Source organism: Salipiger abyssi (assembly GCF_001975705.1).
GTDB classification, from domain to species: Bacteria; Pseudomonadota; Alphaproteobacteria; order Rhodobacterales; family Rhodobacteraceae; genus Salipiger; species Salipiger abyssi.
The window spans coordinates 57,672-169,390 of record NZ_CP015090.1; the positions used below are offsets into that span (position 1 = coordinate 57,672).

105 protein-coding genes and 1 pseudogene (2 of these 106 cut by a window edge) are annotated in these 111,719 nt (G+C 66.9%); 54 read left to right on the forward strand and 52 right to left on the reverse strand.

All coding sequences use genetic code 11. The annotated features are described in order from the left end of the window. The 3 genes from Ga0080574_RS00940 to Ga0080574_RS00950 form a co-directional block, all read left to right on the forward strand. On the forward strand, positions 1-1,340 hold the 3' portion of the coding sequence (locus Ga0080574_RS00940) for an FAD-dependent oxidoreductase (RefSeq protein ID WP_076694257.1). The gene continues 358 nt to the left of window position 1, outside the view; 1,340 of the gene's 1,698 nt are visible here — the last part of the coding sequence; its start codon lies off the left edge, out of view; the stop codon is at positions 1,338-1,340. 11 nt (positions 1,341-1,351) lie between these two features. After that, positions 1,352-2,140 carry an SDR family NAD(P)-dependent oxidoreductase gene (locus Ga0080574_RS00945; protein WP_156876225.1) on the forward strand — a complete coding sequence of 263 codons (789 nt, stop codon included), beginning with the start codon at positions 1,352-1,354 and terminating at the stop codon, positions 2,138-2,140. Between the two features lie 122 nt (positions 2,141-2,262). Next, positions 2,263-4,044 (forward strand): SLC13 family permease, encoded by a 1,782-nt coding sequence (locus Ga0080574_RS00950; protein ID WP_076694262.1) that lies wholly within the window; start codon positions 2,263-2,265, stop codon positions 4,042-4,044. 17 nt (positions 4,045-4,061) lie between these two features. Here Ga0080574_RS00950 and Ga0080574_RS00955 read toward each other — a convergent pair whose 3' ends face one another. The 9 genes from Ga0080574_RS00955 to Ga0080574_RS00995 form a co-directional block, all read right to left on the reverse strand. After that, positions 4,062-4,802, reverse strand: a complete 741-nt coding sequence (locus Ga0080574_RS00955) for an SDR family oxidoreductase (protein WP_076694264.1) — start codon at positions 4,800-4,802, stop codon at positions 4,062-4,064. A gap of 23 nt (positions 4,803-4,825) precedes the next feature. Further along, complete coding sequence (locus Ga0080574_RS00960; RefSeq protein ID WP_076694266.1) at positions 4,826-6,442, reverse strand: FGGY-family carbohydrate kinase; 1,617 nt, start codon at positions 6,440-6,442, stop codon at positions 4,826-4,828. A gap of 81 nt (positions 6,443-6,523) precedes the next feature. Next, complete coding sequence (locus tag Ga0080574_RS00965) at positions 6,524-7,255, reverse strand: SDR family oxidoreductase (protein WP_076694268.1); 732 nt, start codon at positions 7,253-7,255, stop codon at positions 6,524-6,526. Between the two features lie 72 nt (positions 7,256-7,327). Beyond that, positions 7,328-8,299 carry an ABC transporter permease gene (locus Ga0080574_RS00970; RefSeq protein ID WP_076694270.1) on the reverse strand — a complete coding sequence of 324 codons (972 nt, stop codon included), beginning with the start codon at positions 8,297-8,299 and terminating at the stop codon, positions 7,328-7,330. Further along, the gene (locus Ga0080574_RS00975) at positions 8,289-9,791 is read right to left on the reverse strand and encodes a sugar ABC transporter ATP-binding protein (RefSeq protein WP_076694272.1); all 1,503 of its coding nucleotides are present in this window, start codon (positions 9,789-9,791) and stop codon (positions 8,289-8,291) included. The genes Ga0080574_RS00970 and Ga0080574_RS00975 overlap by 11 nt, the downstream gene beginning before the upstream one ends. A 69-nt stretch (positions 9,792-9,860) precedes the next feature. Further along, on the reverse strand, positions 9,861-10,775 hold the full coding sequence (locus Ga0080574_RS00980; protein WP_076694274.1) for an ABC transporter substrate-binding protein: 915 nt from the start codon (positions 10,773-10,775) through the stop codon (positions 9,861-9,863). 98 nt (positions 10,776-10,873) lie between these two features. After that, positions 10,874-11,758 (reverse strand): AraC family transcriptional regulator, encoded by an 885-nt coding sequence (locus Ga0080574_RS00985; protein WP_076694276.1) that lies wholly within the window; start codon positions 11,756-11,758, stop codon positions 10,874-10,876. 249 nt (positions 11,759-12,007) lie between these two features. After that, positions 12,008-13,459: a xylulokinase gene (gene xylB / locus Ga0080574_RS00990; protein ID WP_076694278.1), complete on the reverse strand. Its 1,452-nt coding sequence runs from the start codon at positions 13,457-13,459 to the stop codon at positions 12,008-12,010. A gap of 5 nt (positions 13,460-13,464) precedes the next feature. Then, positions 13,465-14,502 carry an NAD(P)-dependent alcohol dehydrogenase gene (locus Ga0080574_RS00995; protein WP_076694280.1) on the reverse strand — a complete coding sequence of 346 codons (1,038 nt, stop codon included), beginning with the start codon at positions 14,500-14,502 and terminating at the stop codon, positions 13,465-13,467. A 427-nt stretch (positions 14,503-14,929) separates the two neighbouring features. On the opposite strand from Ga0080574_RS00995, the gene repA reads away from it, so the two are divergent. The 5 genes from repA (at position 14,930) to scpB (ending at position 20,212) form a co-directional block, all read left to right on the forward strand. Beyond that, on the forward strand, positions 14,930-16,144 hold the full coding sequence (gene repA / locus Ga0080574_RS01000; protein WP_076694282.1) for a plasmid partitioning protein RepA: 1,215 nt from the start codon (positions 14,930-14,932) through the stop codon (positions 16,142-16,144). After that, complete coding sequence (gene repB / locus Ga0080574_RS01005; protein WP_076694284.1) at positions 16,141-17,148, forward strand: plasmid partitioning protein RepB; 1,008 nt, start codon at positions 16,141-16,143, stop codon at positions 17,146-17,148. The genes repA and repB overlap by 4 nt, the downstream gene beginning before the upstream one ends. A 178-nt stretch (positions 17,149-17,326) precedes the next feature. Beyond that, the gene (repC, locus tag Ga0080574_RS01010) at positions 17,327-18,556 is read left to right on the forward strand and encodes a plasmid replication protein RepC (protein WP_076694286.1); all 1,230 of its coding nucleotides are present in this window, start codon (positions 17,327-17,329) and stop codon (positions 18,554-18,556) included. Between the two features lie 160 nt (positions 18,557-18,716). Then, positions 18,717-19,607: a DUF1403 family protein gene (locus Ga0080574_RS01015; protein ID WP_076694288.1), complete on the forward strand. Its 891-nt coding sequence runs from the start codon at positions 18,717-18,719 to the stop codon at positions 19,605-19,607. A 2-nt stretch (positions 19,608-19,609) separates the two neighbouring features. Continuing rightward, positions 19,610-20,212, forward strand: coding sequence for an SMC-Scp complex subunit ScpB (gene scpB, locus Ga0080574_RS01020; RefSeq protein WP_076694290.1), 603 nt, complete (start codon positions 19,610-19,612; stop codon positions 20,210-20,212). 4 nt (positions 20,213-20,216) lie between these two features. Here scpB and Ga0080574_RS01025 read toward each other — a convergent pair whose 3' ends face one another. Both Ga0080574_RS01025 and Ga0080574_RS01030 read right to left on the reverse strand, forming a co-directional pair. After that, the gene (locus tag Ga0080574_RS01025; RefSeq protein WP_076694292.1) at positions 20,217-20,996 is read right to left on the reverse strand and encodes an IclR family transcriptional regulator; all 780 of its coding nucleotides are present in this window, start codon (positions 20,994-20,996) and stop codon (positions 20,217-20,219) included. After that, on the reverse strand, positions 20,993-21,397 hold the full coding sequence (locus tag Ga0080574_RS01030) for an acyl-CoA thioesterase (RefSeq protein WP_076694294.1): 405 nt from the start codon (positions 21,395-21,397) through the stop codon (positions 20,993-20,995). Before Ga0080574_RS01030 ends, Ga0080574_RS01025 begins: the two co-directional genes overlap by 4 nt. An 89-nt stretch (positions 21,398-21,486) precedes the next feature. Here Ga0080574_RS01030 and cehH point away from each other — a divergent pair, with 89 nt between their 5' ends. The 10 genes from cehH (at position 21,487) to Ga0080574_RS01080 (ending at position 32,115) form a co-directional block, all read left to right on the forward strand. Beyond that, the gene (gene cehH, locus Ga0080574_RS01035; RefSeq protein WP_076694296.1) at positions 21,487-22,629 is read left to right on the forward strand and encodes a salicylyl-CoA hydroxylase; all 1,143 of its coding nucleotides are present in this window, start codon (positions 21,487-21,489) and stop codon (positions 22,627-22,629) included. A gap of 114 nt (positions 22,630-22,743) precedes the next feature. Further along, on the forward strand, positions 22,744-24,354 hold the full coding sequence (gene cehG / locus Ga0080574_RS01040; protein WP_076694557.1) for a salicylyl--CoA ligase: 1,611 nt from the start codon (positions 22,744-22,746) through the stop codon (positions 24,352-24,354). Positions 24,355-24,382: 28 nt separating this feature from the next. Further along, positions 24,383-25,351: a TAXI family TRAP transporter solute-binding subunit gene (locus Ga0080574_RS01045; RefSeq protein WP_076694298.1), complete on the forward strand. Its 969-nt coding sequence runs from the start codon at positions 24,383-24,385 to the stop codon at positions 25,349-25,351. An 83-nt stretch (positions 25,352-25,434) separates the two neighbouring features. Continuing rightward, positions 25,435-27,354, forward strand: coding sequence for a TRAP transporter permease (locus Ga0080574_RS01050; protein WP_076694300.1), 1,920 nt, complete (start codon positions 25,435-25,437; stop codon positions 27,352-27,354). An 18-nt stretch (positions 27,355-27,372) separates the two neighbouring features. Continuing rightward, positions 27,373-28,200 carry a universal stress protein gene (locus tag Ga0080574_RS26380; protein WP_076694302.1) on the forward strand — a complete coding sequence of 276 codons (828 nt, stop codon included), beginning with the start codon at positions 27,373-27,375 and terminating at the stop codon, positions 28,198-28,200. 351 nt (positions 28,201-28,551) lie between these two features. Continuing rightward, on the forward strand, positions 28,552-29,463 hold the full coding sequence (locus Ga0080574_RS01060) for an NAD(P)-dependent oxidoreductase (RefSeq protein WP_076694304.1): 912 nt from the start codon (positions 28,552-28,554) through the stop codon (positions 29,461-29,463). Next, positions 29,456-30,334, forward strand: a complete 879-nt coding sequence (locus tag Ga0080574_RS01065) for a fumarylacetoacetate hydrolase family protein (protein WP_076694306.1) — start codon at positions 29,456-29,458, stop codon at positions 30,332-30,334. The genes Ga0080574_RS01060 and Ga0080574_RS01065 overlap by 8 nt, the downstream gene beginning before the upstream one ends. A gap of 12 nt (positions 30,335-30,346) precedes the next feature. Beyond that, a complete protein-coding gene (locus tag Ga0080574_RS01070) occupies positions 30,347-31,234 on the forward strand; it encodes a VOC family protein (RefSeq protein ID WP_076694308.1) in 888 nt (295 codons plus the stop codon). A 36-nt stretch (positions 31,235-31,270) separates the two neighbouring features. Beyond that, the gene (locus Ga0080574_RS01075; RefSeq protein ID WP_076694310.1) at positions 31,271-31,732 is read left to right on the forward strand and encodes a cupin domain-containing protein; all 462 of its coding nucleotides are present in this window, start codon (positions 31,271-31,273) and stop codon (positions 31,730-31,732) included. A gap of 23 nt (positions 31,733-31,755) precedes the next feature. After that, on the forward strand, positions 31,756-32,115 hold the full coding sequence (locus tag Ga0080574_RS01080) for a nuclear transport factor 2 family protein (protein WP_198039714.1): 360 nt from the start codon (positions 31,756-31,758) through the stop codon (positions 32,113-32,115). 81 nt (positions 32,116-32,196) lie between these two features. On the opposite strand, the gene Ga0080574_RS01085 is transcribed toward Ga0080574_RS01080, so the two are convergent. The 6 genes from Ga0080574_RS01085 to Ga0080574_RS01110 form a co-directional block, all read right to left on the reverse strand. Then, positions 32,197-32,901, reverse strand: coding sequence for a GntR family transcriptional regulator (locus tag Ga0080574_RS01085; protein WP_076694314.1), 705 nt, complete (start codon positions 32,899-32,901; stop codon positions 32,197-32,199). Between the two features lie 100 nt (positions 32,902-33,001). Next, positions 33,002-33,490 (reverse strand): VOC family protein, encoded by a 489-nt coding sequence (locus Ga0080574_RS01090; RefSeq protein ID WP_076694316.1) that lies wholly within the window; start codon positions 33,488-33,490, stop codon positions 33,002-33,004. A gap of 24 nt (positions 33,491-33,514) precedes the next feature. After that, positions 33,515-34,267 carry an SDR family NAD(P)-dependent oxidoreductase gene (locus Ga0080574_RS01095; protein WP_076694318.1) on the reverse strand — a complete coding sequence of 251 codons (753 nt, stop codon included), beginning with the start codon at positions 34,265-34,267 and terminating at the stop codon, positions 33,515-33,517. A 59-nt stretch (positions 34,268-34,326) separates the two neighbouring features. Beyond that, entirely contained in the window at positions 34,327-35,070 is a 744-nt protein-coding gene (locus Ga0080574_RS01100) for an SDR family NAD(P)-dependent oxidoreductase (protein WP_076694320.1), read from the reverse strand. Between the two features lie 332 nt (positions 35,071-35,402). Continuing rightward, complete coding sequence (locus tag Ga0080574_RS01105; protein ID WP_076694322.1) at positions 35,403-36,239, reverse strand: 4Fe-4S dicluster domain-containing protein; 837 nt, start codon at positions 36,237-36,239, stop codon at positions 35,403-35,405. Next, complete coding sequence (locus Ga0080574_RS01110; protein ID WP_076694324.1) at positions 36,236-39,217, reverse strand: molybdopterin-dependent oxidoreductase; 2,982 nt, start codon at positions 39,215-39,217, stop codon at positions 36,236-36,238. Before Ga0080574_RS01110 ends, Ga0080574_RS01105 begins: the two co-directional genes overlap by 4 nt. 291 nt (positions 39,218-39,508) lie before the next feature. Between Ga0080574_RS01110 and Ga0080574_RS01115 the strand changes: the two genes are divergently transcribed. The 4 genes from Ga0080574_RS01115 (at position 39,509) to Ga0080574_RS01130 (ending at position 43,002) form a co-directional block, all read left to right on the forward strand. Beyond that, positions 39,509-40,186: a TetR/AcrR family transcriptional regulator gene (locus Ga0080574_RS01115; RefSeq protein ID WP_076694326.1), complete on the forward strand. Its 678-nt coding sequence runs from the start codon at positions 39,509-39,511 to the stop codon at positions 40,184-40,186. A gap of 153 nt (positions 40,187-40,339) precedes the next feature. Beyond that, positions 40,340-40,918, forward strand: coding sequence for a TetR/AcrR family transcriptional regulator (locus tag Ga0080574_RS01120; RefSeq protein ID WP_076694328.1), 579 nt, complete (start codon positions 40,340-40,342; stop codon positions 40,916-40,918). A 115-nt stretch (positions 40,919-41,033) separates the two neighbouring features. Beyond that, positions 41,034-41,651, forward strand: a complete 618-nt coding sequence (locus Ga0080574_RS01125) for an isochorismatase family protein (RefSeq protein WP_076694330.1) — start codon at positions 41,034-41,036, stop codon at positions 41,649-41,651. 172 nt (positions 41,652-41,823) lie between these two features. Continuing rightward, a complete protein-coding gene (locus tag Ga0080574_RS01130; protein WP_076694332.1) occupies positions 41,824-43,002 on the forward strand; it encodes an acyl-CoA dehydrogenase family protein in 1,179 nt (392 codons plus the stop codon). A gap of 10 nt (positions 43,003-43,012) precedes the next feature. On the opposite strand, the gene Ga0080574_RS01135 is transcribed toward Ga0080574_RS01130, so the two are convergent. Next, positions 43,013-43,654: a TetR/AcrR family transcriptional regulator gene (locus Ga0080574_RS01135; RefSeq protein ID WP_076694334.1), complete on the reverse strand. Its 642-nt coding sequence runs from the start codon at positions 43,652-43,654 to the stop codon at positions 43,013-43,015. Between the two features lie 131 nt (positions 43,655-43,785). On the opposite strand from Ga0080574_RS01135, the gene Ga0080574_RS01140 reads away from it, so the two are divergent. The 3 genes from Ga0080574_RS01140 (at position 43,786) to Ga0080574_RS01150 (ending at position 46,484) form a co-directional block, all read left to right on the forward strand. Next, complete coding sequence (locus tag Ga0080574_RS01140) at positions 43,786-44,280, forward strand: flavin reductase family protein (protein WP_076694336.1); 495 nt, start codon at positions 43,786-43,788, stop codon at positions 44,278-44,280. A gap of 338 nt (positions 44,281-44,618) precedes the next feature. Further along, positions 44,619-45,749, forward strand: coding sequence for an OmpP1/FadL family transporter (locus tag Ga0080574_RS01145; protein WP_076694339.1), 1,131 nt, complete (start codon positions 44,619-44,621; stop codon positions 45,747-45,749). Between the two features lie 66 nt (positions 45,750-45,815). Beyond that, positions 45,816-46,484: a dienelactone hydrolase family protein gene (locus Ga0080574_RS01150; protein ID WP_076694341.1), complete on the forward strand. Its 669-nt coding sequence runs from the start codon at positions 45,816-45,818 to the stop codon at positions 46,482-46,484. A gap of 242 nt (positions 46,485-46,726) precedes the next feature. Here Ga0080574_RS01150 and Ga0080574_RS01155 read toward each other — a convergent pair whose 3' ends face one another. The 10 genes from Ga0080574_RS01155 to Ga0080574_RS01200 all read right to left on the reverse strand — a co-directional run bounded on the left by Ga0080574_RS01155 (position 46,727) and on the right by Ga0080574_RS01200 (position 55,731). Next, positions 46,727-47,683: a fumarylacetoacetate hydrolase family protein gene (locus Ga0080574_RS01155; RefSeq protein WP_076694343.1), complete on the reverse strand. Its 957-nt coding sequence runs from the start codon at positions 47,681-47,683 to the stop codon at positions 46,727-46,729. After that, positions 47,680-48,114: a nuclear transport factor 2 family protein gene (locus Ga0080574_RS01160; RefSeq protein ID WP_076694345.1), complete on the reverse strand. Its 435-nt coding sequence runs from the start codon at positions 48,112-48,114 to the stop codon at positions 47,680-47,682. Before Ga0080574_RS01160 ends, Ga0080574_RS01155 begins: the two co-directional genes overlap by 4 nt. 174 nt (positions 48,115-48,288) lie before the next feature. Beyond that, positions 48,289-48,768, reverse strand: coding sequence for a (2Fe-2S)-binding protein (locus tag Ga0080574_RS01165; protein WP_237219231.1), 480 nt, complete (start codon positions 48,766-48,768; stop codon positions 48,289-48,291). Between the two features lies 1 nt (position 48,769). After that, positions 48,770-51,058, reverse strand: coding sequence for a xanthine dehydrogenase family protein molybdopterin-binding subunit (locus Ga0080574_RS01170; protein WP_076694347.1), 2,289 nt, complete (start codon positions 51,056-51,058; stop codon positions 48,770-48,772). Positions 51,059-51,066: 8 nt separating this feature from the next. Beyond that, positions 51,067-51,930, reverse strand: coding sequence for an FAD binding domain-containing protein (locus tag Ga0080574_RS01175; RefSeq protein ID WP_076694349.1), 864 nt, complete (start codon positions 51,928-51,930; stop codon positions 51,067-51,069). After that, complete coding sequence (locus Ga0080574_RS01180; protein ID WP_076694352.1) at positions 51,927-52,394, reverse strand: SRPBCC family protein; 468 nt, start codon at positions 52,392-52,394, stop codon at positions 51,927-51,929. The genes Ga0080574_RS01175 and Ga0080574_RS01180 overlap by 4 nt, the downstream gene beginning before the upstream one ends. Positions 52,395-52,886: 492 nt before the next feature. Beyond that, positions 52,887-53,618, reverse strand: coding sequence for a dienelactone hydrolase family protein (locus tag Ga0080574_RS01185; protein ID WP_076694354.1), 732 nt, complete (start codon positions 53,616-53,618; stop codon positions 52,887-52,889). A 169-nt stretch (positions 53,619-53,787) separates the two neighbouring features. Further along, positions 53,788-54,267, reverse strand: coding sequence for a VOC family protein (locus Ga0080574_RS01190; protein ID WP_076694356.1), 480 nt, complete (start codon positions 54,265-54,267; stop codon positions 53,788-53,790). Positions 54,268-54,359: 92 nt separating this feature from the next. Continuing rightward, positions 54,360-54,671 (reverse strand): putative quinol monooxygenase, encoded by a 312-nt coding sequence (locus Ga0080574_RS01195; protein WP_076694358.1) that lies wholly within the window; start codon positions 54,669-54,671, stop codon positions 54,360-54,362. A gap of 25 nt (positions 54,672-54,696) precedes the next feature. Continuing rightward, positions 54,697-55,731 (reverse strand): CDP-6-deoxy-delta-3,4-glucoseen reductase, encoded by a 1,035-nt coding sequence (locus Ga0080574_RS01200; protein WP_076694360.1) that lies wholly within the window; start codon positions 55,729-55,731, stop codon positions 54,697-54,699. A gap of 112 nt (positions 55,732-55,843) precedes the next feature. On the opposite strand from Ga0080574_RS01200, the gene Ga0080574_RS01205 reads away from it, so the two are divergent. Continuing rightward, positions 55,844-56,791 carry a LysR substrate-binding domain-containing protein gene (locus tag Ga0080574_RS01205; protein ID WP_076694362.1) on the forward strand — a complete coding sequence of 316 codons (948 nt, stop codon included), beginning with the start codon at positions 55,844-55,846 and terminating at the stop codon, positions 56,789-56,791. A 52-nt stretch (positions 56,792-56,843) separates the two neighbouring features. Here the strand turns inward: Ga0080574_RS01205 and Ga0080574_RS01210 are convergent, their stop codons facing one another. Beyond that, on the reverse strand, positions 56,844-57,746 hold the full coding sequence (locus Ga0080574_RS01210; protein ID WP_076694364.1) for a LysR substrate-binding domain-containing protein: 903 nt from the start codon (positions 57,744-57,746) through the stop codon (positions 56,844-56,846). 119 nt (positions 57,747-57,865) lie between these two features. Here Ga0080574_RS01210 and Ga0080574_RS01215 point away from each other — a divergent pair, with 119 nt between their 5' ends. The 3 genes from Ga0080574_RS01215 to Ga0080574_RS01225 all read left to right on the forward strand — a co-directional run bounded on the left by Ga0080574_RS01215 (position 57,866) and on the right by Ga0080574_RS01225 (position 59,974). Next, a complete protein-coding gene (locus tag Ga0080574_RS01215; protein ID WP_076694366.1) occupies positions 57,866-58,147 on the forward strand; it encodes a (2Fe-2S)-binding protein in 282 nt (93 codons plus the stop codon). Then, a complete protein-coding gene (locus Ga0080574_RS01220) occupies positions 58,144-59,523 on the forward strand; it encodes an FAD/NAD(P)-dependent oxidoreductase (RefSeq protein ID WP_076694368.1) in 1,380 nt (459 codons plus the stop codon). The genes Ga0080574_RS01215 and Ga0080574_RS01220 overlap by 4 nt, the downstream gene beginning before the upstream one ends. A gap of 106 nt (positions 59,524-59,629) precedes the next feature. Then, positions 59,630-59,974 carry a RidA family protein gene (locus Ga0080574_RS01225; protein WP_076694370.1) on the forward strand — a complete coding sequence of 115 codons (345 nt, stop codon included), beginning with the start codon at positions 59,630-59,632 and terminating at the stop codon, positions 59,972-59,974. Between the two features lie 215 nt (positions 59,975-60,189). On the opposite strand, the pseudogene Ga0080574_RS01230 reads toward Ga0080574_RS01225, so the two are convergent. The 6 genes and pseudogenes from Ga0080574_RS01230 to Ga0080574_RS01255 all read right to left on the reverse strand — a co-directional run bounded on the left by Ga0080574_RS01230 (position 60,190) and on the right by Ga0080574_RS01255 (position 67,941). Continuing rightward, positions 60,190-61,908 (reverse strand): annotated as a pseudogene (locus tag Ga0080574_RS01230) (hydantoinase B/oxoprolinase family protein). A 3-nt stretch (positions 61,909-61,911) separates the two neighbouring features. After that, complete coding sequence (locus tag Ga0080574_RS01235; protein ID WP_076694372.1) at positions 61,912-63,936, reverse strand: hydantoinase/oxoprolinase family protein; 2,025 nt, start codon at positions 63,934-63,936, stop codon at positions 61,912-61,914. Between the two features lie 25 nt (positions 63,937-63,961). Then, positions 63,962-65,251 (reverse strand): TRAP transporter large permease, encoded by a 1,290-nt coding sequence (locus Ga0080574_RS01240; RefSeq protein ID WP_076694374.1) that lies wholly within the window; start codon positions 65,249-65,251, stop codon positions 63,962-63,964. Continuing rightward, positions 65,248-65,745 carry a TRAP transporter small permease gene (locus tag Ga0080574_RS01245; protein ID WP_076694376.1) on the reverse strand — a complete coding sequence of 166 codons (498 nt, stop codon included), beginning with the start codon at positions 65,743-65,745 and terminating at the stop codon, positions 65,248-65,250. The genes Ga0080574_RS01240 and Ga0080574_RS01245 overlap by 4 nt, the downstream gene beginning before the upstream one ends. Positions 65,746-65,815: 70 nt before the next feature. After that, on the reverse strand, positions 65,816-66,808 hold the full coding sequence (locus Ga0080574_RS01250; protein WP_076694378.1) for a TRAP transporter substrate-binding protein: 993 nt from the start codon (positions 66,806-66,808) through the stop codon (positions 65,816-65,818). Between the two features lie 20 nt (positions 66,809-66,828). Further along, positions 66,829-67,941: an NAD(P)/FAD-dependent oxidoreductase gene (locus Ga0080574_RS01255; RefSeq protein ID WP_076694563.1), complete on the reverse strand. Its 1,113-nt coding sequence runs from the start codon at positions 67,939-67,941 to the stop codon at positions 66,829-66,831. Positions 67,942-68,437: 496 nt separating this feature from the next. Here Ga0080574_RS01255 and Ga0080574_RS01260 point away from each other — a divergent pair, with 496 nt between their 5' ends. The 8 genes from Ga0080574_RS01260 to Ga0080574_RS01295 all read left to right on the forward strand — a co-directional run bounded on the left by Ga0080574_RS01260 (position 68,438) and on the right by Ga0080574_RS01295 (position 78,642). After that, entirely contained in the window at positions 68,438-69,775 is a 1,338-nt protein-coding gene (locus Ga0080574_RS01260) for an LLM class flavin-dependent oxidoreductase (protein ID WP_076694380.1), read from the forward strand. 58 nt (positions 69,776-69,833) lie between these two features. Further along, positions 69,834-71,432 carry an ABC transporter substrate-binding protein gene (locus tag Ga0080574_RS01265; protein ID WP_076694381.1) on the forward strand — a complete coding sequence of 533 codons (1,599 nt, stop codon included), beginning with the start codon at positions 69,834-69,836 and terminating at the stop codon, positions 71,430-71,432. After that, positions 71,429-72,454: an ABC transporter permease gene (locus Ga0080574_RS01270; protein ID WP_083716703.1), complete on the forward strand. Its 1,026-nt coding sequence runs from the start codon at positions 71,429-71,431 to the stop codon at positions 72,452-72,454. Before Ga0080574_RS01265 ends, Ga0080574_RS01270 begins: the two co-directional genes overlap by 4 nt. Then, positions 72,451-73,290, forward strand: a complete 840-nt coding sequence (locus tag Ga0080574_RS01275) for an ABC transporter permease (RefSeq protein ID WP_076694384.1) — start codon at positions 72,451-72,453, stop codon at positions 73,288-73,290. Before Ga0080574_RS01270 ends, Ga0080574_RS01275 begins: the two co-directional genes overlap by 4 nt. Further along, positions 73,256-74,275: an ABC transporter ATP-binding protein gene (locus Ga0080574_RS01280; protein ID WP_076694386.1), complete on the forward strand. Its 1,020-nt coding sequence runs from the start codon at positions 73,256-73,258 to the stop codon at positions 74,273-74,275. Before Ga0080574_RS01275 ends, Ga0080574_RS01280 begins: the two co-directional genes overlap by 35 nt. Continuing rightward, positions 74,272-75,261 carry an ABC transporter ATP-binding protein gene (locus Ga0080574_RS01285; protein WP_076694388.1) on the forward strand — a complete coding sequence of 330 codons (990 nt, stop codon included), beginning with the start codon at positions 74,272-74,274 and terminating at the stop codon, positions 75,259-75,261. Before Ga0080574_RS01280 ends, Ga0080574_RS01285 begins: the two co-directional genes overlap by 4 nt. A 16-nt stretch (positions 75,262-75,277) precedes the next feature. After that, entirely contained in the window at positions 75,278-77,587 is a 2,310-nt protein-coding gene (locus Ga0080574_RS01290) for a molybdopterin-dependent oxidoreductase (RefSeq protein WP_076694390.1), read from the forward strand. A 107-nt stretch (positions 77,588-77,694) separates the two neighbouring features. Beyond that, positions 77,695-78,642: a LysR substrate-binding domain-containing protein gene (locus Ga0080574_RS01295; protein WP_076694392.1), complete on the forward strand. Its 948-nt coding sequence runs from the start codon at positions 77,695-77,697 to the stop codon at positions 78,640-78,642. 6 nt (positions 78,643-78,648) lie between these two features. Here Ga0080574_RS01295 and metC read toward each other — a convergent pair whose 3' ends face one another. From metC to Ga0080574_RS01345, 10 genes are all read right to left on the reverse strand, one after another. After that, positions 78,649-79,830, reverse strand: coding sequence for a cystathionine beta-lyase (gene metC, locus Ga0080574_RS01300; protein WP_076694394.1), 1,182 nt, complete (start codon positions 79,828-79,830; stop codon positions 78,649-78,651). Position 79,831: 1 nt separating this feature from the next. Next, a complete protein-coding gene (locus tag Ga0080574_RS01305; RefSeq protein WP_076694397.1) occupies positions 79,832-80,680 on the reverse strand; it encodes a sulfurtransferase in 849 nt (282 codons plus the stop codon). Next, positions 80,677-81,420 (reverse strand): VOC family protein, encoded by a 744-nt coding sequence (locus Ga0080574_RS01310; RefSeq protein WP_076694399.1) that lies wholly within the window; start codon positions 81,418-81,420, stop codon positions 80,677-80,679. The genes Ga0080574_RS01305 and Ga0080574_RS01310 overlap by 4 nt, the downstream gene beginning before the upstream one ends. A gap of 13 nt (positions 81,421-81,433) precedes the next feature. Beyond that, a complete protein-coding gene (locus tag Ga0080574_RS01315) occupies positions 81,434-82,762 on the reverse strand; it encodes an NAD(P)/FAD-dependent oxidoreductase (protein WP_076694401.1) in 1,329 nt (442 codons plus the stop codon). Positions 82,763-82,815: 53 nt separating this feature from the next. Next, positions 82,816-84,756 (reverse strand): hydantoinase B/oxoprolinase family protein, encoded by a 1,941-nt coding sequence (locus Ga0080574_RS01320; protein WP_076694404.1) that lies wholly within the window; start codon positions 84,754-84,756, stop codon positions 82,816-82,818. A 1-nt stretch (position 84,757) separates the two neighbouring features. Next, positions 84,758-86,779: a hydantoinase/oxoprolinase family protein gene (locus Ga0080574_RS01325; protein WP_076694407.1), complete on the reverse strand. Its 2,022-nt coding sequence runs from the start codon at positions 86,777-86,779 to the stop codon at positions 84,758-84,760. A gap of 272 nt (positions 86,780-87,051) precedes the next feature. Then, positions 87,052-88,368 carry an amidase gene (locus Ga0080574_RS01330; protein WP_076694409.1) on the reverse strand — a complete coding sequence of 439 codons (1,317 nt, stop codon included), beginning with the start codon at positions 88,366-88,368 and terminating at the stop codon, positions 87,052-87,054. Continuing rightward, a complete protein-coding gene (locus Ga0080574_RS01335) occupies positions 88,365-89,294 on the reverse strand; it encodes a polysaccharide deacetylase family protein (RefSeq protein WP_076694412.1) in 930 nt (309 codons plus the stop codon). The genes Ga0080574_RS01330 and Ga0080574_RS01335 overlap by 4 nt, the downstream gene beginning before the upstream one ends. Further along, a complete protein-coding gene (locus Ga0080574_RS01340; RefSeq protein ID WP_237219232.1) occupies positions 89,291-90,259 on the reverse strand; it encodes a polysaccharide deacetylase family protein in 969 nt (322 codons plus the stop codon). Before Ga0080574_RS01340 ends, Ga0080574_RS01335 begins: the two co-directional genes overlap by 4 nt. Then, positions 90,256-90,972, reverse strand: coding sequence for an isochorismatase family protein (locus tag Ga0080574_RS01345; protein ID WP_083716713.1), 717 nt, complete (start codon positions 90,970-90,972; stop codon positions 90,256-90,258). The genes Ga0080574_RS01340 and Ga0080574_RS01345 overlap by 4 nt, the downstream gene beginning before the upstream one ends. Positions 90,973-91,203: 231 nt before the next feature. Here Ga0080574_RS01345 and Ga0080574_RS01350 point away from each other — a divergent pair, with 231 nt between their 5' ends. Further along, a complete protein-coding gene (locus Ga0080574_RS01350) occupies positions 91,204-92,097 on the forward strand; it encodes a LysR family transcriptional regulator (RefSeq protein ID WP_076694415.1) in 894 nt (297 codons plus the stop codon). 3 nt (positions 92,098-92,100) lie between these two features. Here the strand turns inward: Ga0080574_RS01350 and Ga0080574_RS01355 are convergent, their stop codons facing one another. Next, on the reverse strand, positions 92,101-93,441 hold the full coding sequence (locus Ga0080574_RS01355; RefSeq protein ID WP_076694417.1) for an amidase: 1,341 nt from the start codon (positions 93,439-93,441) through the stop codon (positions 92,101-92,103). After that, the gene (locus Ga0080574_RS26140) at positions 93,438-93,635 is read right to left on the reverse strand and encodes a hypothetical protein (protein WP_076694420.1); all 198 of its coding nucleotides are present in this window, start codon (positions 93,633-93,635) and stop codon (positions 93,438-93,440) included. The genes Ga0080574_RS01355 and Ga0080574_RS26140 overlap by 4 nt, the downstream gene beginning before the upstream one ends. 237 nt (positions 93,636-93,872) lie before the next feature. On the opposite strand from Ga0080574_RS26140, the gene nadA reads away from it, so the two are divergent. From nadA to Ga0080574_RS01385, 5 genes are all read left to right on the forward strand, one after another. Further along, positions 93,873-94,925 (forward strand): quinolinate synthase NadA, encoded by a 1,053-nt coding sequence (gene nadA / locus Ga0080574_RS01365; RefSeq protein WP_076694423.1) that lies wholly within the window; start codon positions 93,873-93,875, stop codon positions 94,923-94,925. Between the two features lie 4 nt (positions 94,926-94,929). Then, entirely contained in the window at positions 94,930-96,492 is a 1,563-nt protein-coding gene (locus Ga0080574_RS01370) for an L-aspartate oxidase (protein WP_076694426.1), read from the forward strand. Next, positions 96,492-97,340 carry a carboxylating nicotinate-nucleotide diphosphorylase gene (gene nadC, locus Ga0080574_RS01375; protein WP_076694429.1) on the forward strand — a complete coding sequence of 283 codons (849 nt, stop codon included), beginning with the start codon at positions 96,492-96,494 and terminating at the stop codon, positions 97,338-97,340. The genes Ga0080574_RS01370 and nadC overlap by 1 nt, the downstream gene beginning before the upstream one ends. A gap of 74 nt (positions 97,341-97,414) precedes the next feature. Next, positions 97,415-97,657, forward strand: coding sequence for a type II toxin-antitoxin system Phd/YefM family antitoxin (locus Ga0080574_RS01380; protein WP_076694432.1), 243 nt, complete (start codon positions 97,415-97,417; stop codon positions 97,655-97,657). After that, on the forward strand, positions 97,654-98,061 hold the full coding sequence (locus Ga0080574_RS01385) for a type II toxin-antitoxin system VapC family toxin (RefSeq protein WP_076694435.1): 408 nt from the start codon (positions 97,654-97,656) through the stop codon (positions 98,059-98,061). The genes Ga0080574_RS01380 and Ga0080574_RS01385 overlap by 4 nt, the downstream gene beginning before the upstream one ends. A gap of 24 nt (positions 98,062-98,085) precedes the next feature. On the opposite strand, the gene Ga0080574_RS01390 is transcribed toward Ga0080574_RS01385, so the two are convergent. Continuing rightward, positions 98,086-98,706, reverse strand: a complete 621-nt coding sequence (locus Ga0080574_RS01390) for a hypothetical protein (RefSeq protein ID WP_076694438.1) — start codon at positions 98,704-98,706, stop codon at positions 98,086-98,088. Between the two features lie 166 nt (positions 98,707-98,872). On the opposite strand from Ga0080574_RS01390, the gene Ga0080574_RS01395 reads away from it, so the two are divergent. The 7 genes from Ga0080574_RS01395 (at position 98,873) to Ga0080574_RS01425 (ending at position 105,166) form a co-directional block, all read left to right on the forward strand. Continuing rightward, positions 98,873-100,000 carry an S-(hydroxymethyl)glutathione dehydrogenase/class III alcohol dehydrogenase gene (locus Ga0080574_RS01395; RefSeq protein WP_076694440.1) on the forward strand — a complete coding sequence of 376 codons (1,128 nt, stop codon included), beginning with the start codon at positions 98,873-98,875 and terminating at the stop codon, positions 99,998-100,000. Between the two features lie 3 nt (positions 100,001-100,003). Continuing rightward, complete coding sequence (gene fghA / locus Ga0080574_RS01400; RefSeq protein ID WP_076694443.1) at positions 100,004-100,828, forward strand: S-formylglutathione hydrolase; 825 nt, start codon at positions 100,004-100,006, stop codon at positions 100,826-100,828. Between the two features lie 61 nt (positions 100,829-100,889). Next, entirely contained in the window at positions 100,890-101,273 is a 384-nt protein-coding gene (locus tag Ga0080574_RS01405; RefSeq protein ID WP_237219236.1) for a c-type cytochrome, read from the forward strand. A 118-nt stretch (positions 101,274-101,391) separates the two neighbouring features. Next, positions 101,392-103,194 (forward strand): methanol/ethanol family PQQ-dependent dehydrogenase, encoded by a 1,803-nt coding sequence (locus Ga0080574_RS01410; protein WP_076694449.1) that lies wholly within the window; start codon positions 101,392-101,394, stop codon positions 103,192-103,194. A gap of 79 nt (positions 103,195-103,273) precedes the next feature. After that, complete coding sequence (locus Ga0080574_RS01415) at positions 103,274-103,801, forward strand: c-type cytochrome, methanol metabolism-related (protein ID WP_076694452.1); 528 nt, start codon at positions 103,274-103,276, stop codon at positions 103,799-103,801. Continuing rightward, complete coding sequence (locus Ga0080574_RS01420) at positions 103,782-104,624, forward strand: substrate-binding domain-containing protein (protein ID WP_076694455.1); 843 nt, start codon at positions 103,782-103,784, stop codon at positions 104,622-104,624. The genes Ga0080574_RS01415 and Ga0080574_RS01420 overlap by 20 nt, the downstream gene beginning before the upstream one ends. Then, positions 104,621-105,166, forward strand: coding sequence for a PQQ-dependent catabolism-associated CXXCW motif protein (locus Ga0080574_RS01425; RefSeq protein WP_076694461.1), 546 nt, complete (start codon positions 104,621-104,623; stop codon positions 105,164-105,166). Before Ga0080574_RS01420 ends, Ga0080574_RS01425 begins: the two co-directional genes overlap by 4 nt. 149 nt (positions 105,167-105,315) lie before the next feature. Here the strand turns inward: Ga0080574_RS01425 and Ga0080574_RS01430 are convergent, their stop codons facing one another. From Ga0080574_RS01430 to Ga0080574_RS01445, 4 genes are read right to left on the reverse strand one after another with little or no spacing between them, the layout of a single operon-like run. Then, positions 105,316-106,116 carry a quinoprotein dehydrogenase-associated SoxYZ-like carrier gene (locus Ga0080574_RS01430; RefSeq protein ID WP_076694464.1) on the reverse strand — a complete coding sequence of 267 codons (801 nt, stop codon included), beginning with the start codon at positions 106,114-106,116 and terminating at the stop codon, positions 105,316-105,318. Next, a complete protein-coding gene (locus Ga0080574_RS01435) occupies positions 106,113-107,057 on the reverse strand; it encodes a YncE family protein (protein WP_076694466.1) in 945 nt (314 codons plus the stop codon). Before Ga0080574_RS01435 ends, Ga0080574_RS01430 begins: the two co-directional genes overlap by 4 nt. Next, positions 107,041-107,592 carry an SRPBCC family protein gene (locus Ga0080574_RS01440; RefSeq protein WP_076694469.1) on the reverse strand — a complete coding sequence of 184 codons (552 nt, stop codon included), beginning with the start codon at positions 107,590-107,592 and terminating at the stop codon, positions 107,041-107,043. Before Ga0080574_RS01440 ends, Ga0080574_RS01435 begins: the two co-directional genes overlap by 17 nt. Continuing rightward, the gene (locus Ga0080574_RS01445; RefSeq protein WP_076694471.1) at positions 107,589-108,080 is read right to left on the reverse strand and encodes a DUF3280 domain-containing protein; all 492 of its coding nucleotides are present in this window, start codon (positions 108,078-108,080) and stop codon (positions 107,589-107,591) included. Before Ga0080574_RS01445 ends, Ga0080574_RS01440 begins: the two co-directional genes overlap by 4 nt. A gap of 129 nt (positions 108,081-108,209) precedes the next feature. On the opposite strand from Ga0080574_RS01445, the gene Ga0080574_RS01450 reads away from it, so the two are divergent. The 4 genes in view from Ga0080574_RS01450 to Ga0080574_RS01465 are tightly spaced (at most 54 nt apart) and all read left to right on the forward strand, a layout consistent with a single transcriptional unit that may run on beyond the window. Then, positions 108,210-109,433 carry a lanthanide ABC transporter ABC transporter substrate-binding protein PedA1 gene (locus Ga0080574_RS01450; protein WP_083716707.1) on the forward strand — a complete coding sequence of 408 codons (1,224 nt, stop codon included), beginning with the start codon at positions 108,210-108,212 and terminating at the stop codon, positions 109,431-109,433. A gap of 9 nt (positions 109,434-109,442) precedes the next feature. Further along, a complete protein-coding gene (locus Ga0080574_RS01455) occupies positions 109,443-110,414 on the forward strand; it encodes a YVTN family beta-propeller repeat protein (RefSeq protein ID WP_076694477.1) in 972 nt (323 codons plus the stop codon). A 54-nt stretch (positions 110,415-110,468) separates the two neighbouring features. After that, positions 110,469-111,437, forward strand: a complete 969-nt coding sequence (locus Ga0080574_RS01460) for an ABC transporter substrate-binding protein (RefSeq protein ID WP_076694479.1) — start codon at positions 110,469-110,471, stop codon at positions 111,435-111,437. Then, positions 111,434-111,719, forward strand: the 5' end (the start) of a protein-coding gene (locus Ga0080574_RS01465) for an ABC transporter ATP-binding protein (protein WP_083716708.1). The gene runs 383 nt beyond the window's last position; 286 of the gene's 669 nt are visible here — the first part of the coding sequence; the start codon lies at positions 111,434-111,436; the stop codon falls past the right edge of the window. The genes Ga0080574_RS01460 and Ga0080574_RS01465 overlap by 4 nt, the downstream gene beginning before the upstream one ends.

Genomic DNA, 111,719 nt, shown 5'->3' on the forward strand with positions numbered 1-111,719 from the left:
ATCACCCCGACGCGCCGGGCGGTGTGGATGTGGGCCGCTCGGTGCTGGCGGCGCCTTTCGATACCTCGGCTCTGGGCGAGAACATGAAACGCCTGCGCCCGCCGCTGTCGACGATCACCTTCATGGGGATGATGTTCAATTCCTCGAATGCGGACATCAAGCATTTCTTCAACGCCACCAAATCCGTCACCTCGTTCCTCTATGTGACCAGGCGGCTGGCGGCACATTTCGCCGAGCTGATCCGCTACGGGCGCGGCGCCAATGTCACCTCGGGCAATGCGCTGGCGGCGCGGCTCGCCAAGAGCTGTTTTGATCTCGATGTCCCGATCCATACCTCCTGTCCGGCGAACAAGCTGATCTCCGGCCCCGACGGGATCACCGGTGCCGTGATCGCCACACCGAGGGGCGAGATCACGGTGACCGCGCGCAAGGGCGTGGTGCTGGCCGCCGGCGGGTTCGCGCAGGATCTGGAGAAAATCCGCCAAGCCTATCCGCATCTCAAGCGCGGCGGCGAGCATTTCACCCCGGTGCCCGAGGGCAATACCGGCGACGGCATCGACCTCGGCACCTCGGTGGGTGGCAAGTTCGACGTGCAGTTCCCCAACACCTCCGCCTGGATGCCGGTCTCCAAAGTGCCCACGGGTGGTGGCAAATTCACCGCCTTCCCGCATCTGCTCGACCGCTACAAGCCGGGCATCGTGGCGGTGCTGAAGAACGGCCAGCGTTTCACCAATGAAAGCGAAAGCTATCACGATGTGGGCGCCGCGCTGATCGCCGCCTGCGAGGGAGAACAGGAAACCGCCTGCTGGCTCATCGCCGACCGCACGGCCATCAGGAAATACGGGCTGGGCTTTGCCAAGCCCGCGCCAGTGCCGCTCTCGATCTACCTGCGCAATGGCTATCTCAAATCCGGGCGTACCCTGGCCGAGCTGGCCGAGGCCTGCGGCATCGACCCCAAGGGGCTCGAAACCAGCATCACCGCGTACAATGCCAGTGCCCGCAAGGGCGAAGATCCCGCCTTTCATCGCGGCTCCACCGCCTTCAACCGCTACCTCGCCGATCCCGAGGTTCACCCCAACCCCTGCGTCGCGCCGATCGACAGCGGCCCGTTCTACGCGGTCAAGATCGTCATGGGCGATCTCGGCACCTTCGACGGGCTGGAAACCACCGTCGAGGGGCAGGTGCTGGACCGTCAGGGCGCGGCCATTCCGGGGCTCTACGCGGTGGGCAACGACCGCGCCTCGATCATGGGCGGCAACTATCCCGGCGCGGGCATCACGCTCGGCCCGGCGATGACTTTCGGCTACATCACCGGCCGTCATCTGGCGGGCGCGGCATGAGCGGCGCGGCGATGAGCTGGCTTGAGCTCGCGGGCAAGGTCGCGGTGGTCACCGGCGGCGGCGGCGGCATCGGCCGCGCCTGCCTGGAGAGTTTCCTCGCGGCGGGCTGCGCAGTCGCCGCGCTCGATCTCGGCGCCGAGGGCGTGGCGGCGCTGAACGAGCGCTACGCCGGGGAGCGGTTTCTGGCCATCGACTGCGACGTCACCTCGCCCGACAGCCTCGCGGCGGCGGGCAATGCTGTGGCGGAGCGCTTTGGCGGGGCGGATATTCTGGTCAACAATGCCGGTATCCTGCGCCCCGGCCCGCTGACCGACCTGCCGCTGGCGGACTGGAAGGCGATGCTTGCGGTCAATCTCGACGGCGTGCTGCTGACCACGCAGGTCTTTGCCCGCCAGATGGCGGCGCGGGGCGGCGGCGCAGTGGTGCATGTCTCCTCGATCTCGGCCAGCAACCCGCAGCCCTTTTCCGGCGCCTACAGCGCGGGCAAGGCCGCCGTCTCGATGCTGTCGCGGCAGCTTGCCTACGAGATGGCGCCACGCGGCATCCGCTCCAACGTGGTGAGCCCGGGGCTGGTGCTGACGCCGCTCAGCGCCGCTTTCTACAAAGACCCGGCAGTCCATGAGGCGCGCGAGAAACATGTGCCGCTGGGCCGGATCGGCGACCCGCGCGACATGGCCGATACGGTCACCTATCTCGCCAGCCCGCGCGCCGCCTATGTTACCGGGCAGGAGATCGTCGTCGATGGCGGGCTTTCCCAGACGGTCATGGCCAACGTGCCGCGCCCGGGCTACTCGGGCTGACATCCGCCGCCCGTGCCGGCAAGGATCCGCCCGGCGGCGGCGGGAATTCTTTCGGCACCGGGGGAGGTTGCGCAACTTCCCCCGACACTTCAGCGTTAGGGACGACCAACAAGTGAGTCCCGATGACCGAAGTGCTTTCCCTCGTCGCAGCCTACGACGCACTGATCGCCCTCGGGCTGATCGTCGCGCTGTTCCTGTTCTTCGTGCTCGAACTCTACCCGCCGGAAGTGCCCGCCGCCGGGCTCGCCGCGCTGTTCGTGGTCCTGGGCTATGTCGGCCAGGACGAGCTGCTCTCGGTCTTCTCCAACCCCGCCCCGCTCACCATCGGCGCGATGTTCGTGCTCTCGGGCGCGCTGGTGCGCACCGGCGTGCTCGAAGCGATCTCCGACACGGTGATCTCGCAGGCCCGCGAGCGGCCCGCGCTGGCGCTCGCCGTGATCCTCGGCGTGACGCTGCTGGCCTCGGGCTTCGTCAACAACACGCCGGTGGTGCTGGTGCTGATCCCGGTGGTGATCCGCCTCGCCGCGGCGCTCGGCAAGGCGCCCACGCGGCTGCTCATTCCGCTCTCCTACGTGGCTATCCTCGGCGGCACCTGCACATTGATCGGCACCTCGACGAACCTGCTGGTCGACGGCGTGGCGCGCGGCCAAGGGCTGGAGCCCTTCCGCATCTTCGAGATCACCCCGGTCGGCCTGATGGTGGCGCTCTCGGGCGGCATCACGCTGGCCCTGCTCGGGCGCTGGCTGCTGCCCGACCGCGCCGCGAGCGACCCCGACCAGCTTCTGGGCGAGACCACCTTTCTCTCCGAGGCCGTGGTGACCGGCGACGCCTATGCCGGCAAGGCTTTGTCCGAGATCGCCCCGCTCAAACGCAGCGGCGTGCGGGTGACCGGGCTGCGCCGCAAGGGCAGCCCCCTGCCCGGCCCCCTGGCGGAACAGGTACTGGAGGCCGGTGACACGGTGATCTTTCGCGCCCCCACCTCCGAGCTGCTGACCCTGCATGACGATCCCGGGCTGAAGATCGGCCTGCGCCGGGGCGAACCGGCGGAGGGGGAGCTGGTCACCGTCGAGGTGGTCGTCTCGCCGCGCAAATCGAGCCTCGGGCGGTCGCTGCGCAGCATGTCGCTCGGGCGGCGTTTCGGCGTGCGGGTGCTGGGCGCACACCGTCACGAGCATAACCCCGGCCCCGATCTCGGCGCGGTGCAGCTCCGCCCGGCGGACAAGCTTTTGCTCGAAGGCCCCGCCACCGCCTTCCAGACGCTCGAGGACGAGGCGCAGCTTGTTTCGGTCAGCCGCCCGACGGGCCGCGCCTTTCGCCGGGGCCGCGCACCGCTGGTGCTGGGGGCGCTGGCGGCGGTGGTGGGGCTCGCCGCCTTCGGCCTGCTCGACATCGCCACCCTGTCGATCCTCGCCGTCGCCGCGATCCTGGTGCTGCGCTGCATCGACGCCGACGAGGCCTGGGGCGCGGTGGACGGCTCCATCCTGGTGCTGATCTTCTCCATGCTGGTGGTCGGGCTCGGCTTGCAGAACACCGGCGCGGTCGACCTGCTGGTGGGCTGGCTGGCGCCGCCGATCTCCGGCCTGCCGCCCTTCTTCGCGCTGCTTTCGGTCTATCTGCTGGCCTCGGCGCTGACCGAGACGGTGACGAACAACGCCGTCGCCGTGGTCTTCACCCCCATCGCCATCGGACTGGCCGACAGCACCGGGCTCGATCCGCGCGCCCTGACCATGGCGGTGATGTTCGGCGCCTCGGCGAGCTTTGCCACCCCCATCGGCTACCAGACCAACACGCTGGTCTATGGCGCGGGCAATTACCGGTTCTCGGATTTCCTCAAGATCGGGCTGGCGATGAACCTCGTGGCCGCCTTCGCCGCCTGTGCCGGGATCCTCTGGCTCTACGGCTGACCCCCGGCACCGGCCCGTCAGACCGCGAGGAACCCGCCATCCACGGGCAGCACCGCGCCGGTGATCATCCCGGCATCGGAGGACAGCAGCAGGGCGATGCTCTGCGCCACCTCCTCGGCCTCGGCAAAGCGGTTCACCGGGTGGCGCACCATCATCGGCTGCGCCTTTTCCGGGTCCGACCAGGCTTCGGCGGCCAGCTCGGTGAGCGTGATGGTGGGCGCCACGCAGTTCACCCGGATACCGTGCGGGCCGAACTCCTTGGCCATCACCCGGCTCGCGCCCTCCAGCCCGGCCTTGGAGGCGGCATAACACAGATGCTCGGCAAAGCCCCGGTGCCCGGCGATGGAGGTGATATTGACGATGGCGCCGCCGCCGCCAGCCGCCACCCGGGCGCGGGCAAACGCCTGACAGGCGATCAGCGCGGCGCGCAGGTTGATGCCCATGACGGCCTCATAGCCCGCCTCGGTCATGTCGAAACTGCTCTCCAGCACGTTGATGCCGGCGCTGTTGATGAGGAAATCCGCCGGCCCGGCCTCGGCCATGGCGGCGCGGGCGGCGGCGGCCTCGCTCAGATCCGCCTGCACCGTGCGGCAGCCGGTTTCGGCGGCGAGGCTGTCGAGATCCGCCTGCGTGCGGGTGATCGCCACGACCTGCGCGCCGCGCGCGGCCATGAGCGTGGCGCAGGCGCGGCCGATGCCCTTGCCCGCGCCGGTGATGATGACGGTCTTGCCTGTGAAGGCTTGGCCGGTGAGATCCATGTGATGTGTCCTTTGTCCCGGGTCTAGTCGGTCAGCGCCCTGCGCCGGGCGCGGCTGTCGCGCGCGAGGCTCTGAAAGGCGAGGAATGTGTCGTAGCGCGCGCCGTGCAGCGCCGCGGTGAGCCCGTCCGACGGCGCGCAGCGCCTGGCGACCCGCGACATGGCGGGCATCGCGGCGGGGAGGTCGGGATAGGCGCGCGCCGCCACCGCCCCCAGCATCGCCGCGCCCAGCAGCACCGGCTCGTCGCTTTCGGTGATCTCGACCACCCGTCCGGTCGCATCGGCGAGGATCTGCCGCGTCAGCGGATGCGCGCCCGCGCCGCCCGAGACCGAGATCACCCGCGTCGGCGCGCCGTTGGCGTCCTGCGTCTCGACGATCTGTCGCAGCCCGTAGCCCAGGCCGCAGATGCCCGCCACATAGAGCGCCACCAGCGAGTCGACCCCCTGCGCCATGCCCTGCCCGGCGATCACCGCGCGGGCCTCCGGATCGGCAAAGGGCGCGCGGTTGCCGAGGAACTCCGGCACCACATGCAGATCGTCGGCCAGCCGCAGCGCGCCGGCGGCATCGCCGCCCAGCTCCAGCGCCCGGTCGGCAAGCCAGGGCACCAGCCCCTTGTCGCCCGCCAGCCGCGTGGCCTCGTCATGCGCCGGGTGCAGCGTGACCAGATGCGCGATGGCCGCGCCGGCGGCGCTCTGCCCGCCCTCGTTCAGCCACATGCCCGGCACCATGGCCGAGTAATACGGCCCCCAGACACCCGGCACAAAGGCCGGCTCGCGCGTTGTGGTCATGGTGCAGGAGGAGGTGCCGAAGACATAGCCCAGACACTCCGTCGCCGCCCCTGCCCCGCCGGAGGCCGCGACCGTGCCGATGCCGCCCGCATGCGCGTCGATCAGCCCGGCGGCCACGGCAATGCCCGGCGCCAGCCCCATGGCGGCGGCGGCCTCCGCGGTCAGCCCCTGCCCCAGCGCGGTGCCCGGCGGCACCACCGAGGCGCCGATGCGGGCAAAGCCCTGCTCCGCCAGATCGCCAAGGCCGATGGCGTGGAAATAGCCCGGATCGAACCGCCCCTCATGGGCGAGATAGGTCCATTTGCAGGTCAGCGTGCAGGAGGACCGCTCCAGCGCGCCGCTCGCCTTCCAGGTCAGGAAATCGGTGAGATCGAAGAACTGCTCCGCCGCCACATAGACCTGCGGACGGCTCTCCTTCAGCCACAGCAGCTTGGGCGTCTGCATCTCCGGCGAGATCCGCCCGCCGACATATTTCAGCACGTCGTGATCGCCGGCATTGATCCGCTCGGCCTGCGCCGTGGCGCGGTGATCCATCCAGACGATGATGTCGCGCTCCGGCGCGCCGTCGTCGCTCACCGGCAGGCCGCCCGCCGCGCCCATCACCACCAGCGAACAGGTGGCGTCAAAGCCGATGCCCGTCACCCGCGCCGCATCGAGCCCCGCCACCGCCGCGCGCACCGAGGCGCAGACCGCGTCCCAGACCTGCGCCGAGCTCTGCTCCACCAGCCCGGCATCGTCGCGATAAATCGCGATGTCGCGCTTGGCCGTCGCCAGCAGCGCCCCGGCCCTGTCGAACACCCCCGCCCGGGCCGAGCCCGTGCCCACATCGACGCCGATGAAGAGATCACCCATGGCTTGCTCCTTGCTGTCCGGCATGCCCGGATATTGCGGCGGCGGCGCCCCGGAGGAGGAGATCGGGCACCGCCGCCCCGCTCACATCCGCTCGAAGGCGGTGGGCATCACGATCAGGTCGCGCACCGTCACCTGCCGCTTGCGGGTGAGCATGAATTCCAGCGCGTCGGCGACCTCTTCGGGGTCCATCAGCGCGCCGGCTTCCTTGGCCTTGCGCAGGTTCTCTTCCGGCCAGTCGGCCAGCAGCGCCGAGATCACCGGCCCGGGCGAGATCTGCGCGACCTTCACGCCATAGGGGATCATCTGCCGCCGGATCCCCTGCATGAAACTGGTGATCGCCCATTTCGAGCCGGAATAGACCGGCTCCCAATAGGCCGGGTAATGGCCCGCGATGGAGTTGGTCACCACGATATCGCCGCTCCCCCGCTCCATCATATGGGGCATCACAGCGTGGATGTTCTTCATCACCGCATTGACGTTGAGGTTCAGCATCCGGTCGATGGTGGCCGGGTCGCTCTCCCACAGATCGCCGCCGATATAGGCGCCGGCATTGCAGTAGAGGATGTCGATCCGCGCCACCTTGGCAAGGATCTCCGGCACCATGGCGTTGCAGCTGTCGAAATCGAGCAGGTCGGTCACCTGCGCCACGGCGTGCTCGCCGTATTTCGCCACCAGCTCGGCCAGCGCGGCCTCGTTGCGGTCGACCATGACCACGGTGCAGCCGTTCCTGAGCAGCATTTCGACGGCGGCCAGACCGATGCCAGAGGCGGCGCCGGTGACGACGGCGACCTTGCCCTTCAGCGATTCAGACATGCGCTTCTTCTCCTGATAAATCTCGATAGTCCGGGGAGACGGGCGCCCCGCCAGGGGCCGCCCGGCGGGCCGTCACCACTCGCGGCCGATATAGATGGCGAGCAGGATGATCAGACCCTTGATGACGTCCTGAAGGTAGGGGTTGATCCCCATCAGGTTCAGGCCGTTGTTGAGGATGCCCAGCAGCACCGCGCCGATCAGCGTGCCGAGGATCAGCCCCCGGCCCCCGGCGATGGCGGTGCCGCCCAGCACGACCGCCGCGATGGCGTCGAGCTCGAAGCCGACCCCGGCATTGGGCTGGCCCGACATCAGCCGACCGGTCAGGATGATCGCCGCCAGCGCCGAGGTCAGCCCCGAGATGCCGTAGACCGCCAGCTTGACGATCTGGGTCTTCACCCCCGACAGCTTCGCCGCCAGCTCGTTGCCGCCGATGGCATAGACATGGCGGCCAAAGGGCGTGCGTTGCAGCAGCACCCAGGCCAGCGCATAGATCACCACCATGGCGATCACCGGCACCGGCACGATGCCGACGCGGCCGATGCCGAACCACGAGATCCAGGACGGAATGCCCGAGATCGGGTAGCCGCCGGAGTAAAGCAGTCCGAAGCCGCGCGCGATGCCCATGGTGGCCAGCGTCACGATGATTGCGGGCATGCGGCCCCAGGCCACCATGATGCCGTTGAAGAGCCCCAGCCCGACGCCGACCCCCAGCCCCGCCAGCAGGCCGATCCAGCCCGGCAGCTCCATATTGACCATGAGCCCGGCGGCAATGGTGCCCGACAGCGCCATGACCGCGCCGACCGACAGGTCGATGCCGCCGGTCAGGATCACAAAGGTCATGCCCACGGCGAGGATGCCGACGATGGAGACCTGCCGCAGCACGTTCATGATGTTGGAGACCGAGAAGAAATTCTCCGAGGCAAAGCCCATCAGGACCGAGACCACGATGAGCCCGATCAGCGGCAGCGCAAGCGGCGAATGCAGGAGCCAGCGCAGGCTGACCCCTCCCTTGCCCTGCTCGGCAGAGTTGGCGTTATGCGACATGTCTGACCCTCCCGGTCGTGGCGTGGGACATGATTTCCTCGGAATTGATGGCGTCGCCCTCGACGGTCGCGACGATCCCGCCCTGGCGGAAGACGCAGACCCGGTCCGACATGCCGATCACTTCGGGCAGCTCGGAGGAAATCATGATGATGGCATAGCCCTGCGCGGTGAACGCGCGCATGAGCTGGTAAATCTCGGCCTTGGCGCCGACGTCGATGCCGCGTGTCGGCTCGTCGAAGATCAGCACCTTCATCTGGTGGTTCAGCCAGCGGGCGATCACCACCTTCTGCTGGTTGCCGCCCGACAGCGTATCGACCCGCGCCATCGGGCCCGGCGCCTTGACGCGGACCTCCTTCATCGCGGCCTCGGTATCGGCCAGCTCCTTCTTGAGGTCGATGAACCAGTGGCCGCGGCGATACTTGCCGTAATTGTTGATCGAGATGTTCTGAAGGATCGGGAAACTGGTGATCAGCCCCTGTTCCTTGCGGCTTTCGGGCAGCAGGCCGATGCCATGCGCCAGCGCCTCGGCGGGCTCCCTGAACCGGGTTTCCACCCCGTCCACCAGCACCTTGCAGCGCGCCGCCGGGAACGCGCCCAGCATCGCCAGCGCGGTTTCCGACCGGCCCGAGCCCACCAGCCCGGCAAAGCCGAGGATCTCGCCCTCGCGCAGCACGAAATCCGACACCGGCCCGCCCTTGCGGAGCTGCACCTCCTCGCATTCCAGCATGACCCTGGCATCGGCGCGCGGGCCGGGCTTTTCGGGAAAGCTGTTCTCGATCCGGCGCCCGACCATCATCTCGACCAGCCGGTCGGTATCGGTCTCGGACACCAGGCAATCGCCGACGAACTCGCCGTCGCGCAGCACGGTGATGCGGTCGCAGATCTCGAAGATCTCTTCAAGATGGTGCGAGATGAAGATGATCGCCACGCCCTGCTTGCGCAGTTCGCGCATCACCTTGAAGAGATGCGCCACCTCCGAGGGGGTCAGCGTCGCGGTGGGCTCGTCCAGCACGAGGATGCGCGCATTCAGCGACAGCGCCTTTGCGATCTCGACGAATTGCTGTTCCGCGACCGAGAGCTTGGCGATGGGCACATCCAGCGGCACGTCGACCTCGAGCCGGGCGAGGATCTCTTTCGCGCGATCATGCATGGCGCGGCGGTCGAGCAGGCCGAAGCGATTGCGGATCTCGCGGGCGAGAAACATGTTCTCCACCGCCGTCAGATAGGGGATCAGGCTGAATTCCTGAAAGACGATGCCGATGCCCGCCGCGATGGCCTCGTCGTAATTCGAGAACTGGCGCGGCTCGCCCTCGATGGTGATGGTGCCCTCGCTGGGCTGGATGATGCCGGTGAGGATCTTCATCAGCGTCGATTTGCCCGCGCCGTTCTCGCCCAGCAGGGCGTGAACCTCGCCGGCCCGCACATCCAGATCCACCCCGTGCAGCACCTGGATCGTGCCGAAGCGCTTCTTGATTCCGGTCAGTTGCAGCATGGTTGGGCAGCCTTGGGACGTTGCGGAAAAGCGCCACCCCCACGCCGGGCGGGGGTGGCGGTGTCGGGTTTACCAGCTGAAATCGGCGGCATTCTCGGCATCGACCACGCGCACGTCGATCGGCACCTCGGCGGGCACCACGCGTGCGCCCCATTTCTGCGCCAGCGCCATGGCGAGGCCGACGCGCACCTGATCGCGCGGGAACTGCGCGGTGGTCTCGATGAACGGCCCGCCCGCGGCGATGGCCTCCACCGCTTCCGGCGCCCCGTCGACCGAGGTCAGCTTGATGTCGCGGCCCGAGCCCTGGATCGCCGCCAGCGCACCCATGGCGCCGCCGTCATTGACCGAGAAGATGCCGGCGAGGTTCTGGTGCGACTGGATCATGTTCTCGACCACGCCAAGCGCGACCGAGCGGTCCTGACGGCCGTTCTGGGTGTCGACCAGCTCGATGCCCTCGTATTCGTCGAACGCCGCCTTGCAGCCCTCGACGCGCTGAAGGATCGGCACCACCGGGATACCGTCGAGGATCGCGACCTCGCCCTCGCCGCCCAGCTCGTCGGCGAGATACTTGCAGGACTGATAGCCCGCGTCGCGGTTCTTGGAACCGACAAAGGTGTCGACCGGGCCGTTGGCATTGGCATCGACCGCGACGACGATCACGTCCTGCGCCTTGGCCATGTGCACGGCGGCCTCGATGCCGGCGCTGTCGGTCGGGTTCAGCAGCAGGATGTCGATGCCCTGGGTCAGCATGTCCTCGACATCCGAGATCTGCTTGGCCACGTCATGGCCCGCATCGGTCACCACGACCTCGGCGCCAAGATCCTCGGCGGCGCCCATCAGCGCCTCCTGCATCGAGACGAAATAGGGGTTGTTCATCTCCTGGAAGGTCATGCCGATCTTCAGCCCGTCGTCCTGGGCCGAGGCCGGCGCGGCCATCGAGAGTGCGAGTGCAGCCGCCGATGCGGCTCCGAGCAGATGTTTCATCAGGGTATCCTCCCAAGTTTTCTGCGGCAGGCAAAGCCCGCCCCTGTCCGGACGGCACCCCGCCGCCCGAATTCGTGTACGTCCGGTATCCGTCTGGTTCAGTCCGCCTCCGAGAACACCCCGTTCGCCGCAAAGGTCGTCCGGAACTGCGAGGGCGACATGCCCTTCAGCCTCACGAAATGACGGTTGAAATTGGAGAGGTTGGAGAAGCCGACATCATAGCAGATCTCGGCCACCTTGGCCTCCGGACGGGTCAGGAGCATCTGGCAGGCCAGATCCACCCTGAGCTGGTTCTTGTAGCGCACCAGGGTCGAGCCGGTGTGCCGTTTGAAAGCCCGCGAAAAGGCGCTGGGGCTCTGGTTGACCATCTGCGCCAGGTCTTTCTCGTCGATATTCTCGGTCAGGTTCTCGCGCAGATAGGCGATGGCCTTGTTGACCCCGCTCTCCTTGAGGGACTCGAGGTCGAGCTCGTAGCTCAGGCTCGCCAGCACCTCCGGATCGGGCGCGCGTGCCAGCAGGTCGAGGATCTCCCAGAACAGCGCCAGCCGGCGCAGGCCCTGTGCTTCGAAAAGCTCCATCATCAGCGGCTTGATCTGCGCCGCCGTCGTCTCGTCGAAGAGCAGCCCGCGATGGCTGCGGTCGAGCAGCGGGCGGATCGCCTCCATCTCGGGCATCGCGGCGGCGGCATCTTCGATAAACGCCTCGGGAAACTGGATGACAAAGGAGCGCTCGGGCACGACCTCGCCCGGCGCGATATCGGAAATCCAGTTCTGCGGCAGGTTCGGGCCGGTCATGATCAGTTGCCCGGGGCCGAACGCGCCGATGTGATCGCCGATATAAAACGTGCCATGCGTGTCCACGACGAGGTGGATTTCGTATTCGGGATGGTAATGCCAGCGCACGGTCCGGAACGGATAGCCGTGCATCCAGGCGGCAAAGCTCTCGCCCTTGCGGATGTGCACGAGTTCCAGATCGGGTTGCATTCACTCTCCTCCGTCGCGCGCCCTGCCCGATCTCCACCCGGGCCGGTCGCGTGCTGAGACGGTAACGCTCCGGCCCGCGCCGCTCTACCTCAGATCGGAAATTTGCCCGATACTTTTTTGACATGTCATTCGCGGATATCTGCAAAGCGCCACGGGACACCATGCCGCGGCGCGGAGCGTTCCGCGCCGCGTTGCAGCGGAAAGACCCATGTATAAGCGACGGTAAGCGCCGGATCCCCGGCCCGCCGCTCAGAATTCCAGCGATTTCACTGCCGGATATCCGCGCATATAGGCGTCATACTTTTTCGCATAGGCCTCGCGCAGATCCGTATCGGGCAGGATCTCCTCGCCCACCTCCGGCTGCGCAAAGATCGCGTCGCCCGTCTCGCCCGTGGCCGCAGCCGCCGCCAGCTTCGCCGCCCCGAAGGCGGCGCCGAAATCGCCGTCCTTCGGCACCAGCAGGCGCAGCCCGGTGATGCTGGCGCAGAGGGTGAGCCAGGCCCGCGACCGCGCGCCGCCGCCCACCGCAAAGGCCGCCTCGATCGGCGTGCCCGCCTTGCGCAGCACCCGCACGCTGTCGGCAAAGGCCATCGCCACGCCCTCCATCACCGCCTGCACCATCTCGGGCAGGGCGACGTCGCGGCGCAGCCCGACAAAGGCCCCCGCCGCGCCGGGATCGTTCAGCGGCGTGCGCTCGCCGGAAAGATAGGGCAGGAAGGTCACCCGCGCCGGCGCCTCGACCCGTTCGGGCACCAGCGCCGCCAGCTCCGGCACGCCGCGCCCGGTGATCTCGGACAGCCAGCTCATCGAATCCGAGGCCGAGAGGATCACCCCCATCTGGTGCCAGGTCTCCGGCACCGCGTGGCAGAACGTGTGCACCGCGTCGCCGGTATTAGGCTGGTAGCGGTCGCTCGCCGCGAACAGCACGCCGGATGTCCCCAGCGACAGGAACCCGGTGCCGGGGCGCATCACGCCCATGCCGCAGGCGGTGGCGGCGTTGTCCCCTGCCCCGCCGGCAACCGGCACCTGCGCCACACCCCAGCGCTCGGCCAGATCCTTGCGCAGATGGCCCGACACGTCCGAGCCCTCGACCAGCGCTGGCATGTGGTCGCGCGTCAGCCCGGTGGCCTCCAGCAGCGTATCCGACCAGTCGCGCCGGCCGGTATCCAGCCACAGCGTGCCGGCGGCATCCGACATCTCCGAGACATGCTCGCCGGTCAGCCACAGCCGCAGGTAATCCTTGGGCAGCAGCACCTTGGCGGTCTTCGCAAAGATCTCCGGCTCGTTCTCGGCGACCCAGAGCAGCTTGGGCGCGGTAAAGCCCGCCATCACCAGATTGCCGGCGATGCCGTGGAAATCCGCCCGCGCGGTCAGCGTCTCGCATTGCGCGCCCGAGCGCCCGTCATTCCACAGGATGCAGGGCCGCAGCACCGCGTCCGAGGCATCGAGCAGCGTCGCCCCGTGCATATGCCCCGAAAGGCCGATGCCCCGAAGGGTCGCCAGCGCCTCCCCGTGCGAGGCGCGCAAGCTGTCCAGCACCGTCTCGGTGGCGGCGATCCAGTCGGCGGGCGCCTGTTCGGACCAGCCCGAATGCGGGCGCGACACGTCCAGCGCCGCATGCGCCACCGCCACCGTCTCGAACCGCTCGTCCACCAGCATCGCCTTGATGCCCGAGGTGCCCATGTCGATCCCGAGATACATGGCGCTCACTCCGGCATCGCGATCTGGAGCTTCACATCGGTGTCGCGCGCCTCGACCGCGCGGTCGAAACCAGCGATGCTCTCTTCGAACGGCACGGTGCCCGAGATCAGCGGTGTCAGATCCACCTTGCCCGAGGCCATGAGCGCAATCGCCCGGTCATAGACATTGGCGTAGCGGAACACCGTCTCGACCCGCAGCTCCTTGGCCTGGAGCCCGACGATATCCACCGGCACCGGATCGACCGGCATGCCCACCAGCACGATCGCGCCGCCGGGCCGGGCCAGTTCATGCATGCCGAGAATGGCCGGCGCTGCGCCGGAGCATTCAAAGACCACATCTGCGCCCCAGCCATCGGTGGCCGCCGCCACCGCCTCGGCCACCGGCGTCTCGCGGATATTCACCGTCTCGATGCCGTCATAGGCGCCGATGATGTCGAGCTTGGGCTGGGCGAGATCGGCGACGATCACCCTGGCGCAGCCGCCCGCGAGGGCCGCCAGCGCCACCATCATGCCGATCGGGCCGGCGCCGGTGACCACCGCGATATCGCCCGGCTGGATGCGCGCCCGCAGCGCCGCCTGCATGCCGATGGCGAAAGGCTCGACCATGGCGCCCTCGGCAAAGCTGACGCTCTCGGGCAGCTTGTAGGTAAAGGCGGCGGGGTGGATCACCTCGGGGGTCAGGCAGCCATGCACCGGCGGCGTCGCCCAGAAGCGCACCGCCGGATCGACATTGTAGATCCCCAGCTTGCTGGCGCGGCTGTCCGGGTCGGGAATGCCGGGCTCCATGCAGACCCGGTCGCCGGGTTTCAGCCCGCTCACCTCGCTGCCGCATTCGATCACCGTGCCCGAGGCCTCGTGCCCCAGCACCATCGGCTCGGTCACCACGAAATGGCCGATCTTGCCATGGGTGTAATAATGCACATCCGAGCCGCAGATACCGACCGTATGGGTCTTGATCCGCACGTCGCGCGGCCCGAGCGTGCCGGGACTGTCGAACTCCCGCAGGGCGAGCCTGCCCTTTTCCTCCAGAACCAGCGCCTTCATGCAGTGTTCCTCCCTTGGATCGTCCGTTCGTGCCCTCTGTGCTGTCGCGCCGCGCGGGGCTTGTAAATGAAAACCCGCCGGCACCTGAAAATTTTGCACTGCGGCGGAAAAATCGTATCGACCCCCGGCCCGAAACCGCCCGAAACCCCGGAAAATGCCGGGGCGCGCGCCGAAAGCGGCCAGAGGCACCTGTGCTGATTCGAACACGGCCCCGCCGTCGCCGCCATCCCGCAAACGGCCCTATCCATCGAATATTGTGGAAAACTCTTGCGCGAATCCGGCGATTCCGACAATAGTCACGGAAAAGCGTTCGAACACGCCAATTTCCGTGAACACGAAGTGGCGCCACAGCCACCGGCCCCGGATCTTGGCGTCATGAAACGACAAGACAGGCGCTTGCACAAGGCGCAAGAGGCGGCAGAGACAGATGGAAGATATCTTCGTTCAGGAAGACCTCAATACGGTTATACGCGAGCATTCGGAAATGCTCGCCACCCAGCTCCATGCGCAGGGTGAGAGCCTGTTTCCGCCCGATGCCTCCAAGAGCATGCGCAAGTTCACCTCCGGCGAGGCAGCGGCGATGCTCGGCGTCAATGACAGCTACCTGCGCAAGCTGCATCTCGAAGGCCGCGGCCCCTCGCCCGAGCTGACGCCGGGCAATCGCAGGCTCTATTCCGTGCAGGATCTCGTGGATCTGCGGGTGCTGCTGGAAAAGACCGCCCGCAAGCCCGGCGATTACCTGCCCGGACGGCGCCTCGCGCCCGAGGGCAGCGACAGCAAATATATCGACCGCATGCAGATCATCGGCGTGATGAACTTCAAGGGCGGCTCGGGCAAGACCACCACCTCCGCGCATCTGGCGCAGCGGCTGGCGCTGCTCGGCTACCGCGTGCTGGCCATCGACCTCGATCCGCAGGCCTCGCTCACCGCGCTGCACGGCGTGCAGCCGGAATACGACCTGCTCGACGGCGGCACGCTCTACGACGCCATCCGCTATGACGATCCGGCGCCGATCTCCACCGTCATCCGCAAGACCTATATCCCCGGGCTCGATCTCATCCCCGGCAATCTCGAACTGATGGAATTCGAGCACGACACCCCGCGCGCACTGGCGCAGGGCAATGCTGGGCTGTTCTTTTTCCGGGTGAAAGAGGCTCTGTCCCAGGTCGATTCCGACTATGACGTCGTGGTGATCGACTGCCCGCCGCAGCTCGGCTTTCTCACCATGTCGGCGCTCTCCGCCGCCACCGGCGTGCTGGTGACCATCCACCCCGAGATGCTCGACGTGATGTCGATGTCGCAATTCCTGCGCATGACCGCCGACCTGATGGACGTGATCGCCGAATCCGGCGCCGACATGAAACACGACTGGATGCGCTATCTGTTAACGCGGTATGAACCCACCGACGCCCCTCAGAACCGGATCGTCGCCTTTCTCCGGACCATGTATGGCGAGAAGGTGCTGAACGCGCCGATGCTGAAATCCACCGCGATCTCGGATGCCGGGCTGACCAAACAGACACTCTACGAGGTCGAGCGCTCAGCCTTCACCCGGTCCACCTATGATCGCGCCATCGAAAGCCTGAATGCGGTGAACGATGAGATCGCCGCGCTGATTCAGGCGACATGGGGACGCAAATGACCGATAGCCGCAAGAAACGCATGTCGATGCTCGACAGTCTCGCCGCCGCCGGATCGGGCAGCGCCGCGCCGTCGATGATGTCCACCAACCGTGCCCTGCGCTCGGCGCGCAACGCGGTCGACAATCACCATGTCTGGGAGCTCGACCCCGGCGCCATCGACGACGACCGCATGCGCGACCGGCTCGACCCGGCGGATGTGATCGACCTGCGCCACGCCATCGAACAGAACGGCCAGACCGTGCCGATCCTGGTGCGCCGCCACCCGAGCGAGCCCGACCGCTACCTGCTGGTCTATGGCCGCCGCCGGCTGGAGGCGATCCGCCAGTCCGACAGTGTGACCAAGGTCCGTGCGCTGGTGGCCAGTCTCGACGACAGCGCCGCGATGCAGGCGCAGATCTCCGAGAACATGGCCCGGCGCGACCTCTCCTATATCGAAAAGGCGCTCTTTGCGCAGGAGCTGGTAGAGCAGGGCTTCGGCAATCAGGCCCGCGTGGCCGAGGTGCTGACGGTGACGAAATCCTCCGTCTCCATGGCCATGGCCATCGCCGGCAGCGTCGGGCGCGAGCTGATCGAGGCGATCGGCGCCGCGCATGGCATCGGGCGCCCGCGCTGGGAGGCCCTGTCGCGCGCCATCGACGAGACCGGCGCCGACCGCGCCGAACTCGCCGCCCTGGCCGAGCGGGTGCACACAGAGGCGGAAACCGCCCTCGTCCGGCAGGAGCCCGTGCCCGAGGATGTCTCCGTCGCCGCGTTCGAGGCAGTGCTGAAAGCGGTGAGCGCCTCCCCTGCCCCGCGCCGGAGCACCGCGCAGAGCACGGGCAAATCCGCGCCCGCAAAACATCCGATCACCATCGGTGGCCGCAAGGCAGGCAGCGTCAAACGCACCGCCAAGGGCCTCGCCATCGACCTAGACGAGCCCGGCTTTGCCGACTGGCTCGAGGCCGAAGCACAAGAGGTGATCGAAGAGCTTCACGCCCGCTGGAGAACCCGGGCGGAAGACTGAGGAAGAGCAGCAAAACCAAAAAGGAGGCACGGCACAGGCAAAAGAAAAGGTCCCGCAAAGACGGCGCTTCACGAGACCCAGACTTGTTTTTCGCACTCTCAAGCTAGTGGTCGGCAACGTTCCCCGCAAGTCCAAAGTGATTCGCGGACCGGGATTTTTTTGTCTTCGTGATAAATTCATGGACTATCGACCCATCACGCCTTTCGGGCGGCCGGTGGAGGCTGGCCAATTGCAGGCGAGCCTCCGGCATCGTGACGCGGAAACCACCCCCTGCCCCGCCGTCGACAAGTGGCAGGCCCTGCGCAGCCTTTCCGCCGCGCGCGAAATCTACGGCCTCTCGGATCGCGACCTCGCTGTGTTGCAGGCGCTCATCAGCTTTCACCCCGAGACCCGGCTCGACCCGAGCGCCGGCGCCCCGGTGGTCTACCCGTCCAACGCCTCGATCTGCGAGCGGCTGAACGGCATGCCCTGCTCGACCATGCGCCGCCATCTCGGCCATCTCGTCGCCGCCGGCATCCTCCTGCGCCGCGACAGCCCGAACGGCAAGCGCTACGCCCGCCGCCTCGCCGGAACCAAGGTCGCCTATGGCTTCGACCTCACGCCCCTCGCGCATCGCTTTGCCGAATTCCAGGACGCCGCCGAGCGGCTGAAGGCCCGCAACGACCGCCTGCGGCACCTGCGCGAGATCGTCAGCCTGATGCGCCGCGACCTCGCCGCCCTCGCCGAGTTCGGCGCCATGGAACATCCGGACGCCGCTTCATGGGATGCCTTCGACGACCTCGCCCGGCTCACCGCACGGACGCTGCGCCGCAAGCTCGACGAGGACAAGCTGACGGCCATTCAGGCCACTCTGACCGACGCATTGACCACCGCGCAGCAGGCGCTGGAGCTTGTGAAAACACCGAATCTGAGCAGCAGTGACGACCGGATTGAGCAGCACCATCAGAGTTCAGAAAAAGACTCTTTTGAATCTGAACACGGCTGTGAAAGCGCTAAGGCGAACACCACACCGGGGCAGAACAAGGAGCTTGGTGTCGCCGAGGCATCCGCAAACGCTTCGGCAACTGTCGTGCCGTTGCCAGAGACCCGTACGCCGCCTTTACGGATGGTTCTCTCCGTTTGCGGAGAATTGCAGAGCTACAGCCCGGATCCCATTCGCGGCTGGCCGGACCTGATCGCAGCGGCCGAGAGGCTCTATCCTATGGCCGGAATCTCGCCGGATTGCTGGGAAGACGCGGTAGGTGTGATGGGGCGCGAGCAGGCCGCCATCGTGCTGGCGGCGATGCTTGAACGGTTCACCGAGATCCGCTCACCAGGAGCCTATCTGCGGCATCTGGCGCGAATGGCATCCGAAGGCAGATTTTCCAGCGGCCCGATGCTCGCCGCGCTCACACGACGCGCGGCCTGAGATCTTCACAGCTGTGAACACTCGCAACGGTTCACAGCTGTGAACGTCCGGTTCGCGCCTGGATATGCGCGCATTATCGGACATGGCGAAAATCCTCAGGGGAGGGCGGTTTTCGTGCTAAAATGTGGAATGAAGCGCCGTCATCGAATAGGCTGAAGAGATGATCCAGACCCACTCAGATCCCGATACAGGCTCTCACACCCTACCCGGACTGCCCACCTGGGTCACCCGGAGATCTGCCGAAAATGCCGAAGATGTGGCGTTTTTGTCGGGCGCAGCGCTGATCCATCTGCACCACGCCCTCAACCGTCCGGGCATCCCCCACACTCTTCTCCGCGACCGCCTTGCCCTGAGCGCCGCAGAGGCCTGCCTGACCTCAAGTGGACGCCCCGAACGCGCCGCCGATCTGCGCGACGTCCTGCATCTGCTACGACCCGGAGACCACCCCGGCCCGGCGGGTGAGATCTACCTGAGCTGGCGGCGTGCTGTCGAGCGGCCGGTCTCTGCCAAGGCGCTGCACCGCGCATTGCCCGCCCATTCCGCCGACCGGATCGCAACCTGGCTCGATGCGGGACAGGGCGTTCCGATGCGGCGGACGGCGATGGTGCTGGAGCGTGTTCTGACCGATGCGCCGCAGGACGAGATCGCGGCCCTGATCCTGGCCGATGCGACCCTGTCGCGGGCGCTGGGGTGGGATCATCTTGTGCCGCTCCTGGCGGGGCGGTTGAGCCGGCGGGATCTGCGCAAGAGCGGGGACGAGCTGCGGCATGCCTGCCATCGTGCGGCTGTCGCAGCGGTGCCGGAGATCGCGGGGCTCGCCGGGGATCTCGCCCGCCGTGCCGCGCGGCTGGAGGCGGTGGCGCCGAAGTTGCGGGCGAAACCGGCGGCGCAGGCGGTGGCGCTGTTCCTGAGCCGGGATGCGCTGAGCGCCGGAGGGTTGAAACATCTGATGTCAGACCGCGCGGCGCGGCGTTTCTGCGACCGGCTGGTGGCGCTCGGGGCGGTGTGTGAACTGACCGGGCGCGAGACCTTTCGGCTCTACGGGGTGTGAGCATGGCCGGGGACCGCGCCGAACCGGATCTCGACCGCGAGCTTGTCGATCTGCCGCCGGAGCTGCGCTGGCGCGAATGGATGCGGCGTATCGAGGCGGTGCTGTTCGCCAGCGCGTCGCCGGTGCCGCGCGAGGATCTGGCGCGGGTCGTGGGGCAGGGCGCTTCCGTCGAGTTGCTGGTCGAGGATCTTGCCGCCGATCTGGAGGGCCGCGCCTTTGCGGTGGCGGCGGTGACCGGCGGCTGGATCCTGCGCACCCGTCCGGCCTATGCGCCGGCGATCCGGGCGGCGGCGGATGTGGGGCAGCAGGTGCTCGACCTGAACGAGTTCGACATCGCGGTGCTGGCGGCCATCGCCTATCACCAGCCGATCACCCGCGACGGGCTAAAGGACATCTTCGGCAAGGAGATCGCGCGCGACCTGATCGGGCGGCTGAACGCGCGCAAGCTCATCGCCACCGGTCCGCGCAGCCCGCGCCGGGGCGCGCCTTATACCTTTGTGACCACCGAGCAGTTCCTCGTGGCCTTCGATCTGGAGAGCCTCAGCGATCTGCCCGACCGTGAGCGGCTGGAGGATGACGGGCTGACCGCGCCCGCCGGTGGCTGAGGGCTCAGGCGGCGCGCACCACCGAACAGGCGGCGCAATAGTCCAGAAGCGCCCGGACCTGGGGCGAGTCCGGCAGAATGTTTGCCGGGTCGACGCCGAAGATGGTCACGACGGCCTGCGCCTCGCCCTGCCAGTCGAGCACGGGCGCGGCGGCGGCGACGAGGCCGGGGATGAAATTGCTGTCCACCGAGGCAAATCCCTGCGCGCGGATCGTGTCGCGAAGCGTCTCTAACCCTGCGGAATTCGCCGGTACATCGGGCAAAAGCGCGGGCTGGCGCGCGGCGCGGCGCAGCTCGGTCTCGCGCATGGGGCGGATCGCGGCCTGCGGGGCGTAGGCGAGAAAGATCCGTCCGGTGGCGGAGGTCAGCAGGGGCAGGGTCGTGCCCAGCCCGATCGAGGTCACCGTGGGCGAGAGGCCGCGCTGCCAGCGCACCACCGTGGCGCCGTCATTGGCCCAGACCGCGAGCAGCGCCGTCATGCCCGTCTGCGCCGCCAGATCCGGCAGCCCGTCGGCAGAGCTGTTGACGAAATCGTGCCGCCCGATGGCGGCGAGCCCGAGTTGCAGCGCCTCCGGCCCGAGATCGTAGCGCCCGGAGCGGCCCTCCTGCCGGACCAGCCGGGCGGTGACGAAGGAGGCGAGATAGCGGTGCACCTTGCTCGGCGGCATGCCGCAGCCGCGCGCGATGTCGGAGAGCGTGAGCGGGCCGTCCTGCCGCGCCATGAAGGCCAGCACGCCTAGCGCCGTGTCCAGCGATTTCAGCCCGTGGCCCACCTCGTCCGTCATTCCGCTTTCTCCAACCTCTCGCGAAAGGCGTTCATGTCACCCGCGACAATACCGTCCTTGCCGCGGATGAAAAGACAGCGCACTTCGCGGCCCTCGAAAGCCAGCCTCTCGCCGACCCGGCCCTCATAGGCGAGGGTCACGCTGCGCGCCGACCATTTCTCGACCGAGACATGCAGCTCCAGCAGGTCGCCATCCCGAATCGTGCTGCGGAACTGCGCCTGCGCATCGGCGAGCCCGAGCCCGAGACTGTCGAGATCCCGGCAGAGTTTCTGATGTCCGCCGAGCGGGCGCAGCAGCTTTTGGAAACCCGCATCCATCCAGCGAAAAATGTTCGGATAAAAGACGATACCGGCGGGATCGCAATCTCCGAAAGTCACGTCGACGGTCATCAGATGGGCCATGGAGTTTTCCGTATTATAAAAATGTTTGCACGATTTAGAATTTTATCCTATCCATTCCTCAACGTCCATAGCTTCGGGAGGGAGGAAGGATGTCCCAGCTGTCGACCATCGAAATTCTGGGGGGAGGGCCCGGCGGGCTCTATACCGCGATCCTGATCCGCCGGCTGCTGCCGCATGTGAAAGTGCGGGTAACCGAGCAGAATCCGGAAGGCGCGACCTTTGGATTCGGTGTGGTGTTTTCCGACCGTGCGCTCGATTTCCTGAAAGCCGACGATGCCGAGACCCATGACCTGATCGTGCCGCATATGGAGCGCTGGCAGGACATGACGCTGAACCTGCCGAAAGGGCAGGTGACGCTGGACGGCGTGGGCTTTACCGCCGTGGGGCGGCTGGAGCTGATCGAGATCCTCAAGGACCGCGCCCGCGATCTGGGTGTCGAGATCCGTTTCAAGACCCGCATCGACTCGCTCGACGCATTCGACGCGGATCTGGTGATCGGCGCCGACGGGCTGAACTCGCTGATGCGCCAGTCGTTCGAAGACCAGTTCAGGCCGAAAATCGAGTATTTCGACAACCACTTTGCCTGGTTCGGCGCGACCATTCCCTTTGATACGCTGACCCAGACCTTTATCGAGACCGACAAGGGCCCGCTCAACGCGCATCACTACCGCTTTGCGCCGGATCGCAGCACCTTCATCGTCGAATGCGAGGATGCGACCTACAAGGCCTTTGGCTTTGACGCGATGAGCGAGGAAGAAAGCGCCAAGCTGTGCAGCACGCTGTTCGCCGATGTGCTCAAGGGCACCGATCTGGTGATGAACAAATCCAACTGGCGGCAGTTCCCGCGGCTCTGGTGCGAAAGCTGGATCGCCGGGCGCAACGTGCTCTTGGGCGATGCGGTGCATACGGCGCATTTCTCCATCGGGTCGGGCACGCGGCTGGCCATGGAGGACGCGATTGCGCTCATCCATGCGCTGAAGGATCACGACGATATCGACGAGGCGCTCGCCGCCTATCAGGCGCAGCGCCCGCCGGTGGCGCGCAAGATCGTCGATGCCGCCAATACCTCGGCCACCTGGTACGAGAGCTTTGGCGAGAAGCTGCGGCTCGCGCCGATGGATTTCGCGCATGATTACCTGATGCGCTCGGGCCGGATGACGCCGGAGCGGCTGCATCAGATCGCGCCGAAATTCGCCGCCGATTACGAAGCCTACAGCGCCGTTCACGGCTGAACGCGGGGGCGCGGCCCCCGGTTCTCTCAACCCCTGCAACGAGAGGGGCAGGGCGCCTCTGGCGGGCGCCCCACGGCCCCCGTTTGCCGACGTCACGGAGACCAGATGACGGATATGACCAGCACACATGCGACCGGCGCCATCCCCGACCCCGTCGCCGAGCGCACCCCCGGCGCGGACGAGATCGGCTATGTGAAGGCCGATCACCGGAACGGGTCCGAAATCCTCTGGCAGAACCTGAGCCGGAACCCCGACAAGACCGCCGTGATCGGCCCGCTTGGGCATATGAGCTATGCGGAGCTGATCGCCGAGGCGGCGCGCTGGGGCAATGCCTTTGCCGATGCCGGGCTGGCGCGCGGCGAGCGGATCGCGTTTTTCCTCGACGACACGCCGGCCTTCGCGGCGGCCTTCTTTGGTGCGGTTCGGGCAGGGTTCGTGCCGGTTCTGCTCAATATCCAGACCCGCCCGGATGTGCTGCAATATTTCCTTCAGGATACCGAGGCGCGCTATGCGGTGGTCGATGCGGAGCTGTCGGCGATCTTTTCCGGCGACACGCTGAAGGACACGAAGCTGGAGAGCATCGTGGTCACCAATGGCGATGTGACCGGGCCGGGCCGGATCGGGGCGGCGACCTTCCTCGACGGCCACGGGACCGAGCTGGAAGCCGCCGATACCGGCCCCGACGACATGGCGTTCTGGATGTATTCCTCGGGCTCCACCGGGCGGCCCAAGGGCATCGTGCATCTGCATCACGACATGGCCTATATCCAGCAGAGTTTCGGCGACCATATCCTCAAGCTGCGCGAGGACGATATCTGCTATTCCGTGCCCAAGGCCTATTTCGCCTACGGGTTCGGCAATTCGCTGGTCTTTCCGTTTTGCACCGGGGCGACGACGCTGTTCATGCCGGGCCAGCCGCGCCCCGACGTGGTGCTGGGGGCCATCGAGATCTATCGCCCGACGGTGCTGTTCGGCCTGCCGACGCTCTACACGGCGCTGGCGCGCAGTGCCGCGCTGGAGGCGCATGATCTGAGCTCGCTGCGCCAGTCCATGTCCGCCGCCGAGATCCTGTCGGAAGATGTCTACAACACCTGGAAAGAGCTGGTGGGCCACGGGCCGACCGAGGGGCTGGGCTCGACCGAGCTGCTGCATGTGTATCTGTCGAACGCGCTCGACGATCACCGGATCGGGGCGGCGGGGGCGCGGGTGCCGGGCTATGAGGTGCGGCTGGAGACGCCGGACGGTGTGCCGGCCGAGCCGGGCGAGGAGGGGGTGATGTTCGTGCGCGGGCATTCCTCGGCGCCGACCTACTGGAACCGCCCGGACAAGACCGCCGAGACCATGCGCGGCGACTGGATCTATACCGGCGACCGTTTCATCGAGCGCGACGGGTTCTACTACTTCCAGGGCCGCGCGGACGATCTGATCAAGGTCTCCGGGCAATGGGTCTGGCCGCTGGAGGTCGAGCGCTGCCTGAACGAGCACCCGGATGTGCACGAATGCGCGGTGCTGGCGGTGCAGCTTGCCGACAAGCGCATGGCGCTGCGGGCCATCGTGAGCCTCGTCGCGGGCGTGGCGGCGAGCGACGAACAGACACTGAAACTGCGCGATTACGTCAAGACGCAGCTCACGCCGTTCAAATCGCCAAGGCTGTTCGAATACGTGGCCGAGCTGCCCAAGACCGGCACCGGCAAGATCGACCGTCAGGCGCTGGTCGCGGGCTGAGCGCAGGATTGAAAAGGGAGGAAACGCAATGAGGATCTTCAGGAGCATCTGCCTGGCCACGGCCTTTGTCGCGGGGTTCGGCGCGAGTGTGCAGGCGCAGGTCATGTCCTTCTCGACCCCGCCGCAGGGTTCGGTCTGGAACACCATGGCCACGGTGATCGCCGGCGAGGCACGCGACAGCGGCGCCATGGCGCTGGTGGTGCAGCCCTATGGCGGCAATGCGCAGATGATGCAGGCGGTGAACGACCAGCTTGCAGAGTTTTCGCTCAACGATGTGAACGACGTGATCACCGCCGTGGAGGGCTCGGGCGAATACCGCATGGCGATGCCGAACCTGCGGGTGGTGGCGCGGATCAACCCGTTCCCGGTCGGGCTCTATGTCAAGGAAAGCTCCGGCATGACGGCGGTGGCGGATCTCAAGGGCAGGAGCGTGCCCTCGGGCTGGGATGCCTTCCCCATCGCGCGCTCGCATATCTCGGCCATCCTCGCCGCCGGGGGGCTGAGCTGGGACGATGTGAAACAGGTGCCGGTGCCGGAACTGATCCGGGGCTCCGACGACATGGCCTCGGGCCGGGTCGACAGCGCGTTTTTCGCGGTGGGCGGCCCCAAGGTGGCCGAGGTCGACGCTTCGGTCGGCGGCGTGCGCTATCTGAGCGTCGAGGCCAATGACGAGACGCTGGCCAGGATCCAGGAGGTGCGCCCGGCCTTCTACTTCACCGAAGTGACCCCGGCGCCGGTGCGCGTGGGCGTGGCCGAGCCGATGCAGTTCGTCACCTGGGACAATGTGCTGCTCGCCGGCGCGCATGTGCCGGACGAGAAGATCGAGCAGCTTCTGACCGTGGTCTTCGATCAGAAGGACGCCATCGGCGAGGCCTATCCGCCGCTGCGTGCGCTGAATCTCGACACTGCCTACAAGGCCTATCCGGGGGTCGAGTATCACCCCGGCGCCAAGGCGTTCTTCGAGGCGCGCGGCATTGAGATGTCGCCCGCCGGCTGATCCGGCTTGCGTGACCGATCCGGGGCAGGGCGCGCGCGTGCCCTGCCTTTTCCGGCTCTCTTCCAGCACAAGGAGGCGCTTTCGTGGACCATCAGACCGGCACCGAATCCAAACCGCTGATCGTCGGGATCCTTGCGGGCCTGCTCACGGTTCTGACCGTGTTTCAGGCCGCCGATCTGCCCTCGCGGCTGGGCTATTCCTATTACACCGAACAGTTCCTCGCGCTGGTGCTGGGTCTCAGCCTCGCGCTGGTGTTCCTGACCAAACCCGCCCGCAAGCAGGACCGTTCCGGCGCGCCGCTCGACTGGCTGCTGGCGCTGGCGGGGCTCGGGCTGGGGCTTTACGTGGCCCTGGCCTATCCCGGCCTCGTGTCGCGCGCCATGAGCCTGCCCGCCGACGCGCTGATCACCGGGGCCGCGCTGTTCCTGCTGGTGCTGGAGGGGCTGCGGCGCACGGTGGGCTGGACGCTGGTCATCGTGGTCGCGGTCATCGTCGGCTACGGGCTGATCGGGCATCTGGTGCCCGGCGTGCTGCAAACCCGCCAGGTCGCGCCGGAGCGCATGGCGGTCTATCTCGCCTTCGATCCCAACGGGCTGCTGGGGCTGACGCTGAACGTGGCGGCTACGGTGGTGGTGGCCTTCGTGCTCTTTGGCCAGCTCCTGCTGCGCTCGGGCGGGGCGGAGTTCTTCAACGATATCGCCATGGCCACAATGGGCCGGCAGCGCGGCGGGGCGGCCAAGATCTCGATCGTGGCCTCGGGGCTTTTCGGCTCGATTTCGGGCGTGGTGGTGTCGAATATCGTCGCCACCGGCGTGGTGACGATCCGACTCATGGTGCAGTCGGGCTTTCGCCGTACCACCGCCGCCGCGGTGGAGGCCGTGGCCTCGACCGGCGGGCAGATCGCGCCGCCGGTGATGGGGGCGGTGGCCTTCCTGATGGCCGATATCCTGCAAAAGCCCTATTCCGAGATCGTGGTGGCCGCCATCGTGCCGGCGCTACTCTATTACGTGGCGCTTTTTGCGCAGGCCGATCTTCAGGCGGCGAAGCAGCAGATCCGTCCGCTGGATACCGAGGACATCCCGGCGACGCGCGCCGTTCTGGGCAAGGGTTGGGTCTTTATCCTGCCTTTCGCGGCTATTGTCGCGGCGCTCTTCTGGTTCAACCAGCGCGCGGAGACCGCCGCGCTCTGGGGCGGGGCGATGGCGCTGGGGATCGGGCTCACCACCGGCTACGGCGCCACCCGGATGAAGCCGCGCGAGCTCTGGAATGCGGCGCAGGAGACCGGCTTTTCCATTGTCGATATCATCATGATCTCGGCGGCGGCGGGGTTCATCATCGGCGTGCTGAACGTCACGGGCCTGGGTTTTGCCGCCACCTTCGCGCTGGTGGGGCTGGGCAAGGGCAGCCTGCTGACGCTGCTGCTGATCTCTGCCGTGGTCTGCCTGGTGCTGGGCATGGGCATGCCGACGGTGGGGGTCTACCTGCTGCTGGCGGTGCTGATCGCGCCCTCGCTGGTGCAGTCGGGAGTCGAGCCTATCGCAGCCCATCTCTTCATCTTCTACCTCGGGATGATGTCCATGGTGACGCCGCCCATCGGCATCGGCGCGTTCTTTGCCGCCGCCATCGCCAAGGCGCCGCCCATGGCCACCGCCTGGGAATCCATGCGCTTTGGCTGGACCGCCTATATCGTACCCTTCCTTTTCGTCTTCTCGCCGGCGCTCTTGCTGATCGGCGAGCCGATGGAGATCGCGCTGGCGGTGGTGACGGCGGTGCTGGGGGTCTATGCGATCTCGGCGGCGTTCGTGGGCTGGCTGCACGGGCCGACCGGGGCGCTGCGCCGGGTGCTGACCGGGCTTGCCGGTGTGGCGCTGCTGCTGCCGCCGGGGGTGGGCGGCGACAGGACGCTGTGGATCAACGCGGCGGGGTTCGTGGCGCTGGCGCTGCTCTGGCGGCTGGGCCGGGCCGAGCTGGCGCGCGCGCCGCATCCCGAGAACGGGCATTGAGGCGGGGGAGAGACGCATATGGCATTCCGGAACATCCTTCTGGCCTATAGCGGCGAGGCCGCCTTTCTCAGCAGTCTGCGCCACGCGCTGAAGATTGTCCGCCAGCACGATGGCTGGCTGACCGGCGTGTTCCGCAACGGTCCGTCCTATATCGACCGTTACGGGGCCGGGCTGTCGGGAGAGCTGCGGGCAAAGCTGGAGACGGTCGAGAGCGAGGACATGCAGGCGGCGATTGCGCTTTTCCATGAGGAGGCGGCGCTGGCCGGGCTGTCGGATAGGGTGGCGTTTCTCGATCCGGGGGAGGTGGGCGCGCTGCCGCCGAGCGAGATCGCGCGCAGCTACGATCTGGTGGTGACGGGCGCGCAGTCGCATCTGCCCAACGAAGAGCACCGCGCCGCCAGCCCCGACATGCTGGCGCTGCGCAGCGGGCGCCCGGTGCTGATCGTGCCGGATGGCTATAACGCGCCGGGTCTGGCCGATCACGCGCTGGTCGCCTGGGACGGCAAGCGCTCGGCGGCCCGGGCGCTCAACGACGCGATGGCGATTTTCGAGACCGACCGCCGCCGGGTCACCGTGCTGACCGTGGGCGCCGCGCCCGGTTCGCCGCCGCCCGGTGGGGGGATCGTGACGCATCTGCAACGCCACGATGTCGAGGCGCTGCATCTGCACAAGCGCCCGAAGCATCAGAGCATTGCGCAGCTTATCGAGGCCACGGCGGAGGAGATCGGCGCGAAGCTGATCGTGATGGGCGCTTATGAGCACAGCAAGTTCTCGCAGGACATGTTCGGCGGGGTCACCCATGAGGTGCTGCGCAATGCGCGCGTGCCGGTGCTGATGTCGCACTGAGAGGCCGGCGGTCTCCTGCTTGTGAACCAGATGCGCGGCGCCTCGGCAAAGAGGGCGCCGCGCTTTGGGTTTCGGGGGTGGAAAAGAGCCGTTTTGAGCGGGTTTCCCCGGCCACACGATAATTTGGAACAATCGGTCCAGATTCTTCGGTATCTTTGTTGACAGCTCCAGATTTCGGGTGTTACCCATAATTTGGAAATTATAAATAATTTCCAATAATCGGCTCAAGCCGCCGCAGATCCTGCGGCGCGGCATTCCGGCATCCGCAGGGGAGGGCGGCCCGGGATGTGCCGACATAGGGCGCGCCATGTGCCGCCCGCGACAACGACGCCTGCCCGGAGGAGGAGTGGCATGAGCAAGGTTGGACTGATCGGTCTCGGCAATATGGGATTGCCGATGACCAAGACCCTGATCGCACACGGACATGAGGTGCTGGGTTACCGGCGCGGCGCGGGCGAGGATTTCCTCGCGCTTGGCGGCAAGATGGCGGACTCGCCGCGCGACGTGGCGGAGCAGACGGATATCATTCTGTGCTGCATCCCTTCTGACGACGCGCTGGCCGAGGTGATCTCCGGCCCCGATGGGATTGCCGGCGGCGACTGCACCGGGAAGATCGTGGTGGAGCTCTCCACCCTTTCCGAAGAGGCCAAGGCGCGCGAGGCGGCGCTGATCGAGGCGAAGGGCGGGGTGCTGCTAGACGGCGCGATCAGCGGGCTGCCCCCGATGGTCGAGGCGCGCAGCGCGATATTCCTGCTCAGCGGTGACGAGGCGGCGTTCGAGACGGCGCGCCCGGTGCTGGAGTCGCTGACCGAGAGCCTGTTTTACATGGGCGGTTTCGGCGCCGCGATGAAGGCCAAGCTCTGCGCCAACCTGCTGGTCGGCATCAACCTCGCCGGCATCGCCGAGACGCTGGCCTTTGGCGCCAAGATGGGGCTCGACCAGACACGGCTGATCGAGGCGCTGCGCGGCGGCGCGGGCACGTCGCTGCAATTCCAGGCCCGCGCGGGCCGGATGGCCAGTGGCGACTGGAACACCGTGCTGGGCTCGACCGCGATGCTGGCCAAGGACCTGCACCTGATCGAGACGGCGGGCGCCGATGCGGATTGCCCGATGCCGGTGCTGTCGAGCGCCGTGCCGCTCTACGACCGTGCCATCACCGCAGGCTATGGCGACACCGATGTCGCCTCGCTTTACGCCGCCGTCGCCTCGGCGGCGGGGCTGCCCGTTCCCGGAGATGACAAAAAAGGAAAAAACGATGAGTGACTACAAGCTGGGAACGGCGCGGATCGAGGGCGCCGCGACGCCGGTTGTGCTGGTGAACGGCAAGGCGCATACGCTGGCCTCGGTGCTGGGCGAGGGGGCGCCGGCGACGCTGGAGGCGGTCTTTGCCGACTGGCCGCGCCATGAGGCCGAGATTGCCGCCGCCTGCGAGAGTATAAGCGGTGACGGGCGCGACCCGGAGACGCTGGCTTTTGAGACGCCCATCGCCAACCCGCGCAAGCTGGTCTGCATCGGCACCAATTACCACGACCATCTCGAAGAGATGAAGGTCACCCACCTGCCGGAGTTTCCCTACGGCTTCATGCGCCCGCAGACCTGCCTCGCCGCGCATCGCGAAGAGATTCCGCTGCCCGAAGGTGCGAAGATGTACGACTGGGAGGCTGAGCTGGGCATCGTCATGGGCCGCCGCTACGGCCCCTCGGACAAGGGCGATCCGCTGGAGGCGGTGGCGGGCTATACCGTGCTGAACGACCTTTCGGCGCGCGACTGGATCCACAACCGGCCCTTTGTCGGCATCGACTGGGTGATGCAGAAATCCTGGGACAAGTTCCAGCCCACGGGCCCCTGGATCACGCCCGCGCGCTATGTGGCCGACCCCGGCGATCTCGATATCGAACTGACCGTCAACGGCGTGGTGAAGCAGAAATCCAATACCGGGCGGATGATTTTCAGCGTCGCCGATATCCTGCGGCATCTGGCCGGGATGATGACGCTGGAGCCCGGCGACATCATCGCCACCGGCACCCCGGCGGGGGTGGGGTTTGGCCGCGATCCGCAGGAATTCCTCAAGCCCGGCGATGTCACGCGCGTGACCGTCGAGGGGCTGGGCACGCTGGAAAACACATTCGTCTGAGGAGGACAGATCATGATCACCGTCAACCGTATCGTCTATGCGGTCTTTGAAACCCCCGATCTGGAAGCGCAGATCGAGCACTACACCAAGATCATGGGCCTGACGCTGGTCGCCCGCGATGGTGACAGCGCCTATCTGTCGGCCAGTGCAGATCACCACACGGTGGTGCTGCGCAAGGGGACGGAGGCGCGCTGCGACACGCTGGGCTTTCAACTGCCGCCGGGCACCGATCTTGGTGACTATGCCAGGCAGATCGAGAGCCACGGGCTGACCACCAAGCGCCAGTCCGATCCGCAGCCCTCGATTTCCGAGGCGCTGGTGTTCAGCGACGACAAGGGCACCAATATCGAGGCCTTCGTCTCGGCCGAGCCCGCCAATATCGGGTTTCAGCCGCAGGGCATCGTGCCGAACAAGCTGGGCCATGTGGCCTATAACTGCACCGATGTGCAATCGACGGTGAAATTCTACTGCGAGGTTCTGGGCTTCAAGGTCAGCGACTGGATGGGCGATTTCTTTGCCTTCCTGCGCTGCGGCCCGGATCACCACACCATCAATCTGGTGCAGGGGCAGAAGACCAAGATGCACCACATCGCTTTTGAGCTGCGCGACTGGACCCATATCCGCGACGCCTGCGACTGGCTGGCGCAGGACCGCATTCCGCTGGTCTGGGGGCCGGTGCGGCATGGGATCGGGCACAATATCTCGACCTATCACCGCAATGCCGACGGGCAGATCATCGAGCTGTTCTGCGAGCTGGACCGGGTGAACGAGGCGCTGGATTGCTACGATCCGCGCCCCTACCACCAGGAGTTTCCGCAAAAGAGCGGCAAGGTCTGGGAGGATATCCAGCTCGGCGCCAATATGTGGGGCACGCCCCCGCCGGAGGGCTTTCTGGACTGACACGGCCAAACCGACACCAGAGCACAGGAGGAGCATATGTCGGCACCGAAAGAGTATATCGCGGCGGATGCGGGGGAGGTCATTTCCTTTATGGGGATGGATCTCGTCTGGAAGATCGTCAACGAGCCGGAGGGCGAGTTGCTGACCTTTATCCAGGTGGCGCCGCCGGGCGGCGGCGTGCCGCTGCACATCCACCACAATGAAGACGAGTATATCTATGTGCTGGAAGGCTCGCTGCGCTTTCAGCTCGGCGAGGATGTGTTCGACGTGGGCGAGGGCGATCACGTCTATATGCCGCGCGGCAAGGTCCACGGCTTTCGCATCACCGGCGACAAGACGGCGCGGATTCTCTTCACCCTCGCGATGAAACCCGAGAGCCGCTACGTCGAGATGTTCGAGGGTCTCGTGGGGCTTGCGCCCGAGGAGTTCGACAAGGTCGTGGAGGTCTGCGGGCGCAACCGGGTGGAGTTTCTGACGCCGCCGCAGTTGCCGGAGTGATCATGAGAGAGGGAGGAGAGATCATGACGGGAAAAGAGCTGGCGGAGGCGGTCTTTGGCCGGGTCGACGCGATGAAGCCCGAGGCCTTTGCGGAACTGCTGACGGAGGACGGCTCGTTCACCTTCGGCAATTTCCCGGCGGCGGTGGGCCGGGAGGCGGCGGCGCAGGCGGTGAGCGATTTCTTTGCCGGAATCGACGGGATCAGCCACGACATCCAGGATGTCTGGGAAAGCGGCGATACGGTGATCGTGAAGCTGGGGGTGACCTATGACCGCAAGGACGGCCAGTCGATCACCTTGCCCTGCGCCAATATCTGGACCTGCCGGGACGGCAAGATCGCCGATTACCGCATCTATATGGATGTGAACCCGGTCTTTGCGTGAGTATGTGCCCGGCCCGCGCTGCGGGCCGGGGATGGGGAAAACCTGACCCACAAGGCCGGGGCGTTGTTCGAGCGCCCCGCCTCACTCCTCCGGCGCCGTGCCCTCGTGCAGATCGCTGATCACCGCCTGCGAGGTCGAGCGGTAATGCGCTTCGAGCGCGGCGCAGGCCTCCTCGGCCTCGCGCGCCAGGCAGGCGCCCAGGATGCGCTCGTGTTCCTGCGAGACATCGCGGGTCAGCGCCGCCTCGGCGCTGTGTGCTGTGCGGAAGGCGCGGTAGCGCTCGGACTGGTCGAACAGAAGCCCCGCGAGATATTTCAGCCAGCGCGAGCTGCTCGCCGACAGAAGCTGCATGTGGAAATCCTTGTGCGCCTCGATCCAGTCGAAAGAGCCGGTCTCGCCCGGCTGCGGGATCGGGGTGCGCGAGAGCACGTGATAGGCCGAGAGGATCCGCCCCTCCCAGGCGACGTCGCCGGTGGCGATGGCATCGCGCAGCGCCTGGGTTTCGATCAGGATGCGCGTGTTCAGCACGTCCTGCACCTCGTCCTCGTCCAGTGGCGCGACGCGAAAGCCGCGCTGGCTTTCGGCGACGATCAGCCGTTCGGAGGAGAGCCGGGTCAGTGCTTCGCGCAGCGGGCTGATACCCACGGAATACTGCCCGCGCATCCAGTCGGATTTCAGCACCTTTCCCGGCGGCAGGGTGCCGAGGATGATGTCCCAGCGGATCCGGTCATAGACGCTTTCCGCGACGGTTGCCTTGCTGCCGGTCTCGCCGGATTTCTTTTGCATGAGCCTTACCCTTCCAAGCCGCCGGCCTGCCGTCCGGAGGACAAACTACACGCGGGGCAATCCGGCAACAACTCCGCATCGCCCCGCGCGGTGGGCCGGGTCAGAAGCTCTGATCGGCGATCGTGGCGAACATCTCCTTCACGGCGCTGTCGAGATAGAGGATTTCGACAAGCGTGCCCTTATCGTCGGGGTGTTCGTAATAGTTGAAGCGGGTGTCGCCGAAACTGCCCTTCTGCACCGCCTGGAAGCCGCGCGCCTCCATCTCCGCCGCCGCAGGGTCGAACTCGGTGACCTCGAACCCGAGGTGATGCACCCCGCCTGTGGGCACGCGTTCGAGATATTCGGCATAGGTCGAGCGCCCGGAGACCGGCATCATCAGCTCGATCTGCATATCGCCCATATAGCCGAAGGCCATCTCGTAGGAGACCTCCTCCATATTGCCGCGAAACCAGGTGACCTTCGGATCGGCGGGCAGGGTCATGAAACGGCCCGTGCCCATGGTGGTCTGCATATAGGCGATGGCGGCCTTCATGTCGGGCACGACAATGCCCATCTGGAACAGCCGCCCGGGCAGGTTTTCATGTGTCATGTTGCTCTCTCCTCCTGTTTCGTTTCAGACGCTGGAATAGCCGCCGTCTATGACCAGCTCCGAGCCGATCATGAAGCGGGACTCGTCGGAGGCGAGGTAGAGCACCGCGTCGGCGATCTCTTCCGGCTCTGCCGCGCGGCGCAGCGGTGCGCCGCCGAGCAGCTGGTCGAGCCCTTCCGGCGTGGCGATGAGATCCGCCGTCATCGGCGTCGCGATCACGCCCGGATGCAGCGAGTTCACGCGGATGCCGTCCTGCGCCACCTCGGCGGCGACCGCCTTGGTAAAGAGCCGCACCGCGCCCTTCGAGGCGCAGTAGATGGAAAAGCCGGGCCGGCCCACCATGGCGAAATTCGACGACACGTTGACGATCGCGCCGCCGCCCGCGGCCTTCATATGCGGGATCACCGCGCGCACGCCCATGAAGGTGCCGCGGGCGTTGATATTCATCACGAAATCCCACTGGTCGAGCGTGCAGTCCTCGGCATTGGCGACGGTGTAGACGCCGGCATTGTTCACCAGAATGTCGATCTTGCCGAAGGCGTCGAGCGTTTCGGCCACGACCGCCTCCCAGTCCTCTTCCTTCGAGACGTCATGCTTGCGCACCTTGGCCGTGCCGCCGGCTTCGGTGATGAGGCGCAGGGTTTCGGCCAGCCCCTCCTCGTTGACATCGGTGGCAAAGACCTGCGCGCCCTCGCGGGCCAGCGCGCGGGCATGGGCCTGACCCATGCCGCTGCCGGCGCCGGTGACGATGGCGGATTTTCCCTGAACGCGTCCCATGGCGGTTCTCCTTCCGGTTTCGGTGGATATGTGCCCCGCCGGAGCGGGGCGGGGGATGGTCAGACGAAGCGCCAGCCGCCATCCACGAGCAGCGTCTGCCCGGTGACGAAAGCGGCGTCGTCGGAGGCGAGGAACGCCATCGGCCCGACGAGATCGTCGGGTGTCTCGGTGCGCTTGATCGCCTGTTGCTGTGCCAGCATGTCGAACCATTGTGATTGCGGGCCGCCCTCGGTGGTCGGCGTGCGCACGAGGCCGGGGGCGATGGTGTTCACGGTGATGCCGAACTCGCCGCTTTCCGAGGCGAGGGCGCGTGCAAAGGCGATCAGCCCGGCCTTGGAGGCGCTGTAATGGCTGTTATAGGCAAGGCCCGAGTGGAAGGTGGTGGAAGAGACGGCGATGATCCGTCCCCAGCCTTTCTCCTTCATGCCCGGCAGCACCGCCTTGGTCAGGTGGAAGATCGAGTCGAGATTGATCGACAGCACCCGGCGCCAGTCGTCAAAAGACATCTCTTCGAAAAGCTGCGCCGGATAGATACCGGCGTTGTGGACGAGGATGTCGCAGCCGCCCATTTCGGAGGCAACCTGCTGGCCCATCGCGGCGATGCTCTCGCCCGAGGACATGTCGCAATGGATGGCCAGCGCCTTGACGCCCAGCTTTTCCGCCTCTGCCACGACCTCTTCTGCCGGGGCGATATCGGCGATCACCACATTGGCGCCCTCTTCGGCAAGGCGCATGACAAACGCCTTCCCGATACCATTGGCACCGCCGGTGACAATGGCCGTCTTACCCTTAAGACCCTTCATGCTTTCCTCCCAGAACTGCCGGCCTCCTCCTCCGGGGCCGGGGAGATGCGTTGGTCGCCGCATCTCCATATTTTCCAAAATTGTAATTTAATGGAAAATTGTCAATCCCGATCTTGGAAGGGTGCACAAGGCGGTGTGCCCGACCGTTCGGGAACGGCCGGGCCGGGAAGGCGCATCTTCTTTGATATCAAAGTTTTGTGCCGGCTAACATGCCCCCGGGCGAGAGCCGGGCGCATCGGGCTCTGTGCGGCGGGAATCTGCCCGCACCCTGCCGGGCAGGCGCGATCCAATGGGAATCACGCATGCCGGGCCGGGGCGGGGTCTGCGTCTGCTCAGAGGCGGATTTCGACCGGGTGCGGGTGCGACAGCTCCAGCGGAACCGTTTTTTCCGCGCCGTCCGGTGTCGAGAGGCGCAGCTCGATCCGGTCGGCCTGTGGCGGGATCTCGGCAAAGGCGAACTCGCCGAACCCGTTGGTCACGGTGCGTGCCCGTTCCTTGCCGTCCTCGTGCAAGGCAACGGTGATGCCCGCCGCGCAGTCGGGCCGCCCGTCTGTCTCCTGCAAGACCGTGCCGGCCACAAGCGCATGGGTCAGCCGCCGCATGTTCTTGTAATAGACCCTCGGTTTCGCCGCCTCCATGCCGGGAAAACCCTCAAGCCCGTCGCGCGCCACCCGCTGCGCCAGTGCGTCATTGTCGAGCTTTGCGCATTGCAGCGCCGAGGTCGGGCAGGCCTGCACGGCGCGCGGCATCTCCCATCCGGCATCGAGCAGATGTGCGTCGAAGCTCCACAGATGCGCCGCGCCCGTGCCCGCGTCGCGCCGGATCATGCCGAAGGGGCAGAGCGCCTCCAGCTCCGGTGCGTGTGCCTTTTCCGGGTCGAGCAGCACGATCCCGTCCGCGCGCTTGCGCAGTGCGCCGGTGCTGTCGGCCTTGAGGCAGGGCGCGTCGTCGCAATGGCTGCACATGCGCGGCACATAGGTCAGCTCGACCTGCGTGCCGCTGCCGCGCTGGTGCTTGTCGATGCGGATCGTGTCGACCCCGGCGCCGCTCTGGGCGGCGGAATAGCCGGGGAAGTCGTTGCCGATATGCTCGTCCTTGGTGGCCAGCACGCAGTTGTGGCAGTTCACGCAAAGGTCGAGATCCACGGTCAGGGTCCATTTCGCGCTCATGCGGCGGCCTCCTCGGTGGCGTTCACATCCGCCCAGCGGGTGATCTGGATGAGACAGCTGTTGGGGGTTATCCCGTCGGCCATGCGGCTCATGGTCCGGGCGGGTGTCAGCAGGTTGAGGCATCCGCCGCGATCCACCGGCCCGTCGGGCGTGTCGACGGGATCGTATTCCGCGCAGGATTCCCAGGAGCCGATCACCCCGCGTGCCATCAGCGGCGTCACCCGCGCGGCGCAGAGCACGGCGCCGCGGTCGTTATGCACCTTAACCAGCTCGCCATCGGCGACACCGCGCGCGGCGGCGTCCTCGGGGTTCATCCGCACGATCCAGTAGCGGTGGCCGTCGACCAGAACGCGGTGATCGGCGATCTCGTTGACCGCGCTGTTCTTGCCGTCCGACTGGGTGTGGAAGCTGTAGCGCGGATGCGCGGTGATGAGTTGCAGGGGCCAGGGCGAGTCTGCGGCCCTGGTCGTCGTGTCGGGCGGGCGCATGTAGCGGTTGACCGCCGGGCGCGCGGGGTCGAGATCGCCCAGCCGTTTCAGCGAGCCGGGCACAAACTCGAACTTGCCCGATTGCGTGCCGAGCCCCTGACCGAAGCCCTGGCTGTAGACCGCCGGAAGCGGGTTCGGTTCGGGCAGGTTCTTGGTGCGGCCCTCGGCGAACCAGCGCATATCCACCTCTTGTGCCGCATGATCGGCGGGGGTGGGCACGATGTAATAGCCCTTCTTGAGAAACGCCTTCCAGCTGATCTTGTCCGCCAGATCGGTCGATTCAAAGATCCGCTTGCACCAGGTGAGATCGGAACAGCCGCCCTCGGTGAACATCGCGCCCATGCCGAGCCGGGTCAGGATCCCGGCAAAGATCTGGTAGTCGGATTTCGACTCCCCCAGCGGTTCGATGGCCTTGTGCTGCATGACGATCACGCGGTGATTGAGCTGGCTCTGGTTGTGATGGATATAGCCCGCGCAATTGGCGCTTTCCGAGATGTCGTCGCGCTCGAAGGAGGTGCAGGCGGGCAGGATGATATCGGCGAATTTCGCCTCGTTCTCCATCCAGATCGCCTGCGTGACGACCGTTTCGAGGCTCTCGTGGCGATAGGCCTCGACCATACGGTTCGAGCCCGGCACCGTGCCCAGCGACGAGGCGCCGTAGCGGTAATACATATGCACGGGCGAAAAGCCGGGGCGCGGGTATTCCATCTTGACGAACTGGCCCTCGGCCGAGAACCCGTCCCAGTAATAGCCCTCGGCCTTGCCGGTCACGATGGCATCGGCCAGCCGCTGGCGCGGGATCGCCTGCTTCACCGGGTTGATGGTGACGATATGCGGCATGCGCACATAATTGTGCATGACGCTGGCACTGTTGACCACGTCGCCCGAGATGCCGCCATCGGCATAGCCGGGGAAGTAGAAATTGTAATCCTGCGGCGCGCCCATCTGGAGATTGCCGAAATTGATCCCCGGCTTGCCCCAGCCCTGCATCGCCATCAGCATGACCATGGCACGCGCCCATTGCGCGCCGCCGCCGCCCCGGCAGGGCCCGCCAAAGCCCGCGCCAAGGCCGCCGGCGGCGAGATAGGTCTTTTTCCCCGCCCATTGTTTTGCCAGCGCGCGGGCCACATGGGCAGGCACGCCGGTTTCCTCCTCCTGCCATTCGGGGGTTTTCGGCACGCCGTCCTCGCGGCCCAGCACATAGGCCTCCCACTCGTCGAAGCCGGTGGTGCGGCTGGCGACATAGTCCTTGTCGTAGCTGCCGGTCACCATCCATTCATGCATGATCGCAATGGCCAGCGCCGCGTCGGTGCCCGGGCGGACCGGCACCCAGGTGCCGCCCAAGAGCTGCGCGGTGGCAGTCTTGTGCGGGTCGATATGGATGAACTCGATCCCCAGCTCCTTGGCCCAGAGCCGCCGCTCGGTGCCTTCGAACCCGGCATAGATGCCATTTGTCGTCTCCGGGTCGCTGCCCCAGAAGACGATCTGCTCGGCATGATCGAGGCAATCCTGCACCGTGCCGTAAAAGCCCGGCAGGCCGAGCCGGATGCTGTTGCCGAAATGATGGGTCGCGCCCCAGTACCAGCCTTCCCAGCTGATCGGGCTGAACTCGACCCGCGTTGCGCCGATGAGGTTGGAAAAGCGCAGAAGCGCGCTCAGCCAGTAGTTGAGATTGCCCCACTGGTGATGCGCGGGCGGTGCGGCGGCGATGGCGCCGGGGCCGTACTCGGTCTTCATCCTGCGGATTTCCGAGGCGACGAGGTCGAAGGCCTCGTCCCAGCTGATCCGCTCATAGCCGGATTTGCCGCGGTTCTGCGGGTTGCGCTCGCCGTTCGGATCCCAGTCGACCCGCTTCATCGGGTAGAGGATGCGCTTGTCGGAATAGACCTGGCTTTTCATCCCCAGCGCATGCGGGCTGAGCGTCGCCTGCCGGCGCGGGGTGAAGCTGCGCCCGCGCGCCTCCAGCGTCCAGCTTTCGGCGTCGTCCTCGGCGAGGTCGATGGGCGTGGTCCGCAGGATCTTGCCATCCTTCACATAGACGAAGAGCGGCCCGCCATTGGTGAGGTTGGTATAGCGCATGGTGCCGTCGGGCATCCTGGTGCCGCGTTTCATGCTGGCGGTGTTGATCGTATCGACGAGCTGGCCGAACCAGAGCAGCACCGCATCGTCGCCGGTCTGGGTGATCTTGAAGTTTTTCAGCGCGTCGATGAGGAAGGCGTAATCCGTCTTGGGCTGGAGCATTTTCAGCGCGGTCGCGCTGTCCATGAAGACGATCTCGGCATCGGGCGCCGGGTGACGCCCCCAGCCGGCGGTGATCTTGCCGTTTCTGAAGGTGATATGCCGGCTGAGGCTGCCGTCGCGCAGCCGCAGTTGCACGGTATGATTGCCGGTTTGCAGATGCGCCTTCACCGGGTCGAGCAGCCGGGCGGCCAGCCGCACGGCCCCCGGAAGCGCGGACAGAATCGTCCTGAGCTTGAGCGTTTGGGTCATAGATGTCCTTCCTCCCTCGTCCCCGCCGCCGGCGCCTGAACCGGGTCGGCGCGGGTCCGTCTCCCGCCTGACTTTCAAAATGAACTTGAAGGTCAGTATGACTTCAGGCTTGCACCGGCGCGACGATCCGTCAAACAATTTCTTTCTTTTGTCATTTTTTGGAAAATATCAGCGGCTTGGGGATCCGTCGCTGTCCGCCCTTACAGCTACGCGTCGCGAATCCCGCCCCGATGGACCCTCGGGGCGGCGTGACTTATGACAGGCCGGAGCGAGCGGAGAGCAGGCGCGGCGATGGGCGAGGAACAACCGGAAAAGCACGATCACCGCCCGCGCGTCGCGCAGATGCGGCGGGAGCGGCGGCGTCAGCAGATCCTTTCGGTGGTCGGTGCGCATTACCCCGGCCCAAAGGAGATCCCGGCGACGCTGGACGACATCCTCAAGGTGGCGGGCATCTCGAAGGGTACGTTCTACAAATATTTCCCGTCGCTCGAAGACGCGGTCTCGGCCCATGGCGCGGATCTGGCACGGCAGATGATCCTCGATATGGAAGAGGTCTACAGCCCGCTGTCCACGCCGGTCGAACGGGTGGCGATGGGGTTTCAGCTGTTTCTCTATCGCGGTGTGAGCGACCGCAGCTTTGCCGCCTTCACCAGCCATATTCAGGAACTGCCGCAGGACAACCTGCTGCTGCAATACATCCTCGCAGATCTCCGCGAGGGGCGGGCCCGTGGCGCCTTTCGCATCACGGATGTGGACAACGCCGCCTGGATCTGTGTCGGCATCACCTTTGCCGCGCTCAAGCGTATTGCAGGGGGCGCAGGCGGCGAGGGGGTCATCCGCGAGACGGTGACGATGCTGCTGCGTGCGCTGGGAGCGGAGGAGGCTGCGATTGCGGCGGCGCTGGACAAGACCGGCGCAACGCTCACCGCACGCGGGCCGGAGGTGTTTTCCTGGTGGCGCACGGGCTGAGATGCGATCACGAAGCCGTGAAGCTATTGAGTTGGTTTATTCTGGACCAATCAGTCCCTAACGACTATCTCCGTGGGCCAGAGAGATGCCCGTCTCTGGACCCCGGCCCTGTCGCGGGCGTAGGGTCGCGTGACGGCAGAGGACGAGACACCCATGGCGCGGCCACAGGCATATAACACACAGCAGGTGCTCGATGCGGCGCTCACGGTTTTCTGGACCAAGGGCTATGACGCGACCTCGCTTCAGGATCTGCTGGCCGCGACCAAGCTGAGCAAGAGCAGCCTCTATGGCGGGTTCGGCGACAAGCACGGGCTGTTCCTTGCCGCCTTCGACACCTATCGCGAGGCGCGGCGGTCCGAGATGCTGCACTATCTCGCGCAGGGCAGTGCGCGGGCCGGGATCGAGGCGTTTTTCCGCTCGGTGATCGGCGCGGTGGAGGCAGGAGAGCTTGCGCGCGGCTGCATGAGCGTGAACCAGGCGGTGGAGATGTCGCCGCACGATCCGCTGGTGCATGCGCGGGTCGAGTCGGATTTCCACTTTATCGAGGAGCATTTCGCCGAGGCCGTCGCGCGCGGCCAGGCGGCGGGCGAGATCAACCCCGCCCACGATCCAAAGCGTCTGGGGCGGATGCTGCTGACCGCCTTTGCCGGGTTTCAGGTGCTGGCCCGCGCGCGCTGCGCCCGTCCCGCGCTCGAAGACGCGCTCGCGGCCTATCTGGGCGCGCTGGACTAAAAATTTGGCTATTATGGACCGATAGGTCCAATTGGCGCGATATCCCCGCCGGGTCCGTGAGCCGCCCGGACGGGGCGGGAAACCCTGTGCTCACGACACAAGGAAGGAAAGCATTATGAGCAATGAGAGACTGACCCCGGAGAATGCCGCCGTCCTGCTGGTGGATCACCAGACGGGCCTGTCCAACGGCGTGCAGGACCAGAGCGTTCCGGAATTTATGACCGCTGTCGAGGGGCTCGCCAAGACGGCGAAGTCTTTTGGCTTGCCGACGGTGATCACCACCTCCGCCGAGGACGGGCCGAATGGTCCGGTGCTGCCGGTCATCACCGGCCACCTGCCGGACGCACCGGTGATCCAGCGCCCCGGCGAGATCAACGCCTGGGACAATGCCGATTTCGTTGCCGAGGTCGAAAAGACCGGGCGCAAGAAGCTGATCGTGGCGGGTGTCTCGACCGAGGTCTGCGTGGCCTTCGTGGCGCTCTCGGCAGTGCAGGCGGGCTATGACGTCTACGCGGTGATCGACGCGTCGGGCACATGGAACAAGCTGGTCCAGGAAGTCGCCATCGCCCGCATGGTGCAGGGCGGTGTCAAGCCGATCACCTGGGTCGCGGTGGCCGCCGAGTTGCAGGCCGACTGGCGCAAGCCGACCGGGCAGGCGCTGGCCGAGAACATGGGCGCGCATCTGCCCTTCTACGGCAACCTGATCGCCAGCTTCATGGCCGCCAAGGGGTGACGCTTCGCAGCGCTTTGCGGAAGGCATCGCGTGTGCCTTCCGCATCTGCCGCCTCCCGAGGGGGCAAAAAATCTATTGCGCGATCATCTTCTCCCGCCTAACGTCGGAATCGCTACAGGTGTAGCGATTTGTCCTGCCGGCAGCTGGCCGCGGGCAAACCAGGGAGGAGACTATGAACCAGCAATTCACCGACACTGTCGGAACCATGACGCTTGTCCGGAACGCAGAGGCGGCGGCCGATCCCATCGCGGCGAGCGCGCCCGAGACGCTGCAATTGCGGCGCCCGGCGGATGCCGCGGTCGAGGCGATCTTTGCCGGCGGGCTCGAAAAGATGACGCTGCCCCGGTCTTATGGCGGCAGCCAGGCCACCACCCGCGAGCAGCTCGAAGCCTATGCGACGCTGGCCGAGGCCGATGCCTCGGCGTCGTGGGTGGCCTGCATCTACAACGCCGTCGGGCACATGATCTGCGCCTTCGGCGATCAGGCGATCGAGGAGGTCCTTGCCAGCGACAAGCCGCGCTCTGCCGGGGTCTTTGCCCCCAGCGGCAAGGGCCGTCGCACCGAGGGCGGTTATCTGGTCACCGGGCGTTATGCCTTTGCCTCGGGCCAGCATCACGCCGGCTGGATCTTTGCGCCGATGATGCCGGAGGAGGGCGGCCCGCCCATCGCCTGCCTGATCCCCAAGGACGCCTTTGAGGTCGAGGACGACTGGCATGTCTCGGGCTTTATCGGCACCGGCTCGAACGCGGTGCGGCTGCCGGAGACCTTTGTGCCCGATCACCGCACCGTGCCCTTCATGGACATCGTGCATGGCAAGGGCCGGCCCTCGTCGGTCTCGGAAGATCCGTATTACCGGCAGCCCTTCGTGCCGATCATGTGCGCCGTCTCGACCGGCACGCCGCTGGGGCTGGCGCGCAAGGCGCTGCGGCTCTTCAAGGAGCGGATCGGCAAGCGCGGCATCACCTATACCAGCTATTCCAAACAGTCCGAGGCGCCGGTCACGCATCTGCAACTGGCCGAGGCGACGGCGAAGCTGGATCAGGCGGAATTCCATGCCGCGCGGCTGACCGGGATCGTCGATGAGCATATGGCCACCGGCGCGGCGTGGGATATGGAAACCCGCGTGCGCTGCCGCTCGGATATTGCCTGGACGATCAAGCTCGCCCGCGAGGTCTGCGAGATCGTCGAGCTGGGCTCGGGCGCGAGTGCGATCCATCTCAAGGATCCGCTGCCGGCGATCCTGCGCGATATCCGCACGATCTCGGTCCATGCCTTCCTGCTGTTCAGCACCAATGCCGAGCTCTATGGCCGGGTGCTGGCGGGGATGGAGCCCGATATCCCCTTCGTCTGAGCGGGGCCGCTCACTTCGCCCCGGGGCTCGGAACCGCTCCCTGTCCCGGGGCGCCGTGCTCGGCGTCGAGCCAGCGCATCAGCATGTCCTCGACGTCACGGGCATCCACGGCGATCTCGGGATGCAGGAGGTAGTCATGGCAGAGCCCGTCAATGGCGGAGACCAGCAGCGTCGCCTGTGCCTCGGGGGCGGGAAACCCGTCCGCCTCCAGCGCCCGCGCCACGATGCCGTTGAGCTGCTTGCGCCCCGCGATCAGCGCATCATGCACGGCTGGGCGGCGCAGCCCTTCGAGCGAAAGCTCGTAGCGGGCGAGCTGGCGGGTGCGGCCTCGGACCCAATGGCGCAGCGCATTGGCCAGAACCCGCGCGATGCGGCGCCGGGTGATGGGGCCGTCGGTCTCGGTCGCGCCGCGCCAGGCGTCGATATCGGAGACCTCGACCTCGATCAGCCGCTGCACCACCGCCGTCAGCAGCGCGTCGCGGGTGCGGTAATAGCGGCTCGTCGTGCCTTCGGGCCAGCTCAGGTGCAGGTCCACCGCGCGATGGGTGAGCCCGCGGCTGCCCTTGGTGGCCAGCACCTCGATTGCGGCATCGCCGATCATCGTCACGCGTTCGCTCGACGCGGGGCGCGTCTTTGCCGGGTCTGCCTGCATCTTTTCGTCCTTTCCCGCTGTGCGGTCGCGATTGCGGGCCGCGCGGCACTGCCGCACCCGTTGTACCCCAGCGAACCGGCAGGGCAACACATGGGCCGGCATTGCGCGGCCCGATCCCGACAGGAGGTTTCATGATCCCGAAAGACCAGTTTCTCAAGGCCATGGGCGCGTTTCCCAGTGGCGTCACGATTGTCACCACCACCGATGCCGACGGCCAGTGGCGGGGTTTTACCGCCAGTGCCTTCTGCTCCGTCTCGGCCGACCCGCCGCTGGTGCTGGTCTGTCTTGCCGACAGCGCCGACTGCCACGCGGCGTTTCAGGCCGCCGGGCGCTGGAATATCCATATCGTCGATGCGGCGCATACCGAGCTTGCCATGCGCTTCGCCCGGCGCGGTGCCGAGAAATTCGCCGGCGATGATTTCGTAGCCGACGCCCATGGCATCCCGCAGCTGCGTGACGCGTTCGTCACGCTGCATTGCGCGCGCCATGCCTGTTACCCGGGCGGCGATCACAGCATTCTGGTGGGGCAGGTCGGGGCCGCCGAGATCACCGACAGCGCGCCGGTCTATTACTACCGGCGCGGCTTTCACCCGGTCGCCGAAGGGGCGGTTCAGGCGGCGGAATAGACGCGCGGTTTCTCCCTGCCGCCTCGGGTGTGCGGGGAGATTCAAGCGCCGCTCTGGATGATTTCTCTGCAATTCGGCATTCCCGATGGGAATGGTTCTGTGATTTCCGACCCTTAGGCGGAGCCATGTCTGGCTTCGCCACAATTCCATTTAGTGAAATTCATTGCGTAATAAAGAATTCGTGACTAGCGTCATCCCCGGCGCCGGCCGCCTTGGGAGGGGCGAGACAGGCCGATTTGGGAGAATTCGCGTGTGGATGGGGTGGAGACAGCCGCACGCGGTGTCCGGAGGCAGCGTATCGCAACCGACAGACACGGCGCCGTATTGGGAGGAGTACCATGAGAAAATCGAATAAGACGATTCTGGCCGCGGGCCTGTGCTGCGCGGCCTTCGCCGCCGTGCCTGCCTGGGCGACGAACGGCACGCATCTGACAGGGTTCGGCACCAAGGCACAGGGCATGGCGGGGGTCTCGCTGGCCTTTCCGCAGGATGCGCTGGCCGCCGCGAACAACCCCGCGGGCATGGCCTTTGTCGGACATCGGCTGGACCTTAATTCGCAGATGATCCTGCTGCGCACCGAGGGCCGGTTCGGCGGGCTGGACAATGAGGGCACCGGCTTTGCCCTGGTGCCGGAGATCGGCTATAACCGCCCGCTGAACGACCGCTGGACCATCGGCGTGTCGACTGCCGCCGGCGGTGGCAGCGCGAAATATGACGACCAGCTTTTCACCGGTGCGTCGGACGGCACCGAGGGGCTGTATCAGTCCACCGTGGTGCTGCCGACGGTGACCTACAAAGCGGCGCCGAACCTGGCCTTTGGCGCCTCGCTGGCGCTGGGGATCCACGGGCTGAACCTCGAGAACCTGCCCGGCGTGCCCGATCACGGCATGGAATTCGCCACCGGCGCGGGGCTGCGGCTTGGCGTGATGTGGCAGCCGACCGAGACGGTGACCATCGGCGCCATGTATGGCAGCAAGATCGAGATGGGCGAGCTCAAGGGCTATTCCGACGATGTGCTGGCCAGCGTCGACGGTGAGATCGACCTGCCCGAACAATGGGGGCTGGGCATCGCGGTGGCGCTGAGCGACAGGCTGACGCTGGCCGCCGATTACCTGCGGATCAACTGGACCGATACGCAGTTTCACGACGTGTTCGGGTTTCGCGACCAGAATGTCTATCGCGTCGGGCTGTCCTATCAGATGCGCCCGGATCTGACCCTGCGCGGCGGCGTCACCTTTGCAGACCGGCATTTCGACGACGATTTCGTCAATGCGATCCCGCTGATCCCGGCCATCGACTCGAATGTGATCGCGGCGGGCTTCACCAAGGATTTCGGCAACGGTCGTGAGCTGAGCGGCGGGATCGAGTATGATTTCGGCGAGCGCGCGGACGGGTCCGGCCCCAGCAGGGGGGCGCATATGGATACCGATTTCGTGGTGCTCTCGGTGGGGTACGCCTGGAAATTCTGACATCTCTCCGGCGGGGCGTTGAGAGCGCCTCATCGCCTCGCCGTCAACACTCTGGAAAGGAACCGCATGTCCGACATTGAGCTGACCGCAAGCGATGGCCACCGTCTCGGTGGCTATCTCGCCCTGCCCGACAAGACCCCGCGCGGCGGGGTCGTGGTGATTCAGGAGATCTTTGGGGTGAATGTGCATATCCGCGATGTCTGCGACCGCTTCGCCGCCGAGGGCTATGCGGCGCTGGCGCCGGCGATCTTCGACCGGATCGAGCCGGGGTTTGTCTCGGGCTATTCGCCGGAAGAGATCGCCAAGGCGCGCGCCTTTGTGCCGAAGCTCGATATCGCCGCCTGCATGCTGGATGTGGAGGCGGCGCGGGCCGAGCTGGCGCAATATGGCAAGGTGGGGATTGTCGGGTTCTGCCTTGGCGGGACGATTGCCTTTCTGGGTGCGACGCGGCTGCCGGGGATCGCGGCGGCCTCGGGCTATTACGGGCGGCTGATCCAGGAATATGCCGATGAGGTGCCGCAGGCGCCGGTGATTTTGCACTATGGCGCGCTCGACAAGGGCATCCCGCCGGAGAACTACGAGGATGTGCGGGCGCGGCGTCCGGAGACTCCGGTCCATGTCTATGAGGGCGCAGATCACGGGTTCAACTGCGACCGGCGCCCGAGTTTCGAGCCGGAATCGGCAAAGCTCGCCTGGGCGCGGACGATGGCGTTGTTTGGCGCGGAGATCGGGTAGGGGCACCACGCCACGGTTGTGCGTTGCCCCGGCGCGGGACAAGGCCGAAGGCCGCCGCGCAAGCGCCGGACCGTCCCCGCGGTCTGGCGCTTTGGTGACGCCAGCGCGATGTGTCGAGGTCTTTCGGATTTGGCCGGGATAAATCGAGAGGCTCAAAGGGAAGAGCGCCAGCCCACGGTCCGGCGCTTGCGCGGCTTGCACATCTGACGAGCGTAGGGTGGGCAATCCTGCCCACCGCTCCCTCACCCCGCGACGAACCGGTTGCTCAGCGTGCCGAGGCCGGTCACCGTGACATCGACCACATCGCCGGGCCGCATCAGCACCTTGGGGTCGTGCCCGTAGCCGACGCCGCCCGGCGTGCCGGTGCTGATGATGTCGCCCGGCGCCAGCGCATACCATTGCGAGAAATACGAAATCACCCGCGCCAGCGGAAAGATGAAATCGTCGGTATTGGCCTGCTGCATCACCGCGCCGTTGACCCGGGTAACCAGCTCCAGCGCGTTGGGATCGGCGATCTCCTCCGCCGTCACCAGCGCCGGACCCATCGGCGAGAAGCCGGGATATTGCTTGCCCATATGCACCAGATCCCAGGCATGGCGCGCCTCGGGTGTGGTGCTGGCCTTGCCGATCAGCGGGACGTGGTCGCGGGCGGAGACGTCGTTGGTCACCATGTAGCCGGCGACGCAGGCCATGGCCTCCTCCTCGCTGACATTATGGCAGGCGCGCCCGATCACCACGCAGAGCTCGCCTTCGTAATCCACCATGTCGGGGGCCTGCGGTGGCAGCGGAATGTCGGCGAAGGGGCCGGTGACGGCGGAGGGGGCCTTGAGGAAGCCATGCGGCTCCGACGGCGGCTTGCCCTTCATCTCGGCCACATGGCCGCGATAGGCCTGACCGACCGAGACGATCAGCCGGGGGGAGGGCAGGGGGGCGAGCAGCCGGGTTCCCTCGGGCAGCAGAGCGCCTGTGGCGCGCAGGGCCTCGCGAGCGTCTTCGCCCGTCTCTTCGACACGCGCGACCATGCGGCGGACGAGATTGAGCCCCTCGGATCCGGCGCCAAGGATGTCGCGCAGATGCGGCGGCAGCCAGGTCTCGGCGGTGCCGGGGGTCGCGGCGCGGGCGAGATGCAGGATCTCGCCGCTTTCCAGAACCGCGCCGGGCTGGCCGCCGGGGATGCAGTCGATGGTGACGAGTTTCATGCGGCTTTCCTCCGGAAGCTGAGGTCGATGCGCCAGGTCTTGATGCGCCAGCCCTCATCGGTGCGGGTGAAGCCGCCGTTGAAGATCACCAGCGAATCCGGCGCGCCGAGCGGCGCCTCGCCATGCTCGTCGAGCGCGCCGACATGGCCGAAGACCAGCGCATAGGCTTGGCCCGTCGCGGTGGTCTCGTCTTCCACGTCGATGAGCATATTGCTGACGATGTGGCGGGTGATGCGCTCGGGGTTGCGGCGGTTCAGCACAAAGCGCAGCCCGTCCAGTCCCTCAAAGACCTCATCGGCGCGCTGAAAGGTGCAGTCGGGCACGAAGAGCCCCAGCGCGCGGTCGTAATCGAACGTGTCGGTGCAGAGCGAAAACGTGGTCATGAGGCGGCTGCACTCCGCCTCGATGGCAAGGCGCTGTAGGGTGTCCATGTCTCTGTCCTTTCTATGTGCTGCGCGCGGGATGTCGGCAGCGTGCTGCGCGCACGACGCCGGAAGCGTGCTGTGCGCACGACAGCAGGAGCGCCCCCGCGCTCGGCGGAGACGCAATGACGATGCTGTCGGGTCCTGGAGGGGCCGGCGCCGCGACGGGCGCCGGCGAGGGGATCAGGCCGCGCGCATCCGCGCGGCGGCTTTCTGTACGGCCTCGATGATCTGCGGATAGGTGCCGCAGCGGCAGAGATTGCCGGTGAGATACACCCGGATTTCCTCTTCGCTCGGCTCCGGGATCTCGGCGATGAGCTGGCGCGTCATCAGCACGAAGCCGGGGGTGCAAAAGCCGCATTGAAAGGCGCCCGCCTCGATGAAGGCCTCCTGCACCGGATCGAGTGTCTCCTCGTCCTTCTCGATGGTCTCGATGGTGGCGCCATCGGCCAGCGCCGCGAGGAAGAGGCAGCCGGAGACCGGCTTGCCGTTCAGCACCACCGTGCAGCAGCCGCAGAGCCCCTGGCCGCAGCTCTGCCGCGCGCCATAGAGGTCGAAGCCCTGTTGCAGCAGGTCGACCAAGGTCCAGTGGCCCTGGATCTCGGCGCTGACCGCTTTGCCGTTCAGGGTGAAGTCAATCGTCTGGGTCATGACGTCTTTCATCTCATTCCTCCTCCAGCGGCTCGCCCGCCGCCGCGCGCATGGCGCGATAGACCGTTTCGCCGGTGATCGGCATCTCCGAGACGCGCACGCCCACCGCGTTGAACACGGCGTTGGCGATGGCCGAGGAGACGCAGAACGAGCCGGTCTCGCCGACGCCCTTGGCGCCGAAGGGCCCGTCGGCCTCCGCGCCGTCGAGAATGCTGGTCTCGATCTGCGGAATGTCGAGCATGCTCGGGATCTTGTAATCGGCGAAGGATGCGTTGGTGACCTGGCCGAAATCGAAATGCACCTTCTCCTGCATGGTCTGGCCAAGCTGCATGATCGACGCGCCCGAGATCTGGTGATCGACGATCTTGGGATTGATCTGGGTGCCGGTGTCGGCGACGTTGATCATCTTCAGCACGGTGACCCGTCCGGTTTCGGTGTCGATCTCGACCTCGGCCCCGGTGGCGCCCAGCATCCAGTAGGGCGTGATATGCGGCGACTGCCCGGTCATCGGATCGGGCGGTATGTGACCGTCGGGGATGAAGCTCGCGGTGCCGACCACATGGCCGACCGGCATGCCGTTCTTGCGGGCGAAGAGCTCCCAGATCGGCACGTTGGAGCCGGGCTGCGCACCGACCTCCGCCGCCAGCTCTTCGAGCTTGGCCTTGGCGTCTTCGGCTGCCAGCCGTGCCGCGTGCCCCATGTGATAGAGCGAGCGCGAGCCCAGCGTGCCGGTGTCATAGGGCGCCACGTCGGTATCGGGATGCACCACATGCACCATCTCCACCGGCATGTTCAGCACCTCGGCCACGATCTGCGCATGCGCCGTGTCCGAGCCCTGGCCCATATCGACGGTGGCACAGATCAGCGTGGCGCTGCCATCGGCGCCGAGCCGCACGATCGCCTCGGAGGTCGAGGGCGCGATCGACGCCTTGATGCCGATGGCAAAGCCGCGCCCGCGCTTGACGGTGCCCTCGCCCCGCTCGAAGGGCTTGCCCCATTGGAGCCGCTCGGCCACCCGGTCGAGCACCTTTTCCACCGACGAGGTGTTGAGCGCGGTGCCGGTCGCGTGCTCCTTGCCCTCGCGCAGGATATTGCGGCGGCGGAATTCGAGCGGGTCGATGCCCAGCTCATGCGCCATCATGTCGGTGTGGTTCTCGTAGGCCCAGATGAGCTGCGGATGACCGAAACCGCGCATGGCGCCCGCGACGGGGCGGTTGGTGTACATCGAGAAGGAGTCGATGGCGACGTTCTCGATATCGTAGGGGCCGGCCGCCGTCATGCCGGCGTGAAAGGCCACCGCCGGGCCGATATCGGCATAGGCGCCGCCGTTCCAGAACACCTCGCATTTGCGCGCGGTGATGCGGCCATCCTTGTCGAGCCCGCTTTTGATCTTCAGCGTCGCGCCGTGCTTGGTGATGGTGTAGAACTGCTCTTCCATGCTGAGCGAGACCTTCACCGGGCGTTTCGCCAGCAGCGCCGCGGCGGCGACCAGCGCCTCCAGCCGGATCCAGAGCTTGGCGCCAAAGCCGCCGCCCAGATAGGGTACGCGCACCCGGATCCTGTGCTGCGGCCAGCCCAGCAGCCGCGAGATCTCGTAGCGCACGAAAGACGGGCTCTGGTTGGCGGTGTGCAGCGTCAGCCCGGCGCCGGTGGGCTCGGCCACGGTGACGGGGGGTTCCAGCGGCACATGCGCCGAGGGGTGGGTGCGGAACGTGTGTTCGAACACCCGGTCGGCCTCTTCAAAAGCGGTGTCGACATCGCCGCCATGGCGGAGCTGATAGGGAAAGCCGACATTGGTGTCGCGCACGCCCTTGAGGAACTGGATTTCCGGGATGCCGGGTTTCAGCTCGTCATGCACGAAGGTTTCGGCGCTCAGCGCCTCCATCTCGTCAAAGACCGGCTCAAGCTCGTCATAGTCCACGTCGATCAGCGCCACCGCCTCGGCGGCGACATTGGGGTCGGAGGCCAGCACGATGGCGACGGGTTCGCCGACATAGCGCACCTTGTCGAGCGCCAGCACCGGCTGGTCGTGGAACATCACGCCGAAATGCGGATCGGGCATGATCTTGCGGATATCCTCGCCGGTCAGCACCATGTCGACGCCGGGGCAGGCGGCGGCCTCGCTGGTGTCTATGCTGACGATGCGGGCATGCGCCACGGTGCTGCGGAAGATCTTGCCGTAGAGCATGTTCGGCAGGCGCAGGTTGTGGATGTATTCGATACGTCCGGTCACCTTTTCCCTGGCCTCGCGCCGCGGGTGAGACTGCCCGACAGCACGGATCTGGGTAATCTGGTCGTTCATGTCACACCTCAGGCGTTCTGGTTGGCGACCTGCTGTAGCGCGCGTTTCACGTACACCCGCACCAGCTGTGTCTTGTAGGCGGCAGAGCCGAGCTCGTCCTCGATGGTCTCGACCGACTCCGCGGCGGCCTCGGCGGCCTCGGCGATGGTCTTGTCCGAGAGGATCTGCCCGTCGATGACGGCCTCGGCCTCGGCGACCCGGATGGGCTTTTCGCCCACCGCGCCGATCACCAGCCGGGTATCCCGCGCGGTGTCGCCGTCGAGATCGGTGGTGAGGGCCACGCCGAGCGCCGGCCAGTCCTTGACCGCCCGCGTGGTGCATTTCAGATAGCTCGCCCGGCGCGCGTGCTGGGGCGGAATGATGACCTCCTTGATCAGCTCGTTGCCCGAGAGGATGGTTTCGTAATAGCCCGCATGCAGCTCGGCCACGGGGATGGTGCGCTCGCCCTCGGGGCTGATCGTCACCACCTGCGCGTCGAGCGCCACCAGCACCGGCGGCAGATCCATATGCGGATCGCCATGGGCCAGCGCGCCGCCGACCGTGGCGACATTGCGCACGCGGACATTCGACAGCAGTTTCATCGTCTGGCGGATCACCGGGGCAAAGCCCGCCAGCGCGTCGTCATGTTCCATGTCCGACAGGGTGGACATGGCGCCGATGCGAAAGCTGCCATCGGGCAGCAGGCCCATCTGCGAGTAGCCGGGCTCGATGCGGCGCAGGCTGATGAGCTGGGTCGGATGGAACACATCCGTCTTCATCATCAGCATGAGCGCGGTGCCGCCGGACATCACGCGGATCGTCGGATCCTCGGGATCGAGCAGCGAGACCGCGCCTGCCAGGGTGTCCGGCAGGGCAAGCTCGAATGCGTTCATGCCTTGCCCCCTTCCGCAGGCGCCAGATCGAAGGCCGCGCGCAGGCGCTTGGTGAATTCCTTCTCCATCTCGCGCGCCTTGGATTTCAGCACAGGCTGGCCGATGCTGCCGAGACGCCCGGTCAGATGCGAGTCGATGGTGTATTCGATGATCGTCTCGCCATCCTGCTCGTGCAGCTCGGTGAGCGCGGTCGAGGTCAGGCGCCCGACGATGCCTGCGGGCGTGCCGGTGACCTGGGCCTCGATCAGGTAGGGTTCCTCGATGCGGGTGATCTGCACCTCGACATCGAAGGAGAACCGGATATAGGCCACCCGCGTCTTGAGCACGGCGGTATAGTTCCGGTCGTCGATCTCTTTCATGTCGCTGACGCCGTCGACGCAGCTTGCAAAGAATTCTGCGTCGCGGACGGCGGCGAAAACGCGGTCGCGCGGGGCGGCGACGCTGATTTTTCCAGTGAGTTTCATTTGGCGGTCACCACCTGTGCAAAGGCACGGGCGCCAGACCGCAATGCGGCGGAATACTGCATTCTCTCCTCCCATTCTCTGTCGGTTCTACGATCCCAGCTCCCCAGGGATGCATAGCACAGTATATGTCATCTTAACCTCTTCACTGGAGATACGGAAATGATGAATCTTCACCGCGATAATGATTATTTGGAATGTTTCTAAGCGGTGTGAGCTGTGGGCTCATGCGCGGGTGGCGCGCGGATACGAGGTTATCTGCCGAACTTTGGCACCTTTTTTCGTCTTTATTTCTTTTTAGTCTTTTGATTATGGGTGATATTTTTGCTTTTTGCGTGATCCGCCCTTGTCGGCGCTCGCCATGCCGTTCAGGGGAGACCATGGGCGGTACCGAGGGCATATTATGAGGAAAACGCAAGTTCAGACGCCAAAATGCCCCCGGCCTCGGTGGAGGAGGCCGGGGGGTCAGGCTCTGCGATCCTGCAAAAACCGGTGTCAGGCGGTCTCGGCGAAGAAGTCGTGCATCATCCGGTAGGACTTGCGGCAGAGCTTTTCGTCATACTGGGCGCCTTCGAAATTCGCCGAAGGGACGCAGAAGGAATGCACAGCGCCGCCGAACAGCACCGTCTGCCATTCGGCCCCGGCATTGGTCAGCTCGGTTTCCAGCTCGGTCATCATCTCCTTGGAGGTGACCGGATCGGCGCTGCCGTGGATCGCCATCACCCGCCCGGTCACCTTGCAGGGTGTGCCCGGCACGACCGGGTTGGGATTGGTGATGTGCAGCACGGTGAGCGCGTCGAAATCCTCGCCGGCGCGGGCCTGCTCCATGAGAAAGCCGCCGCCGGCGCAGTATCCCACCGCGTATTTCGGCGTGTCGGAAGTGATCAGCCCCTGCGCCTCGGCCTCGGCCAGCATCTTTTTATAGGCGGTGCCGCCGCAATCCAGCGTGAAGCCCAGATCCTTGTGCACCGCGAGCATGCCCTGGAGCAACTGGTTGAAATCCTTGGACTCGGCGTCGTAATCGGTGCCGAACATATCCGCCAGAAGCACCACATAGCGCCCCTCGGCCAGCTCGCGCGCCTGCGCGATGGTCTCGGTGCAGACCCCGTACCAGTCGGGCTGCATGAAGAGCACCGGGCGCCCGGCCGCGGCGGCGTCATCGTCGCAGACGATCAGGCCCGCATAGCTGCGCCCGCCGATCTCGTAGGGCACCTTAATTTCGATCATCGGGTCTCCTCCCCTTTTGCTCCGGCGCTCCCCCGCCAGATGTGAGCCTAATGCATAGCAGGCTTTGTATCTAGCGGGTATCCGGCCTTTCTTCGATGCCGGACGCGCCGGCCTCTGGTCTTTTTCGACGGAGCGCCCGGCCCCAACACCGGGCGCCCCGTCTCACTGCTCAGGCATCTTCGTACTGGTCACCAAAATCGAAGGCGTCCTCGTGGACCGAGCCGCCGTCGTAATACTCGATCTCCCAGAAGTTGCCGTCGAGATCCTCGAGATAGAAAGAGTAGATCCCGTGCCGCACGATCGGGTCGGTGATGCTCTTGATCTTGTATTTGTCCTTCATTTCATGCGCGGCCTTGTGGGCCTCGTCCACGGCCTCCTTGCTTTCCACATCCAGTCCCCAGTGGTTCAGGATGGTCAGCGTGTTGCCGGGCTTTTCGGTCTGGATGCAGACGATGGAGAATTTCATGCCGCAGCGTGCATGCATCCCGTCGGGGTTGTGGCGCACGCATTCCATGCCGAGGAATTCCTCGAGAAACTTGCGCGATTCCGTGAGGTTGCGGCATTCCATCGTGCCGTGGGTCATCATCAGCGGCTTGACGACAGAGTTCTGGTTGTCGGGTTTGAAAATCGGATCTGCGATTTCGAGCATGCGTAGTCTCCTCCTTGGGGTTCGCGGTCTTCAGGGTTGTGGTTGCCGGCCCGGCGTCACCTGCCGGGCCGGCGGTTCAGGTTGCACTGTCCTCATCCGTCGCTGCGCAGCGGGCGCCAGACGGTCACCTCGCGCGGCCTGGCCAGGATCTCGTCCAGCGCGGCATTCATCGCGTCCCGATAGGGGCGCTTGAGCTGCACATTCGTCACGTCGTCCTCGTCCGACCATGTCTCGTGCAGCAGGAACCGGTTTTCGTTCGCGGCATCCCGGCCGAGCGCGGAGGAGACAAAGCTATCCTCGTCGCGCATGGCGTCGAGCACCGGATCGAGGGCGGCCCGAAACCGCGCCTCCTGGCCCGGCCTGATCTCGAAGCTCACCACATAGGTCACGCTTGTCTTTGCCATTTCGGCGCTCCTCCTCCGGGCCGGTTCAGCTGGCGACGGCCTTGGCGAGGTCGGCTTCGGTGGTGAAGGGGTCGGCGAAGAATTCCGCATCGTCGAGCCCGTTCAGACGCGAGAACTCGTCGCGCGCGGCGTCGACCATATTGGGATTGCCGCAGGCATAGACCTGATGGCCGGACATGTCGGGGATGTCCTCCAGCACCGCCTGATGGACAAAGCCGGTGCGGCCCGTCCAGTCGGCGCCGGGCTCGGAAACCACGGGCACGAAGTCGAAATTGGCGTGCTCCCGGGCCCAGGTCTCGGCCAGCTCGTGCATATAGATGTCCTGCGCATTGCGCCCGCCCCAGTAGAGCGTCATCGGGCGGTCGATGCCCTCGGAAAGCGCGTATTCGATGATCGCCTTGATTGGCGCGAAGCCGGTGCCGCTGGCCAGGAAGACGATCGGCTTGTCGCTGTCCTCGCGCAGGAACATGGTGCCGAGCGGGCCCTCGAATTTCATGATCTCGCGCGGTTTCATGTTCGAGAAGGCGTGATCGGTGAAGGCGCCGCCGGGCGAATGCCGCAGGTGCAGCTCGATGTCGATGACCCCGTGCACGCTGGGCTTGTTGGCGATGGAATAGGAGCGGCGGCGGCCGTCCTTCAGCAGGATGTCGACATACTGGCCGGAGATGTGCCGGAACTCGGCGTTCTGCGGCAGGCGCAGATGCATGACGATGATGTCGTCGGTCAGCCGGTCGATGGCATGCACGCGGCAGGGGACGATTTTCGGCTGCTGCGCCTGAAGCTTCAGCTCTTCCGCCTCGATCACCAGATCGCTCAGCGGCGAGGCCTGGCAGAGCAGCGCAAAGCCCTCGGCCTTTTTCGATTCCGGCAGCATCGCCTCGATATATTCGCCGTAATCGACGGTGCCGCTGGTGATCCTGGCGCGGCAGGTCGCGCAGGTGCCGCGGCGGCACGAATAGGCAAGCTGATGTCCCGAGTCGAGCGCGGCGCTCAGGATGCTTTCGCCTTCTTCGACGTCGAAGGTTTTGCCGCTCGGTTGCAGCTCGACACGGTAGCTCATGGTTTTCCTCCCTTGGTGCAAGCGCCGCCTCGACGGCGCGATTGCTTAAATCTGGAACCATTCTATAATCAGCGTCCGGGAGGCTGCCAAATGACGTTAACTCATCGACTTCATGATCAATCAGAATGATCACCGCCGCGCGCGCCGCCTGACGCCGGCGATTTCCGCGCTTGCGGCCTTTGAGGCCGTGGTGCGCAACGGCAGCTTCACGGTTGCCGCCGAGGAGCTTGCGCTGACCCAGAGCGCGGTCAGCCGTCAGGTGAGCGGGCTGGAGCAGCTTCTGGGGGTCGCGCTGCTGGAAAAGAACCGCCGTCGGCAGGTCGTGGTGACCGCCTCGGGCGCCTATTACGCCGAGCAGATCCGCCAGGTGCTGACCCATCTCGCCGCCGCCACGACAGAGGCGATCACGCTCGGTGACCGGGGCGGGGTGCTGCGGCTTGGGATTCCGCCAACCTTCGGAAGTCTTTGGTTAATTCCGAGGATGCCGAGTTTCTTTCAGGCCCATCCGAATGTCACGGTGGAGTTCTCCACGCGGCTGCCGTCGCGGCCTCATTCCGGTCCGGGCGACCTGCATGCGCTGATAGATTTCACCACCGCGCCGGGGCCGGATGCGGTCTGGGAGGAGCTGATCCAGCTCGAATTGCGGGCGGTCGCCACCGAAGAGATCGCCGACGCGATCCGGCGTTCCGACAAGGGTGGGCTGGCCAATGTGCATGCGCTTTTGCACACGTCCGAGCGCTCGAACTGGCTGGGGCTCTTCGGCGAGTTGCAGCTCGATATCCTGCGGCAGCAACCGCTGCTGACCTTCGAGAATTATACCATGCTGTTGCAGGCGGCGGTGCGTGGGCTTGGCGTGGCGCTGGCGCCCAACGAACTGATTGAAAACGATCTTTCCGCCAAACGGCTGGTGCATGTGTCGGATCTGTCGGCCAAGTCGCGCAGCGTCGGCTATCTGGTCTTTCATCAGGAAATGAGCGCCTACCCGCCGCTTGTCGCCTTTCGCGAATGGCTGCACGATACGATGAAGGAGGGGCGGCCTGCGGTTCCCGGAGTCGGATAGGCGGTTGGCACTTCATGAGGAAACGGAATGTTCCTGAACGGCGCCGAGCCCGCTATCCGGCGTCGGTTTCATAGCTTGCGAGCTGCCGGTCGAAGGCCTCCAGCAATGCGTCGAGATCGCGGCCGAGCACCATGCCGCGAGGCCGGATGATCGCCAGCCGGAAACGGTAGGCGCCGGCGAAAGGCCGCACCAGCCCGCCCTGGCCGGCATGCACCCGCGCGGTGAACGGATCGACCAGCGACACGCCCAGCCCGCGCAGCACCAGCGCCGAGACGATGCTCGACAGATGCGAGCGGACCACGACCTCGGGGCTCTCGCTCATCTGCGCGAAGGCACGGTTCATCATGCTGCCGGTGGCGGTGTTGTCGGCAAAGGCCACCACCGAATGGCCGAGGAAATCCTCGAACCCGAGCTGCTCCCGCACCGCCAGCGGATGGCTGCGCGGCAGGATGCAGAGATAGGGCAGCTCGACCGTGCGGATCAGGTCGACATCGTGCTCGTGCCGCGTGGGGGAGGTGAAGCCGAGCTGGCTCTGCCGGGTGGCGACGCGGCGGATCACGTTGTTGGTCTGCATGGATTCCAGCGAGATGCGGAAATCCGGGCGCGCCTCCAGCAGCTCCACCAGCGTGTCGGGCAGCACCGAATGCGCCAGCGCCGGCATGGCGGCGACCGAGACGCTGCTCTGCTTGCCGAGGCGGATGTCGCGCGCGGTCTTTTCGATGGCGCCGAGCCCGACAAAGGCGCGCTCGACCTCGACGGCGAGCTGCCGCGCCTCGGGGGTGGGCACGATCTTGCCGCCGAACCGGGTGAAGAGCCGCAGCCCGGTGCGGGTCTCCAGATCGCGGATCAGCCGGCTCACCGCCGGCTGCGACACGTTCATGATTTCCGCGGCACCCGAGACGCTGCCGCATTCGAGCACGGTGTGAAACGCCTCAAGGGCGCGTTGCGACAGCATTTCTATAACATTCCTGCATATAGGTCGGTGTTATTGTTATTTGATTTATGGCGGGATTTGCAAGGAAACTGGCGGTGAACAGCGAATTTCCTTTCCCAGCCAAGAGCCTGCCGCCGCCCATGTATACCCGTTCCGAGCCGGTCACGACGCCGGTGCATTTCACCTTCGAGGGCAGGCCGATGCAGGCGCAGGCGGGCGAGACGGTCGCCGCGGCGCTGCTGGCGGGCAATGTCGGCGCCGTTCGCAGCACCCCGGTGAGCGGCGCGGCGCGGGCGCCCTATTGCATGATGGGGGCCTGTTTCGAATGCCTGGTGACGATCGACGGGCGGCCCAACCGCCAGGCCTGCATGACCGAGATCCGAGAGGGCATGGCGGTGACGCGCCAGAAGGGCGCCGCATGAGCCGGCAGGATCTGTGCATCATCGGCGCCGGCCCCGCGGGCATGGCGGCGGCTGTGGCGGCGCGGCAGAACGGGCTGAGCGTGACGGTGCTGGACGAGGCGCCGCGCCCGGGCGGGCAGATCTATCGCGACATCACCCGCGCGCCGGAGCCGCGGCAGGCGCTGCTGGGCCCCGACTATCGCGCCGGCGCCGGGCTGGCGCAGGCCTTTGCAAAGAGCGGCTGCACGCATCTGGCGGGCGCCACGGTCTGGCATATCGAGCAGGACGGCGCCGGATTTGCGCTGTCCTACTCCATGGCGGAGGGCTCGCGCGTGGTCGAGGCCGATGCGCTGATCGTGGCCACCGGCGCGCTGGAACGCCCCATGCCGCTGCCCGGCTGGACATTGCCCGGGGTGACCACCACCGGCGCCTTGCAGATCCTGATGAAAAGCGCGGGCGTGCTGGCGGAGTCTCCGGTGCTTGTGGGCTCCGGGCCGCTGCAACTGCTGCTGGCGGCGCAGCTCGTGGCGGCGGGCCGTCCGCCGCGCGCCATCGTCGAGACCGTGCCGGCGGAAAACATGCGCCACGCGCTGAAACACCTGCCGCGCGCCTTGCGCGGGGCGGGCTATCTGGTGAAGGGCGCGGGGCTGCTGGCAAGGCTGCGCCGCGCCGGGGTGCCGATCTACCGCGACGCGCGCGACATCGTGCTGGAGGGCGAGGATCGGCTGGAGGCGGTAAGCTTTACCATACGCGGGCGCGCCCACCGGATCGAGACGGGCAGCGCCGGGCTGCATCACGGGGTGGTGCCCAATCCGCAGGTCACCCGGCTGATGCGCTGCGAACATCGCTGGCACGAGGGTCAGCGCGCCTTTGTGCCGGTTTGCGACGCCTATGGCGAAAGCTCGGTGCCCGGGCTTTTTGTGGCGGGCGACGGGGCGGGCATCCGGGGCGCGCGCTCGGCGGCGCTGGCCGGGCGGCTGGCGGCGCTGCGGGTGGCGGAAAGGGCAGGGCAGGCGGTGTCGCCCGAGATCGTAAAGCTGCGCCGCGCAATGGCGCGGGACGCGGCGGTGCGGCCGTTCCTGGAGACGCTCTATGCGCCCTGCGCGCAGGCGCTCTCGCCGGCGGAGGACACGCTGGTCTGCCGCTGCGAAGAGGTCACCGCCGGGCAGATCCGCGCCGCCGCAAAGGCCAACGCGCCCGGGCCGAACCAGGTGAAATCTTTCCTGCGCACCGGCATGGGCCCCTGTCAGGGCCGGGTCTGCGGGCTCGCGGTGACGGCGCTTCTGGCCGAGAGCAGCGGCCGCAGCCCCGATGAGACCGGCTATTTCCGCATCCGCCCGCCGCTCAAGCCGCTGTCGCTGAGCGAGCTGGCCGAATTTGTGCCCCAAGAGGAGTGACCCCGCGCCGCGCATCCGGTTCGCGAGGCCGCGCTGCTATCGGGCCGTTTTTCATCCCCCGCTTTGCGCCTTGCGCCAAAGCACAATTCCAGACCAGGAGACCCTCATGATCACCCGTCACATCCCGGGCAAGATTCACCACCGCGTCGTCGAGCATGGCGACACGCTTTATATCGGCGGGCTGGTTGCCAGCGACAAGAGCAAGGACATGAAGGGCCAGGCCGAAGAGATCTTCGGCAAGCTCGACGAGCTTCTGGCGCTGGCCGGCAGTTCCAAGGAAAAGCTGCTCTCGGTGACGATCTACTCCGCCGCCTTCGATCAGAAGGACGGCTTCAACGCCGCCTGGACCGAGTGGCTGGATCCGGCGCATTTCCCGGTGCGCGCCTATATCGGCGGTGCCGAGCTGTCCCCGGGCACGCTGGTCGAGATCACCACGGTGGCGGCGAAGTAAGCCGCGCCTTCCCCTATCTCCCCGACTGGCCCTCCGCTGCGGCGGGGGGCTTTTTTGTGCGTATCCGTCAGGCGGGCAGGGGAGAGGTCCCGGGTCGAGCCCGGGAAGGGTGCGCCTCCCGCCCTGGACTTGATCCGGGGCCTCCACGCCCGCCACGCATGAAAACGCCCGCCGCATGCGCGCGGCGGGCGTAACACCTTGCGAAGAGAGGCCGCTCAGATCTGCGCCAGCGCCGCGTCGAGCTTGGCCCTGCCATAGAGCGCCTCGGCCCGTTCCCGGCTCATGCGCCCGTCGCGCAGGTCGCCCGCCAGCGCCACCGGGTCGCGCTCTGCCGCATCGCCGTAGCCGCCGCCGCCCGGGGTTTCCAGCCGGACGTTCTCGCCCGCCTCCAGCGTCAGATTGGCGATCATCGGGCTCAGCTCCTCGGCATGATCGCTGCCGGCGTTCTTCACCAGATTCGCCGGGCGCCCCGCCGTGCCGCCGCGTGCGCCGGGGGCGCCCTCGCGGTGGCCGTCGGAGCGGGCGGTGAAGATCACCCCGCCATGCGGCGCCGAGATCTGCCGGGCGATGCCCATGCCGCCGCGATAGCGCCCGGCGCCGGAGCTGTCCTCGACCAGGGCGTATTCGTCGACGATCAGATCGTATTCGATCTCCAGCGGTTCGATGGGCAGGTTGGAGGAGTTGGTGACATGCACATGCACCCCGTCCATGCCGTTCCCCAGCGCCCGCGCGCCGGCGCCGCCGCCGATGGATTCGAGATAGACATAGCCCTCGTCCCGGCCCCGGCGCTTGCCGGCAAAGACCATCACCGGCACGATGTCCTGCCCGGCGGCCTGGCCGCGATCCTCGGGCAGAAGCTGCGAGAAGGCGCCGATGAGCGCACGCACCACCTTGTTGCAGGTGATCGAGCGGGCGCCGGTGGCGGCGGGCTGGCGCGGGTTCAGCAGGCTGCCCTCGGGGGCGGAGATCTCCACCCCGTCGAACATGCCGGAATTGGGCAGGAGATACGGGTCGAGCAGCGTCTTGACCACGTATTAGACCGAGGCGTTGAGCGCCGAGGCCACCACGTTGAGCCCGCCGCGCGCCTGCGGGCCGGTGCCCTCGAAATCGACAATGAGCCGGTCGCCCCTGACCGTGACATTGGCCTGGATCGGCACCTCGACCGGGCCGAGCCCGTCACTCTCGATCTTGGAATGAAAGCTTGCGGTGCCGTCCTGCATCTCGGCGATGCGGTTGCGCAGGCGCTGCGCGGTATAGGCAAAGAGATCCTCGACCAGTTCATCGACCTTGTCGGCGCCCAGCGTATCGGCGAGCTCGCGCATCAGCCGCGCGCCGCGCTCGTTCGCCGCCGCCTGCACCTTGATGTCGAGCCAGCGTTCCTCGGAGGAGCGCGAGTTGAGCGAGATCATCCGCAGCAGATCCTCATCCAGCACACCGGCGCGGAAGAGCTTCATCACCGGCAGCCGCAGCCCCTCTTCGAAGATCGAGGTGGCGCCGCCATGGATCGAGCCCGGCACGGTGCCGCCGACATCCGAATGGTGGCCGATATTGGCGGTGAAATAGCGCAGCCGCCCGTCGGCAAAGACCGGGGTCACCACCGAGATATCCGGCGTATGCGTGCCGCCCGCCACATAGGGATCGTTGCAGATGAAGACGTCGCCCTCGACCATGCGCTCGATCGGATAGGCCTTCAGCACCGCGCCGACCGAGCCCATGAGCGAGCCCAGATGCAGCGGGATGTGGCTGGCCTGTGCGATCAGCCGCCCGTCGGCGGAGAACAGCGCCACCGAGCAATCCTTGCGCTCCTTGATGTTCGACGAGAACGAGGCGCGGATCATCGAGGTGCCGATCTCGTCGGCCACCGCCAGCAGACGGTTGGTAAAGACCTCCATGGCGATGGGGTCGGAGAGGGCGGGTTTGCGTGTGTCGTTCATGGCTCAGACCTCGATAATCATGGTGCCCGACGCATCCACGCGCAGCCGCTGTCCCGGCTCGACAATGGTGGTCGAGGACATTTCCTGGACGATGGCGGGGCCTTCGACATAGGGCCCGACGGGCAGGCGGGCGCGTTCGTAAAGGCTGGTCTCGTACCAGCCGCCGTCGAAATAGACCTGCCGAGAGCCGATCACCGGGTCGCCCTCCTGCGCGCTGTAACCGGTCTCGGCGGAGGCCGCCGAGGCGCCCTTGACCGAGAGCCGCAGGTTGACGATCTCGACCGCGCGGTCCTCGATGTCATAGCCGTATTCCTGCCGGTGGGCGGCGCGGAACCCGTCGAGGAAGGTGTCGTAGCCGGCCTCGGGGCCGTCGAGCGCCACCTGCACCTCGTGGTTCTGCCCGTCATAGCGCGCATCCACCACATAGAGCATGGCGCGGCGGTCTTCCGGCACGCCCTCGTTCTCCAGCCAGGCGTTGCCCTGCTCCAGCATCTCGCGAAAGGCGGTGCCGATCTCCGGCCAGCGGTCGGGCGAGGCGGTGGAGACGCCGGTGCGCACGAAATCGAACCCCACATCCGAGAGCAGGATGCCGCGGGCGCACATGGTGCCGGGCTGGGCGGGCACGATCACCGTCTTCATGCCGGTCTCGACCGCCACGGCGGCGGCGTGCAACGGCCCCGCGCCGCCATAGGCGAAGAGCGCGAAATCCTGAAGCCGGTGGCCCTTTTCGGTGGAGACCGCGCGGATCGCCCGGCCCATATTGGCCACGGCGATGCGCAGGATGCCAAGCGCGGCCTCTTCGACGCTCAGCCCCAGCGGTTTGGCGATCTTGTTCTCGATGGCGGCGCGGGCGGCCTCGGTATCCACCTGCATGCGCCCCGAGAGCAGCGTGTCGGAGGCGAGCCGGCCCAGCACCAGATTGGCGTCGGTGGTGGTGGGCTCGGTGCCGCCCTGGCCATAGGCGACGGGGCCGGGATAGGCGCCGGCCGAGCGCGGCCCGACCTTCAGCGCGCCGGCATCGTCCAGCGCCGCGATGGAGCCGCCGCCGGCGCCGATCACGTTGATATCGAGCATCGGGCAGCGCACCGGGTAATCCGCCACCAGCCGCGAGGTGGTGAAGGCCGGGCGACCCTCTTCGACCAGCGACACATCGGTGGAGGTGCCGCCGACATCATAGGTGACGATATTGGGATAGCCCGAGACGCCGGCCACCTTGGCCGCGCCCACCACGCCCGCCGCCGGGCCGGAAAGGCAGGTGCGCACAGGGAAGCTGCGCACCGCGTCCACCGACATCAGCCCGCCATTGGAATGGATCGTGCGCGGCGCGCTTTCGATGCCGATATCAGCCAGCCGTTGCAGGAAGCGTTCGAGATAGCGGTCCATGCGCGGCCCGACATAGGCGTTGATCACCGTGGTCGAGAAGCGTTCGAACTCGCGGAACTCCGGCAGCACCTCGGACGAGATCGAGACATAGGCGTTTGGCAGCACCTCGCAGACGATCTCGGCGGCGCGGCGTTCGTGGCGCCCGTCGCGATAGGCGTGCAGGAAGCAGATCGCCACCGCCTCGGCGCCGGCGTCGCGCAGGGTTTCGGCGGCGGCGCGCAGCTCGCCCTCGTTCAGCGGCTCCAGCACGTCGCCATCGGCGTTCAGCCGTTCGGTGACCTCCAGCGCCATGTAGCGCTCGACCAGCGGCTCGGGTTTGGTGATGGCATAATCGTAGAGATGCGGGCGGGTCTGGCGCCCGATCTCCAGCACGTCGCGCGCGCCTTTGGTGGTGATCAGCCCGGTCGGCACGCCGCGCCGCTCGATCACCATATTGGTGGCCACCGTGGTGCCGTGGCCGACGAATTCGAAGGCCTCGGGCGCGACGCCCAGCTCTTCGACATAGTGGCGCAGGCCGGTCTCGATCGCCTCGGACGGGTCGTGCGGCGTGGAGGAGGTCTTGAAGTGGATGGCCTTGCCGGTTCCGGTCTCGAGGGCCGTGAAATCGGTGAAGGTGCCGCCCACATCGAAGCCGATACGGTACATTGTGTCAGGTCCTTTGCAGTCAGTCTTATTGCGCCGTCGGCATCAGCAGATCGGGCAGGAACAGCGTGATCTGCGGCACGAAGGCCACCAGAAGCGCCACGGCGATCATCGCCAGGTAGAATGGGGCCAGCGAGCGGGTCAGCTCGCCCATGCGGATGTCGGCCACGGTCATAACGGTGTAGAGCACAAGTCCCACCGGCGGGGTGATGGTGCCGATCATCATGGTCACCACCACGGTCACCCCCAGATGCACCGTGTCGATGTCAAAGCTCGACGCGATGGCCAGCAGCGTCGGAACCAGCAGCACCAGCGCCGCCAGCACCTCCATGAACATGCCGACGATCAGCAGGATCACGATGATCAGCGCGATCGCCGCCGCCTTGGAGACGAAGAGATCCTGCATCAGCCCGACCATCTCCAGCGGCAGCCGCTGGATCGAGATGATCCAGCCGAAGACCGCAGAGACCGCGATGATGAAGAGCGTCGCCGCCGAGGTCCGCACGGTGCCGAGCAGCGCCTCGGCGATCTGCCGGCGGTCGAACCCCATGGAAATCGAGCCGATCACCAGGATATAGAGCACCACCACGACCGAGGCTTCGGTGGGGGTGAAGACGCCGGCGAGGATGCCGCCGAGCAGGATCACCGGCGCCATCAGCGCGGGCAGCGCGCGCCAGAAGGCGGTGACCACCTCGGCAAAGCTGGCGCGCGGCAGGCGCGGCGCGGTCTCGCGCCCGGTGACCACCAGCAGGTAGATGATCACCATCAGGGCAAAGCCGCTCAGCAGCCCCGGCAGCGCGCCGCCGAGAAACAGCCGCCCGACGGATTCCTCGGCGAGAAAGCCATAGACCACCAGCGTGATCGAGGGCGGGATGATCGGCCCCATGGTGGCCGAGGCGGCGGTGACGGCGGCGGAGAAGCGCCTGGAATAGCCGGCCTGCTCCATGGCGCGGATCTCGACCGAACCGAGGCCCCCGGCATCGGCGACGGCAGAGCCGGACATGCCGGCAAACAGGATCGAGGCCACCACGTTGACATGGCCCAGCCCGCCGGTGATGTGGCGCACCAGCACCCCGGCAAAGGCAAAGATGCGCTCGGTCACGCCCATGCCGTTCATCAGGTTGCCGGCGAGCAGGAACATCGGGATCGCCAGCAGCGAAAAGCTCTCGATGCCGCCCGAGGCGCGCAGGGTGAGCTGGATCTCCGGCAGCCCGGCCAGCAGGATATAGACCGCCGAGGTCACCAGCATGGTATAGGCGACCGGCAGGCCGAGGATCAGCAGCCCGAAGAAGAGCGCGAGAAAGATCGCGGTGGTCATGTGTCGGCCTCCGCCGGTGCGCCGCGCAGCTCGGTCCAGACCGCCTCCAGCGCGAAGAGAATGGTCATGCCCGCGCCGATGCCGAAGGGCAGCAGGATCAGCACGAATTTCGAGGTCAGCGGCCCCTTGGGCACGGTGCCGAATTCCAGCCGCGACATCAGCGGGTAGAGCTGGCGCACCTGGGTGATGACATAGGCCAGCACCGCCACCACCAGCAGGTGCAGCACGATGCGCAGCCAGCGCCGCAGCGCCGGGCGGGTGAGAGTGTCGAGCAGGTCGAGCCCGATATGGCCGCCCTCGCGATAGACCAGGGCGGCGCCCAGAAAGGTCATCCAGATCAGCGAGATTTCCGCGATGTCGTCGGTCATGTGAACCGGCGCGTTGAACACGTAGCGCGAGACGATCTGGACGCTGAGCGCGCCGATGATCGCCACTGCCAGCGCCGCGCAGAACCAGAGCGTCAGGCGGTGCAGGCCGGAAAGCAGGGTTGTCATGGCAAGGGTCCGGGTTGGGGATGCGCGGGCCGGAAACCGGCCCGCGGCGCCTGTCCGCGCGGTGGCGGGATTACTTCATCGCCTGGATCTGATCCCACCAGCCTTCGGGCAGCAGCCCCTCTTCTTCGAAGGCCGGGACCGAGTCCGCGACTTTGGCGGCAAAGGCCGCGCGGGTCTCGGCGGACATCTCGCAGAAGGTTACGCCCTCGGCCTCCATCGTGGCGCGGTTGGGCGCGGTCTGCTCCTCGACCAGCGAGACGAAGTAATCGCCCGCATCCTCTGCGGCCTGGGTGACGATGGCCTTGTCCTCGTCGGAGAGCTGCTGGAAGGCGCTTTCGGCGACATAGACGGAGTTCTGCGGATACATCATCTGCGCGTCGGTCACATAGGGCAGAACCTCGTAGAATTTCGAGGAAAAGACCTGCTCACCGGCGCTTTCGGCCATATCGGCGACACCCTGGCTCAGCGCCATGTAGGTCTCGCCATAGGCGATGGTGACCGGCACGGTGCCGATGGCTTCCCAGCCGGCGACGAACATCGGCAGGTTGGGCGAGCGGGCGCGCTTGCCGGCGATGTCCTCGGGGCTTTCGACGCAGGACTCTTTGGTCAGGAAGACGCGGGGCAGGCGGAACCAGTTGGTGGCGAGGATACGGACGTTGAACTCGTCGCGCAGCCGTTGCTGGAGCCCGGCGGCGAGATCGCTTTCCATGAAGGCGAGGAAATGGTCCTGATCCTCGAAGACGAAGGGAATGTCGACCACGCCGAACTCGGTGACCAGGTTCGAGGCGTTGGAGCCCGAGGAGATATAGCCCTCCTGCGCGCCCACCGCCATGGCCTCGATCTGCGCCGGGCCGGAGCCGAGCTGCGAGCCCTCGTAGAAATCGACCTGCACGCGGCCCTCGGTGCGCTCGGTCACCAGCTCGGCAAAGCGCTTGGAGGCCTGGGTGACCGGCGCGCCGGGCGGGTTGATGCCGCCGAAAGTCCATTTGACATCGGCGCTGGCGGGCGCGGCGAGGAGGCCGGCGGCGAGCAGGGCGGCGAGGGAGAGACGGGTATATGTCATGGTGGGATCCTGTTGGTTTTTCAGTTTGGTTGTTGAAAGCGTTGCGCCGTAAAGTTGGCGAATTCAGGGGGCCTCTGCCCGTTCATGATCCACTGCGCGAGCGGCCCACGGTGAGCCGGCGCGAGGGTCACGCCGGAATGGGTCGTGGCGACGAAGATCCCCGGATGGGTCGGCGATTCGTCATAGACCGGGTGGCCGTCCGGGGTGAGCACGCGGAGGGCGGCCCAGCTTCGCACGATCCGCAGATTGCCGATCGCCGGGAACAGCCGTACCGCGCGGCTGGCGAGCTGGCGCATGCCGGCGCCGGTCGAGCGATCTTCGGCGGTCTCTTCCTTGGTGTCGCCGATCAGGATCGTGCCCTCGGCGGTCTGTCGCAGGCCGGAGGTCACCGCCGGCAGCACCGGGGCGCTGCGCTCGGTCACCAGGATCTGGCCCTTCTGCGGCAGCACGATCTCGGGAAAGCCGAAGGGCCGGGCGAGATCGTTGGTCGCCAGCCCCGCCGCGATCAGCACCTTTCCGGCGCGGGCGCAGAGCCCGTCGGCGTCGATGCGGTAGCCGGCGTCTTCCGGGGTGATGGCGGTCACGGCGATATTCGACATCAGCGTCGCGCCCGCCTGCTGCGCCGCGAGGCTGAGCCCGCGATAGAGCGCCAGCGAATGGCAGGCGCCGTCGAGCGAAGACACCGAGGCGCCGCTGACCTCGGGGCCGATGCCCGGCATGATCCCGGCCAGCTCGTCGCGGTCGATCATGCGCACGTCGTCGCCCGGCAGCTCATGCGCCGCGACACGCCCGATCATCGCGGCGCGCTTGTCGAATTCCGCCTCGCCGAGACAGAGATGCAGCCCCAGCCCGGTCTCGTAATGGGTATCGACACCGGCAAGCTCGCGCAGCTCGTCCTGAAGCTCCGGCCAGGCGCGCACGGCGCTGCGCGTCCATGTGGCATAATCGCGGCTGTTGGCGCCTTTGCTCTGCGCCCAGACCAGCCCAAAATTGCCACGGCTGGCGCGGAAGCTGGTGTCGGAGGCGTCGAGGATGAGCACCCGCGCGCCATCGCGCGCCATGCCGAGCGCGGTGGCCGTGCCGACGAGCCCGCCGCCGACAACCACGATATCCCAAATGCCCAGATCCTTCACCTTGCTCTCACCGTCGCTGGAAAATGTCGCGAGGATTAAGCGACCGGGGTTGCCATAACGCAAATATCAATGCCTTCAGTTGATATTCTGAAATGTTATAGTGGCGTCACCGGAGCGCCGCGATAGACGGGGGCCCGTGACATCTCTTGCCCCGGCGCCGTCACGGGTGGGTGCGCCTATCGCGTCTCCTTATATATGAAGATAGCATTATATTATAGGTGATGCGCTTATCCCGCTTCGGGGTGATTCAAGGTGCTGCTCGCGGCGGTGGCTGGCCATGCGCCGGCGTTCTCGGTTCAAATAAGCCGCAAACCCGGGTTGTAAGCGCACAATCCCTGAGCGCTTGGTGGATAACGTGGCTTCTAGCTATGACATGAAATTATTTCTCTTGTCTGAAAATTGGGTCCAAACAAATGTATAAGCGACCTTCGCAGATCGGCACGCGACCGGCGGATGTCTCGGATTGTGATTTCGGCACAAGGCGAAAGGACCTGACATGTCGCGGAAGATGCATCTTGCCCTCCTGACCAGCGGCGCTGGCAACCATGTGGCGGGCTGGCGCATGCCCGACGCCGAATTCGGCTCGGAAAACCTCGATCTGATCACCCGCGCGGTGCAATCCGCCGAGCGCGGTTGTTTCGACATCGCCTTCTTTGCCGACAGCCTGCACGGCGCGCCGGACGCGCCCGCGAAGAACGTCACAAGGCTGGAGCCGCTGACCCTGCTGGGCGCGCTCTGCACCGCGACCTCGAAGATCGGCCTCGCCGCCACCGTCTCCACCACCTATTCCGAGCCTTATAACATCGCCCGCGCCTTTGCCTCGCTCGACCGCATGAGCAACGGGCGCGCCGGCTGGAACGTGGTGACCGGGGCGAGCCCCGAGGCGGCGGGGAATTTCGGCACCGATCCCTTCCCGGATCACGCCGCGCGCTATGGCCGCGCGCGGGAATATCTCGATGTCTGCAAGGGGCTCTGGGACAGCTGGGACGATGGCGCCATGGTCGGCGACAAGCAGAGCGGCACCTATGTCGATGCCTCCAAGATGCACCGGCTGAACCACGAGGGCGAGCATTTCTCCGTCAGGGGGCCGCTCAATGCCAACCGCCCGCCACAGGGCTATCCGGTGATCCTTCAGGCCGGCGCCTCGCCCTCCGGGCTCGATTTCGCCGCGCGCACCGCCGATGTGGTCTTTGCCTCGCAGCAGATGCTGGAAGATGCGACCGTGTTCTCCGACAAGCTGCGCGGGCTGGTGGAGGCGGCCGGCCGCCCGCGCGACGCGCTCAAGATCCTGTTCGGGGTGATGCCGGTTATCGGGCGCACCGAGGAGGAGGCGAAGGAAAAGGTCGCCGCCCTCGGCGCGCTCTCCGATCCCGATGCGGCGATGCGCGCGCTCTGCGACCGGGTGGGGCATGATCTCACGCAATGCGATCTCGACGCGCCGCTGCCCGAGTTGCCCGAGACCAATATGATGCAGGGCCATTCGGTGGTGCTGCGCAAGCTGGCCAAGACGAAGAACATGACCGTCCGCGAGCTGCGCGATTATGTCGGCGCCAGCTCCGGCCACCGGCTGGTGATGGGCACGCCCGACCAGATTGCCGACGATCTGGCCCTTTGGTTCACCTCTGGCGCCGCTGACGGTTTCATGGTCCTGCCCGCCTATCTGCCGGGGCCGGTGGACGATTTCGTCAACGAGATCATTCCGCGCCTTCAGGCCAAGGGTCTGTTCCGCACCGCCTATGAGGGCAGCACGCTGCGCGACCATCTGGGCCTGGACCGGCCACCGCACCCGGCGCAGGCCGCCGCCCCGGCGCGCGAACCCGTTTCCGCAAACTGAACCGATCCGGGCCAACCCGGACACCACCCAACTGCCGCAACAGAGAGATATCCAACCCATGTCACCGCTAAAGCCGAACCGCCGACAGATCCTCGCGGGTCTTGCCGCGTCCGTTGCCATTCCCGCCCTGCCGCAGCTTGCCCGTGCCCAGGGCAGCGCCACGCTGACCGTCGCCACCGGCCCGGTGCCGGTCTATCTCAACGCCGCGCTCAGCACCGGCGGCGGCGAGGCGGCGGTTTCGGGCAAGATGATGGACGGCCTGCTGACCTATGGCGAAGGCATGTCCCCCGAGCCGCAGCTTGCCGAAAGCTGGGAGGTCTCCGAGGACGGGCTGACCGTCACCTTCAAGCTGCGCCCCGGCGTGATGTGGCATGACGGCGAGCCCTTCACCTCCGAAGACGTGCGCTTTTCGGTGATGGAAGTGCTCAAGGTGTTCCACGGTCGCGGCCGCGCCACCTTTGCCAATGTCACCGAGATCGAGACTCCGGACGAGCTCACGGCCGTCTTCAAGCTGACCAAGCCGGCGCCCGCGATGATGTCGGCGCTGAACGCGCAGGAAAGCCCGATGCTGCCGGCGCATGTCTATGTCGGCACCGACATCCAGCAGAACCCGGCCAACCTCTCGCCCATCGGCACCGGCCCCTATAAATTCGTCAGCTACGCCCCCGGCGAGACGCTGGTGATGGAGCGCAACCCCGATTACTGGGACGAGGGCAAGCCGCTGATCGACCAGCTGATTTTCCGCTACATCTCCGACGGCTCGACCCGGGCTGCGATGCTGGAGACCGGCGAGGCCGATCTGGTGGGCTCCAGCCAGCTTCCGACCATCGAGATCCTGCGCTTCCAGAGCCTTGACGGGTTCGAGGTGAACGGCGCGGGCTATGAGCATACGCCTTCTATCCACCTGTGCGATTTCAACCTGCGCCGTCCGCAATGGCAGGACAAGCGGGTGCGCCAGGCGCTGAACTTTGCCATCGACAACAAATGGGTGGCCGAAAACGTTTGGTTCGGTCTCGCAAGCCCCGGCACCGGCCCGCTGCACGTTCAGCAAAAGGCGTTCTACACCACCGAGGGCGTGCCGAATTACGATATCGACCTGGAAAAGGCCGAGGCGCTGCTCGACGAGGCGGGCTATCCGCGCGGCGAGGACGGCTGGCGGTTCTCGATGGTGATCGACGCGGTGCAATATGGCGAAGAGCCGCCGCGCGCCGCCGAGTACATGCGCGAGCAGTTCCGCGAGATCGGCATCAATGCCGAGGCGCGGGTGAACGATTTCGCCGCCTATGTGAAGCGGGTCTATACCGATCACGATTTCGACCTGACGAGCTACACCGCCTCTGCTGGCGCCGATCCGGCGATCGGGGTGCAGCGGTTCTACTGGTCGAAGAACATCAAGGACGGCGTGCCGTTCTCGAACGGCTCGGGCTATGCCAGCGACGAAGCGGACGCGCTGCTCGAAGCGGCGGCGGTCGAGACCGATCTGGAAAAGCGCAAACAACTCTATGCCGATTTCCAGGCCGTCGCGATGGAGGACGTGCCGGTGATCCAGCTTGTCTACGACGCCAAGAAGACGATCACGAGCACCAACGTGAAGGATTACGTTCAAGGCGCGCTCAGCTTCTTCGGCAATTTCGCAGACGTGCATAAAGACGCATGAGCCTGACCGAGACCTCTGCCCGGCGCGCCCCCGTGGCGCGTCTGGCCCTGCCGCCCTGGGCGCGGTTCCTGCTGGGCCGGCTCGGGCAGGCGCTGCTTGTCATGGCGCTGGTCGTCATCGGCAATTTCGTCATCATGCAGATGGCGCCCGGCGATCTGGTCACCGTCATCGCCGGCGGTGCCGACATGACGCAGGAGCAGATGGCCGATCTGCGCGCGCGTTTCGGGCTCGACCTGCCGCTGCTTGTGCAGTTCTGGAATTATGTCGCGCAGCTTCTGACCTTCGATCTGGGCTATTCCTACCGGATGAACGCGCCGGTCTGGGAGGTGCTCTCGGCCCGGCTGCCGACCACCGCCGCGCTGGTGGTGCTGTCGCTGCTGTTTTCGGTCACCATCGGCACGGTGATGGGTGTTGTCTCGGCCCGCAGGGCCGGCACGCTGACCGATATGGGGATCAACGCGGTGGCGCTGGTCCTTTATGCCGCGCCGAGCTTCGTGGTGGCGATGCTGCTGGTGCTGGTGTTCTCGGTCAAGCTCGGCTGGTTCCCCATCGCCGGGCTGACCACGGTTTCGGCGGGCTATACCGGCTGGGCGCTGGTCAAGGACATGGCGGCGCATCTGGTGATGCCGGTCACCGCGCTCTGCACCTTTTACGTGGCGATCTATGCCCGGCTCGCGCGCTCTACCATGCTGGAAGTGATGGATCAGGATTATGTCCGCACCGCCCGCGCCAAGGGGCTGAGCGAGACCCGCGTGATCTACGTTCATACCTTGCGCAACGCGCTTTTGCCCATCGTCACCATGGCGGGGCTTCAGGTCTCCACGGTGCTCGGCGGTGCGGTGGTGGTCGAGACCGTCTTTGGCCTGCCGGGCATGGCGCGCACCGCCTATGACGCGGTGTTCCAGCGCGACACCACCATGCTGCTGGGCGTGATGTTCGTCAGCTCGCTCGCCATCGTCATCGTCAATCTGGCGGTGGATCTGCTCTATACCGTTCTCGATCCCAGGGTGAGCCTGAAATGAAACCCCCGTCGCAAATCCGGCGCTTTCTGCGCCACCCGTCCGGGGCGGTTGGGCTGGCGCTGCTGCTGTTCTTCGTGGCGCTGGCGCTGGCCGCGCCCTATCTCTTCCCGCAGGGGCCCTACAAGATGGTTGCCCGCCCGATGCTCTGGCCCGGGCAGAATCCCGATCTGCTGCTCGGCACCGACTCGCTGGGCCGCGACCTGCTGGTCTCGGTGGTCTATGGCGCGCGGGTGTCGCTGCTGGTGGGGCTCTCGGCGGCGCTGGCCTCGGCCATCGTCGGGGCCGCGGTGGGGCTGGTCTCGGGCTATTTCGGCGGCTGGATCGGCGATATGCTCATGCGCATCACCGATGCGTTCCAGACGCTGCCCTCCTTCCTTGCGGCGATCCTGATCGTGGGGCTCATCGGCCCCTCCATCGGCACCATCGTGACCTCTATCGCGCTGGTGAGCTGGCCCATGGTGGCGCGGCTGGTGCGCGCCGAGGTGCTGCGCATCAAGACGCTGGATTTCGTGCAGGCCTGCCGCATCATGGGCATGCCCGACTGGCGCATCATGCTGGCCGAGATCCTGCCCAACTCGCTGGGGCCGATCATTGTCGCCACCTCGCTGCTGGTCGCCAATGCCATCATCATCGAGAGCGGGCTTTCGTTCCTCGGCCTCGGCGATCCCAACATGATGAGCTGGGGCGGGGTGATCGGCAACGGCCGCTCGGCACTGCGCATGGCCTGGTACATCACGATGATCCCGGCAGGCGCCGTGGTGCTGACCGTGCTGGCCCTGAACCTGATCGGAGACGCGCTGAATGACGTTCTCAATCCTCGACTCCGCAAGGGCTGAGCCGGTGACGACGGCGCCGCTCTTGTCCCTGGAGGATGTCCGCATCGACCTGCGCCCCGGCGTGCCGCTGGTGGAGGCGCTGAGCTTTGACGTCGCCCCCGGCGAGGCGCTGGCCATCGTCGGCGAGAGCGGCTGCGGCAAGTCGCTGACCTCGCTTGCGGTGATGGGGCTTTTGCCGAAGAACCTGAAGGCGGGGCAGAGTGGCAAGATCGTCTTCGAGGGCATGGATCTGGCCACCGCCTCCGAGGCTAAGCTGCGGGGGCTGCGCGGCAACCGGCTGGCGATGATCTTTCAGGATCCGCTTTCGGCGCTGAACCCGGTGCTGAGCGTCGGTGCGCAGATCGCCGAGGTGCTGACCGCGCATGCCCGCATGAGCAAGGCGCAGGCAAAGGCGCGCGCCATCGAGCTGTTGGGTGAGGTCGGGCTGCCGCGCCCGGATCTGCGGTTCGGCGACTACCCGCATCAGCTTTCGGGCGGCATGCGGCAGCGGGTGACCATCGCCATGGCCATCGCCTGCGACCCCAAGCTGGTGATCGCCGACGAGCCGACCACGGCGCTCGACGTGACGGTGCAGGCGCAGATCCTCGACCTGCTGACCGAGATCCGCAAACGCACCGGGCAGAGCCTGATCCTGATCACCCACGATCTGGGTGTGGTGGGCGAGGTCGCCGACCGGATGATCGTCATGTATGCCGGCACCGTGGTCGAGGAAGGCCCGGTGGCCGAGGTGCTGAGCCGCCCCAAACACCCCTATACCGCAGGCCTGCTCGCCGCGCGGCCCTCGGGCAGCTATGTGCATGGCGGGCAGGCGCTGAGCGATATTCCCGGCACCGTGCCCGCGCCCGATGCGCGGCCCGAGGGCTGCCTCTTTGCGCCGCGCTGCGCCAGGGCCACCGCCCGCTGCCGCGAGGCACGCCCGCCGCTCGACCGCTCGGGCCCCCGCGCGGTGCGCTGTTTCTTCCCCGTCGACGGAGCCCTCGCATGACCCGCTCGCTGGAACTGGTGAACCTCTCGCTGCACCACCCGACCCCGGCGGGGCCGCTGCGCGCGGTGGACGGCGTGAACCTGACGCTCAACAAGGCCGAGACGCTGGGGCTCGTGGGCGAATCCGGCTGCGGGAAATCCTCTCTGGCGCGCTGCGTGGTGGGGCTCAACACCCCGCAGGAGGGTTCTGTCGTGGTGGGCGGGCAGGCGCTCGGCACCTCCGCCGCAGACCGGCGCGCCGCCGCGCAGCGGGTGCAGATGGTGTTTCAGGATCCCATGGGCTCCCTCAACCCGCGCCACACCGTGCGCCGCAGCATCGAGCAGCCGCTGAAGATCCACGGGCGCGGCAGCGCCGCCGAGCGCCGTGCGCGGGTCGAGGAGCTGGCCGCGCAGGTGGGGCTTGGCCTGCATCTGCTCGACCGCTATCCGCATCAGATCTCGGGCGGGCAGCGGCAGCGGGTCTCCATCGCCCGGGCACTGACGCTGGAGCCGGAGCTCATCGTCTGCGACGAGGCGGTCTCGGCGCTGGATGTCTCGGTGCAGGCGCAGGTGCTGAACCTGCTGACCAAGCTTCAGCGCGATCTGGGCGTGTCCTTCCTGTTCATCTCGCACGATCTGAGCGTGGTGCGCTATGTCTCGCACCGGATCGCGGTGATGTATCTCGGCCAGATCGTCGAGCTCGGCGATGCGGAATCGGTCTGGGCCGAGCGCCGCCACCCCTATACCCGCGCGCTCACCAGCTCGATCCCCGATGCCGCCGGCGGCATGCGCGGCGAGCGGCTGACCGGCGATGTGCCCTCGGCGGTGAACCCGCCTTCGGGCTGCCCGTTCCGCACCCGCTGCCGCCACGCTCAGGCGATCTGCGCCGAAGAGCGCCCGGCGCTCACCGACGACGGGCTGCCGCATCTTGTCGCCTGCCATTTCGCCCGGGACTTCGCTCCCCTAGAACGTGAGTCACCGCCCAGACAGGCGGCGACGGCACGCTGACAGCAGGAAGGTCGAGATGAGCAAGAGCGATCCGAAGAGGCTGCGCCTTTCTGCCTCCCACTGGGGGGCGTTCCGCGCCGAGGTGGTGGATGGCGCGCTGCGCCGCATCGAGCCGTTCGAGCACGATCCCGAGCCTTCGGGGCTCATTCACGCCTGGCCCGAGATGCTGACCTCGCCGCTGCGCGTGGCCGCGCCGCTGGTGCGCGCGGGCTGGCTGAAGGGCGATGGCGGCGCCGGGCGCGGTGAGGACGAGTTCGTTCAGGTCGGCTGGGACGAGGCGCTCGACCGCGCGGCGGGCGAGCTGGCGCGGGTGCGGCGCGATCATGGCGACGCGGCGATCTTCGGCGGCTCCTATGGCTGGTCCTCCGCCGGGCGCATCCACCACGCGCGCACGCTGATACGGCGGTTTCTCTATGCTTTTGGCGGCTCCACCGATCAGGTGATGAATTATAGCTACGGCGCCGCGCAGGCCTTTATCCCGCGTATGCTGGGCACCAAGGCCGCCATCGGCTCGCATCTGACCTCCGCCGAGAGCATCGCCGCACATTGCGATATCTTCCTCGCGTTCGGCGGGCTGCCGGACCGGACCTGGGCGGTGCAGTCGGGCGGTGCCTCGACCCATGTGCACGGGCGGTTCCTGGCGCAGCTCTCGCGCCTGCGGCTGGTCAATATCTCGCCCTCGAAGGCCGATCTCGACGGGGCGGAGGCGGAGTGGCTGCCGATCCGGCCCAATACCGACACCGCGCTGATCCTCGCACTGACCCGCGAGGTGATCCGCGCGGGCAAGCACGACCGCGCCTTCCTCGACCGCTATACCGCAGGGTTCGAGCCCTTCGCCGCCTATCTCGCCGGCGACAGCGACGGCATCGAGAAGACCGCAGACTGGGCGGCGGAGATCTGCGGCATTCCGGCGGAGACGATCCGCGCGCTCGCCCTGTCGCTGCCCGGCAAGCGGGTGATGCTGGCCGCGAACTGGGCGCTGCAACGGGCACGACACGGCGAACAGCCGTTCTGGGCGCTGGCGGCGCTGGCCGCGGTGCTGGGGCAGATCGGGCTGCCCGGCGGCGGTTTCGGCTTTGGCTACGGCTCGACCAACGGGCAGGGCAATCCGCGTTTCGGCACGCCGCTGCACGGGCTGCCCATGGGGCCGAACCCGGCGAAATCGGTGATCCCGGTGGCGCGCGTCGCCGACATGCTGCTCGATCCCGGCGGGCAGTATCGCTTCATGGGCGAGACCGGCACCTATCCCGATATAAGGCTGGTCTATTGGGCGGGCGGCAATCCGTTCCACCACCATCAGGATCTCAACCGGCTGCGCGAGGCGTTCCGCCGGCCCGAGACGGTGATCGTACACGAATGCCACTGGACCGCCACCGCCCGCCACGCCGATATCGTGCTGCCCGCCACCACCTCGCTGGAGCGCAACGACCTCGGCGGCTCCTCGCGCGAGCCCTATCTTCTGGCGATGGAGCAGCTTGTTCCGCCGCAGGGCGAGGCGCGCAACGATTTCGACATCTTCGCCGATCTCGCCGAGCGGCTGGGCGACCGCGACGCCTTTACCGGCGGGCGCGACGAGATGGGCTGGATCCGCCAGTCCTATGGCCGCGCCGTGCAGGAGATGGCCGCGCGCGGCGTGACCCTGCCGGATTTCGAGCGCTTCTGGGCGCAGGGCTATGCCGAGATCCCGGCGCCGCCCGAGACCTATGTGATGTTCGGCGACTACCGCGCCGATCCGGAGAGGCACCGGCTCAACACGCCGTCGGGGCGGATCGAGCTTTTCCAGAAGGATCTTGTCGCCGAGACCGAGGGGCGCCAGCCCGGCCACCCGGCCTGGCTCGATCCGGAGGAATGGCTCGGCGCGCCGCTGGCAAAGCGCTATCCGCTGCACCTGCTGACGCCGCAGCCGGCGCGCAAGCTGCACGGGCAGATGGAGGGCAGCGCCTATGTCGCCGAGGGCAAGCGGGACGGGCTGGAGCCGGTGCGGATTTCGGAAAAGGCGGCGCGCGAGCGGGGCATTGCCGAGGGCGATATCCTGCGGATCTTCAACGACCGGGGGGCCTGCCACGCCTGGGCGCAGATCGACCCGGCGCTGCATGACGATGTGGCGATGCTGGCCACCGGCTCGGCCTACGATCCCGACGGGCGCGAGGACCGGGGCAGCAACCCCAACGTGCTGACCCGCGATATCGGCAGTTCGGAGATGGGGCAGGGCTGCGCCGCGCAGAGCTGTCTGGTCGAGCTGGCGCGGCTCGACGCGCCGCCGCGCCCGATCCGCAGCCACAAGCCGCCTCGGATCGTGCAGCGACAGGAAAACGGGCAAGAATGACTGGTAAGCCGCAACCGGAACGGGCATCTTCCCCCAATGCCGGGAAAAAGTCTCCTGCCAAGGCAAAGAAGACGCGGCAGGGCGGAGAGGGTACGGAGGTCAAGAGTATGCGGCAACTGACGATGCGCCAGGTCGAGGCCTTCCGTGCGGTGATGCTTCTGGGCAGCATGACCAAGGCGGCGGAGTTCCTCCAGATCTCGCAGCCCGCCGTCAGCCGCCTGATGGCCGACATGCAGGAGAGCCTCGGCTACACCTTGTTTCGGCGCACCCGGCACGGCACCATCCCCACGCCCGAGGCCAAGCGGCTGCGCGAGGAGGTGGGCTCGCTGTTCTCGGGGCTGGAGGAGCTCAACCGCCGCGCCTTCGCGATCCGCGATCTGGAGATCGGAGAGCTGCGCATCGGCACGATCAGCCTTTACGGCAACGGGCTTTTGCCGCAGATCATCTCGCAGTTTCTCAGGGACAATCCCGGCGTCACCGTCAATCTCGAGGTCGATCACCACGACCGCATCGTCGACTGGGTGCAGTCCGACAAGGTGGAGTTCGGCCTGGTGTCGCTGCCCGCCTTCACCGGCGACCTCGATGTGGAGCTGATCTCGGCAGAGCCCGCGGTCTGCATCATGCCGCCGGATCACCCGCTGGCGGGCAAGCGCATGATCGAGCCGCAGGATCTGGCGGATTTCCCGTTCATCGGCTTCCCGCGCTCCTCGCCGACCCGGTTCCAGATCGACCAGATCTTTGACCGGCTGGGTCTGCCGCGCAAGGTGGTGGTCGAGGCGACCACCCATGAGGCGGTGTGCAATTTCGTCGCCGCCGGCGCGGGGGTGTCGATCATCTCGCCCTTCTCGCCCTATCTGCGCGAGAGCAACCGCCTGCTGGCAAGGCCCTTTCACCCGACGCTGATGCGCGAGATCGGGTTGCTGACCCAGCCCAACCGCACCTCGCTGGTCGGCGCGCGGTTCCAGACATACATCGACGAGTATTTCCGCAACGCCACCCGGATGCCGATCGGGACGTCCGATCCCGCCGACCCGGCGCTGGCGCGCGGGCGCTGAGCCGCGTCACGCCTCGGCTGCGGCCCGGGCAAAGGCGCGGTCGAGATCGGCGATCAGGTCGGCGGGATCTTCCAAACCCGCATGAAAGCGCAGCACCGGCCCACCTTTCCATTTGGGATGTTCGCGGCTTTCGGGATGGGCGGGCAGGGCGAGGCTTTCATAGCCGCCCCAGCTAAAGCCGATGCGGAAGCACTCCATGCCACGCAGGAAGGCGTTGATGCGCGCCTCGTCCCAGCCCGGCAGTTCCACCGCAAAGAGCCCGGAGGCGCCGGCGAAATCGCGTTTCCAGATCTCGTGGCCGGTGCAGTCGGGATGCGCCGGGTGCAGGATGCGGCCGGTCTCGGGGCGCGTCTCCAGCCATGCCGCCAGCGCCCGCCCGTTGACATCGTGCCGCGCCAGCCGGACGTCCAGCGTGTGCAGCCCGCGCAGACCGAGATTGACCTCTTCGCTGCCCGCCACCATGCCGAGATCCTGCGTGGCACGGCGCAGGGCGTCATGCGCCGCCTCACTCACCGCCACGACGCCCAGCATCGCGTCGGAATGGCCGGTGATGTACTTCGTCGCCGCGTGGATCGAGACATCGACGCCGTGCTCCAGCGGGCGGAAGTAATGCGGCGTCGCCCAGGTGTTGTCGATGGCGGTGACGATCCCGTGCTTGCGGGCGATGGTGGCGATGGCGGGCACGTCCATCACCTCGAACGTGCCGCTGCCGGGGGTTTCCATGTAGATGAGCCGGGTTTCCGGGCCGATCAGCGCCTCGATCCCCGCGCCGATGGAGGGGTCGTAGAAATCGACGCTCACGCCCATCTGCGCCATGGTCCGCACCATGCTGCGCCGCGCCGGGCCATAGACGCTGTCCACCATCAGCACATGATCGCCCGCCGAGAGATAGGCCAGGTAGACCGCCATGATCGCCGCCAGACCCGAGGGGTAGGCGATGGCGCGGTGGGCGCCTTCGAGCTCCGCCATGGCGCTTTCGAAGGCAAAGCTCGTGGGCGTGCCGACGCGGCCATAGAAGGGCGCGTCAAAGGGCGTGGCGGCGGTGGTGTTGAACGCCTCCATCGAGCGAAAGGAAAAGGTCGAGGCGCGCACCACCGGCGGGTTGACCGGCAGACCGTCACCACCCTCGGGGCGCCCGGCCTGGATCAGTTTCGTGGGATTGAGAGGGGCGGGTTTCGGCTCGGTCATCTCAGGAGACCCCTTCGCTGATACGGGGCAGGTCGTCGCGCTGGCCCCATTCGTGCCAGGACCCGTCATAGAGCCGCGCCGCGCGGCCCAGCCGGGCGAGCTGGAACACCAGGATCGCGGCGGTCACACCCGAACCGCAGGTCGACAGCACCGGCTGGCTGGGGTCGATGCCAGCGGCGCGGAAGGCGGCCTCGGCATCGGCGGGGGGCAGGAAGGTGAAATCGCCCGATTGCGGCAGCATGACCTGCCAGGGCAGGTTGACCGCGCCGGGCATATGCCCGCCCGCGACGCCGGGATAGCCCGAGTCCATGGTGCCGGAAAACCGATCGGGGCTGCGCGCGTCGACCACCTGCGCGCCCTGCTCCAGCGCGTCGCGGATCTCTTCCCAGCCGGCGATGCCGCGCGGCTGGTTGCGGATCGGGAAGAAGGCGGGCTCCGGCGTCTCGGGCGCACCCTGGGCGATGGGCCGGCCTTCGGCCTTCCAGCGCTTCCAGCCGCCGTTGAGGATGCGCACCCGGTCGTGGCCGAAGCTGCGGAACATCCACCAGACCCGGGCCGAGACATAGCTGTCGTCATAGAGCACGATCTGACAGCCCGCGTCGATGCCGAGCGCGCCCACATAGGTGCCGAAATGCGCGCCCGAGGGCATCATGTTGGGATGCGGGCTGTCGGGGTCCGACGCCCGGTCGAGATCGAAGAACTGCGCGCCGGGGATATGCGCCGCCTCGAAATCGGTGCGGGGGTTGCGCCCGGCCTCGGGGATTGCCCAGGAACAGTCCAGCACCCGCAGGTTTTCTGTGCCGAGCCGCGCTTCGAGCGCGTCGGGTTCGATCAGGAAGGCATCGCTCATGCCGGCACCCCCGCGGTGACGCGCAGCGCGCTGCCCTCGATCCCGGTGAGTGGCGCGGCCACGCCGGAGAGCCTTATGCCGGTGCAGCCGCCGGTCCGCGCGGTGCCAAGCCCCTGCGGGTCGAGCGGCACGAAGCGCAGCGACTGGCCCGGCGCGACGGTCAGCCGCGCCCCCAGCGGCTGCGGCAGCCCGGCCAGCGCCGCGACACGACGGGCGGAGCCCTCCGGATCGGTGGCGGCGACGGTCAGCTCGGCGATGCCGGTGGCGCCGTTGGCATGCGGCACGGCGGCGGGGATGCGCAGAGTGCGACCCTCCACATCCTCGATCAGGAAGGGCAGGGCGTCGTCGCCGCCGGCGCCGATGCCGGTCAGCAGCAGGCGCAGCGCCCAGTGGCCGCCCTCCACATCGTTGGCCACGTCATGGGTGGCGCCCAGCGTCACCCCCGCCGCCGCGCCGAACGCGCTGGCCTTGTCCACCGAGGGCACGGTGAGCGACCAGTCGCCGGGGCCTTCGGTCTCGGCCAGGATCGGCCCGAGCCGGTGGCTGGCGGCGCCTTCGGGGGTGAAGGCGGTGAGCAGCAGATAGCTGCCGTCGGCGAAACAGACGAAGCGATAGCTCGCGCCGCCTTTCTGCGTGGCGTCCTTGCGGGTCGAAACGCTGAACCCGGCCGCCTGGAACGTCGCGGTGGCGGCGGCGAGATCGTGAACCAGCAGCACAATGTGGTCGATGGGGGTGGTCATGGAGGACTCCGTTTCAGAACCCGATGGGCCAGTGTTCGATCTTGGTGCCGTCGGTGAAGCGCGACAGGCGATAGGGCTCGGGATCGACCAGTGGCGTCTTGCCCTGGATCATCTGCGCGATCATCCGCCCCGCGCCGGGCGCGACGCCAAGGCCGTGGCCCGAGAACCCGGTGGCCACATGCAGGCCGGGGATGTCGTCCACGCCGGAGATGATCGGCAGCGCGTCGGGGGTGGCATCGACCTGCCCGCCGATCCGGTCGGCGATCCTGATGTCTTTCAGCGCCGGGAACAGCTTGCCGATATTCACCTTGGCCTCGTCGAGGATCTTGTGCGCGGGCTCGGGGTTCAGGATCCGCTCTTTCTCGAAGGGCGAGACCGCGTCGAGTTTCCAGGAATTCGGCACCATCAGCTCGTGGAAACTGCGGCGCGACACGCGCAGCCGCATGGCCTTTTTCTCGTGGCTCAGCGCCTGCTGGAAATCGCGGTAAAAGCGGAAGCTGTCGGGCACGATGTCCACCGGATGCGCCGAGCGCATCGAGACGTTGTAGCCGCCATCCATCCGCTTGCGGAAGCCGAAACCGGGGCCGGAGCCGCAGCCCTCGGGGCCGCCCGCGATGGGCTCGGTGCGCATCACATTGGCGAGGAACTTTAGCTGCGGAATGCGGATGCCGAGATTGCGCGCGAAGAGCGTCGACCAGGTGCCGCCCGCCAGCACCGCAAACGGGCATTTGATCGCGCCCTTCTCGGTGACAACGCCCGAGAGCTTGCCGGCCTCGGTCTCCACCCCGCGCACGGCGCAGCGCGAAAAGGCCAGCGCGCCGAACTTGCGCGCGCCGGTGACCACGGCGGCGGTGACAAGCGCCGGCTCCGCCATGCCGTCCGAGGGTGTGTGCAGCCCGCCGGCAAACTCGCGCGACATGCCGGGCACCAGTTCCTTCAGCTCGTCGGAGGAGATCTCGCGCGTGTCGAGTTGGTATTCTCTGGCGTAGTCCAGCCAGTGCAGGTATTTCGCCATCATCTCTTCGGTCTCGGCGAAATAGGTGATGCCCTGCTGGCGGAAGCCAGTCTCTTCGCCGGTGAGCGCGTTCAGCCCCTTCCATTCCTCGAAGGCCTGGATCGCCAGCGGCAGCTCGCGCGGGTCGCGGCCCATCTTGCGCACCCAGCCCCAGTTGCGGCTGGATTGCTCGGCGCCGAATTCGCCCTTTTCGCAGATCACCACCTTGAACCCGGCCTCGGCGAGAAAGAGCCCGGTGCAGGCGCCGACGATGCCGCCGCCGATCACGACGACATCGGCGGATTTTGGAAGCTCGGTGTCGGAGGGCACGGTGGCAAGTTGATGCATGGTCTCACTCGTTCTGTCTGGGTGGGCCGGCCCGGTGACGGGCCGGGGCGGGCTTACAGGATCTGTGCGAGCCCCTCTTTGAGCAGGGCGTTGACGGTCTCGGGGCCGGCGCCCTTGGGCTGGCGTTCGGTGACCCAGGTCTTGACCGCCGAGCGCAGACCCGAGGGCGCCTCGAGCAGCCCGATGGAGAGCGCCACGGTGGAGGGTTCCGGCCAGTCGATCTCATAGGCGCGGCGTTGGGCGCCGACATTGAAGAGCCCGTCCTGCGGTTCGGCCCTGGCTTTCGCCTCTGCCCGCGCGGCCCCGGTCGCCTGGAGATCGAGCGCGCCGTCGCGGATCACCACGCCGTAATCGGCCAGCGCGCGCGCTTCGCTCAACAGCCCGTCGCGGACATCCAGCAGCACGGCCTCCGGGTCGCGCTCCAGCGGGTCGCCAAAGCCGCCGCCCGAGGGCGAGCGCAGGTGCAGCCGGTCGCCGCGCCCGAGCTTTTGCAGCTCGATCATGCTGACCGGTTCGCCGTTCTTCCAGCCGCCGCCGCAATGACCGGCCGCACCTCCCGCCACGCCCCAGGGCTGAAAGGTGAAGCGGTCGCAGCCGCGCACCGAGAAGGTCGCCTCGTGCGAGCGGTTCTCCAGCTCGATCTCCAGCGCCGCGCCGCCGCGATAGCGGCCCGCGCCGAAACTGTCGGTGACCAGCCCGAAGCGGCGCACGAGGAAGGGCATCTCGTGTTCCACGCTCTCGGTGGGCGCCGATCGCAGGAAGCCGAACGGCGTGTCGATGGCGTCGATCCCGTCCATGCTGCGCCGCCCGCCGGAACCGCCGATCAGCGGCTGGATGACCGAGACCCTGGGCTTGCGGGTCAGCGGATCGGTGACCGAGGCGGCAATGATCGCCGCCTGCGAGCCACCGCCGCCCGCCAGGGCTTCGGGGATCGCCTGATTGAGACAGCCCAGCACCAGGTCGTAAATCCGTGTGTAAGAGGCGGCGCGGTTGCCCGAGGCCGCCGGGAATTCGGCGTTCATGATGACGCCCTTGGGCGCGCGGGTGCGGATCGGGCGGACGATGCCGCCATTCATCGGCATCTCGGGCGAGGAGCTGAGCAGATAGGCCACAAAGCAGCGCACCAGCGCCGGGTGCGGCGCCGCGCCGGTGACGAAGTTGCACGCCGCCTGCACCTGGGGCGAGGATCCGGTGAAATCGAGCAGCACATCCGAGCTGCTCACGGTCATCGTGCAGCGCAGCAGCAGCGGCTGGCCCGCGACCACCTCGATATAATCCGAAAAGCTCCACGACCCGTCCGGCAGATCCGAGATCACCTCGCGCGCCTTGGCCTCGCCATAGGCCAGCACCTCACGGATGCCCGCTGTCAGATCGTCGACGCTGTAGCGCTCCACCAGCTCGATGATCCGCCGGTCCATGGAGGACAGCGCCGAACACATGGCGATGATGTCGCCCCAGGTCTCCGACGGAATGCGGCAGTTGTCCGAGATGATGTCCTTGAGCTGCTCGTTGAGCTCGCCCTCGCGGAAGAGCTTGACCGGGCGCAGGCGCAGCCCTTCCTGAAAGATCTCGGTAAAGGAGGGCGAGATCGACGAAGGCACCGCGCCGCCCACATCCGAGACATGCGCAAAGGCCCAGGAGAAGCACAAAAGCTCTCCCTCGTGGAAGATCGGGCGCAGCGTAAAAATGTCGGGCGTGTGGGTGCACATGCCCTCGGTCGAGAACGGATCGTTGGTGATGATCACATCGCCGGGGCGCATGTTCTCGACCCCGATCCAGTCGATGGCCGGTTTCAGCGACAGGCCCACCAGCGTCGCCACGCCATTGGAGCGCGGATAGGCAAACACTTCGCCCTCCACCGTACACATGGCGCATTGATAATCCTGCGTCTGCTTGATGAAGGTGGTGTGGGCGGTCTTGTAGAGGATGATCGAGGCTTCCTCGACCAGCGCCGCGAAGCGGTTGCGCATCACCTCGGTGCGGATCGCGTCCATCTCAGGCTTTCCTTTCCAGAACGAGTTCGCCGATCTCGCCCGCCGTGGCGGTGAAGCCTGCGGGCACGAGGATCGAGGTGTCCACCTGGTCGATGATCGCGGGGCCGTCGACCGAGGCCGAGGCCCCGAGATCGCCACGCGCATAGATCGGCACCGCATCGACGGTCTGCCCGGCAAAGCGCATCGGGCGGTGCCCGGTGGGCGCGGCCTCGCCGGTGCCCGCGCTGCGGCTGTCTCCGCCCGGGGGCGTCGGCAGCAAGCCGACGATGCGCACGCGCAGCTCGACGAATTCCACCGGCGCGGCGGGGTCGGCATGGGAATAGACGCGCTGGTGTTCGGCGTGGAAAGCGGTTTCGGCTTCTTCGCGTCCACCACCTTCGGGCAGCGCCACGTCGAGCGAGAAGGACTGGCCGGTATAGCGCATCGACGCATAGCGCTCGATCGAGGTGCCGAGCAGCCAGCCCGGTTCGATCTGCCCCGCGAGCCAGTCGCGGGTCTGCGCTTCGAGCTGCTCGAACACCGGCTCGATCTCGACCGGGCCGCGCACCGAGCGCACGGCGTCGTGGATCACCGGGGCGACGAGACAGCCCGCCGCGCAGAAGACCGAGGGCGTCGGCGGCACCAGCACGCGCGAGATCCCCAGCTCATCGGCAAGCAGCGGCCCGTGGATCGAGCCCGCGCCGCCGAACAGCACCAGCGTGAGCTGCTGCGGATCGACGCCGAGCCGCGCCATGTAAGGCATCGCGCGGCCCACCATGGTTGCGGTGGCCACGGTAATGGCATTGTCCGCCGCCTCAGCGGTGCCGGTGCCCAGCGTTTCGGCGATCGGGGCAAAGGCGGCCTCGGACGCCGCGCGGTCGAGTATCAGATCGCCGCCCAGCAGCGCGTCGCCCAGATAGCCGCAGAGCAGGTAGGCATCCGACAGCGTCGGCTCGGTGCCGCCGCGCCCGTAGCAGGCGGGGCCGGGGCGGGCGCCGGAGCTGCGCGGCCCGGCACGCAGCACCGCGCCGTCGGTCCACAGGATCGACCCGCCGCCGGCGCCCATCGCCTCGATGGTGGTGACCGGCAGGGTCAGCGGGAAATCCCCGATCTCGGAGCCGGTGGAGGTGATCGAGCGCCCGTCGCGCACCAGCGACATATCTGTGGAGGTGCCGCCCATATCCATGGTCAAGAGGTCGTCCTGCCCGGTGAGCTGACCCAGAAACTGCGTCGCGGTGACCCCGGCGGCAGGGCCGGAGAGCAGCGTGTGCACCGGGAAGACCCGCGCCTCGGCAGAGGACATCATCCCGCCGTTGGATTTCGCCACGAAGAGCCGCGCCTCGGGCAGCTCTTCGGCGAGGAAGCTCTCGACCTCGCCCAGATAGGCCGACATCACCGGCTTTACAAAGGCGTTGAGCACCCCCAGCGTGGCGCGCTCGTATTCGCCCTCCTGCGGCCAGACCTCGTGGCTCAGCACCACGTCCATATCCGGCTCGGCGGCAAGGATCGCGTCGCGCGCGGCCAGCTCATGGGCGGGGGCGGCGTAGGAATGCAAGAAGCAGACCACCAGCGTGGTGATGCCCTTGGCTTTGGCGTCGCGCGCGGCGGCGACACAGGCCTCGGCGTGGAGCGCGGCGATCTCGCGGCCCTCGGGGGCGGTGCGTTCGGCGATCTCGTAGACCTCGGAGCGCGCGATCAGCGGCTCGACGCGGGAGGAGAACATGTCGAAAGGCTTCAGCACCCGCAGCCGCCCGAGCCGCAGGATATCCTTGAACCCTTCGGTGACCAGCAGCGCCAGCGGCGCGCCAGAGCGTTCGATGACGGTGTTGGTGCCCACGGTCATGCCGTGCACGATCAGGATCGGCTCGTCGGGCGCGCGTTCGATGCGCGGCAGCAGATCGCGCAGCCCGGTCTTGATGCCCTCGGCGAAATCCGGCGGGGTCGACGGGGTCTTGTGCGTCAGGATCCGGTCGAAGCCTTCCTTGCCCTGCCAGACGGCGAAATCGGTGAAGGTGCCCCCGATATCAATTCCGATGCGTATCATTCCTGTCCTCGGTCACAGCGGTCGCGACGCGCGCGGCCTCATGGATACCGTCATGACATGCGTAAGGATGATGTAAATGCTTTTAGCTATAATATGTCAGTATGTATTGTTGGTTTGCGGGATGATGATGAAATACGCGGCTTTCGCCGCTGGTATGCGTGAAAACGGGCAGGTTTTGTGCTTATTTGTCATGGTTTCTTCGCGGGGGGCGGAATCGGCGCCCTCTCGGCGCTGGATGGCGCGCTCACATAGAATACAATGTAATGTAAAGATCAGACCCCGCGCGGCGGACAGGTGGCAAAGAGCCCTTCCAGCGCCGCCGCCGTCCTCAGCAGCGCCGCGTCGCGCCCGCGCGGCGCGATCAGCGAGACGCCGGCGGGCAGCAGGCCGGGGCCGTGCGGCAGCGGCAGGTGGATCACCGGCAGGTGCAGCAATGTCCAGATCCGGTTGCAGAGCGCGCTGCCGGCGTTTTCCGGCCCTATGGGCGCCACATCGGGTGCCGACGGGGTGAGCACCGCGTCGAAAGGCGCAAAAAGCGCATCCGTCCGGGGCCGCATCGCGGCGGCGAAATCGAGCGCGTCGAGGAAATCGTCTTGCATCGGCGCGGTGACGATGCCGCGCAGCTCGGGGTAGAGATCGGGAAAGCGCAGCGCCTCGTTCAGGAAGGTGGCGCGCATCTCGCCCTGCATCACCGTCTTATGCGCCTCGGATAGTCTAGCGCCCTCTTGCTCGGGAAGTTCGACTGGGATCACCTCGGCGCCCGCGCCGCGCAGCGCCTCCACCGCCATCGCCAGCGCCGCCAGCGCCGGCGGTTGCAGGAGGTCTGCTACCGGCGACAGGCAGAGCCCAATGCGCAGGCCGGCGATCTCCGGGGCGAGGGGAATGGCGGCCTGCCATTGGAAGGTCCGCCAGAGCAGTGCCAGATCGCGGACCGACCGGCCATACCAGCCGAGTGTGTCGAGGCTGGCCGAACAGCTCCGCATGCCCTCGGTCGGCACGCTGCCCCAGCTCGGTTTCATCGCGGGCACGCCGCAGAATGCCGCCGGGCGGATCACCGAGCCGCCGGTCTGGGTACCGAGCGCCAGCGGCACCTGGAAATCCGCCACCGCCGCGCCGGAGCCGCTGGAGGAGCCGCCCGGCGTGCGGGCCGGGTCATGCGGGTTGCGTGTGGCCGCCCGCCGTCCGTTCACCGCGAATTCCACCGTGTCGAGCTTGCCGAGCACGATGGCGCCGAGATGGCGCAGGATCTCCACCGCCGCCGCGTCCTGCGTCGGGCCGTCGCTCTGGTGATGCGGGGAGTTCATGCCGGTGGGCATGCCGGCGGTGCGGATCACGTCCTTGATGCCGACCGGCACGCCGTGCAGCAGCCCTTGCGGCGCGCTCCGATCTGCGGCGCGGGCGGCGGCGAGCGCTGCCTCGGGGTCGAGATGGGTCCAGGCGCGCACCGCCTCGTCCCGCCGGGCGATCCGGTCGAGACAGGCCCGCACCAGCGCCTCGCTGGTGAGCCGGCCCGCACGGATCTCCTCTGCCGCCGCCACCGCGTCGAGCGCGGCGGGATCGCCGGAGGCCGGGCGCGGCAGCCCGGTCATGCGGGAACCTGCGTCGCCCAGTCTGCGGCCAGCGTGCCGCCGGTCGCGGGTTTCACCTCCGAGTCGGAAAGCAGCGAGCTGAACAGCCGGTCGAGCGTTGCGATCTTTGCCGGTCGCCCCGCCACCCAGGGCGAGAGCGACAGCGACAGGATGCGCCCGCCATAGGTTGCGGTCTCCGACAGCAGCAGATCGCGCGCGGCCTCCACCTGTCCTGACCAGATCGCGGCGGGCTGGGCCTGAAGCTGCATCACCTTGCGGTCGGACAGATCGTAGCTGAGCGGCATCTGCACCAGAGCCCCCGCATCGGTGCGGAAGCGATAGGGCATGTCGTCATTGATCCAGTCGGCGATCCATTGGCCACCTTCGGCGGCCACCAGATCGGCGGTGCGGGGCGATTGCGAATGCGCCGGCGAATGCCAGCCGGTCACCGCCTGCCCGGAAAGCCGCCGGAGCGTGGCAAAGCTCTCGGCCGCAAGCCGCGCCTCTTCCTCGGGCGGGGTTTCGCCATGGTGCAGATGGCCCATATCCACGCCAGAGGCCGCGATCTCCCAGCCACGCGCCAGCATCGCCTCCATCAGCGGCGGGCAGCGCTCGGCCACCGCCGCGTTCATCGCCACGGTGGGCGTGATGCCGTGCCGGTCGAGCAGCCGCATCAGGCGGAAGATGCCGACCCGGTTGCCGTAATCACGCTCGGTATAATCCCAGACGCTGACGCCGGGGCGGTCGAACCCGCCGATGGGCAGCAGTGGCTTGCCCGGCATATTGAGCGGGAAATGCTCCAGATGCAGCGTGACCCAGAGCGCCAGCTTGCCACCGTGCGACCATTGTACCGGCGGCGCATCGCGCAAGGAGCGGAAGGCAAAGCGGTCGTGATCGACTCCCTCGCGGCGGTTCGGGTAGTCGAAATAGCTCTCGGGCACGCTCATTTCCCGCCCTCCTGACCAAGGCCGGCGATCCAGCGCTCCATCTCACCGTAATGATGATCGTTGAACCACTGCGCGATCTCGCGCCCGGTTACGAGCCAGACGCCGCTATGCGAGCAGATGTAATCCAGCGCCTGATCGAGGATCCACAGCCGGTGCGGCTGGCCGATGAGATAGGGGTGCAGCGGCAGGCACATGACGGTGCCGCTCTCTTCGCCCTCCGCATAGAGCTGGTCGAAATGATCCTTGATGAGCTGGAGGTAATCCTGCGGCGAGATGCTCTGGAAGTTCAGCACCGGCACGTCGTTCACGTCCATCATATAGGGCAGCGAGGTGAATTTCTTGCCCGAACGGGTCTTCACCGGCATCGGCTGGTCGTCATGGAACAGATCGAGCGTGTAGAGCAGCCCTTCCTCGGCGAGCAGATCCTGCGTCTCCAGCTCGTTGGAGATCGCGGGGGAGAGCCAGCCGTCGAGGCGCTGCCCCGAGACCCGCAGGATCGTCTCGCGCGCGTCGCGGATCACCCGGCGCTGCTCGTCCTCATTCATGCCGTACATGTAGCGGGTGTTGTAGATGCCGTGGCTGAAGAGCTCCCAGCCCAGTTCGCAGCAGCGTTCGATGATCTTCGGGTAATGGTCGCAGACCGCCACGTTGAGCGAGACCGAACCACGCACGCCATGCGCCGCCATGACATCGGCCATCCGGTCGAAACCGACGCGGTTGCCGTAATCGCGCATGGCGTAGTTGAGCACGTCCGGCTCGGGCCGATACCAGACCGCGCGGGCCTCGCTGGCGGGCGGGGCCAGCTCGTAGAATTCGATATTGGGCGCGACCCAGAACGCCAGCCGCTTGCCCTCCGGCCATGTTATCTTTGGTCGGCCCATATAGGGGGCGTAGTCATAATATCCGGGCTCGGGCGGCACGGTGCGCCCGGCCATGAAACCGGGTTTGGTTGGCAAAAGGCTCATTTCTGGTCCTTCAGATGGGCGAGATAAGAGAGGACATCGGCCGCCGGGCGGATGTCGGCATATTTCGTCGCCATGTCGTAGAGATTGGCGTAATGCGGGCCGGGTTCGCGGTCGGCCACGCATTCCAGCGGCACGGTGACCGGCAGGCCAGAGGACATGGCGTCGACTGCGGTCTGACGCACGCAGCCCGAGGTGGCGCCGCCGGTGACGATGACGCTGTCGACGCCCGCGAGCCGCAGATACGAGGGCAGATGCGTCTCGAAAAACGCCGAGGCCATGCGTTTTCGTAACACCAGATCGCGGGCGCGGTCCATGTCTAGGCGCGGGTCGAGTTCCGCATGAGGGTGGTCTTCGGTGACGGTATGAATCGCGGTGGGAGAGGTCGAACGCCGCCCCCATAGCCCGCAATCGCTGCCGTCCGGGCGGTAGGCGACATAGGTCCAGACCACGGGCAGGCCGAGGCCGCGCAGAGCGCTTGCCAGCGCATTGATCGCGGTGAACTGCTCGGGGTGGCCGGGATAGGCGGTGCCAAAGCTGCCGGTATCGGTGTAGCGCCGTTGCAGGTCGACATTGATCAGCGCAGGCCGTTTGCCCAGCCCGAAGGGCGTAAGCGGGTCGCGTGCCATCCAGGCCTCGAAATGCGCGCGTGCGGCGGCGCCGAACGGGTCGTCGCCGGTGTCGCGAGCGACCTGGTCGAAATGGGTGTGAGTCATGCCCGGGGCCTCCATGTCGCCAAAGATCCGGCCCGACGGCAGGCAGTCAATATAACAGGCAGCAGCATTATTTCTAATATTGAAGAATGTTGAATTATTTCTCAGCGCCGCCCAAACTTTGCGCAGAGCGCCCGGGCCTGCGCCGCCGCATGGTGCGTATTTCGTCCGAGAGGGGGTCGTGCCGCCGCCATGCTTCCCTGTGCTCGGACCCGGCGGCATAGTCGCGCCACCATGCTGCACCGCAAGTCCGACATTTTCGTGTTCGCCGCCGTTATCGAGGAGGGCAGCTTTTCCCTTGCCGCAAGGCGGCTGGGGCTGACGCCCTCCACCGTCTCGAAAACCGTCGCGCGGCTGGAGGCGCAGCTCGGTCTGCGTCTCGTTGATCGCGACTCGCGTCGGCTTGCAGCCACCGCCGAGGGCCGCACCTGGTATGAGGGCTGCCGTCAGGCGGTCGCGGCGCTTTCCGAGGCGGAGGCGAGCCTCAGCGCCGGCGCCGGGCGGCCCGCCGGGCTGCTGCGGGTCTTTGTCTCGGCCTCGGTGGCGGAGACGCGCATCGCGCCGGTGATGGCGGAATTCCACGCCCGCTATCCGGAGCTGGCGGTGGAATTCCATCTGCGCAACGGCTTCACCGATCCGATCGAGGAGGCGGTCGACCTGACCATCACCCACGAGACCCCCGCGCGCGACAGCTTCATCCGGCGCCGCATCGGGTGGTCGCCATTGGTGCTCTGCGCCACGCCGGCCTATCTCGCCCGCGCGGGCACGCCTGCACATCCGCGCGATCTGGCGCGGCATGCCTGCCTGCTGAGCACCCGGGCGATGTTCAATACCTGGCATTTCGAGGAGGCGGGGCAGGCGCTGGCGGTTCCGGTGCAGGGCGCATTCAGCGCCAGTCAGGGCTCGATGCTGCGCGGGCTGGTGCTGGCCGGGCTCGGCATCGCCTGCCTGTCGCGGCATGTGGTCGAGGCGGATCTGGCGGCGAGGCGGCTGGTGCCGCTGCTCGATGCGTTCGCGCCTGCCGAGGGTGTGCCGCTCTATGCGGTCTATCACGACGCGCGGTTTCTCAGCCCGCGCATCCGCTGCTTTGTCGATTTCCTCGCCGAGGCGCTCTCCCGCGACGGCTGAGCCTCAGGCCCGGCGCTCGCGCTCGCCAAGCGCCGCTTCGATCACCGCGCCCGCCGCCAACACGATCGGGTCGCCATAGGCCGGCCCGACGATCTGCACCGAGAGCGGCAGCCCGTCCGACCCCCAGCCGCTGCACACCGAGAGCGCCGGGCTGCCAGTGACGGAAAAGGGCCGCGTGGCGAGGCGGGCATAGCTGGTGGCGCTGCCGGCCTCGGGCGCGGTCGAGCCCGCCAGCGGCGTGAGCAGCAGGTCGACCCCGGTGAACAGCCGCTCCATCGCCTCGATCAGCTCGGTGCGGATGCGCAGCGCGTCGATATACTCCGCCGCCGCGACCAGCCCGCCCGCCATCATCCGGGCGCGGGTTTCCTCGCCGAAGGCCTCGGGCCGGGTGGCGAGCGCGTCGCGGTAATAGCTGAAGGTCTCGGAGCGGGTGATGATGTTGCAGGCGGCATCGAAATCGCGCAGCGGCGGCAAGGCGGCGGACACCAGCTCGGCGCCCGCGTCCGACAGCGCCCGGCCCGCGGCGGCGAGGCCGTCGGCCATCTCCGCGTCGATATCGTCGAGCAGTCCCTCGGCAATGCCGAACCGCAGGCCGGAGACGCCGCCGTCCAGCCGCCCGAGCCAATCGAGCGCGGGGGCGTGGCGGGTCGTCGGGTCACGGGGATCCGGGCCGGCCAGCGCACTCATCAGCAGCGCGCAGTCGCGCACCGTCCAGGCGATGGGGCCGGCATGGTCGAGCGTGTGCGACAGCGGGTAGATGCCCGCGCGGCTCACCAGCCCCTGCGTCGGCTTCAGCCCGGCGCAGCCGCACCAGGCGGCGGGCACCCGGATCGAGCCCGCCGTATCGGTGCCGATGGCCCCGGGCACCATGCCCGCCGCCACCGCCGCCGCCGAGCCGGAGGAGGAGCCGCCGGTCTCGCGCGTCACATCCCAGGGGTTCAGCGCCGGCGGAAAGGGCAGATCCTGTCTGGTGCCGCCGATGGCGAATTCCCAGGTGGTGGTTTTGCCGAGCAGGATCGCGCCCGCCGCCTCCAGCCGCTCCCAGAGCGCCGCCGAGCGCCCCGGCACCCGGTCGAGGAACAGGCGCGAGCCGCCGGCGGTCCGCACGCCCTCGGTCTCGATGATGTCCTTCAGCCCCAGCGGCAGGCCATGCAGCGGGCCGCGCCCGGGAGCGCTGTCTGCCGCGTCGGCGGCGCAGCGGGCGGTCTCGGCGGTGATTGTGACGAAGGCGGCAAGCTCGGGCCGCGCGTCGATGCTTTCCAGACACTCCTCGACCAGCGCCCTTGCGGTGAGCCTGCCCGCCTGCATCGCCTCGGCGGCCGTCGACAGGGTCCAGGGGCTCATGCCTCGGGCTCCTGCGGCCGCCCGCTCACCGGCCCGCCGAGCGGTTCGGTCCCGAAGGGCAGCTTGCGGCGCAGGTGAAGGGCATCGGCGCGGAGCTGCGCCGCGAGCATCGCCATGCGCTCGGGCTCGGCGGCCTCCATGCGCAGGCCCAGACGGGCGAGCGCGGCGGCTTGGGTCTCGGGTGTCTCGGGCATTGCGGCTGACCTCATCTCTCTCACGCCGAGCATAGGCGCGGCGCGCCCCGCCGGACAGCGCGGCTTTGGTCACAGCAGCTGTTCCCGAAACATGCATCCGGCACCGGTTTTTCCCGGCACACGCAAAGGCGGTTGCCCTTGCGTCGCCGCCGGTCTAAGACGCGTGGTCCGGCCTGACGCAGTTTTTTGTTTACACACAAACGATTAGGCCGAAGCCCGGGAGAGAGGAGCCCCGAAATGCTCGATCAGACCGCCATCGCCGAGACGCTCGGCGCGCATTACGATCTCGCCCCGTCGCCGGAAGCGGCGGAGCGCCAGAGCGATATCTATGCCCGCATGAGCCGCGTGCTCTCGCCCGCCGACTGGGCGATCCACGCGCCCTATGTCGAGGCGATCAACCGCCTGAAGGCAGAGCGCAATGCGGTGATCCTGGCGCATAACTACATGACGCCCGATATCTATCACGGCATCGCCGACGTGGTGGGCGACAGCCTTCAGCTCGCCATCGAGGCGACCAAGGTCGAGGCGGATGTGATCGTGCAATGCGGCGTGCATTTCATGGCCGAGACGTCGAAGATCCTGAACCCGTCGAAAACCGTGCTGATCCCCGACATGGAGGCCGGCTGCTCGCTGGCCGAAAGCATCACGCCCGAGGGCATCGCCGAGATGCGCCGCCGCTATCCGGGCGCGCCGGTGGTCACCTATGTGAACACCTCCGCCGAGGTGAAGGCGGCGTCGGATATCTGCTGCACCTCGTCCAACGCGGCGCAGATCGTCGCCGGGCTCGACGCCGAGACGGTGATCATGACGCCGGACAAGTACCTGGCGCAGAACGTCGCCAGGCAGGTGCCGCAGAAAAACATTGTCTGGTATGACGGCTCCTGCATCGTGCATGAGCGTTTCACCGCGCAGGAGCTGAAGGATTTCCGCGACTGGCAGCCCGACACCCGCATCATCGCGCATCCCGAATGCCCACCCGATGTGGTGGCGGAGGCGGATTTCTCCGGGTCGACCAGCGGCATCATCGACTATGTCACGCGCGAGCAGCCGGAAAAGGCGCTGCTGGTGACGGAATGCTCGATGGCCTCGAACATCTCCGACGCGCTGCCGGGGATCGAGTTTGTCGGCCCCTGCAACATGTGCCCCTACATGAAAAAGATCACGCTGGAGAAGGTGCTCTGGTCGCTGCACAGCATGGAGGGCGCGGTCGAGGTCGACGCGCAGGTCGCCGAGGGCGCGCGTCAGGCGGTGCAGCGGATGATCGACATGTCGCGGCGTCTGAGCGCCTGAGATCATGCAACAGGTTTCTACCGGTCGGGTGGTCATTCTGGGCGCCGGTCTCGCGGCGCTCTATGCGGCGCTGGCGCTGGCGCCGCGCCCGGTGCTGCTGGTCTCGCCCGATCCGCTGGGCGAGGGGGCGAGCTCGGCCTGGGCGCAGGGCGGCGTCGCGGCGGCGATGGACGTGCCCGACAGCCCCGAAGCGCATGCCGCAGACACGCTGCGCGCCGGCGCGGGCATCGTCGATCCAAAGGTCGCGCGCGCCGTCACGCAGGAGGCGCGCGACCATATCCTGACCCTCACCGACCTAGGCGCACCCTTCGATCGCGATGCCAGCGGCGGCTATCTGCTGTCGCGCGAGGCGGCGCATGGGTTTGCCCGCGTCGTGCGCGTGCGCGGCGACCGTGCGGGGGCCGAGATCATGCGCGCGCTGGTGGCGCGGGTGCAGGCGACGCCCTCGGTGCAGGTGCTGGACGGGTATGTCGCCACCGGGCTGCGCTGCGACGCGGGGCGCCTGAGCGGGGTCGAGATCGCGCCGGCTTCGGGCGGCGCGTCGGTGCTGCTGGAAACCGCCGTCTGCCTGCTGGCGGCGGGCGGTTCCGGCGGGCTCTATGCGCTCACCACCAATCCCGCGCGGATCCGGGGGCAGGGCGCCGGGCTCGCGGCGCGCGCCGGCGCGGTGATGGCGGATATGGAATTCGTGCAGTTCCACCCGACCGCCATGGATATCGGGCTCGACCCGGCGCCGCTCGCCACCGAGGCGCTGCGCGGCGAGGGGGCGGTGCTGCTCAACAAGCGGGGCGCGCGCTTCATGACCGGGCAGCACCCGGATCTGGAACTCGCGCCGCGCGACGTGGTGGCGCGCGCCGTCTATGCCCAGAGCCAGGCCGGGCTGCGCCCGGTGCTCGACACACGCGCGGCGCTGGGATCCCGAATTCGGGAGGAATTCCCTTCCGTGACCGACGCCTGCATGGCCGCCGGTCTCGATCCGGTGGCCGAGCCGATCCCTGTGGCCGCCGCCGCGCATTACCACATGGGCGGCGTGGCGACCGATGCCGCCGGGCGCAGCTCGATCGCCGGGCTCTGGGCCTGCGGCGAGGTCGCCTCGACCGGGCTGCATGGCGCCAACCGTCTGGCCTCGAACGGGCTTCTGGAGGCGCTGGTCTATGCCCGCCGCTGCGCCGCCGATATTGCCGAGACGCTGGGCGACAGGCCCGGGGCGCCGCTGGTGAGCCTGCCCGAGACCGGCGCCGCCGAGCTGCCCGACCCAGCCCTTGTGGCCCGTCTGCGTCTGACGATGACCGCAGGCGCCGGGGTGATCCGCGATGCCGGCGGCCTGCAAAACTGCCTGCGCGAGATCGCTGCCGTCGAGGCGGCGCAGCCCGGCTGCGCGGTGCTGCGCAATATGACCGCCACCGCGACGCTGATCGCCGCCGCCGCCTTGCTGCGCGAGGAAAGCCGGGGCGCGCATTTCCGCTCGGACCGGCCGCAGAGCGCCGGCGAGACCGGCACGCGCAGCCGCATGACGCTCGATGAGGCGCTCGCCCTCCGCGCCCGTTTTCAGAAGGAACCCGCCTGATGTCCCTCCCTCCGTTGCCCGACATGATCCTAGACCCGCTGGTCCGCGCCGCGCTGATGGAGGATCTGGGCACCTATGGCGATCTCACCACCCGCACCGTCATCCCCGAGGGCACCCGCTACAGCGCGCGCATCCGGGCGCGTGAGGCGGGGATTGTCTCGGGCATGCAGGTCGCGCGCATCGCCTTTCACATGGTCGATCCGGCGCTGAAGCTGCGCGTGCTGAAACCCGATGGCGCGCCCATCGCGCCCGGCGACGTGCTGATGGAGATCGAAGGCGATGCCGCCTCCATCCTCTCCGCCGAGCGCGTGGCGCTGAACTTTGCCGGGCGGCTCTCGGGCATCGCCACGATGACCGCCGCCTATGTTGCCGAGACCGGGGGCACGCAGGCGCGCATCACCTGTACCCGCAAGACGACCCCCGGCCTGCGCATCGTCGAGAAACAGGCGGTGCTGCATGGCGGCGGGTTCAACCACCGCTTTTCGCTCTCCGATGCGATCCTGGTGAAGGACAACCACATTGCGGCGGCAGGCGGGGTGCGCCCGGTCTTGCAGGCGATCAAGGCGCGGGCCTCGCACATGATCCGGGTCGAGATCGAGGTCGACACGCTGGACCAGCTCGAAGAGGTGCTGGACGAGGGCGGCGCCGAGGCGGTGCTGCTCGACAATATGGACACGGGCGAGATCGGCGAGGCGGTGCGGCTGACCGCCGGGCGGCTCTGTCTGGAGGCCTCGGGCAATATGCGACTGGAGCGCATCGCCGAGGTTGCCGCGACCGGGGTGGATTACATCTCTGCCGGCGCGCTGACCCATTCCGCCAAGACGCTGGATCTCGGGCTCGATTTCTGAGCCGGGCGGGGCGGTGTGCTTGACAGAGAGGGCGCGAGAACCTATCTAGCCAGATAGCTAGACAGGAGATTGCCATGCTGACCTTGCAGGACGCCAAGAACCGTTTCAGCGCGGTGGTCGAGGCGGCGCTGGCCGGGCGCCCGCAGGAGGTGTCGCGGCGCGGCAAGCCCGCTGTCGTGGTGGTCTCTGCCGAGGAGTACCACAGGCTGACCGAGGCGGCGCGGGCCAATCGCGGCAGCTTTGCCGAGCATCTCCTGGCCTTTCCCGGCGACGACATCCCGCGCGCCGGGGCCGCGCCGAGGGACGTGGCCTTTTGACCCTGATCCTCGACACCAATGTGATCTCGGCGGCACGGCGGGCCGAGCGCGCGCCCAAGGTGGCGGCCTGGCTTGCGGGGCAGGCCGAGACCGATCTGTTTCTCAGCGTCATCACGCTGGGCGAGATCGAGCGCGGCATCCGGCTGCAAGAGCCCAAGAACCCGGATTTCGCCCGCGACCTGCGCGCCTGGATCGAGCGCACGGTCACGGTCTTTGCCGACCGGCTGCTCGATTTCACCGCCTCGGATGCGGTGATCTGGGGCGACCTCTCCGCCCGGCTCGGCCATTCCGGCGCCGATCTGATGATCGCGGCGCAGGCTTTGGCGCGCGACGCGACCGTCGTCACCGGCAATGTCTCGGATTTCGCCCCCACCGGCGCGCGCATTCTCGATCCGTTTTCCTGACAGGTTTACCGCAAGGCGCGGCGCTCAGCCGCCGTCCTTGCGCCCGGCCGCGTGCAGCATCTGCGAGATCTCGTAGAGCCGCTTTTCCAGCAGCGTCGGGGTTTCGCAAAGATAGGTGATCGTCTTCTGCCGGTCGGTAAAGATGCGCTGATCCCAGTCGAGCTGCTCCTCCAGCGCGTCCACCTTGTCGTAATCCGGCGCGTCCTGCGCCATCTGCGTGTCCATCTCGGCGCGCGCCGCGTCGATCTTTTCCGACAGCGCGATCTGGCTCAGCGAGAAGTCTCCGATCCCCGAGATGATCCGGGTGCGCCGCGAGGACAGCCTGTCGAAGACCCGCGAGAACACCTCGCCCATCAGCGGCGTGCCGCCGCCATGCGCCTCGGCGAAATCGGCCACCGCCGCGCGCGCCGATTCGAGATCCACCCGGCGCAGCGCCAAGGTCTCGGCCAGCTCGTCCACGGCGGCATCGGTTTCCGGCGTCAGTTTCAGCTTGGCCAGCGGTTCGGGCCACATCAGACCGACCGACAGACGCTCTACCTTGCGCTGGATGCAGGGCCATGTCGGGTCGGAAAAATCGGCGGCCGCGAGCGGCGTTGCACAGGCGATAAGCAGCGCCCCGAAAGCCACGGTTTTGACGTCCCACATCGTGCTTTCCTCCCTCCGCGAACTGTGGGACAGGGTGCGCGCCAAGTCCATACCGGGGAATACCCACCATTGGCTGTATTGTTCGGTATGCGACCGCGCACCCATACTCTGGGCAACCGCCGCAGAGCGTCGAAGTCGTAAACGGACTACTCAGGAAGGAATCTGCATGAGAACCCGTGCAGCCGTGGCCCTCGAGGCCGGCAAACCTCTGGAAATCATGGAAGTGAACCTCGAAGGCCCGAAGGCGGGCGAGGTTCTGATCGAAGTCAAGGCCACCGGGCTTTGCCACACAGACGAATTCACCCGTTCGGGCGCCGACCCGGAGGGGCTGTTCCCGTCGATTCTGGGCCATGAGGGCGCCGGCGTCGTCCTGGAAGTGGGCGAGGGTGTCACCACGCTGAAGCCGGGCGATCACGTCATTCCGCTCTATACCCCGGAATGCCGCGAATGCCCGTCCTGCCTGTCGGGTAAGACCAACCTCTGCACCGCGATCCGCAACACCCAAGGTCAAGGCCTGATGCCCGACGGCACCACGCGCTTCTCGATGCTGGATGGCACGCCGATCTATCACTACATGGGCTGCTCGACCTTCGCCAACCACACGGTGATGCCCGAGATTGCGCTGGCGAAAGTCCGTGATGACGCGCCCTTCGACAAGATCTGCTATATCGGCTGCGGCGTCACCACCGGCATCGGCGCGGTGATCAACACCGCCGGCGTCGAGATCGGTTCGACCGCCGCGGTCTTCGGCCTTGGCGGCATCGGCCTCAACGTGATCCAGGGCCTGCGCATGGCGGGGGCCGACATGATCATCGGCGTCGATCTGAACGACGACAAGGCCGAGATGGCCAAGAAGTTCGGCATGACCCATTTCGTGAACCCCTCGAAGGTCGAGAACACCGTGCAGGAGATCGTCAACCTGACGAAGCGCGGCGCCGACCAGATCGGCGGGGTGGATTACAGCTTCGACGCCACCGGCAACGTCAAGGTGATGCGCGACGCGCTGGAATGCTCGCATCGCGGCTGGGGTGTGTCTGTCATCATCGGCGTGGCACCTGCCGGGGCCGAGATCTCCACCCGTCCGTTCCAGCTTGTCACCGGCCGGGTCTGGAAGGGCACCGCCTTCGGCGGCGCCAAGGGCCGTACCGACGTGCCGAAATTCGTCGAGTGGTACATGGACGGCAAGATCGAGATCGACTCGATGATCACCCACAAGCTCAAGCTTGAAGAGATCAATCACGGGTTCGACCTGATGCATGAAGGCAAGTCGATCCGCGCGGTGGTGGAATTCTGAGCCATGGAAACCGTCTCGGAAAACCGGAGCTTTGGCGGGGTCCAATCCGTCTACAAGCACGCTTCGAGCACCTGCGGCTGCGACATGACCTTTGCGGTCTATATGCCGCCGCAGGCCGCGAACCGCCCGGTGCCGCTCTTGTGGTATCTCTCGGGGCTGACCTGCACGCATGAAAACGCCATGACCAAGGGCGGGTTTCAGGAACACGCGGCGAAGCACGGCATCGCCGTCGTGTTTCCCGACACCTCGCCGCGCGGCGAGGGCGTGGCCAATGACGAGGCCTACGATCTGGGGCAGGGGGCGGGGTTCTACGTGAACGCCACCCGCGACCCGTGGAAGCCGCATTTCCAGATGTACGATTACATCACCAAGGAATTGCGGGATCTGATCGTCTCGGAACTGAACGTGCAGGACCGTCACGGCATCACCGGCCATTCCATGGGCGGGCACGGGGCGCTGACCCTCGCGATGCGCAACCCGGAGATGTATGACAGCCTGTCGGCCTTTGCGCCGATCGCGCATCCGACCCGGTCGGACTGGGGGCGCAAGCAGCTCTCGGCCTATCTCGGCGACGATGAGGGCTGCTGGGCCGCCCACGATTCCACGCTGCTGCTGGAGGAGCACGGCTGGAAGGGCGACATCCTTGTGGATCAGGGGGCGAGCGACCAGTTCCTCGACCTGCTGAAGCCCGAGGCGCTGGCCGCGGCCATCGCCAAGCGGCGCCAGCCGGCGACGTTCCGGATGCAGGAGGGGTACGATCATTCGTATTTCTTCGTGAACAGTTTCGCGGGCGACCATGTCGCCTGGCATGCGGAAAGGCTGACCTGACTTCAGAGCTGACCTTAGGGAGGAGGACCTTATGCTCGAAAAACTGCTCGCAACCGCGTGCATGACGATCCTGTCGGCCGGGATGGCCCTGGCCGACAGCCATGGCGACCTGGCCGGCGACCCCGAGAAAGGCGAGAGGGTCTTTCGCAAGTGCAAGGCCTGCCATGCGGTGGGCGAGGGGGCCAAGGCCAAGACCGGCCCGGTTCTGAACGGGGTCGTAGGGCGCGAGATCGCCGCCCAGCCCGATTTCGACTATTCCGACGCGCTCAAGGAGCTGGCCGCCAAGGACGGCACCTGGACGCCGGAAGAACTGGCCGCTTTCCTGGAGAAACCGCGAGGCTTTGCCAAGGGCACCAAGATGTCCTTTGCCGGTCTGCGCAAGGAGGAAGAGCGCGCCGACGTGATCGCATATCTTGCAACGTTCAGCATGGAGGGAGGCTCTTAACCGACACCAGAACATCCGGGATCCGGCGGGAGGAGAAGAGGCGCCGGCTCCACAGGACAAACGCGGCCGCCTGACGCGCGCCGCCGGCGGGAACCGCCGAAACCCAAGGGAGAAGGAAATGAAAAGGCTGACGCTTCTGACGTCGGGGGTGGCTCTGTGTGCCGCTTCCATGGCGATGGCGAATGACGATCTCATGACCCAGATGGACGACCCTTCGCAATGGGCGATCCAGACGGGCGATTACGCCAACCAGCGCTATTCCGAGCTCGATTCGATCAACAAGGACAATGTGGGCGATCTTCAGGTCGCGTGGACCTTCTCGACCGGCGTTCTGCGCGGGCACGAGGGCTCGCCGCTGGTCGTGGGCGACACGATGTTCGTGCACACCCCGTTCCCCAACATCGTCTATGCGCTCGATCTCAATGAAGAAGGCAAGATCAAGTGGCGCTATGAGCCCAAGCAGGATCCGAACGTCATTCCGGTGATGTGCTGCGACACGGTGAACCGCGGCGTCGCCTATGCCGACGGCAAGATCTTCCTGCATCAGGCCGACACCAAGGTGGTGGCGCTCGACGCGGAAACCGGCGAGGTCCTGTGGGAGGCGCAGAACGGCGATGCCTCCAAGGGCGAGACCAACACCGCCACCGTGATGCCGGTGAAGGACAAGGTGATCGTCGGCATCTCCGGCGGCGAGTTCGGTGTGCGCGGCCATGTCACCGCCTACAACATGGAGACCGGCGAGCAGGAATGGCGCGCCTATTCCATGGGGCCGGACGAAGATATCCTGATGGATCCCGAGACCACCACCCATCTCGGCGAGCCGGTGGGCGAGAACTCGGGCACCAACACCTGGGAAGGCGATCAGTGTATGATCGGCGGCGGCACCACCTGGGGCTGGTATTCCTACGATCCCGAGGCCGATCTGATCTATTATGGCACCGGCAACCCCTCGACCTGGAACCCGAGCCAGCGGCCGGGCGACAACCGCTGGTCGATGACGCTGATGGCGCGCGATCCCGACGACGGCATGGCCAAGTGGGTCTATCAGATGACTCCGCATGACGAATGGGATTACGACGGCGTCAACGAGGTGATCCTCACCGATCAGGAGGTCGATGGCGAGATGCGCAAGCTTCTCACCCATTTCGACCGCAACGGCATCGCCTACACCATGGACCGGATCTCCGGCGAGCTGATGGTGGCGAAGAAATACGATCCGGCGGTGAACTGGACCAGCGGCGTCGACATGGACCCGGAGTCGGACACCTATGGCCGTCCGGCGGTGGTGGCCGAATATTCGACCGAGCAGAACGGCGAGGACGTGAACTCGACCGGCATCTGCCCGGCGGCGCTTGGCTCGAAAGACCAGCAGCCGGCCTCCTACTCGCCCAAGACCGGGCTGTTCTACGTGCCGACCAACCATGTCTGCATGGATTACGAACCGTTCCGGGTGAGCTATACCGCCGGTCAGCCCTATGTCGGTGCCACGCTGGCGATGTACCCGGCGCCCGACAGCCATGGCGGCATGGGCAACTTCATCGCCTGGGACAATATCGCGGGCGAAATCAAGTGGTCGATCCCAGAGCAGTTCTCGGTCTGGTCCGGCGCGCTTGCCACCGCGGGCGATATCGTCTTCTACGGCACGCTCGAAGGCTACCTGAAGGCGATCGACTCCGAGACCGGCGACGAGCTTTACCGCTTCAAGACCCCCTCGGGCATCATCGGCAACGTGATGACCTACGAGCATGACGGCAAGCAATATGTCGGCATCCTCTCGGGCGTCGGCGGCTGGGCCGGCATCGGCCTCGCGGCTGGGCTCACCAACCCGAATGAGGGTCTCGGTGCGGTGGGCGGCTATTCCGCGCTCTCCGATTACACCGCGCTCGGTGGCCAGCTGACGGTCTTCGCCCTGCCCGACTGATCCGCAGCCATCGCCGGGCCGGCGGGACACCGTGACCCCGCCGGCCCTCATCCCAAAACGCCCCCAGGACGAGCTGACCATGATCCGACACCTTACCCTTCTCGCAGCCGCCGGCATGCTTTCGGCCACCGCGCTGTCCGCGGCGGACAATGTCTCGATGGACGATCCGAATATCGCGGTGGATTACGAGGAAGACGGGCGCTATTTCACCGAGGACGGCGTGCCCACCTTCAACGTGGCCGAGGACGGAACGGTAGACTGGCCGACCTTCTCGGGCTTCCGCCGCTATCACGCCGAGTGCCATGTCTGCCACGGCCCCGACGGCGAGGGCTCGACCTACGCCCCGGCGCTGAAGAATTCCGCCATCGACATGGATTACTACGATTTCCTCGATGTGGTGACCAATGGCCGGCAAAAGGTCGGCGCCGCCGAGAACTCGGTGATGCCCGCTTTCGGCACCAACCCCAATGTGATGTGCTATCTCGATGATATCTATACCTATCTCAAGGCGCATGGCTCCGGCGCGATCCCGCGTGGCCGTCCCGCCAAGAAAGAGCGCAAGAGCGAGGTCTTTGCCGAGATGGAAGATGCCTGCATGGGCTCGTGATCTCCGCACCCTGGCGCTGGCTGTGATGCTGGCGCTCGGGGCCGTGCCGGCGGCCGCGCAGACCTCCGATCTGGTCTCGCATTCTGCGTTCCGGGTCTGCGCCGATCCGGCCAACGACCCGATGTCGATGCAGGACGGGTCGGGCTATGAGAACAGGCTCGCCGAGCTGATCGCCGCCAAGCTGGAGCTGCCGGTGCGCTACACCTGGTATCCGATGGCGACCGGCTTTATCCGCAACACGCTCAAGGCCGGGAAATGCGACGTGGTGATGGGCTATGCCCAGGGCCACGAGCTGGTGCTGAACTCCAACCATTACATGACCTCCGCCTATGTGCTGGTGGTGCCCGCCGACGGCCCGCTTGCCGATGTGACAGAGCTTTCGGATCCTCGGCTTCAGGGGCGCTCCATCGGCATCGTCGCGGGCTCGCCGCCGGCGACCCATATGGCGAAGAACGGGCTCATCGGAAAGGCGCGGCCCTATCGGCTGGTGGTCGACCGGCGCCATGAAAGCCCTGCCGTCGACATGCTCGACGATCTCGAGGCCGGCGAGATCGCCGCCGCCGTGCTCTGGGGGCCCATCGCCGGGCCGCTGGTCAAGCGCGATCATCCCGGGCTCAAGGCCACCCCGTTGCTGAAGGAGGCGGCGTTTCCCAAGCTCTTCTACCGCATCACCATGGGGGTGCGTCGGGGCGAGAAGGTCTGGCAGCGCAAGCTGAACTCGCTGATCCGTCGCAATCAGGACGAGATCGACGCGCTGCTCGCCGAGGCGGGCGTTCCGCTGATCACCAATATGGGCGACGGGGTGATGGAGGTCGGTCAGTGACGCGCGCGCTGGCGGCGGTGCTGATGCTGCTGCCGGCGCTTGCGCTTGCCGGGGAGCCGGAACCCGAGGGCTACCGGATGGACCACTACCGGGGGCCGGTGCCCGACACGCTGGCGGGGGCCTTTGTGGTCGATGCCGAGGCCGCGCACGAGCTCTGGCAGGCGCGCAATGTGGCGTTCATCGACGTTCTGCCGCAGGCGCCGAAACCCGCCAACCTGCCCGAGGGCACGATCTGGCGCGACAAGCCGCGCGACAGCATCCCCGGCGCGCTCTGGCTGCCCAATGTCGGCTATGGCGCGCTGGCGGATGTGACGGAGCGCTATTTCCGCGACGGGCTGGCGGCGGCGAGCGGCGGCGACAACGCCCAGCCGCTGCTGTTCTTTTGTCTGGCGGAATGCTGGATGAGCTGGAACGCCGCGAAACGGGCGCTCGGCTATGGATATGAGACGGTCTACTGGTTTCCGGACGGCACCGATGGCTGGGTGTTTCAGGACTATCCGACCGAGCGAGTCACCCCTTGGGTGCCGCCGCAGGGTGACTGAGGCGGCGCGTACCGGCCCCGCCTCTGCCTGATGTCGCGGGCTGGACGCCTCCGGCGGGAGTATTTTCCGGAAAGATGAAAGGGCAGGGGCCGCTCCCGGCGGTCCGAGCGTGGTGTAGGGTGGGCAATCTGCCCACCGCGCCTCGCCACTCAGAACCCCGTCAGATCCTTATGCGCGGTGGTGATCGTGCCTTTGGTGTCGGTCATCGTCACATCCACCGAGCGCGTCGCGCCGGGGACCGAGAGGCGCACCTGCGGGTTCTCCGACAGGGAAATGCTGCCGGTTATCTCGACATATCCGCCGGCATCGGTGGCGATCTCGACGCGCTCCACATAGCGCATCGGGATGAAGAGCAGGGTGATCTGGTCCATCTGCATGCCGGAATGCGAAGGATGCGAGATATCCACATCGAGCCGCCGCAGCCTTTCCGCGAGCCCTGCAATGCGCGCCGCCGCGTCGCCGGGCAGCGTGTCGCCGACCGACAGCACCATCTCGCCCAGCGTCGCCAGCGCTGCCTCCGGATCGGTGCCCGGCGGCGCGGCGCAGGCGCCCTGGCCGGAGGTTTTCACAAAGGCTTCGGTCACGAAGAGCCGGCCGTCGGTCATCTCGGCCAGCACATGCACCGGCGTCGGGCCGTTGATCCGCAGCGTGGTGTCGAAGAAGAAGCGCGGTTGCGGTTCATGCAGGGCAAAGACCGCCGAGACCGGCATCGGGTTCTCGTCGAGCACCACCGTGACCTTGCCGATGCGCCCGCCGGTCGGCGCCGCCACTTGCACGGCGATGCGGGTGCGCGCGTCGTTGTCGGTGCGATACGGCGCGTCGAGCGCGATCACCCCGACGCCGTCGAGCAGCGACCGCTCGCCATAGAGTTGATGGCGGACCGAGTCCCAGGCCTCGCCCGCCCAGGCGGGCAGGGCGGTGAGGCACAGCGCCAGTGCGAGGCCTTTCATGGCAGCTCTCCTTTCAGGATGAAGGCGCCGAAGGCGCGTGGCCCGTCGGCAGTGTCGAGCACTGCCACGGTGTCGAGCGTCTCGGCGTCGATCACGCTCAGCGTATTGTCGAACCAGTTGGCCACGGCGATGCGCCCGTCCGATGTGGCGGCGATGCCCTCGGGGTATTCGCCGACCTCCAGCGTCGCCACAGGGCGCAGATCGTCGAGCGCGATCACGCTCACGGTGTTCGCGTACTGGTTGGTGACAAAGGCCCGCCCCGCGGCGAAGGCCACGCCATAGGGCCGCTCGCCCACCGGCAGCGTCGCGAGAGCCACGCCGGCGCCCGGGTCGATCACCGTGACATCGTTGCTGCCGACATTGCCGACGAACAGCCGCCCGTCCGGGGCGAAGCCGAGGCCGAAGGGCCGCGTGCCCACCGGCACGCTGTGGCGCAGTGTCAGCGTCTCGGCGTCGTAGAGCGCAACCCGGTCGGCGTCGCGCTCGGCGGCGGCGAGAGCCGTGCCGTCACGCGACAGCGCCAGACCCGCCGGGGCGGCGCCCGCCGGCAGGGTGCGGAGCAGCGCCAGGGTCTCGTCGTCGAGCACCCAGAGCCTTGCATTGTACCAGTCCGACACGAAGAGCCGGCCCCGCTGCGCATCGTGGGCGACCCCGATCGGGCCGCCGTCGAGCGTGACGTCCGCCAGCAACTCGCCAGCGGCGGAAAAATGGCGCACGGACTTGCTGTCGGGCGACACGGTATAGACCGTGCCGCCCGTGCCCACCGCCACACCCGCCGGCTTGCCGGATACGCGCCAGCGCGCGTGTTCCTCACCGGTGGACAAGTCGAGGACGCTGACCGCGTTGCCGTTCTGGCAGGTCACAAAGGCCATATCCCCCGCCACCGGTCCGGCAGCGAGGGTGAGCGCGAGCCACAGCGCCAGATCAGGCGCCCGGCGCACCGAACCGCTCGACCAGCGTGTCGAGCCCGGCCTGATAGACCGCCGAGACCGCCGCAATCGCCGCCTCGTCGTTCAGCTCGGGCGGCGGGTCGTTGTTGGGGTAGCCGCGATAGAAGGCACCGCGCCACTCCACCATCGAGCCGCCGCCGTCGCGCGGCATCACGGTGAGATGCGAGGAGTAGTTTGTGACTGGCAGCACCTCCACCGCAACCTCTGTGATGCGGTAGGAGTACGACATCTTCTCGTCGCTGTATTTGTAGAGGATCTCGTCGATGCGCGGCCCGTCGGGGCCGGCATCGCTGAGATAGAGCGCGCGGGTGGCGTCGATCTCGTTGCCGCCCTCGCCCTCCTGCGACACCACCGCCGGGTGCCAGCTCATGTCCTGGAAATCGCCGATGGCGGCCCAGACCTCGGCTGGATCGGCGGCCACCTCTGTGGTCAGGGTGATCTTCTGCCGGGTCGGCCCGTGGGCCAGGGCCATGCCGGGCAGCAGCGAAAGCGCCGCCCCCGACATTAGCAAATGTCGTCTGTTCATTCTTCCTCCTCCTTGAAGAACGCGGTTTTCAGAATGTAGCGCATGCCGCGCAGCCAGCTTTCATCCGTGTTGCCCCGGATATCGACGACGCGGCCTTTGACCGTCTCGCCGCTCTCGGCGCTGCGCAGTTGCAGGTTCATGCTCAGGATCAGGTTCGAGACCTTCTGAACCTCGCCTACCAGCGCGTAATCGGCGCCGAGCTTGGCCGCCATGCGGGCATCGCAGCCATAGCATTTCGCCGGGTTCACGATGCGCGAACGCGCCTCGGCCACCGGCGCCAGATCCACCAGCTCATAGCCGCCCCGGGCGAACCGCTCGCGCACCAGCTCCTCCAGCATGGCGAGCCGAGCGGCCTCTGCCGGGTCCTGCCCCAGTTCGGCGGTCTGTAACGAGCTGTCCAGATAGGCGATGCCGAAAAAGGCAATCTTTTCTTGCGCATGCGCCGCGCCGCAGAGCATGAGGCTCAGGATGACGATACGGGTAAGCATGTCTCCCTTCTTAGAAATTAAGAGTCGCCTCTCATGGTGCCGCCGCTACCCTGATCCCGGCAACCGAACCAAAAGTATCGGTTCCGCGACCACCCGGACGGGGTGCAGAGTGGAGAAAGCCCGACAAAAATGCACGGGCTAAGGGAGGAGACATTGCTGACAAGGCTCGTGCCGCTGCTGGCAGCGGCGTTTCTCACTGTTTTCGCGGGGCTCTATGCTCCTGCCGCGCAGGCGCTGGATGTGCGTGCGGCGGTGCTGCGGGTCGATTACCCGGAGCTTCTGCCGATCTCGCGCTACGATCTGCGACCCGAGGATCTGGCCTTTGCCGGCGCCGCGCTGGCCGAGGAGGACAATGCCACCACGGGCCGCTTCCTTGGCCACAACTACGATACCGTGACACGCAGCACCACACCCGAAGAGGCGGAGCAGGCGATGGCAGGGCTGCTCGCCGACGGCATCCGCTATGTGGTGGTGGATGCGAAATCCGCCGAGCTGGAGGCGCTGACGGCGCAGGCGGACGAGGCCGGTGCGCTGGTCTTCAACACCCGCGCCCCCGAGGCCGCGCTGCGCAGCGACGCCTGCCGCGCCAACCTTCTGCATGTCGCGCCCTCCTACGCGATGCGGGCCGACGCGGTGGCGCAGTTCGCCATCTGGAAGCAGTGGAAGCGCTGGCTGCTGGTCTCGGGCTCCAACCCCGAGGACCGGGCGCTGGCCGAGGCCTACCGGCAGGCGGCGCGCAAGTTCGGCGCCACCATCGTCGAAGAGCGCGAATTCGAGGATACCGGCGGCGCACGGCGTACCGATAGCGGCCATGTCATGGTGCAGCGCCAGCTCCCCACCTTCATGCAGGGCGCCGAGGCGCATGACGTGGTGATCGCCGCCGACGCCACCGACTATTTCGCCGCCTATCTGCCCTATCATCTCTGGACCCCGCGCCCGGTCATGGGCAGCGCCGGGCTGCGGCCCGTCACCATGCACGGCGCGCACGAGGCCTGGGGCGCGACGCAGTTCCAGACGCGGTTCGAAAAGCTCACCCAGCGTCGTGTGATGGAGGAGGACTACAACGCCTGGCTGGCGCTGCGCGTGCTGGGCGAGGCGGTGACCCGCACCTCTTCGGCAGAGCCCGAGACGGTGGAGGACTATATCCTGTCGGACGCGTTCGAGCTCGCCGCCTTCAAGGGCCAGAAGGTCACCTTTCGCGACTGGAACGGCCAGTTGCGCCAGCCGCTGCTGCTCTATGACGGGCGGATCACCGTCAGCGTCAGCCCGCAGGAGGGCTTTCTGCACCAGGTCTCGCCGCTCGACACGATGGGGCTCGACCGGCCCGAGTCCAACTGTACCGCTTTTGAGTAGAGGACCGACATGACACGACTGTTGCTTTCCACCGCGCTCTGCATCGCCGCCACCGGTGCCCTGGCCGGCAAGGCCTTTGTCTCGAACGAACGCGGCAACACGATCACCGTGATCGACACCGAAAGCTGGGAGGTGATCGAGGAATTCGAGGGCGGCAACCGGCCGCGCGGCATCACCCTCTCGCCCGACGGCGCGCTGCTTTATGTCTGCGCCTCCGACGACGACACGGTGCGGGTCTTTGACACCGAGACCTATGAAGAGCTCTACACGCTGCCCTCCGGCCCCGATCCCGAGCTCTTCGTGATCCATCCCGAGGGCAACCCGCTTTATACCGCGAACGAGGACGACAACCTCGTGACGGTGACCGATACCGAAACCCACAGCGTCCTTGCCGAGGTGCCGGTGGGGGTGGAGCCCGAGGGCATGGCGATCTCGCCCGATACCAACTGGGTGGTGAACACGTCAGAGACCACCAATATGGCGCATTTCATCTCGACCGAGGATTACGAGATCAAGCACAATATCCTCGTCGATCAGCGCCCGCGCTACGCGCAATATACCAGCGACGGGCGGCGGCTCTTTGTCAGCGCCGAGATCGGCGGCACCGTTTCGGTGATCGACATCGCCGAGGACGGCACGCCGACGCTGAAGCAGAAGATCGGCTTCGAGGTGCCCGGCGTGCTGCCGGAATGGCTCCAGCCGGTGGGCGTGAAGGTGACCGAAGACGGCAGCCGGATCTTTGTCGCGCTGGGGCCGGCGAATCGGGTGGCGGTGATCGATGGCGCCTCGCTGGAGGTTGTCGATTATATCATGGTCGGACAGCGCGTCTGGCAGATGGCGTTTACACCGGGGGAAGAGTTCCTGGTGACCACCAACGGCAATTCCAACGATGTGACGGTGATCGACGTGGCCGCCGAAAAGGCCATCAAGTCGATCCAGGTGGGCCAGCAGCCCTGGGGCGTGGCGATCACGCCCGACTGATCAAGGCGCGGGCGCCTCAGCCCGCCTGACGCGCGACTTCTGGGAGGAGGGAACATGCGCATCCGAACACTCACCACAGCACTGTGTGTGGTCTTTGCCGCCGGCGCCGCGCTGGCGCAGGATCTGCCGGTGATCCGCGCCGCGACGCTCAAGATCGGCACGGTGAACTGGGAACTGACGACCATCGCCGAGAACGGGCTCGACGAGAAACACGGCTTCAGGCTGGAGATGATGCCCTATGCCGACAATGGCGCCACCCGCATCGCGGTGGAGGGCGGCGAGGCCGATATGGCGGTGGCCGACTGGATCTGGGTCGCCCGGCAGCGCGCCGAGGGCAAGGATTACGTGGTGGTGCCCTATTCCCGCGCCGTGGGCGGGCTGGTGGTGCCCGAAGGCTCGGAAGCCGAGACGCTGGCCGATCTGGCGGGCGGCAAGATCGGCATCGCCGGCGGGCCGCTGGACAAGAGCTGGCTGATCCTGCGCGCCTATGCGCAGCAGGAATACGGGGCCGATCTGAAGGCCGAGACCGAGCAGGTCTTTGGTGCGCCGCCGCTGATCTTCAAATCCGGGCTCGGCGGCGATCTGGCTGGCGCCATCAATTTCTGGCACTTCCTCGCCAAGATGAAGGCCGCCGGCATGCGCGAGCTGATCTCGGTCGAGACGGCGGCGACGGCGCTGGGGCTCGACCCGGACGTGCCGCTGCTGGGCTATTACTTCAAGGGCGATTTCCTCGAAGCGCATCCCGATCTCGCGCAGGGCTTTTACGAGGCGAGCCGCGAGGCCAAGGCGATGCTGGCCGAGGATCCCGCCGCCTGGGAGGCGATCCGCCCGATGATGAACGCAAAGAGCGACGCGCAGTTCGAGCAGCTGCGCAGCGACTGGCTGGCCGGCATGCCGGCGCGCGGTCCGGTCGATGCGGAGGCCGCCGGCAAGCTGCTGGCGCTGATGGGGGAACTGGGCGGCGCAGAGCTGGTGGGGCAGGCGGACGCGGTGCCCGACGGGCTCTTCGCGGCGGTGCAATGACCCCGGGTCTGCGCAGCGGCGAGGCGCCGGTTCCGTTGCGGCTGGTGCAGAATGAGACGGGCGCCGTGCGCGTCGATATCGACGCCAAGCGCTTTGGCGACACGCTGGTGCTTCGCGACGTGCATTTCTCGGTGACGCGCGGCGAGACGGTGGCGCTGCTCGGGCCTTCTGGTATCGGCAAGTCCACCCTGCTGCGCATCGTTGCCGGGCTCGACCGCGATTTCGACGGCAGCGTCGCGCGCCCCGCCAATATGGCGATGGTGTTTCAGGAGCCGACGCTGC

Excerpts from the sequence above, each read along its gene's own strand:
- Ga0080574_RS01170 (WP_076694347.1), bottom strand. The coding sequence starts at position 51,058 with ATGAACGACCAGATTACCCAGATCCGTGCTGTCGGGCAGTCTCACCCG.
- nadC (WP_076694429.1), top strand. The coding sequence starts at position 96,492 with ATGTCCCTCCCTCCGTTGCCCGACATGATCCTAGACCCGCTGGTCCGC.
- Ga0080574_RS01330 (WP_076694409.1), bottom strand. The coding sequence starts at position 88,368 with ATGACCGGGCTGCCGCGCCCGGCCTCCGGCGATCCCGCCGCGCTCGAC.
- Ga0080574_RS01395 (WP_076694440.1), top strand. The coding sequence starts at position 98,873 with ATGAGAACCCGTGCAGCCGTGGCCCTCGAGGCCGGCAAACCTCTGGAA.
- Ga0080574_RS01120 (WP_076694328.1), top strand. The coding sequence starts at position 40,340 with ATGGCGCGGCCACAGGCATATAACACACAGCAGGTGCTCGATGCGGCG.
- Ga0080574_RS01280 (WP_076694386.1), top strand. The coding sequence starts at position 73,256 with ATGACGTTCTCAATCCTCGACTCCGCAAGGGCTGAGCCGGTGACGACG.
- Ga0080574_RS01215 (WP_076694366.1), top strand. The coding sequence starts at position 57,866 with ATGTATACCCGTTCCGAGCCGGTCACGACGCCGGTGCATTTCACCTTC.
- Ga0080574_RS01135 (WP_076694334.1), bottom strand. The coding sequence starts at position 43,654 with ATGCAGGCAGACCCGGCAAAGACGCGCCCCGCGTCGAGCGAACGCGTG.
- Ga0080574_RS01260 (WP_076694380.1), top strand. The coding sequence starts at position 68,438 with ATGTCGCGGAAGATGCATCTTGCCCTCCTGACCAGCGGCGCTGGCAAC.
- Ga0080574_RS01110 (WP_076694324.1), bottom strand. The coding sequence starts at position 39,217 with ATGACCCAAACGCTCAAGCTCAGGACGATTCTGTCCGCGCTTCCGGGG.
- Ga0080574_RS01265 (WP_076694381.1), top strand. The coding sequence starts at position 69,834 with ATGTCACCGCTAAAGCCGAACCGCCGACAGATCCTCGCGGGTCTTGCC.
- Ga0080574_RS01370 (WP_076694426.1), top strand. The coding sequence starts at position 94,930 with ATGCAACAGGTTTCTACCGGTCGGGTGGTCATTCTGGGCGCCGGTCTC.
- Ga0080574_RS01405 (WP_237219236.1), top strand. The coding sequence starts at position 100,890 with ATGACGATCCTGTCGGCCGGGATGGCCCTGGCCGACAGCCATGGCGAC.
- scpB (WP_076694290.1), top strand. The coding sequence starts at position 19,610 with ATGGCCGGGGACCGCGCCGAACCGGATCTCGACCGCGAGCTTGTCGAT.
- Ga0080574_RS01100 (WP_076694320.1), bottom strand. The coding sequence starts at position 35,070 with ATGAAGGGTCTTAAGGGTAAGACGGCCATTGTCACCGGCGGTGCCAAT.
- Ga0080574_RS01430 (WP_076694464.1), bottom strand. The coding sequence starts at position 106,116 with ATGAAAGGCCTCGCACTGGCGCTGTGCCTCACCGCCCTGCCCGCCTGG.
- Ga0080574_RS01165 (WP_237219231.1), bottom strand. The coding sequence starts at position 48,768 with ATGAAAGACGTCATGACCCAGACGATTGACTTCACCCTGAACGGCAAA.
- Ga0080574_RS01160 (WP_076694345.1), bottom strand. The coding sequence starts at position 48,114 with ATGGACACCCTACAGCGCCTTGCCATCGAGGCGGAGTGCAGCCGCCTC.
- Ga0080574_RS01225 (WP_076694370.1), top strand. The coding sequence starts at position 59,630 with ATGATCACCCGTCACATCCCGGGCAAGATTCACCACCGCGTCGTCGAG.
- Ga0080574_RS01245 (WP_076694376.1), bottom strand. The coding sequence starts at position 65,745 with ATGACAACCCTGCTTTCCGGCCTGCACCGCCTGACGCTCTGGTTCTGC.
- Ga0080574_RS00955 (WP_076694264.1), bottom strand. The coding sequence starts at position 4,802 with ATGGATCTCACCGGCCAAGCCTTCACAGGCAAGACCGTCATCATCACC.
- Ga0080574_RS01195 (WP_076694358.1), bottom strand. The coding sequence starts at position 54,671 with ATGGCAAAGACAAGCGTGACCTATGTGGTGAGCTTCGAGATCAGGCCG.
- Ga0080574_RS01045 (WP_076694298.1), top strand. The coding sequence starts at position 24,383 with ATGAGGATCTTCAGGAGCATCTGCCTGGCCACGGCCTTTGTCGCGGGG.
- Ga0080574_RS01445 (WP_076694471.1), bottom strand. The coding sequence starts at position 108,080 with ATGCTTACCCGTATCGTCATCCTGAGCCTCATGCTCTGCGGCGCGGCG.
- Ga0080574_RS01065 (WP_076694306.1), top strand. The coding sequence starts at position 29,456 with ATGAGTGACTACAAGCTGGGAACGGCGCGGATCGAGGGCGCCGCGACG.
- Ga0080574_RS00970 (WP_076694270.1), bottom strand. The coding sequence starts at position 8,299 with ATGTCGCATAACGCCAACTCTGCCGAGCAGGGCAAGGGAGGGGTCAGC.
- repB (WP_076694284.1), top strand. The coding sequence starts at position 16,141 with ATGACCGATAGCCGCAAGAAACGCATGTCGATGCTCGACAGTCTCGCC.
- Ga0080574_RS00995 (WP_076694280.1), bottom strand. The coding sequence starts at position 14,502 with ATGAAGGCGCTGGTTCTGGAGGAAAAGGGCAGGCTCGCCCTGCGGGAG.
- Ga0080574_RS01415 (WP_076694452.1), top strand. The coding sequence starts at position 103,274 with ATGATCCGACACCTTACCCTTCTCGCAGCCGCCGGCATGCTTTCGGCC.
- Ga0080574_RS01060 (WP_076694304.1), top strand. The coding sequence starts at position 28,552 with ATGAGCAAGGTTGGACTGATCGGTCTCGGCAATATGGGATTGCCGATG.
- Ga0080574_RS01335 (WP_076694412.1), bottom strand. The coding sequence starts at position 89,294 with ATGAGCGTGCCCGAGAGCTATTTCGACTACCCGAACCGCCGCGAGGGA.
- fghA (WP_076694443.1), top strand. The coding sequence starts at position 100,004 with ATGGAAACCGTCTCGGAAAACCGGAGCTTTGGCGGGGTCCAATCCGTC.
- Ga0080574_RS01145 (WP_076694339.1), top strand. The coding sequence starts at position 44,619 with ATGAGAAAATCGAATAAGACGATTCTGGCCGCGGGCCTGTGCTGCGCG.
- Ga0080574_RS01070 (WP_076694308.1), top strand. The coding sequence starts at position 30,347 with ATGATCACCGTCAACCGTATCGTCTATGCGGTCTTTGAAACCCCCGAT.
- Ga0080574_RS01125 (WP_076694330.1), top strand. The coding sequence starts at position 41,034 with ATGAGCAATGAGAGACTGACCCCGGAGAATGCCGCCGTCCTGCTGGTG.
- Ga0080574_RS01175 (WP_076694349.1), bottom strand. The coding sequence starts at position 51,930 with ATGAACGCATTCGAGCTTGCCCTGCCGGACACCCTGGCAGGCGCGGTC.
- Ga0080574_RS01270 (WP_083716703.1), top strand. The coding sequence starts at position 71,429 with ATGAGCCTGACCGAGACCTCTGCCCGGCGCGCCCCCGTGGCGCGTCTG.
- Ga0080574_RS01285 (WP_076694388.1), top strand. The coding sequence starts at position 74,272 with ATGACCCGCTCGCTGGAACTGGTGAACCTCTCGCTGCACCACCCGACC.
- repA (WP_076694282.1), top strand. The coding sequence starts at position 14,930 with ATGGAAGATATCTTCGTTCAGGAAGACCTCAATACGGTTATACGCGAG.
- Ga0080574_RS01390 (WP_076694438.1), bottom strand. The coding sequence starts at position 98,706 with ATGTGGGACGTCAAAACCGTGGCTTTCGGGGCGCTGCTTATCGCCTGT.
- Ga0080574_RS01190 (WP_076694356.1), bottom strand. The coding sequence starts at position 54,267 with ATGCTCGAAATCGCAGATCCGATTTTCAAACCCGACAACCAGAACTCT.
- Ga0080574_RS01450 (WP_083716707.1), top strand. The coding sequence starts at position 108,210 with ATGCACGGGCTAAGGGAGGAGACATTGCTGACAAGGCTCGTGCCGCTG.
- Ga0080574_RS01295 (WP_076694392.1), top strand. The coding sequence starts at position 77,695 with ATGCGGCAACTGACGATGCGCCAGGTCGAGGCCTTCCGTGCGGTGATG.
- Ga0080574_RS01085 (WP_076694314.1), bottom strand. The coding sequence starts at position 32,901 with ATGCAAAAGAAATCCGGCGAGACCGGCAGCAAGGCAACCGTCGCGGAA.
- metC (WP_076694394.1), bottom strand. The coding sequence starts at position 79,830 with ATGACCGAGCCGAAACCCGCCCCTCTCAATCCCACGAAACTGATCCAG.
- Ga0080574_RS01075 (WP_076694310.1), top strand. The coding sequence starts at position 31,271 with ATGTCGGCACCGAAAGAGTATATCGCGGCGGATGCGGGGGAGGTCATT.
- Ga0080574_RS01350 (WP_076694415.1), top strand. The coding sequence starts at position 91,204 with ATGCTGCACCGCAAGTCCGACATTTTCGTGTTCGCCGCCGTTATCGAG.
- Ga0080574_RS00950 (WP_076694262.1), top strand. The coding sequence starts at position 2,263 with ATGACCGAAGTGCTTTCCCTCGTCGCAGCCTACGACGCACTGATCGCC.
- Ga0080574_RS00985 (WP_076694276.1), bottom strand. The coding sequence starts at position 11,758 with ATGCAACCCGATCTGGAACTCGTGCACATCCGCAAGGGCGAGAGCTTT.
- Ga0080574_RS01440 (WP_076694469.1), bottom strand. The coding sequence starts at position 107,592 with ATGAACAGACGACATTTGCTAATGTCGGGGGCGGCGCTTTCGCTGCTG.
- Ga0080574_RS01090 (WP_076694316.1), bottom strand. The coding sequence starts at position 33,490 with ATGACACATGAAAACCTGCCCGGGCGGCTGTTCCAGATGGGCATTGTC.
- xylB (WP_076694278.1), bottom strand. The coding sequence starts at position 13,459 with ATGTATCTCGGGATCGACATGGGCACCTCGGGCATCAAGGCGATGCTG.
- Ga0080574_RS01240 (WP_076694374.1), bottom strand. The coding sequence starts at position 65,251 with ATGACCACCGCGATCTTTCTCGCGCTCTTCTTCGGGCTGCTGATCCTC.
- Ga0080574_RS01205 (WP_076694362.1), top strand. The coding sequence starts at position 55,844 with ATGATCAATCAGAATGATCACCGCCGCGCGCGCCGCCTGACGCCGGCG.
- Ga0080574_RS01150 (WP_076694341.1), top strand. The coding sequence starts at position 45,816 with ATGTCCGACATTGAGCTGACCGCAAGCGATGGCCACCGTCTCGGTGGC.
- Ga0080574_RS01105 (WP_076694322.1), bottom strand. The coding sequence starts at position 36,239 with ATGAGCGCGAAATGGACCCTGACCGTGGATCTCGACCTTTGCGTGAAC.
- Ga0080574_RS01015 (WP_076694288.1), top strand. The coding sequence starts at position 18,717 with ATGATCCAGACCCACTCAGATCCCGATACAGGCTCTCACACCCTACCC.
- Ga0080574_RS26140 (WP_076694420.1), bottom strand. The coding sequence starts at position 93,635 with ATGCCCGAGACACCCGAGACCCAAGCCGCCGCGCTCGCCCGTCTGGGC.
- Ga0080574_RS01200 (WP_076694360.1), bottom strand. The coding sequence starts at position 55,731 with ATGAGCTACCGTGTCGAGCTGCAACCGAGCGGCAAAACCTTCGACGTC.
- Ga0080574_RS01220 (WP_076694368.1), top strand. The coding sequence starts at position 58,144 with ATGAGCCGGCAGGATCTGTGCATCATCGGCGCCGGCCCCGCGGGCATG.
- Ga0080574_RS01210 (WP_076694364.1), bottom strand. The coding sequence starts at position 57,746 with ATGCTGTCGCAACGCGCCCTTGAGGCGTTTCACACCGTGCTCGAATGC.
- Ga0080574_RS01310 (WP_076694399.1), bottom strand. The coding sequence starts at position 81,420 with ATGACCACCCCCATCGACCACATTGTGCTGCTGGTTCACGATCTCGCC.
- Ga0080574_RS01250 (WP_076694378.1), bottom strand. The coding sequence starts at position 66,808 with ATGACATATACCCGTCTCTCCCTCGCCGCCCTGCTCGCCGCCGGCCTC.
- Ga0080574_RS01030 (WP_076694294.1), bottom strand. The coding sequence starts at position 21,397 with ATGGCCCATCTGATGACCGTCGACGTGACTTTCGGAGATTGCGATCCC.
- Ga0080574_RS01235 (WP_076694372.1), bottom strand. The coding sequence starts at position 63,936 with ATGTACCGTATCGGCTTCGATGTGGGCGGCACCTTCACCGATTTCACG.
- cehH (WP_076694296.1), top strand. The coding sequence starts at position 21,487 with ATGTCCCAGCTGTCGACCATCGAAATTCTGGGGGGAGGGCCCGGCGGG.
- Ga0080574_RS26380 (WP_076694302.1), top strand. The coding sequence starts at position 27,373 with ATGGCATTCCGGAACATCCTTCTGGCCTATAGCGGCGAGGCCGCCTTT.
- Ga0080574_RS01275 (WP_076694384.1), top strand. The coding sequence starts at position 72,451 with ATGAAACCCCCGTCGCAAATCCGGCGCTTTCTGCGCCACCCGTCCGGG.
- Ga0080574_RS01130 (WP_076694332.1), top strand. The coding sequence starts at position 41,824 with ATGAACCAGCAATTCACCGACACTGTCGGAACCATGACGCTTGTCCGG.
- Ga0080574_RS01025 (WP_076694292.1), bottom strand. The coding sequence starts at position 20,996 with ATGACGGACGAGGTGGGCCACGGGCTGAAATCGCTGGACACGGCGCTA.
- Ga0080574_RS01305 (WP_076694397.1), bottom strand. The coding sequence starts at position 80,680 with ATGAGCGATGCCTTCCTGATCGAACCCGACGCGCTCGAAGCGCGGCTC.
- Ga0080574_RS01420 (WP_076694455.1), top strand. The coding sequence starts at position 103,782 with ATGCCTGCATGGGCTCGTGATCTCCGCACCCTGGCGCTGGCTGTGATG.
- Ga0080574_RS00980 (WP_076694274.1), bottom strand. The coding sequence starts at position 10,775 with ATGAAACATCTGCTCGGAGCCGCATCGGCGGCTGCACTCGCACTCTCG.
- Ga0080574_RS01315 (WP_076694401.1), bottom strand. The coding sequence starts at position 82,762 with ATGCATCAACTTGCCACCGTGCCCTCCGACACCGAGCTTCCAAAATCC.
- Ga0080574_RS01140 (WP_076694336.1), top strand. The coding sequence starts at position 43,786 with ATGATCCCGAAAGACCAGTTTCTCAAGGCCATGGGCGCGTTTCCCAGT.
- Ga0080574_RS01290 (WP_076694390.1), top strand. The coding sequence starts at position 75,278 with ATGAGCAAGAGCGATCCGAAGAGGCTGCGCCTTTCTGCCTCCCACTGG.
- Ga0080574_RS01185 (WP_076694354.1), bottom strand. The coding sequence starts at position 53,618 with ATGATCGAAATTAAGGTGCCCTACGAGATCGGCGGGCGCAGCTATGCG.
- nadA (WP_076694423.1), top strand. The coding sequence starts at position 93,873 with ATGCTCGATCAGACCGCCATCGCCGAGACGCTCGGCGCGCATTACGAT.
- Ga0080574_RS01325 (WP_076694407.1), bottom strand. The coding sequence starts at position 86,779 with ATGATACGCATCGGAATTGATATCGGGGGCACCTTCACCGATTTCGCC.
- Ga0080574_RS01340 (WP_237219232.1), bottom strand. The coding sequence starts at position 90,259 with ATGAGCCTTTTGCCAACCAAACCCGGTTTCATGGCCGGGCGCACCGTG.
- Ga0080574_RS00945 (WP_156876225.1), top strand. The coding sequence starts at position 1,352 with ATGAGCTGGCTTGAGCTCGCGGGCAAGGTCGCGGTGGTCACCGGCGGC.
- cehG (WP_076694557.1), top strand. The coding sequence starts at position 22,744 with ATGACCAGCACACATGCGACCGGCGCCATCCCCGACCCCGTCGCCGAG.
- Ga0080574_RS01180 (WP_076694352.1), bottom strand. The coding sequence starts at position 52,394 with ATGAAACTCACTGGAAAAATCAGCGTCGCCGCCCCGCGCGACCGCGTT.
- Ga0080574_RS00975 (WP_076694272.1), bottom strand. The coding sequence starts at position 9,791 with ATGCTGCAACTGACCGGAATCAAGAAGCGCTTCGGCACGATCCAGGTG.
- Ga0080574_RS01095 (WP_076694318.1), bottom strand. The coding sequence starts at position 34,267 with ATGGGACGCGTTCAGGGAAAATCCGCCATCGTCACCGGCGCCGGCAGC.
- Ga0080574_RS01380 (WP_076694432.1), top strand. The coding sequence starts at position 97,415 with ATGCTGACCTTGCAGGACGCCAAGAACCGTTTCAGCGCGGTGGTCGAG.
- Ga0080574_RS01455 (WP_076694477.1), top strand. The coding sequence starts at position 109,443 with ATGACACGACTGTTGCTTTCCACCGCGCTCTGCATCGCCGCCACCGGT.
- Ga0080574_RS01345 (WP_083716713.1), bottom strand. The coding sequence starts at position 90,972 with ATGACTCACACCCATTTCGACCAGGTCGCTCGCGACACCGGCGACGAC.
- Ga0080574_RS01320 (WP_076694404.1), bottom strand. The coding sequence starts at position 84,756 with ATGGACGCGATCCGCACCGAGGTGATGCGCAACCGCTTCGCGGCGCTG.
- repC (WP_076694286.1), top strand. The coding sequence starts at position 17,327 with ATGGACTATCGACCCATCACGCCTTTCGGGCGGCCGGTGGAGGCTGGC.
- Ga0080574_RS00965 (WP_076694268.1), bottom strand. The coding sequence starts at position 7,255 with ATGTCTGAATCGCTGAAGGGCAAGGTCGCCGTCGTCACCGGCGCCGCC.
- Ga0080574_RS01155 (WP_076694343.1), bottom strand. The coding sequence starts at position 47,683 with ATGAAACTCGTCACCATCGACTGCATCCCCGGCGGCCAGCCCGGCGCG.
- Ga0080574_RS01460 (WP_076694479.1), top strand. The coding sequence starts at position 110,469 with ATGCGCATCCGAACACTCACCACAGCACTGTGTGTGGTCTTTGCCGCC.
- Ga0080574_RS01115 (WP_076694326.1), top strand. The coding sequence starts at position 39,509 with ATGGGCGAGGAACAACCGGAAAAGCACGATCACCGCCCGCGCGTCGCG.
- Ga0080574_RS01355 (WP_076694417.1), bottom strand. The coding sequence starts at position 93,441 with ATGAGCCCCTGGACCCTGTCGACGGCCGCCGAGGCGATGCAGGCGGGC.
- Ga0080574_RS01410 (WP_076694449.1), top strand. The coding sequence starts at position 101,392 with ATGAAAAGGCTGACGCTTCTGACGTCGGGGGTGGCTCTGTGTGCCGCT.
- Ga0080574_RS00960 (WP_076694266.1), bottom strand. The coding sequence starts at position 6,442 with ATGGGTGATCTCTTCATCGGCGTCGATGTGGGCACGGGCTCGGCCCGG.
- Ga0080574_RS01080 (WP_198039714.1), top strand. The coding sequence starts at position 31,756 with ATGACGGGAAAAGAGCTGGCGGAGGCGGTCTTTGGCCGGGTCGACGCG.